Here is a 113839-nt window from a genome sequence, read left to right as displayed (position 1 = left end):
GCCGAACCCGCCACCAGCGGCATCCTCGCCCTCCCCCCGCACATCGCACGGGCGACCGCCACCGCAGGCGGCGCGATCACCGTCATATCCGCCTTCCTCGCCTGGACCTGGACCTCCGCCTTCCCCGGCGACCTCACCGTCTACGGCTACCCCGGCGGCCTCCAGTGGCTCGTCCTCGTCAGCGGCGCCCTCCTCACCCTCTTCGGCCTCTCCTCCTACGGGATCAAGGGCCTCACCTGGCTCACCCCCCAAGGCGCCGACCCCGCCATCCGGCTCGCCGCCTACGCCGCCCTCGCCACCGCCTGGTTCTCCATGGGAGCCATCGCCACCACCCTCGGCGGCGTCGTCAACCTCGAACCCGGCGCCTACGTCGCCCTCGCCGGCACCCTCATCGGCTGGATCGGCGCCCGCTCCCTCCCCTACGAACGGCCCGAAACCACCCCCGCCGACCCCGAGGACACCGGCTTCGGCCAGTTCAAGCACAACCTCGGCAACCGCTGGGAGACCTACAAGGGCGCCTTCACCACCGGCACCGCCGCCCCGGCGAAGACCCTCCCCTCGTACGTCGAAATCCTCATCGTCGCCGTCGTCCTCGCCCTCGGCCTCGTCGTCTTCACCTACGGCATCACCACCGAGTACGACGAACTCTTCATCGGCTTCCTCATCACCGCAGGCTTCGGCTTCGCGGCGATCCAGAAAGCCGGACTCATCCAGCGCGTCTCCGCCCTCACGGCACGCCACCGCAACGTGACCCTCGTCGGCGCCTTCGCCGCCGCCGCGGCCTTCCCGTTCACCCAGTCCGACGACCAGTACGCGACCATCGGCGTCAACATCCTGATCTTCGCCACCGTCGCCCTCGGCCTCAACATCGTCGTCGGCCTCGCCGGACTCCTCGACCTCGGCTACGTCGCCTTCCTCGGCGTCGGCGCCTACGCCGCGGCCCTCGTCTCCGGCTCCCCCACCTCACCCTTCGGGATCCACCTGCCCTTCTGGCAGGCCATCCTCGTCGGCGCCGTCGCCTCCATGATCTTCGGCGTCCTCATCGGCGCCCCCACCCTGCGACTGCGCGGCGACTACCTCGCCATCGTGACCCTCGGCTTCGGAGAAATCTTCCGCATCGCCGTCCTCAACCTCGACGGCACCTCCGGCCCCGACGTCACCAACGGCTCCAACGGCATCTCCTCGATCCCGAACCTCAACCTGTTCGGCTTCGACTTCGGCGCCACCCACACCATCGCCGGATTCACCATCGGCCGCTTCGCCAACTACTTCTTCCTGATGCTGCTGGTCACCCTCATCGTCGTCGTGGTCTTCCGCCGCAGCGCGGAATCCCGCATCGGCCGCGCCTGGGTCGCCATCCGCGAGGACGAGACCGCCGCCGAAGCCATGGGCATCAACGGCTTCCGCACCAAGCTCATCGCCTTCGCCCTCGGCGCCACCCTCGCCGGCCTCGCCGGAGCCGTACAGGCACACGTCACCTACACCGTGACCCCCGAGCAGTACCAGTTCGCCCACGCCGTCCCGCCCAACTCGGCCTTCCTCCTCGCAGCGGTCGTCCTCGGCGGCATGGGCACCATCAGCGGACCCCTCGTCGGCGGCGCACTCCTCTTCCTCATCCCGGCCAAGCTCCAGTTCATGAGCGACTACCAGCTCTTCGCCTTCGGGCTCGCCCTGGTCCTCCTCATGCGCTTCCGCCCCGAGGGCCTCATCGCCAACCGCCGCCAGCAACTCGAATTCCACGAGAAGGACGAAGCGCCCGCCACTCTCACCAAGGCAGGGGCCTGACGATGACCACCGACACCACCACCGCCGAGACGACAGCCGTCACCACCGGCGAAACCGTTCTCGACGCCCGCGGCGTCACCATGCGATTCGGCGGCCTCACCGCCGTCCGCTCCGTCGACCTCACCGTCAACAGCGGAGAGATCGTCGGCCTCATCGGACCCAACGGCGCCGGCAAGACCACCTTCTTCAACTGCCTCACCGGCCTCTACGTCCCCACCGAGGGCGAAGTCCGCTACAAGGGCACCGTCCTGCCGCCCAAGTCCTTCAAGGTCACCGCCGCAGGCATCGCCCGCACCTTCCAGAACATCCGGCTCTTCTCCAACATGACCGTCCTGGAGAACGTCCTCGTCGGACGCCACACCCGCACCCGGGAAGGCCTCTGGTCCGCCCTCCTCCGCGGCCCCGGCTTCCACCGCGCCGAAGCCGAATCCAAGGCCCGCGCCATGGAACTGCTGGAGTTCATCGGCCTCGACCACAAGGCCGAACACCTCTCCCGCAACCTCCCCTACGGCGAACAGCGCAAGCTCGAAATCGCCCGCGCCCTCGCCAGCGAACCCGGCCTCCTCCTGCTCGACGAACCCACCGCCGGCATGAACCCCCAGGAGACCCGCGCGGCCGAAGAACTCATCTTCGCCATCCGCGACAAGGGCATCGCCATCCTCGTCATCGAGCACGACATGCGGTTCATCTTCAACCTCTGCGACCGCGTCGCCTGCCTCGTCCAGGGCGAAAAACTCGTCGAAGGCACCGCCGCCGAAGTCCAGGGAGACGAACGCGTCGTCGCCGCCTACCTCGGCGAACCCTTCGAAGGCGACCCCGGCGCCGCCGAAGTCGCCGAAGTCGAAGCCGCGGAAGCCCACGCCGCCGACGCGGAAGCAACGGCCACGGCCACCGACGCCACCCCCGCCTCCCCGGCCACCCCCGGCGAGAGCACCAGCAAGGAGAACGACCGATGACCGCACTACTCGAAGTCGAGGACCTGCGCGTCGCCTACGGCAAGATCGAGGCCGTCAAGGGAATCTCGTTCAAGGTCGAGGAAGGCGAAGTCGTCACCCTCATCGGCACCAACGGCGCCGGCAAGACGACCACACTGCGCACCCTCTCCGGACTGATCAAGCCCCTCGCCGGCCAGATCAAGTTCAACGGCAAGTCCCTCCGCAAGATCCCGGCCCACCAGGTCGTCTCGCTCGGACTCGCCCACTCCCCCGAAGGCCGCCACATCTTCCCCCGCATGTCCATCGAGGACAACCTGCGACTCGGCGCCTTCCTCCGCAAGGACAGCGACGGCATCGCCAAGGACATCCAGCGCGCCTACGACCTCTTCCCCATCCTCGGGGAACGCCGGAAGCAAGCAGCCGGAACCCTCTCCGGCGGCGAACAGCAGATGCTCGCCATGGGCCGCGCCCTCATGTCCCAGCCCAAACTGCTCATGCTCGACGAGCCCTCCATGGGCCTCTCCCCGATCATGATGCAGAAGATCATGGCGACCATCACCGAACTGCGTGCCCAGGGCACCACCATCCTGCTCGTGGAGCAGAACGCCCAGGCGGCGCTCTCGCTCGCCAACCACGCGCACGTGATGGAGGTCGGCAGCATCGTCCTCTCCGGCACCGGCCAGGACCTGCTGCACGACGACTCGGTCCGCAAGGCGTACCTGGGCGAGGACTGAGGTCCTTCCCGTACGCGAGAGGCCCGCACCCGGTTCTTCTGCCCGGGTGCGGGCCTCTCTCTTTACGCGTACGTCAGCGGTACGGGACTACTCGGCCGCCTTCTTCTTCTCCTCGGCGTCCGCGATCAGCGCCTCCGCCAGCTGCTGCATCGACATCCGGCGGTCCATCGACGTCTTCTGGATCCACCGGAACGCGGCCGGCTCCGACAGCCCGTAATCCGTCTGCAGAATGCTCTTCGCCCGGTCCACCAGCTTCCGCGTCTCCAGCCGCTGCGACAGATCCGCGATCTCGCTCTCCAGCGCCTTCAGCTCCGCGAACCGGGAGACCGCCATCTCGATGGCCGGCACCACGTCGCTCTTGCTGAACGGCTTCACCAGATACGCCATCGCCCCGGCGTCCCGGGCCCGCTCGACCAGGTCGCGCTGCGAGAAGGCGGTGAGCATGAGGACCGGCGCGATGGACTCCTCCGCGATCTTCTCGGCGGCGGAGATCCCGTCGAGGACCGGCATCTTCACGTCCAGGATCACGAGATCCGGCTTGTGCTCCCGGGCCAGCTCGACGGCCTGCTGCCCGTCGCCCGCCTCACCGACGACGGAGTAGCCCTCCTCCTCCAGCATCTCCTTGAGATCGAGGCGGATGAGGGCCTCGTCCTCGGCGATGACGACGCGGGTCGTCAGCGGCGGGACGTGCGACTTGTCGTCGTCGACGGCGTCTACGGGCTGGGGCGACTCGGGGGTGGTCACGGGGGCTCCTTGTTCCAGGGCAGGTGCAGCGCCCTATGAGCCTACCTAGCAGCGGGGACCGATAGTGACCCGGTAGACTCCTCACGGGTTGGCCAGCCGGGTTGGCGGAATGGCAGACGCTGATGTCTCAAACACATCTGTCCGAAAGGACGTGCGGGTTCGAATCCCGCACCCGGTACATCCCGAAGCGGATGTTCACTTTAGGGTGAACATCCGCTTTTTGCTGTTCGCGTTCGATTTGCCTCACAAAGAGTGGACGCATGAACGCACACAGCACAGAGGTACGCCAGAAGGCGCTCACCCTCCTCCGGAGCGGCACCAAAGGGGCCGAGGTGGCTCGTCGGCTGAGCGTGCCTCGCGGCACCGTCTCGTACTGGCTGCACATGGACCGTGCCAAGCGTGGCGAGTGCCCCGGGGCGCACACCCCGGCCTGCCACCGATGTGATGGCTCGCCCCTCGACGAGCCCGCCTACGCATACCTGCTCGGGCTCTACCTGGGCGATGGGCACATCAGCCAGTACGCGGGCCACCGGGCGCCGAACCTCATGATCACGCTGGACGATGCATGGCCCGGTATCCAGGACGAGGCCGAGGAGACCTTACGCAGGGTCTTCCCGGGCAACGCCACGTGCCGCGTCCGCAAGCCCGGCTGCCACAACCTCAAGGTGTACTCGAAACACCTCGTCTGCCTGTTCCCACAGCACGGGCCGGGCCGGAAGCACGAGCGAGCCATAGCCCTGGAGCCCTGGCAGCAGTCGATCGTCGATGCGCACCCCTGGCAGCTCGTACGGGGGCTCGTCCACTCCGACGGCTGCCGCATCACCAACTGGACCACCCGCGTGGTCGGCGGTGAACGGAAACGGTACGAGTACCCCAGGTACTGGTTCACCAACGTCTCCGACGACATCCGGCGGCTCTACACCGACACCCTCGACGCGCTCGGCGTCACCTGGACGCACTGCACGCGGGCGGGCAAGCCCTACAACATCTCCGTAGCCCGACGGGCATCCGTCGCCCTCATGGATGCGCACGTCGGGCCGAAATACTGAGCTGGGCCGCCCTACTTCGGGCTGTCGTCCTCGCCGATGTGGTGGACGCGGACCAGGTTGGTGGAGCCGGCCACGCCGGGCGGGGAGCCGGCGGTGATGACCACGATGTCGCCCTTCGCGCAGCGGCCGATGCGGAGGAGTTCCTCGTCGACCTGGGCCACCATCGCGTCCGTGGAGTCGACCTTGGGGCCGAGGAAGGTCTCGACGCCCCAGGTGAGGTTGAGCTGGGCGCGGGTCGCTTCGTCGGGGGTGAAGGCGAGGAGCGGGATGGGTGAGCGGTAGCGGGAGAGGCGCTTCACCGTGTCGCCGCTCTGGGTGAAGGCGACGAGGAACTTGGCGCCGAGGAAGTCGCCCATCTCGGCGGCGGCCCTCGCCACCGCTCCGCCCTGGGTGCGGGGCTTGTTGCGTTCGGTGAGGGGCGGGAGGCCCTTGGCGAGAATGTCCTGTTCGGCCGCTTCGACGATGCGGGACATGGTGCGGACGGTCTCGATGGGGTATTTGCCGACGCTGGTCTCGCCGGAGAGCATGACGGCGTCGGTGCCGTCGATGACGGCGTTGGCGACGTCGGAGGCTTCGGCGCGGGTGGGGCGGGAGTTGTCGATCATCGAGTCGAGCATCTGGGTGGCGACGATGACCGGTTTGGCGTTGCGCTTGGCGAGTTTGATGGCGCGCTTCTGGACGACGGGGACGTGTTCGAGGGGCATTTCGACGCCGAGGTCGCCGCGGGCGACCATGATGCCGTCGAAGGCGGCGACGATGTCGTCGATGTTCTCGACGGCCTGGGGCTTCTCGACCTTGGCGATGACGGGGAGGCGGCGGTTCTCCTCGTCCATGATGCGGTGGACGTCGTCGATGTCGCGTCCGGTGCGGACGAAGGAGAGGGCGATGAGGTCGGCGCCGGTGCGCAGGGCCCAGCGGAGGTCGTCGATGTCCTTGTCGGAGAGGGCGGGGACGGAGACGGCGACGCCGGGGAGGTTGAGGCCTTTGTTGTCGGAGACCATGCCTCCTTCGATGACGGTGGTGTGGACGCGGGGGCCGTCGACGTCGGTGACTTCGAGGGTGACGCGGCCGTCGTCGACGAGGATGCGTTCGCCGGTGGTGACGTCGGCGGCGAGGCCGTCGTAGGTGGTGCCGCAGATGTCGCCGTCGCCTTCGTTGTCGAGGGGTTCGACGGTGATGGTGAAGGTGTCGCCGCGTTCAAGGAGTACGGGGCCTTCGCGGAAGCGGCCGAGGCGGATCTTCGGGCCTTGAAGGTCGGCGAGGATGCCGACGCTACGGCCGGTTTCTTCGGCGGCTTTGCGGACGTGGTGGTAGCGCTGTTCGTGTTCGGCGTAGGAGCCGTGGCTGAGGTTGAAGCGGGCGATGTCCATTCCCGCTTCGACCAGGGCTTTGATCTGGTCGTATGTGTCGGTTGCGGGTCCCAGGGTGCAGACGATTTTTGCTCGGCGCATGGTTCGAGCCTAAACCTTACCTACGGGTAGGTATTTGGCTCCTCATGACACCTCAACAACCTTTGGGTGAAGGGTTATTGACAAGTGTTGAATTGTGCAGTGACCCGCTCCGATGAGCGTCTATCCGAGGGCGGGCGGGATGAGGGTGAAGGAGGCTTCGACCTGGGCGTCGACGGTCTGGCGTACGGGTTCGAGGTCGATGGGGGCGGCGTCGGCGGCTGCGGCTCCTGCCGGGGCGCCGTAGTGCATGGATTCGGCGAAGGCTGCGCGGCCGAGGGGGCTGTGGTGGGTGCCGGTGTCGCTGAGTTCGAGGAGGGCGCCGAGGCGGGTGTCGAGGGCTTCGGCGTATTCGCGGGCGCGTTGGAGGGCTTCGCGGACGGCTTGGCGACGGGCTGCGGCGTGGTGGGGTGAGGTGGGGCGGAGGGTCCACCAGGGGCCGTCGACGCGGGTGAGGTCGTGGTCGGCGAGGCGGGTGACGATTTCGCCGAGGGTGGTGAAGTCGTTGATGGTGGCGGTGAGTTGGATGCGGCCGTGGTAGGCGCGGATGCGTTCGGCGCGGCCGTGGCGGGTGAGTTCGGGGCTGATGGCGAGGGTGCCGGTTTCGAGTTTTTCGATGGTGTCGCCGTAGCTCTTGATGAGGTCGAGGGTGGTGGTGTTGCGGTGGGTGAGGTCGTCGAGGGTGGTGCGGCGGTCGGTGCCGCGGGCGGTGAGGGTGATGGTGATGTGGGCGATTTCGGGCTCGACTTCGAGGTGGGCTTCGCCGCGGACGGTGACGTGGGGGGTGTCGGGGGTGCCGTAGGGGTGGGGGGTGGCGGTGGGCGTGGGTGTGGGGGTTTCGGTCATGCGTTCACTGTGGCATGCGGGTGGGTGGGGTGGGGGTGGTTGTGGAGGAGGTGTGTCGGGTGGCCATCGGATCCTCATCTGTGGGGGGTGTTGCGTGTAAGGGGGCGGGTCAGAATCTACGCGCGTTGCCCTACTGAACGAGGAGTGAGTGAGCATGGAGTTGGACCGGTGGGACCGTAGGACGTTTCTGGGCCGTTCGGCTGCTGTCGGCGCGGGTGCCGCCGGTGCGGTGATGGTGGGTGGTGAGGCTCTGGCGCACGGCCGAGGGCGCCGTGAGGGGCGGCCGGTGAAGCGGTACTCGTTCTCGGTGATGGGGACGACCGACCTGCACGGGAACGTCTTCAACTGGGACTACTTCACCGACAGGGAGTACGACGACGCGGCTCACAACGACATCGGCCTGGCGAAGATCTCGACGCTGGTGGATCAGGTGCGCCGGGAGAAGGGGCGGCGGAACACGCTGCTGATCGACGCGGGCGACACGATCCAGGGCACGCAGCTGTCGTACTACTACGCGAAGGTGGATCCGATCACGGCGCGGCGTGGTCCGGTGCATCCGATGGCCAAGGCGATGAACGCGATCGGCTATGACGCTGCGGCACTGGGGAATCACGAGTTCAATTACGGGATTCCGGTGCTGCGGAAGTTCGAGGAGCAGTGTGATTTTCCGCTGCTGGGGGCGAACGCGCTGGATGCGAAGTCGTTGCGGCCGGTGTTTCCGCCATATGTGATCAAGCGGTTGCGGACGCCGTGCGGGCGGGATGTGCGGGTGGCGGTGCTGGGGCTGACGAATCCGGGGATCGCGATCTGGGACAAGGCGCATGTGGCCGGGAAGATGGTGTTTCCGGGGTTGGAGGAGCAGGCGGCGAAGTGGGTGCCGAAGCTGCGGTCCATGGGTGCGGATGTGGTGATCGTGTCGGCGCATTCGGGGTCGTCGGGGACGTCGTCGTACGGGGATCAGTTGCCGTATGTCGAGAATGCGGCGGGTCTGGTGGCGGAGCAGGTGCCGGGGATCGACGCGATTCTGGTGGGGCACGCGCATGTGGAGATCGCCGAGCATTGCGTGGTGAACAAGGCGACGGGGAAGCGGGTGGTGCTGTCGGAGCCGGCGAAGTGGGGGCAGCGGCTGACGGTCTTCGATTTCGATCTGGTGTGGGAGAGGGGGCGCTGGGCGGTCGAGCGGGCCGGTTCGCAGGTGCTGAATTCGAATGCGGTGCCGGAGGACCCGAAGGTGGTGGCGCTGTTGCGGCGGGAGCACCGGAAGGTGGTGGCGTATGTGAATCAGGTGATCGGTACGTCGGTGGTGGCGATGTCGACGGCCGAGGCTCCGTGGCGGGATGAGCCGATCATCGATCTGATCAATCAGGTGCAGACGGAGACGGTGGTGGCGGCGCTGGCGGGTGGTGCGTATGCGGGGCTGCCGGTGTTGTCGCAGGCGTCGTGTTTCTCGCGTACGGCGGGGATTCCGGCGGGTGAGGTGACGATCCGGGATGCGGCGGGGCTGTATCCGTTCGAGAACACGTTGGAGGCGCGGCTGCTGACGGGGGCGCAGCTGAAGGAGTACTTGGAGTATTCGGCGCGGTATTACGTGCGGACGGCTGCGGGTGGTCCGGTGGATACGGCGAAGCTGACGAATGCGGACGGGATTCCGGATTACAACTATGACGCGGTGTCGGGGGTGACGTACGACATCGATATTTCGCGGCCGGTGGGGTCGCGGATCGTGGGGTTGTCGTTCGAGGGGAGGCCGGTGGATCCGGCGGCGCGGTTCGTGTTCGCGGTGAACAACTACCGGGCGAGTGGTGGGGGTGCTTTTCCGCATGTGGCGGGGGCGGAGCAGGTGTGGGCGGATTCGGACGAGATCCGGAACACGATCATCGGGTGGGTGCGGGAGAAGGGGTCGGTGGATCCGGCGGAGTTCGCGTCGGTGGGGTGGCGGCTGACGCGTGAGGGGGTGCCGGTGTTCCCGTAACGCCGGTTGTGTGGTGGTTGGTCCGGCCCGGGGTCTCCGTCGGTGGGGGTCCCGGGCCGTTCTGTGGGGTGGGGTCAGACGGATTGGGTGAGGGGGATCAGTTCGGGGGCCTGGGCGGGGATCTTCGAGGACTGGGGGGTGAGGCCGAAGGTGGTGAAGGCGGTGCGTTCGGGGAGGGGGTAGGGGGTGGTACCGGTGAGGTTGTTGAGGATGGTGGCGCTGCGCCAGGCGGCCAGGCCGAGGTCGGGGGCGCCGACTCCGTGGGTGTGGCGTTCGGCGTTCTGGACGTAGACGTGTCCGGTGACGGCGCGGTCGAGGACGAGGCGGTACTGGTCGTCGATGCGGGGGCGGTGGGAGGCGTCGCGGCTGAGGTAGGGGTCGAGGCCGCCGAGGATGGCGTCGAGGGGGCGTTCGCGGTAGCCGGTGGCGAGGATGACGGCGTCGGTGGTGAGGCGGGTGCGGGTGCCTTGCTGGGTGTGTTCGAGGTGGAGTTCGACGCGGGTGTTGGCGAGGCGTCCGGCGGTGCGGACGTGGACGCCGGGGGTGAGGGTGGCGTGGGGCCAGCCGCCGTGGAGGGTGCGGCGGTAGAGCTCGTCGTGGATGGCGGCGATGGTGTCGGCGTCGATGCCTTTGTGGAGCTGCCATTGGCGGGGGACGAGTTCGTCGCGGGCGGTTTCGGGGAGGGCGTGGAAGTAGCGGCTGTAGTCGGGGGTGAAGTGTTCGAGGCCGAGCTTGGAGTACTCCATGGGGGCGAAGGCCTGGGTGCGGGCGAGCCAGTGGATGTTCTCGGCGCCTTCGGGGCGGGCGCGCAGGAGGTCGAGGAAGATCTCGGCGCCGGACTGTCCCGAGCCGATGACGGTGATGTGGTCGGCGGCGAGGAGTTGTTCGCGGTGGCGGAGGTAGTCGGCGGAGTGGAGTACGGGGACGGATTCGGCTTCGGCGAGGGGGCGGAGGGGTTCGGGGACGAAGGGTTCGGTGCCGATGCCGAGGGCGATGTGGCGGGTGTAGGCGCGGCCGAGGGCTTCGGCTTCGCCGTCGGGGTCGAGTTGGGTGAAGTCGACTTCGAAGAGGGCGCGTTCGGTGTTCCAGCGGACGGCGTCGACCTGGTGGCCGAAGTGGAGGCCGGGGAGTTGTTCGCTGACCCAGCGGCAGTAGGCGTCGTATTCGGCTCGTTGGATGTGGAAGCGCTCGGCGAAGTAGAAGGGGAAGAGGCGGTCGCGGGTGCGGAGGTAGTTGAGGAAGCTCCAGGGGCTGGCGGGGTCGGCGAGGGTGACGAGGTCGGCGAGGAAGGGGACTTGGAGGCTGGCGCCGTCGAGGAGGAGGCCGGGGTGCCAGTGGAAGGCGGGGCGTTGTTCGTAGAAGGTCGCGGCGAGGGGGCGGGGGTCGTCGGGGGCGGCGGGGATGTTGTGGGCGAGGGCGGCGAGGGAGAGGTTGAAGGGGCCGATGCCGATGCCGACGAGGTCGTGGGGGCGGTCGGGTTCGGGGGTTGTGCGGCCGGTGGCGGGGCGGTCGGTGGTGGGGGTGGGCCGGTCGTGGGCCGGTGCGGGGTGGCCGGTGACGGGGGCGGGCCGGTCGTCGGGGGCGGGCCGGTCGGTCATCGGGGGGTGTCGCCTTCCGTGAGGGGGGTTGGGGTTTCGCGGGCGTGGGGGGTGTGCGGGCGTGGGGGGGGATGTGCGGGGGTCTGTGCTTACGGGTGGGGTGGTGCGGTGGGGGTTTCGAGGTCGGCCGTGGTGGCGGTGACGAGGTCGATGAGGGCCTGGAGGTCCTGGGGGGTGGTGTGGGGGTTGAGGAGGGTGGCCTTGAGCCAGAGGCGGCCTCGGGCGTGGGCGCGGCCGAGGACGGCGTGGCCTCGGTTGAGGAGGGTGCGGCGGAGGGTGGCGACGGTGTGGTCGTCGGCGTCGGTGGGGCGGAAGAGGACGGTGGTGATGGTGGGGCGGTCGTAGAGGTCGAGGGCGGGGGTCTTGGTGATGAGGTCGGCGAGGTGGTGGGCGGTGGTGACGGTGGTGTCGATGAGGGCGGCGAGTCCGGTGCGGCCGAGGGCCTGGAGGGTGACGGCGATCTTGAGGGCGTCGGGGCGGCGGGTGGTGCGGAGGGAGCGGCCGAGGAGGTCGGGGAGGCCCGCTTCGGTGTCGTCGTCGGCGTTGAGGTAGGGGGCGTGGTGGTGGAGGGGGGTGAGGTGGTGGCGGTCGGGGACGGCGAAGAGGCCGGCGGAGGCGGGTTGCCAGCCGAGCTTGTGCAGGTCGAGGGTGACGCTCTGGGCGCGGTCGAGGCCGTGGAGGAGGGCGCGGTGGGTGGGGCTGAGGAGGAGGGGTCCGCCGTAGGCGGCGTCGATGTGGAGTTCGGCGCCGTGGGTGGTGCAGAGGTCCGCGATGGTGTCGAGGGGGTCGATCTGGCCGGTGTCGGTGGTGCCGGCGGTGGCGACGACGAGGAGCGGCGGGCCGAGCCGGGTGAGGGTGGCGTCGAGGGCGGCGGGGTCCATCGTGCCGTCGGGGGCGGGGACGGTGACGGGTTGCGGGAGGCCGAGGAGCCAGGCGGCGCGGGCGATGCTGTGGTGGGCGGTGGTGGCGCAGACGGCCTGGACGGGGCCGTGGCGTTCGCGGGCGAGGAGGAGGGCGAGTTGGTTGGCCTCGGTGCCGCCGGTGGTGATGACAGCGTCGGGTGAGGGGGTGTGGGGGTAGATCTCGGCGGCGAGTGCGGTGGTGAGGTCGGCTTCGAGGGCGGTGGCGGCGGGGGCCTGGTCCCAGGAGTCCATGGAGGGGTTGAGGGCGCTGGCGGCGAGGTCGGCGGCGGCCGCGAGGGCGAGGGGCGGGGTGTGGAGGTGGGCGGCGCAGTGGGGGTGGGCGGGGTCGGCGGCGCCTTCGGCGAGGGCGGTGACGAGGGCGCGGAGGGCGTGGTGGGGGCCGGTGCCGTGGTCGGGGATGAGGGGGTGGGTGGCGGTGCGGGTGCGGGGGGTGACGGTGTCGGGTCCGCCGGCGGGGAGGGGGCCGTTCCGGAGGGCCGCGCCGTCGTGGAGTGCGGTGAGCACGGTGTCGATGAGGGGGCGCAGTGCGGCGGGTCCTGCGGTGCCTCCGGCGAGGGGCGGGGTGGGCATGGGTGGGGTGGTCCTTCGGGAGGGTGATGGTGGACATGCCAGCTTGTCCCGGGTTCCGGGTGGCGCGGCCGAAGAGGTCAACGATCTGAACTCGAAAGGGGTACTGGTGGCCGGTGTGGGCCGTTTGCCGGGGGTTTTGGTGGTATAGACGTGCGATCCCGGGACGGGCGTACGGGTGCCTGCGCGGAGGCCCTCCCGGGGGAAGCGTGACGCCTCCCCCGCCGCCTCCCGACGCCCCCCGGCGCCTTTCGATCCGGCGGGACTTGATCGATCAACCAATTGCGAAAATCTGCAATTCACTACATGCTGTGTGGGCCGTTCCGCCGCCACCCCGGCGGCCCGGCCCCCGCCCGGCTCCCCCGCCGGCGGTGGTGACGCACTGCCGAGGAGAGGCCCGGAGCGATGGCGGTCCCCCTGTACCAGGCCAAGGCCGAGTTCTTCCGGATGCTCGGGCATCCGGTCCGTATCCGCGTTCTTGAGCTGCTCCAGGACGGTCCGCTGCCGGTACGGGATCTGCTGGCGGCGATCGAGGTGGAGCCGTCGTCGCTGTCGCAGCAGCTGGCGGTGTTGCGCCGGTCGGGGATCGTGACCGCGACCCGGGAGGGTTCGACGGTGGTGTACGAGCTGGCCGGCGGCGATGTCGCGGAGCTGATGCGGGCGGCCCGGCGGATCCTGACGGAGATGCTGGTGGGCCGGGACGGGCTGCTGGCCGAGCTGCGGGAGGCCGAGGTGTCCTCGCGGTGACGGCCTCCGTGAACGCATCGCCGTCGGGCCTGCGCCGGGTGCGGGCGCTGCTGCCCGTACGGGCGGACTTCGCGGCCATGACCCGTAACCCCCGCCGTGATCTGCTGGCCGGGCTCACCGTGGCGATCGTCGCGCTGCCGCTCGCGCTGGGTTTCGGGGTCTCCTGGGGGCTCGGTGCCGAGGCGGGACTCGCGACGGCGGTGGTGGCGGGGGCGCTGGCGGCGGTCTTCGGCGGGTCGAACCTCCAGGTGTCGGGGCCGACCGGGGCGATGACGGTGGTCCTGGTGCCGATCGTCGCCGAGCACGGTCCGGGCGGGGTGCTGACCGTGGGGCTGATGGCGGGGGTGCTGCTGATCGGACTGGCGCTGCTGCGGGCGGGGCGGTCCATGCGGTACGTGCCCGCGCCCGTGGTGGAGGGGTTCACGTTCGGGATCGCGGGGGTCATCGCCCTTCAGCAGATCCCGAACGCCCTGGGTGTGGCCGCGCCCGAGGGCGACAAGGTGCTGGTGGTGGCGTGGCGGGCGGTCCAGGAGTTCGCCGCGCACCCGGACATGACCGCTCTCTCGATCACCGTCGGGGTGGCCGGGCTGATGCTGCTGGGGGCCCGGCGGTTCCCGACCGTGCCGTTCTCGGTGGTCGCGGTGGTGCTGGCGGCGGTGGCGGTGCAGGTGTTCGGCCTGGGCGCCGAGCCGATCGGGGCGCTGCCGGCCGGGCTGCCCGCTCCTTCGCTGGGGTTCGTGGAGGTGTCGGCGCTGGGTTCGCTGGTGGCTCCGGCGGTCGCGGTGGCGGCCCTGGCGGCGCTGGAGTCGCTGCTGTCGGCGACGGTGGCGGACGGGATGACCGTGGACCAGAAGCACGACCCGGACCGGGAGTTGTTCGGGCAGGGCGTGGCGAATCTGGCGGCCCCGCTGTTCGGCGGGGTGCCCGCCACGGCGGCCATCGCCCGTACCGCGGTCAATGTCCGTACCGGTGCCTCCTCCCGGCTGGCGGCGCTGACGCATGCGGCGGTGCTGGCGGTGATCGTGTTCGCGGCGGCCCCGCTGGTCTCCCGGATCCCGCTGGCCGCGCTGGCCGGGGTGCTGCTGGCGACGGCGGTGCGGATGGTCGAGGTGGGGGCGTTGCGGGCGATGGCCCGGGCGACGCGTTCGGACGCGGTGGTGCTGGTGCTGACGGCCGTGGCGACGCTGGTGCTGGATCTGGTGCTGGCGGTGGTGATCGGGCTGGTGGTGGCCGGGGCGCTGGCGTTGCGGGCGGTGGCGGGCGAGGCCCGGATGGACCGGGTGGATCTGCGGGAGGGCGAGGGTACGGGCGGGGAGCCGCCGGGTGCGCACAGCGAGGAGGAGCACGCGCTGCTGGCCGAGCACATCGTGGCGTACCGGATCGACGGCCCGCTGTTCTTCGCCGGGGCGCACCGCTTCCTGCTGACGCTCTGGGAGGTCGCGGATGTGCGGGTGGTGATCCTGCGGATGTCGCGGGTGACGACGGTGGACGCCTCGGGGGCGCTGATGCTGAAGGACGCGGTGCACCAGCTGAACCGGCGGGGCATCGCGGTGCTCGCCTCGGGCATCCGCCCCGAGCAGCGGCGGGCGCTGGAGTCGGTGGGGGCGCTGGAGCTGTTGCGGCGGGAGGGCCGGGAGTACGCGACCACGCCGGAGGCGATCGCGGGGGCGCGCGAGCGGTTGCGGGAGGCGGGCGTGCTGGTGCCGGGGCAGGGACCGGCGGGCGCGGGTGCGTGTGCCGGTGGTGCGGGTGCTGAGGGGTCCGGGGCGGACGCGTCAGCGGTGCGTACGGGTTCGGGTGCGGGTTCCGGTGCCGAGGGGGTGGGCGGTGATCAAGCCCCATGACGCGTTGCCGTACCGCCATGTGCTGACGCTGCCCACGATGGGCTCGGCGGTGCGGGTCGCGCGGGAGACAACGGAGCAGGTGCTCGCGGAGTGGGGCGTGGGCCCGCAGGAGCCGTGCGCGGGGCCCGCGCTGCTGATCCTGAGCGAGCTGGTGGCCAACAGTGTGCGGCACGCGGCCGTGCTCTCGCCGCAGGTGACGGTGTTCTTCGCGGGCGGCCCGGACGCGTTCGCCTTCGGTGTCCACGACCGCCACCCCTACCGTCCCGCGCTCTACACCTCGGCCGTGGCCGGTTCCGGGCGGGGCCTGGCGACGGTGGTGGAGCTGACCCTGGAGCTGGGCGGCAGCGCGGTGGTGCGGGGGGGACGCGGACGAGGGCGGCAAGAGCATCTGGATCACGCTGCCGCTCCAGCGGACGGGCGGGTCCCGGGCCGGTGAGCGGTGAGTGGTGAGCGGCGGCAGGTCGCTGGCCGCCGGTCGCCGTTGAGATCAGGATTCCCGCTGCAAGAGCTGCGCGGGTGTGGGAAAGGCAGGAACGCACCATGAGCGACATCGTCGTGAAGGACAGCAACGGGAACGTGCTGGCGGACGGTGACTCCGTGACCACGGTCAAGGACCTGAAGGTGAAGGGCACGTCGGAGACGCTCAAGCGCGGCACGCTCGTGAAGAACATCCGGCTCACCGGCCGTGCGGGTGAGGTCGAGTGCAACACGAAGAAGGTGAAGGGGCTCGTGCTGAAGACAGAGTTCCTGAAGAAGGCCTGAACCCGTCGGGCCCGGTTCACCCTGTCGGGCCCCGGTTCATCCTCGCGCCGCGAAGACGCGAGGATGAACCCATGGAGAAGAGAGTTCGCACAGCGCGCCACCGTTGCCTCCCGGCGTACGGAACGGGGTTCCGTCGGTGAGTACGCCGCTGTACCGGCTGAAGGCCGAGTTCTTCAAGACGCTCGGGCATCCGGTGCGGATCCGGGTGCTGGAGCTGCTCAGTGAACGTGAGCACGCGGTCTCGGAGATGCTGGCCGAGGTAGGGGTCGAGGCCGCCCATCTCTCGCAGCAGTTGGCGGTGTTGCGCCGCGCCGGTCTGGTGACCGCGCGGCGGGAGGGCTCCGCCGTGTACTACACGCTGTCCAACCCGGAGGTGGCGGAGCTGCTCCGGGTCGCCCGGACGATCCTGACCGAGGTGCTGACGGGCCAGGCCGAGCTGCTGGCGGACCTGCGGGCGACCGATCCGGGGGCCACCGATACCGGAAGCGCCGAACCCGGGACGGCCGAGCCCGGCAGGCGGTGAGGAGTCGGCGGGTACGTGACGGCTGTTGCCGCGCACCCGCCGTCCCTCGTCCCTCCCCCTCGGCACCGGAGCCAGAGCCCGGTGCCGGTGCCGAGGCCGGGGGAAGGGGCCGACAGGCTCAGTGCTCCGTCGTCCGTACAGCCAGGGCGCGGCGGAGGTCGTCCAGCTGGTCGACGAGCTTGCGGCGCAGGGCCGGGATGAGGGCCGGGTCCTTGAGGGCCCGGGTGCCGGTGGCGAGGCTGTCGGTGTCGATGGCGTACGCGGGGAAGGCGTACCGCCCGGCGGCCTCCGCGATGGCCGGGCCCCGGCGGGCGGCGAGCGCGGTGGCGTCGGGGTAGAAGCGGTCCACGTACGGGGCGAGCAGCTCGTCCTGGCCGGGCTGCCAGAACCCCTGGGCGGTGGCGGTGAACAGGTAGTTGGACAGGGTGTCGTCGCTGAACATGGCCTGCCAGGCGGCCGCCTTGGCCTCCGGCGTGGGCAGGGCGGCCCGGCAGCGGGCGGCGCCCTCCCGGCCGGTGGCGCTGGGGTCGGCGGCCAGCTCGGCGGCGATGGCGGTCTCGTCGGTGGCGCCGAGGGCGGCGAGTCGGGTGAGGATGCGCCAGCGCAGCTCGGGGTCGAGTTCGGGTCCGCCGTGGACGGTGCCGTCGGCCAGCCAGCTCTGGAGGGTGTCGGGCTGGGTGGCGGCGTCGATGAAGTGGCGTACGGCGATGAGGCGCAGCCCCGGGTGGGAGCCGTCCTCGGTGCGGCGGATCAGGTCGCGGCAGAGGCTGGTGAGGGTGGCGAGCGCGGCGGGGCGGGCCTCGGGGGTGACGTAGCGGGCGGCGATCTGGCCGTCGGCGAAGGAGAGGACGCCCTGGACGAGGGCGAGGTCGCTCTCGTACGGGAGGTGGGTGCGGGCGGCGGTGAGATAGCGCGCCGGGTCCAGCTCGCCGTCGCGGACCGTGTCGCGGGCGGCGTTCCAGATGACGGCCCTGGTCAGGGGGTCGGGGATGGCGGAGAGGTGGCCGAGGGCGGTCTCCCAGGAGGCGGCGTCCAGGCGGATCTTGGCGTAGGTGAGGTCGCCGTCGTTGAGGACGACGAGGGCGGGGCGGCGGCCGGGCCGGACGGTGGAGGCCGTGCCGTCGTCCTCCGCGCCCGGCACGTCGATCTCGAAGCGGTCGCGGGGGGCGAGGTGGCCGGGGCCCGCCTGGGTGTTGAGGGCGTGGTCGAAGGTGGCGACGGCGATGCGGTGGGGGCGGCTGCCGTCGCGCTCGACGGTGAGGGCCCAGGACTGGCCTCCCCCGGCGGGTGCGGTGGGTTCGGTGACCCGGGCGGTGAGGGTGTCGACGCCCGTGGTGCGCAGCCACTGCCCGGCCCAGGCGTGGACGTCCCGGTCGGTGGCGGAGGCCAGGTTGTCGATGAAGTCGGCGAGGGTGGCGTTGCCGAACTTGTGCCGGGCGAAGTGGGTGTTGATCCCGGCGAGGAAGTCCTTCTCCCCGAGCCAGGCGACGAGCTGGCGGAGTGCCGAGGCGCCCTTCGCGTAGCTGATGCCGTCGAAGTTGAGGAGGGCGGAGGCGGTGTCGGGGACGGCGTCCGGGTCGGGGGCGACCGGGTGGGTGGAGGGGCGCTGGTCGGCGTCGTAGCCCCAGCCCTTGCGGGCGACGCCGAAGTCGACCCAGGTGTCGGGGAAGGGGGTCTCCCCCGCCCGGACGGAGCGGAGGGCGTGGGGAAGGGCGATCTCCGTGAGGGTCTGGTAGCCCATGTACTCCGCGAAGGACTCGTTCAGCCAGATGTCGTCCCACCAGCTGAGCGTCACGAGGTCCCCGAACCACATGTGGGCCATCTCGTGGGCGACGACCATCGCGCGGGTCTGGCGCTCGGTGTCGGTGACGGCGGAGCGGTAGATGAACTCGTCGCGGAAGGTGACCAGTCCGGGGTTCTCCATGGCGCCCGCGTTGAACTCGGGCACGAAGGCCTGGTCGTAGGAGTCGAACGGGTAGGGCTCGTCGAACTTCTCGTGGTACCGGTCGTAACAGGCGCGGGTGATGGCGAGGATCTCGTCCGCGTCGGCGTCCAGATAGGGGGCGAGGGAGCGCCGGCAGTGCAGGCCGAAGGGGAGCCCGGCGTGCCGGGTGGTGACCGAGTGCCAGGGGCCCGCGGCGACGGCGACGAGATAGGTGGAGATGAGGGGGGTGGGCGCGATGGTCCAGCGCCCGCCGTCCTGACGTGTGGCGATGCCGTTGCCGAGGACGGTCCAGCCTTCGGGGGCGGTGACGTCGATGGCGAAGACGGACTTCAGGTCCGGCTGGTCGAAGGCGGCGAAGACGCGCTGGACGTCCTCCATGAACAGCTGGGTGTAGAGGTACGTCTCGCCGTCGGCCGGGTCGGTGAAGCGGTGCATGCCCTCGCCGGTGCGCGAGTAGCCCATCGCGGCGTCGACGTGCAGTTCGTGGGTACCGGGGGTGAGGCCGGTGAGGGGGAAGCGGTTCCCGTCCAGGAGGGCGGGGTCCAGGGGCTGTCCGTCCAGGGTGACCGAGCGCAGGGTGGCGGGCTTGATCTCGACGAAGGTGTCACCGGCCGTGCGGGCGGTGAACCGGATCGCGGCACGGGAGTCGAAGGTCTCCTCGCCGGTGGTGAGGTCGAGGGCGATCGTGTACCGCTCCACGTCGATGATCTGGGCTCGGGTCTGCGCTTCGTCGCGCGTCAGTACGGACATGGGCCCATGCTGCCGTACGGGGTGCGGCGGGGGCAGGGGGGTTCTCCCTGGGCGTACGCGAAGGGGGGCCTGCCCCAGGAAGGGGTGGGGTGAGCCGGTGTACGCAGGGGGCTGTGCACCCCCTGGGGCGGTGCGGAGACGGTGTACGCCTGGGGCCGGTGCGGAGGAGGTGTATCCGTGGGGGCCGGTGCCGCTTACCATCTCCTCGGCGCAGCACCCTTTCTCGTACCGAGGACGTCCTCATGACGCTCACGCCTGCGCCCGATGCCGCCGCCCGTCTCCCCGGCGAGGCATCTTCTGTCCCGCCTTCCTCTGCCGCTTCTCCCTTCCCTTCCGCCTCACCCTCCCTGGTGCTCCGGGTCTGCTGCGAGTTCGGGCTGACCGCCGTGCTGCTCCTGGGTGTCGTGACCGGGGTGCGGTGGCTCTTCGCGCCGGACGGGTACGGGGGCGGCGGGGCGGCGTTCGCCGTGCTCGGGACGGGCGTGGGAGCGCTCCTCGCCGTGCTCATGCTCTCCGCGCCCGGCCGCCGCTCGGGCGCGCACCTGAATCCGGCGGTCACCCTGGCCCTGTGGCGGCTCGGGGTGTTCCCGGGGCGGGACGTGCTGCCGTACTGGCTGGCGCAGTTGGGCGGCTCGGTGGCGGGGACCTGGCTCGCGGCGGTGGTGTGGGGGCCCGTGGTGGCCCGGCCGCCGGTCGGGTACGCGGCGGTGCGGCCGGGGCCCGGGTGGGGCGAGGAGGCGGTGGTGGCGGCCGAGGCCGGGGCGCTCGCCGCGTCGGCGCTGATGGTCGCGGGGCTCCTGGCGCGTCCGGTGGGCCGGAGGCTCCTCCCGTACGCCGTCGGGCTGGTCACCGCGCTCGTGATCGCCCTGCTGGGCCCGCTGACCGGCGGATCGGCCAACCCGGCCCGGCAGTTCGGCCCGGCGCTCCTGGCCTGGGAGGCCGGGGGAACTGGGCCGCTGCTGTGGGCGTACGTGGCCGGGCCGGTGCTGGGGGCGGTGGCCGGGGCGGTGCTGGGGCGGAGGCTGGACAGACAGCTGGGCGGACAGCTGGACGCGAGGCTCGGTGACCGGCCTGTCAGCCCCCGGGAAACCTAGGCCCGGGAAACCTAGGACCCGGAAGCCTGGGCCCCGGAAGCCGTGGTGCCTCCCGCCTCCTCCGCGATGCGCTCGTGGTGGCGGATGACCTCCGCGATGATGAAGTTCAGCAGCTTCTCGGCGAACGCCGGGTCCAGGTTGGCGCTCTGAGCGAGCTGCCGCAGCCGGGTGATCTGGCGGGTCTCGCGGGCCGGGTCGGCGGGCGGCAGCTGGTGGTCGGCCTTCAGGCGGCCGACCTGCTGGGTGGCCTTGAAGCGCTCGGCGAGCATATGGACGACGGCGGCGTCGATGTTGTCGATGGACTCGCGCAGCCGGTTCAGCTCCGCCTGGACGGCCGGGTCGATCAGCTGGGACGCGGGCGCGTCGTTCTCGCTCGTACTCATGGTCAGCGAGCTTAGACGTCCGCGCTCACGGCCCGATCATCGGCGGGTCGTCGGGGTCGGGCACCCGGTCGCTCCAGCCGCCGGGGACGCTCCGCCCCTGCTGCTCGCGGAAGCGGACGGGGGCGGTGCCGACGCGGCGGGCGAAGAGGCGGGAGAAGTAGGCGGGGTCGTCGTAGCCGACGCGGCGGGCGACGGCGGCCACCGGGAGGTCGGTGGCGGCGAGGAGTTCCTTGGCGCGGCCGAGGCGGATGGTGAGCAGGTAGTCCTTGGGGCTGCACCCGGCGCCGCGCCGTACGGCGGTGCGGAGTTCGGCGGGGGTCATGCCGTGCTTGGCGGCATGCTCGGCGACGGTGAGCGGCTGGTAGGCGTCACGGGCGAGGGCCTGGAGGACCGGGTCGCCGTCGGGGCCGAGGTCGGCGCGGGCGCGGCGCAGGGAGACCAGGAGTTCGTGGACGGCGGCCGCGGTCTCGACCTCCAGCAGCGGGTTGCCGCGGCGGGCGGCGCGCACGATGCGGCCGACGGCGGCGCGGGGGGCTGCGGTGTCGGAGAGGGGGACGAGAGGGCGGTCGGGTTCGATGCAGCCCAGCTCGGTGTAGGTGGCGGTGGCGGGGCCGGTGAAGTCGACGAAGCTCTCGTCCCAGCCGGTGTGGGGGTCGGCGCCGTAGTGGTGGGGGGTGCCGGGGGTGAGCCAGATGAGGGTGGGGCCGGTGACGGGGGTGCGGCGTCCGTCGGGGGTGCCGAACCAGCCGGTGCCGGAGTTGACGATCACGGCGACGTGGTGGTCCAGGGTGCGGGGGCCGACCGGGGGCAGCGCGCCGTGCTGGAGGCCGACGCCGAGGCAGACGAGGCCGAGGCGGTGGTGGAGCGGGCTGGGGGTGAAGAACCGCATCCAGGTGTGGTAGCTCGGCATGGTGCGCTGCTCCTTCCCGGGGCCCTGCGTCCGTCGCTTCCGTGGCGTCCACGGCGTCCACGGCGTCCACGCTTCTGACATCCGTCGCGTCCGTTGCGTCCAATCAGCAGCGATCTTTGTCCATGGACCGGGCGTGCGCCAGGGGTGAAAGTGGTCGGACCAATCCGCCCGGGGGCCGCCGGGCGGGGCCGAGCACAGGAGCGTACGTACACGATGTCCGAGTTCACCGTGGGGGACGACCACTTCCGGCTCGACGGGAGGCCCGTACGGCTGCTGTCGGGTGCCCTGCACTACTTCCGGGTGCACGAGGAGCAGTGGGGCCACCGGCTGGCGATGCTGGCGGCGATGGGGCTGAACTGCGTCGAGACGTACGTCCCGTGGAATCTGCACGAGGAGCGCGAGGGCGTCTACCGCGACGTGGGGGCGCTCGGCCGGTTCCTGGACGCGGTCCGGGAGGCCGGGCTGTGGGCGATCGTGCGCCCGGGTCCGTACATCTGTGCCGAGTGGGAGAACGGCGGGCTGCCGGTCTGGGTGACGGGCCGGTTCGGGCGGCGGGTGCGGACCCGGGACGCCGGGTACCGGGCGGCGGTGGAGCGGTGGTTCCGGGAGCTGCTGCCGCAGGTCGTCGAGCGGGAGATCGGCCGGGGCGGTCCGGTGATCCTGGTCCAGGCGGAGAACGAGTACGGGAGTTACGGCTCGGACGCCGTGTATCTGGAGTGGCTGGCGGGGCTGTTGCGGGAGTGCGGGGTGTCGGTTCCGCTGTTCACGTCGGACGGGCCGGAGGACCACATGCTGACGGGCGGCTCGGTGCCCGGTCTGCTGGCCACGGCGAACTTCGGCTCGGGCGCGCGGGAGGGGTTCGACGTCCTGCGCCGCCATCAGCCGGAGGGGCCGCTGATGTGCATGGAGTTCTGGTGCGGCTGGTTCGACCACTGGGGTGCGGAGCCGGTCGTACGGGATCCGGGGGAGGCGGCCGAGGCGCTGCGGGAGGTCCTGGAGTGCGGGGCGTCGGTGAACATCTACATGGCTCACGGCGGGACGAACTTCGCGGGGTGGGCGGGGGCGAACCGGGGCGGCCCGGTGCAGGACGGGGAGTTCCAGCCGACGGTGACGTCGTACGACTACGACGCGCCGGTCGACGAGTACGGGCGGGCCACGGAGAAGTTCCACCTGTTCCGGAAGGTGCTGGAGGCCTACGCGGAGGGCCCGTTGCCCGCGCTGCCGCCGGAGCCGAGGGGGTTGGCCGGGCCGCCGGTGCGGGTGGAGCTGGACGGGTGGGCCGGGCTCGACGACGTACTGGAGGCGCTGGGCAATCCGGAGGGGCCGTCGGGGCCCGAGGGCCTGGAGGGGCCGGAGAGCCTGGAGGGGTCGGACGGAGTTGAGGAGCCGTCGGGTCCGGAAGGTCTGGAGGGACCGGAGCGGCCGGAGTCGGGGGTGGCTCCGACCTTCGAGGAGCTGGGGGTGGGCCGGGGGCTGGTGCGCTACCGGGTATCGGTGCCGGGGCCGCGCATCCCGTACCCGCTGACCGCCGCCGGGTTGCGGGACCGGGCCGTGGTGTACGTGGACGGGATCCGGGCGGGAGTGCTGACCGAGGAGCGCCCCACGCTGGCCGAGCCGGTGGCGGGTCCGGCGGAGGTGAAGCTGTGGGTGGAGTCGCTGGGCCGGGTCAACTACGGGCCGCGCCTGGGTGAGCCGAAGGGGATCACGGGCGGGGTACTGCACGAGCGCCAGTATCTGCACGGCGTACGGGCCCGGGGGCTGCGGCTGGACGCCTTCGAGGAGGCGGGCGCGGTAGCGGGGGTGCCGTTCGGGCCGGTACCGGAAGGGGCAGGAGCGACCGGCCTGTTCCGGGGAACGTTCACCATCGGCGGGCCGGAGGGCGTGGACCACGCGGGGCTGCGGCTGCCCGGCTGGACGCGCGGCTTCGTCTGGGTGAACGGCTTCTGCCTGGGTCGGTACTGGTCGGCGGGCCCGCAGGAGACGCTGTACGTACCGGGGCCGGTGCTGCGTCGGGGCGCCGACGGGGTGAACGAGCTGTGGGTGCTGGAGCTGGAGGGTGCGGGGGAGGCATGGGTGGAGCTGGGGCCGGGAACACCTGTACGAAGCGCCACTCCCTGACCCGGACCGGGAGCGCCCGTGGGGTGCTCGGGCGCTCCCGGGGTGGTTCAGCCGTGACGGTCACTCACCGGTTCCGGCGCGGGGGCCGGTACCGGGGTCAGAGTGTGGCGGCTGCCGAGGCGATGGCGGAGGCGAAGGTCGAGACCTCGGCGTAGACGCCGGGGTAGCCGGGCCGGGCGCAGCCGTAACCCCAGCTGACGATGCCGACCTGGACCCACTCGTTGGCGTTGTCCTTGCGGAACATCGGGCCGCCGGAGTCACCCTGGCAGGTGTCGATGCCGCCCGTGTCGGGGTAGCCGGCGCAGATCTCCTCGTTGGCGATCAGCTCGTTGCCGTAGGCGGCGCGGCAGGCGGCGTCCGAGACGAACGGGACGTTGGCCTTGAGCAGGTAGCGCTGCTGGCTGCCGCCCTCGCGGTTGGCGCCCCAGCCGGCGACGGTGAAGGTGCCCTGGTTGTACGCGGTGGTGGTGGCGATCTTGAGGGTGGGCTGGTTGATGGGCTGGGCGAGCTTGATCAGCGCCCAGTCCTTGCCGCTGCCGTTGTAGCCGGGGGCGCGCAGGACCTTGGTCGAGCGGACCTTGACGGCGTTGGGCGACTGGAGGTCGACGACGCCTCCGGTGGCGGTGATCGAGGTGTTGTTGCCCGATCCGTTCACGCAGTGGGCGGCGGTGAGGACGATGTCCTTGGCGTAGAGGGAGCCGCCGCAGCCCATGGAGAGCCGGACCATGAAGGGGAACTCGCCCTGGGCGGCACGGGTTCCGCCGACGACGGGGTTGGGGGCGGCCGAGGCGGTGACGGGCTGGAGGCCGACGACGGCGATCGCGACGGTGGCGACGACGACGGAACATCTCTTCAGCGCACGCAGAAGCTGCTTCACGGTTTGCCTGCTTTCGTGGGGGGTTGCTGTGGGAACCAGGACGGGACACACCGGCATTCGTCATGCACCCGTCAAGGTGATCCGATTATCGGGAGCCGGTGACCGCCGCCACAAGGCGCACTTTTCGGCCAGGTTCACGGGCGACCACTTCCCTCCCCCGGCGGGCGGTCGCTTCCTCCGGCAGGCGGTCGCCTCCTCCCGGCGGGCGGTCGCGTCTCCCCCGCGCGCGATGTCCCCCCGCCTACAGTGGAGGTCCGTCGCGGGCGGGGGTTCCGCGCAGGGTGCGGATGGGGGTACGGACGTGGGCAACGGCAGTCCGGGCACACCGGTCGTCCACGGCTTCCCGCATCTCGACACGGTCCGGTCCGCGATCACCGCGCTCTACCGGCGGCTCTCCCCCGACGGCGTCCACACCTACGGCACCAGCCTCGTCCCCGCCGACGCCGCCTTCTCCGACACGGACGATCTCCATCTCGGCGCCCAGCGGGTGGCCCGGGCCCTGGTCCAGCACCTGCGCCTCCCCGACGCCCGCATGGTCGTCGGCTTCCGCACGATGGAGCACGCGGCGAGCGTGGAACTGGCGGCGGGCCCCGAGTACTTCATCGAGCTGAACGACCGGTTCCGCACCCACCGCAGGGACATCGGCGCGGCGCTCGCACACGAGATCACCCATGTCCTGCTGCACCGACTCGGCCTGGAGTTCCCCGGCACCCGCGCCAACGAGATCCTGACCGACACGGTGACCGCGTACCTCGGCGCGGGGTGGCTGCTGCTGGACGCCTTCCGGGAGGACGCCGTCTCCCGGCAGAAGCTGGGCTACCTCACCCCGGAGGAGTTCGGGTACGTCCTGGCCAAGCGGGCGCTGGTCTTCGACGAGGACCCCTCGCCCTGGTTCACCAGCCCGCAGGCGTACACCGCCTACACCAAGGGCCGGGCGCAGGCGCTGCACGATCTGCGCAGGCCCCCGCTGACGGCGGCCGGCTGGGCGGGACGGCGGCGGTACGCGAAGGACCGGCGGTACGCCCAGGACCACCCCGGCACGGTCGCGGACCCGACTGTTCCGTACGCCTTCGAGACCGGTGGCACGGAGCTGCGGGTCTCCTTCCCGTGCCCCACCTGCCACCAGCGCATCCGGCTCCCCGTCCGGGGCCGGGTCACGGCCCGGTGCGGGCTGTGCCGGACCCGGCTGGAGTGCGACACGTAGGCATGGTTTCGGCCACCGTAGGGTCGAAGCATGACGAACGAGCCGATCAGGGACGAACCAAGCCTGTTCGACGCGCTGTACGAGGACGACGACGCTGTCGTACGGGCCCTGCGCGCCGGTGCGCGGGCCGAGTCGAGCGACGAGGAGGGCACGACGGCGCTCTATCTGGCGGCGGTCCACGACCGGCCGGGGGCGGTACGGCTGCTGCTGGCGGCCGGGGCCGCCCCCGACCGGGCGAGCGGCCCCGAGGGGAGCGACCTGCCGCTCTGCGGGGCGGCGTGCGGCGGCCACACCGAGGTGGTGCGGGCACTGCTGTCGGCCGGAGCGCGGCCGGATCTGCGCGAGGAGTTCGGGTTCACGGCGCTGCGCTGGGCGGTGGGGCTGGGCCGCGCCGCGACGGTGGAGGCGCTGCTCGCCGGGGGCGCGGACCCGCTGCTGCCCGGTCCGCAGGGGGAGCCGATGCTGGTCCTGGGCGCGCAGCGCGGTTCGCCGCGGACGGTGCGGGCGCTGCTGGCGTACGGGGCGGGGGCCGCGGGCCAGGAGGCAGTGGTGGGCGCGGCCCTTGCCGAGGCGCGGCGGCTGGCCGGGGTGGACGTGGAGCGGGAGCTGCTGCGGCGGCTGGAGGAGGCGTACGGCCCCGGGCTCGACGCGATGGTCCGCCGCGACCAGGTCGACGGCGAGGAGACGGTGACCGTGGAGCTGCTGCGGGACGGGGTACCGGCGGCGGGGGCGGACCTGCACACGGGGCACGCGGAGATCGCGGCGCTGCTGGAGGGCGCTCCGGGCGCCCGGGGTGCCGCAGACGCCTCGGGTGCCCCGGGTGCTTCAGGTGCCCCAGGTGCTACGCCGGGCGGCGGTTCCCCCACTCCTCACGAGTGAGGACGTACTCCACCTCTCCGTGCTCCGAGCCCTCGATGGCGTCGGGCCACTCGTCGGTGTAGGCGCGGAGGAAGGTGAGACCGGCCTTCTCCATCACCCGCCGGGAGGCCGCGTTGACGGCCATGGTGTTGGCGGTCACGCGCTCGGCCCCGAGGTCGGTGAACCCCTTGCGGATCAGGGCCCTGGCGCCCTCGGTGGCGTAACCACGGCCCCAGGAAGCCCGGTTGAGGCGGTAGCCCAGCTCGACGACGGCGGGGTCGTGGTCGGCCAGGGGCCGCAGCTCGAACCAGCCGAGGAAGGTGCCGGTGGCCTTCTCCTCCGCCGCCCAGAACCCCCGGGTCCCGGTGCACGGGTGGTCGTGGAGGAGCCGGGGCAGGGACCTCTCCCGGATGTCGTCGGCGCCGACGGGGCGGCCGCCGTTGATGTACCGCATGACCTCGGGGTCGTTGTCGAGGGCTAGCAGGTGAGGGGCATCGGCGGCCGTGAAGGGGCGCAGGCGGAGGCGGTCGGTCTCCAGGAAGACGGGGGAGGTGCGGGCGGCGGATGAGGTCCGGGTGGCCAGTGCTGCCTGGGTGCCCCGGGCGGCCCCTGCGGCCTGGTCGGACTGGGCGGACCGAGCACCTTGAGCGGCCTGAGCGGCCTCCACGGCCTCGGCGCCATGGGCGGCCTGGACACGGAAGGTCAGTCCCTCCGGGCTCCGCAGCCGCGCCGGGCCCTCGGCGTCGGGGATGAACTCCCCTCCGTGGGCACAGGCCCGGGCGGCGACACCTTCCGGATCGGCCACGGCGACGACCGGTTCCCACCGCGGCGGGGTGGCGATGGATGCCTTGCGGAAAGCGGCCCGGGCGAGCGGGGCCCCGACTGTCACCGCGTAGAAGTGTTCGGCCCGCTCGGGGTCTTCGCAGGCCAGGACCGCGTGATGGGGAAGGGCTCCGGCCTCGTACGGGGACGGCACCGGCCACCCTGGGAACCCCTGCGGCCGCCAGAGGGAGAAGGCGGCGCCCACCGGGTCGATCAGTGTGGCGATGCGCCCCCGATCCCCCGCGTCGAACGGCGGAACGACGATCTGCGCCCCGTTCTCCGCCGCCACAGCCGTGCGGGCGTCCACGTCGTCGACCGCCAGGTAGCAGGCGATGTGGGCGGGGGTCCCCGGGGGTAGACCGGCTGCGCGAGGTCGCTCACGCCGCCGATGCGGTGGCGCCCGGCGGAGATCATGACGGCCTTGCGCCAGTCCTCCTCGTCCACGGCGAAGTCCCAGCCGAGCACCGAGGAGAAGAAGGCGGCGGCGCCGGAGGGGTCGTGGGTCTTGAGGTCCATCCAGCAGAACTCGTTCAGGGGGGCGGGGCCGGCGCCGGGGCCGGGGTCGTGCCACGTCATCGTGCGCTCCTCGGGTGTCCTGTGCTGGATACCGGGCGCCCGCACGCCCGCGCAAGCGAATAACCTGCGGCACCCCACAGGACAGCGGGCGTACGAGGGCTACGACGCCCCGTACACCCGCTCCGGCGCCCGTGCCTCCGCGAGCAGGCGGCGTACGGTCTCCCCCGCCTCGGCCGGGGATCTGCGGGCGCCCCGGTCGTCGGTGGGGCCGGGGCGCCAGCCCTCCATGACGGTGATGCGGCCCGCCTCGGCCTCGAAGACGCGGCCGGTCACGCCGTCGCTGGCGGTGGAGCCGAGCCAGACGACGAGGGGCGAGACGTTCTCGGGGGCCATCGCGTCGAACTCCCCCTCCCCCGGGGCCGCCATGGCCGCGGCGAAGGTCTGCTCGGTCATCCGGGTCCGGGCGGTCGGGGCGAGGGCGTTGACGTGGACTCCGTACCGGCCCAACTCGGCGGCGGCGACCAGGGTGAGGGCGACGATTCCGGCCTTGGCCGCCGCGTAGTTGCCCTGGCCGACGCTGCCGAGGAGTCCGGCGCCGGAGCTGGTGTTGATCACCCGGGCGACGGGCGGGCGGCCCGCCTTGGCCTCGGACCGCCAGTGGGCCGCCGCGTGCTTCAACGGCAGGAAATGGCCCTTGAGATGGACGCGCATCACCGCGTCCCAGTCGTCCTCGTCCAGGTTGACCAGCATCCGGTCGCGCAGGAAGCCCGCGTTGTTGACCAGGGTGTCGAGCCTGCCGAAGGCGTCCAGCGTGGTGGTGACGAGGGAGGCGGCGCCCTCGGTGGTGGCGATGTCCCCGTCGTGGACGACCGCTTCGCCGCCCGCCGCCGCGATCTCCTCGACGACCCGGCGGGCGGGTCCGGCGGAGGTGCCGTCGCCGCCGGGCCCGACGCCGAGGTCGTTGACGACGACCCGGGCGCCCTCGGCGGCGAAGGCGAGTGCGTGGGCCCGGCCGAGGCCGCGTCCGGCGCCGGTGACGGCGACGACGCGGCCCGCGCAGAGCCGTCCGGTGGTGGGTGGGGTCATCTCATCTCCCGTACGAATGGGCCTGGTTGGCGGCCGGATGTGGGATTGGCGACTGGAGGCGCGACTGCTACCGTCCACCTAACAAATGTTTGGTGGAAAGGTAGCTGATCCTCCGATGACTGTCTCCACCGCACATCCGGCCACCGGCGCCGAGGGCGTCCGCATCGTCACCGTCGACCATCCGCCCGTCAACGCCCTCCCCGTACAGGGTTGGTACGACCTGGCCGAAGCCGTACGGGCGGCGGGCCGCGACCCGGAGGTGCGCTGTGTCGTCCTGGCGGCGGCCGGGCGCGGCTTCAACGCCGGTGTCGACATCAAGGAGTTGCAGCGCGACCCGGGGAACACGGCCCTGATCGGCGTCAACCGGGCCTGTGCGGAGGCGTTCGAGGCGGTGTACGCGTGCGAGGTCCCGGTGATCGCCGCCGTGCAGGGGTTCTGCCTCGGCGGCGGGGTCGGCCTCGCCGGGAACGCCGACGCGATCGTGGCGGGCGAGGACGCGGTCTTCGGGCTGCCGGAGCTGGACCGGGGCGCGCTGGGGGCGGCGACCCATCTGGCCCGGCTGGTGCCGCAGCATCTGATGCGGACGCTGTACTACACCGCGCGCACGGTGACCGCCGCGGAACTCCTCGCCCACGGGTCGGTCTGGAGGGTGGTCCCGACATCCGAACTGCTGGACGAGGCAGTGGAGTTGGCGGCGGAGATCGCCCGCAAGGACGGGGGTCTGCTGCGGCTGGCGAAGGCCGCGCTCAACGGCATCGATCCCGTCGACGTACGGCGCAGCTACCGCTTCGAGCAGGGGTTCACCTACGAGGCGAGCCTGAGCGGGACGGCCGACCGGGTCCGGGCCGGCTTCGGCAAGGAGGCCTGAGAGATGACCGATCGGCCCGCCGTCCGCGACAAGACCATGACCCCCGATGAGGTCGCCGCCCGGCTGGAGAGCGGCATGACGGTCGGCATCGGCGGCTGGGGATCGCGCCGCAAACCGATGGCCCTGGTACGGGCGTTGCTCCGCTCCCCCGTCACCGATCTGACGGTGATCTCCTACGGCGGCCCGGATGTCGGGCTGTTGGCTGCCGAGGGCCGGATCGCCCGGCTGGTGACGGCGTTCGTGACGCTCGACTCGATCCCGCTGGAGCCGCACTACCGGGCGGCTCGGCAGCGCGGGGCGTTCGCGCTGACGGAGATCGACGAGGCGATGTTCATGTGGGGGCTGCACGCGGCGGCCAACCGGCTGCCGTTCCTGCCGGTGCGGGCGGGGCTCGGCTCCGACGTCATGCGGGTCAACCCCACGCTGCGCACGGTGACTTCACCGTACGAGGACGGCGAGGAGTTCGTCGCGATGCCGGCCCTGCGGATGGACGCGGCCCTGGTCCATCTGGACCGGGCGGACCGGCGGGGCAACGGGCAGTATCTGGGCCCCGACCCGTACTTCGACGATCTGTTCTGCGAGGCGGCGGACACGGCGTACCTCTCCTGCGAACGCCTGGTGGAGCCGGCGGAGTTGACGAAGGGCGGCGCCGCACCGCAGACGCTCCTGGTCCAGCGGCACTCCGTCACCGGGGTCGTGGAGGCCCCCGGCGGGGCGCACTTCACCTCGGCCGTCCCCGACCGCCCGCGCGACGAGGCGTTCCAGAGGATGTACGCGGCAGCGGCGGCGGATCCGGTGGCCTGGGCCGGGTTCCGGGCGCGCTTCCTGCCCCCGGACGGCGACGAGTCGAGCTACCGGCGCGCGGTCGACGCCTGGCACGAGGAGCAGAAGTGAACGCGGCCGAAGGCCCTGCCGAGGGGATCACCACCGAAGGCTCCACCGCTGCGGACGCCACGCGCGCCGAGTACTGCGTGATCGCGTGCGCGGAGGCCTGGCGCGGAAACGGCGAGGTGCTGGCGAGCCCGATGGGCGCGGTCCCGTCCGTGGGGGCGCGGCTGGCCCGGCTGACGTTCGCCCCCGAACTGCTGCTCACGGACGGCGAGGCGCTGCTCGTCGGCCCGGACGGCGAGGTGGAGGGGTGGCTCCCCTACCGCAGACACCTCGCACTGGTCACCGGCGGGCGGCGGCACGTGATGATGGGCGCGAGCCAGCTCGACCGGTTCGGCAACCAGAACATCTCCTGCATCGGGGGGTGGGAGCAGCCCGCCCGCCAACTGCTGGGCGTCCGGGGCGCACCCGTCAACACACTGAACAACCCGGTGAGTTACTGGGTCCCCCGGCACTCGCCCCGGGTCTTCGTGGAGCGGGTCGACATGGTGTGCGGGGTCGGTCACGACAACGCGCGGGCGGCGGGCCCGTCCGCGACCCGCTTCCACCGTATCCCCCAAGTCGTGAGCGATCTGGGGGTGTTCGACTTCGGTACCCCGGACCGCTCGATGCGGCTGGTCTCGGTCCACCCCGGCGTCACGGTGGACCGGGTCCGCGAGGCGACCGGCTTCGCCCTCACCGTACCCGCCGACGTCCCGTACACGCGGACCCCGACTCCGGCCGAACTGCGCCTGATCCGCGAGGTCATCGACCCGTCGGGCACCCGTGACCGCGAGGTGCGGGTCTGATGCGTACGGCGCTGACCGACCTCGTCGGCGTCCGCCACCCGATCGTGCAGACGGGCATGGGCTGGGTCTCCGGCCCCCGTCTGGTCACCGCGACGGCGCGGGCGGGCGCGCTCGGCATCCTGGCCTCCGCGACGATGACGCCGGACCAACTGCGTTGCGCCGTACGGGAGGTGAGGTCGCGCACCGACGCGCCGTTCGGCGTGAACCTCCGCGCGGACGCCGGGGACGCGCGGGAGCGGGTGCGGATCATCGTGGAGGAGGGTGTCCGGGTGGCGTCGTTCGCGCTCGCCCCGTCGAGGGAGCTGATCGCGGAGCTGAAGGACGCGGGGGTGGTGGTCGTCCCGTCGGTGGGGGCCCGGCGCCACGCGGAGAAGGTGGCGGCGTGGGGCGCGGACGCGGTGATCGTGCAGGGCGGCGAGGGCGGCGGCCACACGGGGGACGTGGCGACGACGGTGCTGCTGCCGCAGGTGGTCGACGCGGTGGACATCCCGGTGGTGGCGGCGGGCGGGTTCCACGACGGGCGGGGGCTGGTGGCGGCGCTGGCGTACGGGGCGGCGGGCGTCGCGATGGGCACCCGGTTCCTGCTGACCTCGGACTCGACGGTGCCGGACGCGGTGAAGGCCCGCTATCTGGCGGCCACCGCCAAGGACATCACCCTGACGACGGCGGTGGACGGGCTCCCGCACCGGATGCTCCGTACGGAGATGGTGGCGGCGCTGGAGGGGGCGGGACGGGTGCGGGCCCTGTACCAGGCGGTGCGCCGGGCGTCCCGCTTCCGCCGGATCTCCGGACTGAGCCGGCCGCGCATGGTGCGGGACGGGCTGGCGCTGCGGCACGGCAAGTCCCTGACCTGGAGCCAGGTGCTGCTGGCGGCGAACACGCCGATGCTGCTGAGGGCGGCGATGGTGGACGGCCGTACGGATGCGGGCGTCATGGCGTCGGGCCAGGTGGCGGCCCTGATCGAGGATCTGCCGAGTGTGGCGGAGCTGGTGGGGCGGATCGTGGCGGAGGCGGAGGGGGTGTGTGCGGTGGTGGGCCGGTACCCCACGCTCGGCCCGCCCGGCGTACCACCCGGCCCGTCCGGGCCACCACCCAGCCCGTCCGGCGTTTGAGGACCGGGGCTCGGGGCAGAGCCCCGAAGGGCCGCCCCGGTTGCCGCCTACCGGCGGTGTCCTCAAACGCCGGACGGGCTGAAAAGCTTCCTACGCCGCCCGGCGGCCCCGGGCCGGAGCACCGGAGCGCGCCGCACCGGTACGACCGGCGCCGCCCCCGGCGGCACCGGCGCCACCAGCCCCGGCCCCCCGCCGACCCCGCCCCCGGCTCCCGGAGCGGGGCGCGGCGCCGGAGCCGGCCGAACCGCCCGAGCGGGTCCGCTGCTTCGGGGCCTTCGGCGGGGTCGGCTGCGGCACCTCGATGACGACCGCGACGCCCGACGGCTCCCGCGCCCCCGTGATCCGGGACAGTTCGGCGTCGCTGGAGGTGACCCGTGTGGTGCGGGGCGCGATGCCCGCGTCCTGCATCAGCCGGGTCATCTCGCGCTTCTCGTCGGGCAGGACCAGCGTGACGACGCTGCCGGACTCCCCGGCACGGGCCGTACGGCCGCCCCGGTGGAGGTAGTCCTTGTGATCGGTGGGCGGGTCCACGTTGACGACCAGGTCCAGGTCGTCGACGTGGATGCCCCGGGCCGCCACGTTCGTCGCGACGAGCGCGGTGACCTGGCCGTTCTTGAACTGGTCCAGGGTCCGGTTGCGCTGCGGCTGGGAGCGCCCGCCGTGCAGGGCGGCCGCCCGTACCCCGCTGGCCAGCAGCCGCTTGGCGAACCGGTCGGCGGCGCGCTTGGTGTCGACGAACATGATCACGCGGCCGTCCCGGGCGGCGATCTTCGTGGCGACGGCCTTCTTGTCCGTCTCGTCCAGGACGTGGAGCACGTGGTGCTCCATCGTGGTGACCGCACCGGCGGAGGGGTCGACGGAGTGGACGACCGGGTCGGTGAGGAACATCTTGACGAGCCGGTCGATGTTCTTGTCGAGGGTCGCGGAGAACAGCATGCGCTGGCCGTCCGGCTCGACCTGCTTGAGCAGGGCGACGACCTGCGGCATGAAGCCCATGTCGGCCATCTGGTCGGCCTCGTCGAGGACGGTGATGGCGACCTCGTCCAGCCGGCAGTCGCCGCGCTCGATGAGGTCCTTGAGCCGGCCCGGGGTGGCGACGAGGACTTCGGCACCGCGCCGCAGGGTGGCGGACTGCTTGGTGATCGACATGCCGCCGACGACGGTGGCGAGCCGCAGGTTCACGGCGGTCGCGTACGGGGTCAGCGCGTCGGTGACCTGCTGGGCCAGCTCGCGGGTGGGGACGAGGACCATGGCGAGCGGGGCGCGCGGCTCGCTGCGGCGACCGGCGGTACGGGCCAGCAGCGCCAGGCCGAAGGCGAGGGTCTTGCCGGAGCCGGTGCGGCCCCGGCCGAGGATGTCCCGGCCGGCCAGCGAGTTGGGCAGGGTCGCGCCCTGGATCGGGAACGGCTCGGTGACGCCCTGCGCGGCGAGGGTCTTCAGCAGCGCGGCCGGCATGTCCAGGTCGGCGAAGGCGTCGACGGAGGGCAGCGCCGGGGTCACCGTCTCCGGCAGGGTGAACTCGGCGGGCGGTGCGGCGGCGGGCTTGCGGCGGGCCGGGGCCTTGGCACGGTTCGCGCCGCCCCGTGCGGAGCCCTGACCGCCCTGACCGCCCTGGCCGCGGGCCGGGCGGGAGCGCGGAGCCCGGTCCTGACGTTCCCCGCGAGGGGTGCGGTCCTGGCCTTCGGTACGGGAGGCCCGGCCCTGGCCTTCGGCGCGCGGAGCTCGGCTCTGGCGTTCGGTGCGAGGGGTGCGGTCCTGGCGTTCTGAGCGGGTCATACGGAATTGCCCTCCTGGGGGATTCCTGGGCAACTGCCGAATGGGTTCACTGCTCTGTGCCGGTCCGGCCGTCCTTGGTGCGCCCCCAGGATGTGCGCATAAGACGGCTTGTCCGCTCGGACAGCACAAACCGGGGCCCGCACCTTCACGGTGCGGGCCCCGGTCGCGAGGTACGCGTCGCGGCGATCAGGCCGGGACGATGTTCTCCGCCTGCGGGCCCTTCTGGCCCTGCGTGACGTCGAAGGAGACCTTCTGGCCCTCCTGCAGCTCACGGAAGCCGGAGGCGTTGATGTTGGAGTAGTGGGCGAAGACGTCGGCGCCGCCGCCGTCCTGCTCGATGAAGCCGAAGCCCTTTTCCGAGTTGAACCACTTCACGGTTCCAGTAGCCATGTCATTTCTCCTAACAGAGAGGTGCAGTGCCGGAAATCCACACTTCGTGGATTCCAAGTCGCCGCATTGAGCCCCATCCGGAGAAAGCCGGAAACAATAAAGCGCCTGACGAAGCATTCCCGTCAGGCGCACATAATGTTCATGGGTACCAAAACTGCAACGGGAAGACTCTAGCACGTCCGCCCGGGAACGCACGTGAGCCAGGACACGTGCCCCCGCAACCGTGTCCGACGGTTCGGCCGGTCCGGACGGTTCACAGGCGTTCGACGATGGTGACGTTGGCCTGGCCGCCGCCCTCGCACATGGTCTGGAGCCCGTAGCGGCCCCCGGTGCGCTCCAGCTCGTGCAGGAGCGTGGTCATCAGCTTGGCGCCGGTCGCACCCAGCGGGTGACCCAGCGCGATGGCCCCGCCGTTGACGTTGACGCGCTCCGGGTCGGCCCCGGTCTCCTTCAGCCAGGCGAGGACGACCGGCGCGAAGGCCTCGTTGATCTCGACGAGGTCGATGGCGTCGAGGGTGAGGCCCGTCTTCTTCAGGGCGTACGCGGTGGCGGGGATCGGGGCGGAGAGCATGCGGATCGGGTCCTCGCCGCGTACGGAGAGGTGGTGGACGCGGGCGCGCGGGGTGAGGCCGTGGTCCGCGACGGCCCGCTCGGAGGCGATGAGCAGGGCGGCCGCCCCGTCGGAGACCTGGGAGGAGCAGGCGGCGGTGATCGTGCCGCCGGGCAGGACGGGGCTGAGCGCGGCCATCTTCTCCAGGGTGGTGTCGCGGCGCGGCCCCTCGTCCACGGTGACGTCCCCGTACGCGACGGTCTCGCGGGCGAAGCGGCCCTCGTCGATGGCGCGGACCGCCCGGCGGTGGGAGGTGAGGGCGAACTCCTCCATGTCCCGGCGGCCGATCCCCCACTTCTCCGCGATGAGCTGGGCCCCGTGGAACTGGTTGACGGGCGCGTCGCCGTACCGGGCGCGCCACCCCTCGCTGCCCGCGTACGGGCCCTCGGTGAGGCCGAGGGGTTCGGCGGCCTGGCGGGAGGCGAAGGCGATGGGGATCTGGGTCATGCTCTGGACCCCGCCCGCCACCACCAGGTCCTGGGTGCCGGAGAGGACGCCCTGGGCCGCGAAGTGCAGGGCCTGCTGGGAGGAGCCGCACTGCCGGTCGACGGTGACGCCGGGCACCTCCTCGGGGAGCCCGGCAGCCAGCCATGCCGTACGGGCGATGTCCCCGGCCTGCGGTCCGACGGTGTCCAGGCAGCCGAGGACGACGTCCTCCACGGCGGCCGGGTCGACGCCCGCGCGGGCGATCAGCTCCTTGAGCACATGGGCGCCGAGGTCGGCGGGGTGGACGGCCCCGAGGCCTCCCTTGCGCCGTCCGACGGGTGTCCGTACCGCTTCGACGATGTAGGCCTCGGCCATGGCTGCTGCTCCTCGGTCATCGAGAGGTGACTGCAAGAGGTGGGGGGCTAGGTGCGCAGGGCGATCCCGTCCAGCACCATCGACAGGTACTGGCGGGCGATCTCCTCGGGGCTGTGGTGTCCGCCGGGCCGGTACCAGGAGGCCGCGACCCAGACGGTGTCACGGACGAAGCGGTACGTGAGGCGGATGTCCAGGTCGTCGCGGAACGTGCCGTCGGCGACGCCGCGTTCCAGGGTGGAGAGCCAGGCCTTCTCGAACCTGACCTGTGAGTCGGCGAGGTAGGCGAAGCGGGGCTGGGTGGCGAGGTGCCGGGACTCCTTCTGGTAGATCGCGACGGCGGGTCGGTGCCGGTCGATCTCCCGGAAGGACTCGGTGACCAGTGCCTCGATGGTCTCGCGGGGGCCGAGCCCGGCGGCCAGGACGGCGTCGTACCCCTGCCAGAGTTCGTCGAGGAAGGTGGAGAGGATCTCGTCGATCATCGATTCCTTGGAATCGAAGTGGTAGTACAGGCTGCCGGCGAGCATCCCCGCCTCGTCCGCGATGCGGCGGACGGTGGTGGCGTTGTATCCCTGGGCGGCGAAGACCTCGGCGGCGGTGGCGAGGAGTTCGCGGCGCCGTTCGGGGGTGGGGGTCACCTGGGGCTTCTTCTTGGTAGGCACCCCGCCATTGTCCGCCCGCGGCCCGTATCCCCACGCAGCCTCACCGCCCGGTGGTCACGCACGCTGGCTGCTGACGGCGACGACCTCGCCGGTCATGTAGGAGGAGTAGCCGCTCGCGAGGAAGACGATCACGTTGGCGATCTCCCAGGGCTCGGCGTACCGCCCGAAGGCCTCCTTCCCGGTGAGTTCGGCGAGCAGTTCGGCCGAGGTGACCTTGGCCAGGTGGGGGTGCATGGCGAGGCTGGGGGCGACGGCGTTGACGCGTACGCCGTGGTCGGCGGCCTCCAGCGCGGCGCAGCGGGTGAGGGCCATGACCCCGGCCTTGGCGGCGGCGTAGTGGGCCTGGCCGCGCTGGGCGCGCCAGCCGACGACGGAGGCGTTGTTGACGATCACGCCCCCGGTGCCGGCGGCCTGGAAGGAGCGCAGGGCGGCGCGGGTGCAGCGGAAGGTGCCGTTCAGGGTGACGTCGAGGACCCTGGTCCACTGCTCGTCGGTCATTTCGGTGAGTTCGGCGGTGCCGCCGAGGCCCGCATTGTTGACGACGATGTCCAGGCCGCCGTGGCTGCGCTCGGCGTGGGCGAAGAGGGCGCCCACCTGCTCCTCGTCGGTGACGTCGCAGGTCAGGGCGGTGACGCGGTGGGTGCCGAACTCTGCGGCGAGGGCACGGGCACTCTCTTCGAGCCGACGGGCGTGGGCGTCGCTGATCACGACACGCGCCCCCTCCTCCAGGAAGCGGCGGGCGGTGGCGCCACCGATGCCGGCCCCGGCGGCGGCGGTGACGACGGCGGTGCGGTCGGCCAGCAGTCCGTGGCCCGGCGGACAGCTCGGTGCGGTCATCGGCCCTCCCCCGGCTTCTCGACGGTCTCCGGGCCGTACGTTAACCTACCAAACACTTGTTAGGGAACAGTCGGTGGCGAGGTACCCGGAAGGCGGGCACGTCATGGAACTGGCGCAGACGGCACGGACCGAGGCGCTGCGGGCCGAGGCGCGGGCGTGGCTGCGCGCCCATGTGCCCGCCCGGCCGCTCCCCTCCCTGGAGACGGCGGAGGGGTTCGCCGCGCACCGGGCGTGGGAGGCGGAGCTGCACGGGGGCGGCTGGTCGGTCCCCTCCTGGCCCGAGGAGTACGGGGGCCGGGGCGCGGATCTCTTCGGGTGGCTGGCGTTCGAGGAGGAGTACTGGGCGGCGGGCGCCCCCGGCCGGGTCTCCCAGAACGGGATCAGCCTCCTCGCCCCGACCCTCTTCGACCACGGCACCGCCGAGCAGCGGGCCCGGGTGCTGCCGCCCATGGCGAGCGGCGAGGTGATCTGGGCGCAGGCCTGGTCGGAGCCGGAGGCCGGTTCGGATCTGGCGGCGCTGCGGTCGCGGGCGGTGCGCACGGAGGGCGGCTGGCTGCTGTCGGGGCAGAAGACGTGGTCCTCGCGGGCGGCGTTCGCGGACCGGGCGTTCGGGATCTTCCGCACGGACCCGGGGGCCGCGAAGCCGCACCAGGGGCTGACGTATCTGATGTTCGGGCTGCGGGACCCCGGGGTCACGGTCCGGCCGGTCGGGCGGCTGGACGGGAAGCCCGCGTTCGCCGAGATCTTCCTGGACGAGGTCTTCGTACCGGACGCGGAGGTCCTCGGGGAGCCGGGGCAGGGCTGGCGGATCGCCATGTCGGCCACCGGCAACGAGCGCGGGCTCACCCTCCGCTCCCCCGGCCGCTTCCTGGCCGCCGCCGACCGGCTGGTGGAGCTGTGGCGGGCGGTGGGCGACCCGGCGGACACGGCGCTGCGGGACCGGGTGGCGGACGCGGTGATCGGGGCGCGGGCGTACCGGCTGTTCACGGCCGCCTCGGCGTCCCGGTTCGCGGCGGGGGCGGCGCTGGGGGCGGAGTCGAGCCTGAACAAGGTGTTCTGGTCGGAGTACGACATCGCGCTGCACGAGACCGCGCTCGATCTGCTCGGCCCGGAGGCCGAGGCGGCGGACGGGCCCTGGGCGGAGGGGTACGTCTTCGCGCTGGCGGGTCCGGTCTACGCGGGGACCAACGAGATCCAGCGCGACATCATCGCCGAGCGGCTGCTCGGTCTGCCGAAGGGACGGCGCTGATGCGGTTTCTCCTCACGGACGAGCAGCGGGAGTTCGCCCGCTCGCTGGACGCGCTGCTGACGGCGGCGGACGTGCCGTCGGCCGTACGGGCGTGGGCCGCCGGGGACCACGCTCCGGGGCTGGCCCTGTGGCGGCGGGCGGCGGAGGCGGGGGTGTTCGCGCTGGCGGTCCCGGAGGCGTACGGGGGTGTGGGCCCGCTCCCGGTGGAGACGGCCGTGGCCTGCGGGGAGCTGGGCCGCCACGGGGTGCCGGGGCCGGTGGTGGAGAGCCTGGCGGCGGGGGTGCTGCTGGGGTCGGTGGGCGGGGCGGCGGCGAAGGAGTGGCTGCCGGGGATCGCGTCCGGTACGGAGGTGGTGTCGCTGGTCGTGGCGGGGTACGGGCCGTACGCGCTGGACGCGGACGCGGCGGGGGCGGTGTTCGTGGTGGCGGGGGACGAGCTGCGGGTGGTGCGGGACCCCGGTGAGCCCACGCCCTCCCTCGACCCCGCCCGGCGGCTCTTCCGCCCTGCGGAGGGCGGCGAGGTGGTGGCCTCAGGGGCCCGGGTGCGTGAGGCGGCGCGGGCGGCGGCCGCCTGGGCCACCTTCGCGACGGCGGCCCAGGCGCTGGGCTGCGGGGAGGCGCTGCTGCGGGCGACGGTGGCGTACGTGAAGCAGCGCACCCAGTTCGGTGGGCCCGTCGGCTCCTTCCAGGCCGTCAAACACCGTCTGGCCGACACCCTGCTCGGCCTGGAGTTCGCCAGGCCGCTGCTGTACGGGGCGGCGGTGGAGCTGGCCGGGGACGCGCCCGGGGCCGGGGCGGCGGTCGCGGCGGCGAAGGTGGCGGCGGGCGAGGCGGCGTACGCGGCGGCCCGCACCGCGCTGCAACTGCACGGCGCGGTGGGGTACACCGAGGAGCTGGACCTCGCGTGGTGGCTGCGCCGGGCCCGGCCGCTGCGGGACGCGTGGGGGACGCCCTCGGCGTGCCGGGCCCGGGTGCTGGCGGGGTGAGGCGGAGCCGACCTGTACGCCGGGTTCAGGCACCGGCGAGCACGCCCGCCGGAATGCCCCGTCCCGGGCGGGCCCCCGGGAACGCCCCCTCACGCACCCGGTCTCCGGAGCCGCGTCACTTCCTCCGTGCCGTCCGCAGCGGCTGTCCCGGCCGCCACGACTCGACGACCAGGAAGTCCCCGTCCAGCCCGACGCGGACCACCTCGGTCAGCTCCGCCCGGAAGAGGTGGAACGGCTGGGGCGGGTCGGCGTCCTCGATGACCCGGGCGAGGAACTCCGGGTCGGTGACCTCCACCGCCCGGCCGCTGACGCGGACATCGCCGTCGTTCATCTCCGCGTCGGGCCCCGGGTTGGCGTGCAGCGCGAAGCGCGGGTCCCTGCGCAGGTCCAGGGCCTTGCGGGAGTCCGGCATCATGCCGAGCAGCAGTTCGTCGAAGCGGAAGTCGGCCTCCAGTCCGGTGACGCGGGGCGAGCCGTCCGCGCGCAGGGTGGCGAGGACGTGGTGCTTGTAGAGCTGGAAGCGTCGGCGCACGGTGTCGGCGAAGACGGGTTCGGCGGCGGCGAAGGCGCCCCAGGAGGCGGTGGAGGGAGAAGACGTCATGGGCGCCATGGAACACCCGATACCCGACACCTTCTGTCCGCTATCCCGGTCCGTCTCCGGCCTCTCACACGTCCGAGAACGTGACCACCACCGCCTGGCCCATCGTCCGCAGCACCCCGGGCGACGCGTCCCGCGCCAGCACCGCGTCGTAGCGGTCGAGCCGGAGGCCCGCGCCCTCGAACCGGAGGTCCGTACCGTCGGGCCGGACGTCCGTGCCTGCGGTCCGGGTGCCCGTACCGTCGAGGACGGCCCCGTCGTCCAGGGAGAGCGCGAGGACCGCGCCGCCCGGGGGCGCCATCAGGCGTACGGTGCCGCAGACGACGGCGGTCTCCGCCCGCGCACGCCCCCTGCGGTACATGACGTTCAGGTTGACGACGGGCCCGCCCAGCAGGAAGCCGTCGGTGGGCCGGTCGCCGGGGAAGTCGTGCGGCCACAGCGGTTCGTCGACGATGTGGTGCTCGCCGCCGACGACGAGGTCCATGCCCGGGCCCTCGACGACGGTGAGGGTGCGGTCGATACCGGGGAAGACGGAGAACGGGCCGTCGGCGGTGACGTCCGCGAGGCTCACCCGCCAGTCGAACCCGTCGGCCCCGTCGGGCGCGGCCGCCACCTCGCGGGTGAGCCCGCCGCCGTTCTTCCAGGGGACGGGCGTACGGTCGGCGGCCCGCAGGACACGGATGCTCATCGGACGATCCCCCGGGCTTCGGCGGCGGCCAGCCAGGACGGGAACTCCCCCAGCAGCCGGTCGTACAGTTCGGTGTCCGGGACCTTCCGGGGGTCGAGCCCGGCGTGGAAGTATCCGGCGTTGTCGACGGGCCGCTTGGCGGGGACGGGCAGTTCGTCCAGCCTGCGCAGGAAGTCGAACTGGCTGCTGCGGGTGTTGCCGAAGCCGATGAACTGCCAGAACAGCGGCAGCTTCGCCGCCTTGCAGAGGTAGCGCTCGGCGGCGAGCTTGCTGGTGGGCCCGCCGTCCGTCTGGAAGACGACCAGGGCCGGGTCGGTGGAGCCGCTGTCGAGGTAGTCGTCGATGACGGCGTCCATGGCCACGTGGTAGTTGGTCCGGCCCATGTGCCCGAGGTTGGCGACGATCTTGTCGATCATCCCGTGGTGCCGGTCCAGCCCGATCTCCGCGTGCCCGTCCACGTCGGTGGAGAAGAAGACCACGGGCACCCGCCCGTCGTCGTCGAGGTGCGCCGACAGGCCCAGCACCCGGTCGGCCAGCGCCTGCACGGTGCCGTCCTTGTAGTAGTCCCGCATCGAGCCGGAGTAGTCGAGGACCAGGTAGACGGCCGCGCGCCGGCCGTTGAGCCCGTGCTTCTCCAGCGAGACCCCGGCGCTCTTGTACAGGCTGACGAGCCCGGGAGCCGTCCGGCGTACCTTCTCCAGGCTGATGGCCGGGCCGGTGCCCACGGCCGTGTGCGAACCGTGCATGACGGCCCCCCGTTTCTCCCCACTGAGGCTGCGGACTGCGGACCTTGAGCGTAGGTCACCGCACGGCCCCCGGCCCCGGGGTCGTCCACACCCGTTCGCTATCTTGATCGCCGCCGCCCACACCGGCCCCCGTTACGCACCCCCCGAGTGAAGGAGCCGGCCATGGAGGCCGCCGCCACCACGTGTTACCGCCATCCGTCGTACGAGACGTATGTGCGCTGCACCCGCTGCGAGCGCACCATCTGCCCGGAGTGCATGCACGGGGCCTCGGTCGGCCACCACTGCCCGGAGTGCGTGAAGGAGGGGCAGCGGTCGGTGCGGCGGGCCCGGACCGTGTTCGGCGGTGCGGTGTCGGGGGCGGTGGCCCCGGTGGTGACGTACGTCCTGATGGCGCTCAACGTACTGGCGTACGCCGTCGAGGTGGTCCGGCCCGAGACCGTGGACCGGTTCGCGGTGCTGGGGGCCGCGCTGACCGGGCCGGACGGGGCGCAGTACTACTACCGGGGCGAGGAGTACGCCGGGTACCGGCTGACGGGGATCGCGGACGGCGAATGGTACCGGCTGGTGACGGGCACCTTTCTCCATCTGCCGCCGGACAGCTCGTTCGGGGTGATGCACCTGCTGTTCAACATGTTCGCGCTGTGGAACATCGGGCGGGCGGTGGAGGGGCAGCTCGGCCGGGCCCGCTATCTGGCGCTGTATCTGCTGTCGGCGGTGGGCGGTTCGGTCGCCGTGTATCTGCTGGCGCCGGACACGTCCACCGTCGGCGCCTCGGGTGCGGTGTTCGGTCTCGCCGCCTCGTACTGGGTGATCAGCAGGCGGCTCGGCCACGACATGGCGGCGGTCAACCGGTTCATGGCCGGGTTCCTGCTCTGGATGGTGCTCTCGGCGCTCTTCACCTCGTGGCAGGGGCACCTGGGCGGGCTGCTGACCGGGGCGCTGGTGACGTACGGACTCGCCTACGCACCGGCGAAGCTGCGGACCGGGCCCCTCCAGCTGGCGGGCGGGGCGGTGCTGCTGGGGCTGTTCGCGGTGGCGGTGGCGGTGAGGACCTCGGCGCTGACGGGCTGAGACCACGGCTGGCGGGCCGGGGGGTGAACCGCCCCCGGACGCGCCACGGCGCCCACTGAGTCCGGTCGGGGACAGGCGGGCGCCGCGTTCAGTTCCGTACGCCGTTGTACGGGACGTATCGAGGGGGCTCCCCCGGGCCACGTGGGCCGGGGGAACCCGGGTGGTGCTCAGACCAGCAGGGCGCGGTCCGTCGGGCGGACCGGGGCCGGCAGTGCGCTGGTCCCGGTCAGATACCGGTCCACTCCGCGGGCGGCGGAGCGGCCCTCGGCGATCGCCCAGACGATCAGCGACTGGCCGCGTCCCGCGTCACCGGCGACGAAGACGCCGTCGACGTTGGTCGCGTAGCTCTCGTCGCGGGCGACGTTGCCACGCTGGTCGAGCTCCAGGCCGAACTGCTGGACCAGGCCGTTGGACTGGTCGGTTCCGGTGAAGCCCATGGCGAGGGTGACGAGCTGCGCGGGCAGGCGCCGCTCGGTGCCGGGCTTCTGCTCCAGCTTACCGTCCTTGAACTCCACCTCCACCAGGTGGAGGGCCTGGACGTTTCCGTCCGCGTCGCCCTCGAAGTGGGTGGTGGAGACGGAGTAGACCCGCTCGCCGCCCTCCTCGTGCGCGGAGGTGACCTTGTAGAGCATCGGGAAGGTCGGCCAAGGCTGGTTGGCGTTCCGCTCCTCGCCCGGCTTCGGCATGATCTCCAGCTGCGTGACGGAGGCCGCGCCCTGGCGGTGGGCGGTGCCCACGCAGTCGGCGCCGGTGTCGCCGCCGCCGATGACGACGACGTGCTTGCCGCCCGCGTGGATCGGGGCGACGGTCAGGTCGCCCTCCTGCACCTTGTTGGCGAGCGGCAGGTACTCCATCGCGAAGTGGACGCCGTTCAGCTCGCGGCCGGGGACCGGCAGGTCGCGGGAGACGGTGGCACCGGCCGCGATGACGACCGCGTCGTAGCGGCGGCGGAGCTTGGCGGCGTCGATGTCCTGGCCGATCTCCACCCCCGTACGGAACTTGGTGCCCTCCAGGCGCATCTGCTCGATGCGGCGGTTGATGTGCGACTTCTCCATCTTGAACTCGGGGATGCCGTAGCGGAGGAGGCCCCCGATGCGGTCCGCGCGCTCGTAGACGACGACGGTGTGGCCGGCCCGGGTCAGCTGCTGGGCGGCGGCGAGTCCGGCCGGGCCCGAGCCGATGACGGCGACGGTCTTGCCGGAGAGGCGCTCGGGCGGCTGCGGGGAGACGTCGCCGCTGTCCCACGCCTTGTCGATGATGGAGACCTCGACGTTCTTGATGGTGACGGCGGGCTGGTTGATGCCGAGGACGCACGCCGACTCGCAGGGGGCCGGGCAGAGCCGCCCGGTGAACTCCGGGAAGTTGTTCGTGGCGTGCAGCCGCTCGGAGGCGGCGGTCCAGTCCTCGCGGTAGGCGTAGTCGTTCCACTCGGGGATGAGGTTTCCGAGCGGGCAGCCGTTGTGGCAGAACGGGATGCCGCAGTCCATGCAGCGGCCGGCCTGCTTGCTGATGATCGGGAGCAGCGAGCCCGGAACGTAGACCTCGTTCCAGTCCTTGACGCGCTCGGCCACGGGGCGGGTCTTGGCGACCTCGCGCCCGGTGGTCAGGAAGCCCTTGGGGTCAGCCATTGGTCGCCGCCTCCATCATCTTCTCGGTGGTCTCCTGCTCGGAGAGACCGGCGAGCTCAGCGGCGTCCTTGGCGGCGAGCACTGCCTTGTACGTGGACGGGATGATCTTGCTGAAGCGGGTCACCGCGGTGTCCCACTCGGCGAGGAGCTTCTCCGCGACGGTGGAGCCGGTCTCCTCGTGGTGGCGGCGCACGACGTCGTGCAGCCACTGCTTGTCGCTCTCCTCCAGCTCCTCGATGGCGCCGAGGTTGCCGACGTTGACGTGGTCGCGGTCGAGGTCGATGACGTACGCGATGCCGCCCGACATACCGGCGGCGAAGTTGCGGCCGGTCTCCCCGAGGACGACCGCGTGGCCGCCGGTCATGTACTCGCAGCCGTGGTCGCCCACGCCCTCGGAGACGACGAGGGCGCCGGAGTTGCGGACGCAGAAGCGCTCGCCGGTGCGGCCGCGCAGGAACAGCTCGCCGCCGGTCGCGCCGTAGCCGATGGTGTTTCCGGCGATGGTGGAGTACTCGGCGAGGTGGTCGGCGCCCCGGTCCGGGCGGACGACGACGCGGCCGCCGGAGAGGCCCTTGCCGACGTAGTCGTTGGCGTCGCCCTCCAGGCGCAGGGTGACCCCGCGCGGGAGGAAGGCTCCGAAGGACTGGCCGGCCGAGCCGGTGAAGGTGATGTCGATGGTGTTCTCGGGCAGGCCCGCACCGCCGAACTTCTTGGTCACCTCGTGGCCGAGCATGGTGCCGACCGTGCGGTTGATGTTGCGGATGGCGACCTGGGCCCGGACCGGCTGGGCGGCCTCGGGGGTGTCGGCGCCGAGCGCGTCGGCGGCCAGCTTGATCAGCTGGTTGTCGAGCGCCTTGGTCAGCCCGTGGTCCTGCTCGACGATCCGGTGGCGCACCGCGCCCTCGGGCAGCTCGGGCACGTGGAAGAGCGGGGTGAGGTCGAGACCCTGCGCCTTCCAGTGGGTGATCGCCCGGTCCTTGTCGAGGAGTTCGGCGTGGCCGACGGCCTCCTCGATGGAGCGGAAGCCCAGCTCGGCGAGGATCTCGCGGACCTCTTCGGCGATGAACTCGAAGAAGTTGACGACGTACTCGGCCTTGCCGGAGAACCGGTCGCGGAGCACCGGGTTCTGGGTGGCGATGCCGACCGGGCAGGTGTCCAGGTGGCAGACGCGCATCATGACGCAGCCGGAGACGACGAGCGGCGCGGTCGCGAAACCGAACTCCTCGGCGCCGAGCAGCGCGGCGATGACGACGTCGCGGCCGGTCTTGAGCTGGCCGTCGGTCTGGACGACGATGCGGTCGCGCAGCCCGTTGAGCAGCAGCGTCTGCTGGGTCTCCGCGAGGCCCAGCTCCCAGGGGCCGCCCGCGTGCTTGAGGGAGGTGAGCGGGGATGCGCCCGTTCCGCCGTCGTGGCCGGAGATGAGGACGACGTCCGCGTGCGCCTTGGAGACACCGGCGGCGACCGTGCCGACGCCGACCTCGGAGACCAGCTTCACGTGGATGCGGGCCTGCGGGTTGGCGTTCTTCAGGTCGTGGATGAGCTGCGCGAGGTCTTCGATGGAGTAGATGTCGTGGTGCGGCGGCGGCGAGATGAGGCCGACGCCGGGCGTGGAGTGCCGGGTCTTGGCGACCCAGGGGTAGACCTTGTGGCCGGGCAGCTGGCCGCCCTCGCCGGGCTTGGCGCCCTGGGCCATCTTGATCTGGATGTCGTCCGCGTTGACCAGGTACTCGCTGGTCACACCGAAGCGGCCGGAGGCGACCTGCTTGATGGAGGAGCGGCGCGCCGGGTCGTAGAGGCGCTCGGGGTCCTCGCCGCCCTCGCCGGTGTTGGACTTGCCGCCGAGCTGGTTCATCGCGATGGCGAGCGTCTCGTGCGCCTCGCGGGAGATGGAGCCGTACGACATGGCGCCGGTGGAGAACCGCTTGACGATCTCGGAGGCGGGCTCGACCTCGTCGATGGAGATCGGGGCCCGGTCGGAGGTGAAGCCGAAGAGGCCGCGGAGCGTCATGAGCCGCTCGGACTGCTCGTTCACCCGGTCCGTGTACTGCTTGAAGATGTCGTAGCGGCGGTTGCGGGTGGAGTGCTGGAGGCGGAAGACCGTCTCCGGGTCGAAGAGGTGCGGCTCGCCCTCACGGCGCCACTGGTACTCGCCGCCGATCTCCAGCGCGCGGTGCGAGGCCGCGATGCCGGAGGCGGGGTACGCCTTGGTGTGCCGGGCGGCGACCTCCTTGGCGATGACGTCCAGGCCGGCGCCGCCGATCTTGGTGGCGGTGCCGTTGAAGTACGTGGCGACGAACTCCTCGTCGAGGCCGACGGCCTCGAAGACCTGGGCGCCGCGGTAGGAGGCGACGGTGGAGATGCCCATCTTGGACATGACCTTGAGGACACCCTTGCCGAGGGCGTAGATCAGGTTCCGGATGGCCTGCTCGGCCTCGATGTTCTCGATGAACGTGCCGGCCCGGACCAGGTCCTCGACGGACTCCATGGCGAGGTACGGGTTGACCGCGGCGGCGCCGTAGCCGATGAGCAGGGCGACGTGGTGGACCTCGCGGACGTCCCCGGCCTCGACCAGCAGCCCCACCTGGGTGCGCTGCTTGGTGCGGATGAGGTGGTGGTGGACGGCGGAGGTGAGCAGCAGCGAGGGGATCGGGGCGTGCTCGGCGTCGGAGTGCCGGTCGGAGAGGACGATGAGGCGGGCGCCGTCCTCGATGGCGGCGTCGACCTCGGCGCAGATGGCCTCGATCCGGGCGGCGAGCGCGTCGCCGCCGCCGCTGACCCGGTAGAGCCCGGCGAGGGTGGCGGCCTTCATGCCCGGCATGTCGCCGTCGGCGTTGATGTGTATCAGCTTGGCCAGCTCGTCGTTGTCGATCACCGGGAACGGCAGCGTGACGCTGCGGCAGGTGGCCGCGGTCGGCTCCAGGATGTTGCCCTGGGGGCCGAGCGAGGAGCGCAGCGAGGTGACCAGTTCCTCGCGGATGGCGTCCAGCGGGGGGTTGGTGACCTGGGCGAAGAGCTGGGTGAAGTAGTCGAAGAGGAGCCGGGGGCGCTCGGAGAGCGCGGCGATGGGCGAGTCGGTGCCCATGGAGCCGAGCGGCTCTCCGGCGGTGCGGGCCATCGGGGCGAGGATGACGCGCAGCTCTTCCTCGGTGTAGCCGAAGGTCTGCTGGCGGCGGGTGACCGAGGCGTGGGTGTGCACGATGTGCTCGCGCTCGGGCAGGTCGCTCAGCTCGATCTCGCCGGTCTCCAGCCACTCCTGGTAGGGCTGCTCGGCGGCGAGGGACGCCTTGATCTCGTCGTCCTCGATGATGCGGTGCTCGGCGGTGTCGACGAGGAACATCTTGCCGGGCTGGAGGCGGCCCTTGCGGACGACCTTGGCCGGGTCGATGTCGAGGACGCCGACCTCGGAGGAGAGCACGACGAGGCCGTCGTCGGTGACCCAGTAGCGGCCGGGGCGCAGACCGTTGCGGTCGAGGACCGCGCCGACCTGGACGCCGTCGGTGAAGGTGACGCAGGCCGGGCCGTCCCAGGGCTCCATCATCGTGGCGTGGTACTGGTAGAAGGCGCGCCGGGCCGGGTCCATGGAGTCGTGGTTCTCCCACGCCTCGGGGACCATCATCAGCACCGAGTGCGGCAGCGAGCGGCCGCCGAGGTGGAGCAGCTCCAGGACCTCGTCGAAGGAGGCGGAGTCGGAGGCGTCCGGGGTGCAGACGGGGAAGATCCGGTCGAGCTGCGCCTGCCCGAAGAGGGAGGAGGCGAGCTGGGACTCGCGGGCCTTCATCCAGTTGCGGTTGCCCTTGACCGTGTTGATCTCGCCGTTGTGCGCGACGAAGCGGTACGGGTGGGCCAGCGGCCAGCTCGGGAAGGTGTTGGTCGAGAAGCGGGAGTGGACCAGCGCGACCGCGGAGCCGAAGCGGCGGTCGGAGAGGTCGGGGAAGAACGGCTCCAGCTGCCCGGTGGTGAGCATGCCCTTGTAGACGATGGTGCGGGCGGAGAGCGAGGGGAAGTACACCCCGGCCTCACGCTCGGCACGCTTACGCAGGACGAACGCCTTGCGGTCCAGGACGATGCCGGTGGACTCGCCGTCGGCGACGAAGATCTGGCGGAACTCGGGCATGGTGGCGCGGGCGCCGTTGCCGAGAAGTGCGGGGGTGACCGGGACGTCACGCCAGCCGAGGACGGTGAGGCCCTCCTGGGTGGCGATCTCCTCGATCGTGCGGACGGCCTCGGTGGACCCGTCGGCGGGGAGGAAGGCGATACCGACGGCGTACGAACCCGCCTCGGGCAGCTCGAAAGGGGTCTCGGCGCGCAGGAAGGCGTCGGGGACCTGGCAGAGGATGCCGGCGCCGTCGCCGGAGTCGGGCTCGGAGCCGGTGGCGCCGCGGTGTTCGAGGTTGCGCAGTACGGTCAGCGCCTGCTCGACCAGCTCATGGCTGGCCACACCTGTCAGAGTGGCCACGAACCCGACGCCACAGGCGTCGTGCTCGTTACGGGGGTCGTACATCCCCTGCTGGGCGGGGCGACCGTCCATGGGCGACCAGGCGTCGATACGCATCGGCTCTCCCGTCGTCGTCGTGGCATTTGCGGTGCCGAGGGACGACGTTGGCCCTCTGCGAAATTTCGTGCAGGTTACATGATGGGGCGCTTCTCAAGAAGCGGAAGGCCTGTTCCAACATGCGGACACCGGGGTGACCGGAGGTGACTGGGTGACCAGAAGTGACCGGTCTGCCCGTGGGTGGGTCGCTGTCGAAGGAGCGGCGCCCGGGGAGTCGCAGAGAGCAGGCGTCGTTGCCTGCGGTGCCTACGGCTCATGCCCGGCGGCAAAGCAAACGAAACCACCGGGTAACGGCTACTTATGTGTAGCGCTGCATAGGGTCTCATTTTACGGCCGCCGGGCCCGCCCCGCCCAGTGGGCGGCGCCAAGACGTACGTCACAGGGGTTACCGCGTGATTGAGCCGTTCGGGCGGTGGTGTTACGCCGGTCCGCCCAGGCCCCGGCGTTCACCCCCGTCCGCCCCCGCGTGTCACCCGACCGCCACACCGAACAGGGTGCCGAGTCCGTACGTCAGTGCCGCCGCCGCGCCACCGAGGGCGAGCTGCCGCAGCCCGCTGAACCACCAGGTGCGGGCCGTCACCCGGGCCACCACCGCACCGCAGCCGAACAGACCGAGCAGGGCGAGGAGCACCGAGGGCCACAGGGCGCTCGCGCCGAGGAGGTAGGGCAGGACGGGCAGCAGGGCGCCGACGGCGAAGGCGCCGAAGGAGGAGACGGCGGCGACCAGCGGGGAGGGCAGGTCGTTCGGGTCGATGCCCAGCTCCTCGCGGGCGTGGATCTCCAGCGCCTGCTCCGGGTCGCGCGAGAGCTGCCGGGCCACCTCGCCGGCCAGCGGGGCGTCCACGCCCCGGGCCTCGTAGAGCGCGGCCAGCTCGGCCATCTCGTCCTTGGGGTGCTTGCGCAGCTCCCGGCGCTCGACGGCCAGCTCGGCCTCGACCAGATCGCGCTGCGAGGCCACGGAGGTGTACTCACCGGCCGCCATGGAGAAGGCCCCTGCCGCCAGACCGGCGAGACCGGTGATGATGATGGTCTGCTGGGAGACCGCACCGCCCGCGACACCGGTCATCAGGGCGAGGTTGGAGACCAGACCGTCCATGGCGCCGAAGACGGCGGGGCGCAGCCAGCCGCCGTTCACATCCCGGTGGGTGTGGTTGTCCCGGTGCGCCTCGTGCAGGACGGCGTCGGTCTCGATGATGGCCACTGCTCGCTTCTCCCTATGCGGCACAACTTTCGACAAAGTCCAAAGTACGCCTGCCGCGCGATCTTCGCCAGGAAGGCAAGGCTGCCCTACCACCCCTCTGACCTGCGAAGAAAGGCCAGCCTCTCCTTTCCACCGGTCAGCTGAACGGTCATCCGAACGGCCCCTTTCGGCGACTGTCCGGCCGCCGACGGTCCTCCGCGTGGGAGGGATGCAGGAAAGCACGCATCAGGGATGCGGAGACGACGGACAGGGCCCGGTCAGGGGGCTCGGACCCCGCCGGAGGGACGGAGGGCGACGCGATGGACATGGCCGCCGGCAAGAACCGGGCCAGAGGTGCGCTGCTGGGCCTGGCGGTCGGGGACGCGCTCGGCGCCCCGGCGGAGAATCTGCGGCCCTCCGAGATCCGCCGCCGCTGGGGGCGGATCGAAGGGTTCGTGAGCGAGGACCCGGCGGGCACCGACGACACGGAGTACGCGATCTTCTCCGGGCTGCTGCTGGCCCGGCACGGCTCCGCGCTCACCGTCTCCCACGTGGAGCGGGCCTGGCACCACTGGATCGCCGATCTGGACGAGGGCCCGTTCCGGGGCGCCGGGTTCAGCGAGCGCGGCACCCTGGAGAACCTGCGCCGGGGCCTCGCCGCACCGATCTCCGCCCAGCACCGGCACGCCTGGAGCGACGGGCTGGCGATGCGGGCGGCCCCCTTCGGGGTGTTCGCGGCCGGGCGGCCCGCCGAGGCGGCCCGGCTGGTGGCGGTGGACGGGCGGGTGAGCCACGAGGGCGAGGGGATCTACGGGGGCCAGGCGGTGGCGGCCGGGGTGGCGGCGGCGATGGTGGGCGCGGGCCTCGCCTCGGTGATCGCGGCCGCGCTCTCGGTGGTCCCGATGGACTCCTGGACCGCCCGCTCGCTGCGCCGGGCGGTGGCGGCGGCCCAGCGCCCGTACCCGGACCGGCTGACGATGGAGCGGGCGGTGCGGTCGGCGGTGGTGATCGGCGGCTATCCGTGGACGGACCTGGCGCCGGAGGCGGTGGGCCTGGCGTTCGGGGCGTTCACGGCGGCCCGGGGCGACTTCCGTACGGCGGTGCTGACGGCCGTGAACATGGGGCGCGACGCGGACACGACGGCGGCGGTGGCGGGGGCCCTGGCCGGGGCGCTGCACGGGGTGGACGCGATCCCGCCGGAGTGGGCGGCGGCGATCGGCCCGGTGCGCGGGAGCTGTCTGCCCTCGATGCGGGGCTACCACGTGCTGGACATCGCGGACCTGCTGACACCGGAGGGGGCGGAGGCCGTGGGGAGCCCGCAGGAGCGGGGCGGCGGGGGTCGCGAGCCTTCGGCGGTACGGGAGATGGCCTCGGTGTCCGCCGCCTTCGAACCCGTACGGGAGGAGCGGCGATGACGACCGCACACGCGACGGCCGGAGGCGGGGCGGGCGCGGGAGGCGCGGCCGCAGGGGGCATGGCCACCACCGCCCACGCGACGGCCGCCGCGGCAACCGCCCCCGGGCACACCGCCCCCTCCCGGCGCGCCCGGATCGAGGGGCTGCTGCTCGGGCTGGCGGCCGGGGATGCCGCCGGGTGGCCCGCCGCGCGGCACCGGGCGGCGCGGATGCCCGAGTGGACCCGGCGGCTCACCCGGGAGCTGGACACCTTCGCCGAGCAGAACGCCACCACCACCCTTCCCGTGCCCATCGCCCTCAACCAGCCGCCCGAGCCCCTGCGGCTCGGCCCCTCCGACGACGCCGAGTGGGCCGCCTTCGCCGGGCGTACGGTGCTGGCGGCGGCGGCCGACGAGGCGTACGGGCTCTCCCCCGGCCACCGGACGAGGGACGCGGTGGACCGGGCCTGGAACGCGCTGGCCGCCACGGTCGCCGCCGCGAGTGCCCGGGCCCCTGAGGTGGAGGCGGCGGTGCTTCCGCTGCGGGCGCGGATCTCGGTACGGGCCGGGCTCGGCAACCTGGCCGCCGGGCTGCGGCCGCCCGCCACCGGCCACGACAACCCGCACTACTTCGACGACGCCGCCTGCGTCCGGGCCGCCGTGCTCGCCGTGGTCCACCCGGGCGACCCGGAGGAGGCGGCGGCGCTCGCGGAGTTCGACGCCCGCTACACCCAGGACGGCGACGGGGTGCACGGGGCGCGGGCCATGGCCGCCGCGATCGCCGTGGCGCTGGCCGGGGCGGACGTCGACACGGTGGTGAACGCGGCCCTGGCGCAGCTCCCCGACGCAACCGAGATCGCCCGCAACGCCACCCACGCGGTCCGTCTCGCCCGGGAGTTCGCGGACGAGCCGGCCGGGGCGTTCGCCCTGGTCCCGGTCCTGGAGCACCAGATCGTGGACCACGTCTACAGCTACGGGATCGCCGCCGCCGAGACCGTACCCGTCGCACTCGCGCTCACCACCGCCGCCCGGGGCGAGATCGCCCAGGCCCTCCCGGCCGCCGCCTGCCTCTCCCGGGTCGCGGACTCCGCGCCCGCCCTGGCCGGGGCGCTGACCGGGACGATCGGCTCGGTCAGCGCCGTACCGGCCGGGTGGCGCGAGGCGTGCCGGACGCTCGCGGGGTGTGCGCTGCCCCGGCTGGCGGGCCTGGATCTGCTGGAACTCGCCGGGCTGCTGGCAGCCACGGAACCGGCCACCCCGGGTGGACAATTCCGGCATGACGCCCACAACGGCCATGGAACCCGCCGCCTCGACCCCGCAGACCTCTCCCGCCACCCCCGGACTCGATGACCGCATCACCCGCGCCCTGGTCGGCGCCGCCGTCGGGGACGCCCTCGGCGGCCCGGTCGAGGGGTGGACCCCCGAGCAGATCGCCGAGCGCCACGGCGGCCGGGTGACCGGGATCGTCGGCCCCTGGCACGGCGAGAACTGGCGCACCGCACGCCCCATCGCCCCGTACCACAAGGGCGACGGGCACGTCACCGACGACACCCTGATGACCCACGCCCTGATCCGGGTCTACGACCGCGTCCGCGACCACCTCGACGCGTACGCCGTCGCGGACCACCTCGTCCCGGACCTCCTCTCGCCCCGCTGGATCCCCGAGCTGGAGGCCGAGGCGCTGCCGCTCCAGCGGATCTTCCTGGCCGAGAAGTGGCTCGTGGCCCGGCTGCACTACGGGCACGTCGACCCGCGCGAGGCCGGTGCGGGCAACATCGTCAACTGCGGGGCGGCGATGTACATGGCCCCGGTCGGCCTGGTCAACGCGGGCCATCCGGAGGCCGCTTACGCCGAGGCGCTGGAGATCGCCGCGCCCCACCAGTCCTCGTACGGGCGGGAGGCCGCCGGGGTCTTCGCGGCCGCCGTCGCCGCCGCCTGCCGGCCGGGCGCCACCCCGGACGCGGTGATCGACGCGGCCCTCGCGCTCGCGAAGGACGGCACCCGGTCCGCGATCGAGGCCGTCTGCGAAGTGGCCGCGCACCATGACGACGTCGAGTCGGCGCTCGCCCCGCTGCGGGCGGCGGTGGAGCCCTTCGACACCGTGGGCCCCGACTACCGCTCCCCCGCCCTCGGCGCCCGCCGCCCCTCCCGGCTGCACTCCATCGAGGAACTGCCCGTCGCGCTGGGGATGTTGCTGGTCGGGGGTGGTGACTACCGGCGTACGGTGCTCGGTTCGGTGAACTACGGACGCGACTGCGACTCCATCGCCACGATGAGCGGCGCCATCGCGGGCGCGCTCGGCGGCGAGGCCCCGGCCGACTGGGCGGAGACGGTGGCGGCGGCCAGCCGACTGGACCTGGAGGCCCCGGCCCGGACCCTGGCGCAGGTGGCCCGGGAGGTCTTCGCCCGAGACCTGGACCGCCGCCGGGCCCACGAGGAGGCGTTCACCGCCCTGGCCGGTGCGTGATGAGCGCCGACGCACCCCCGAACGCCTCCCCGCCCCCGGCCCGGGACGGGGACCCGTACGTCGACCGGCCCCGGGCCCGGTCCGTCCGCCTAACGTGGGTGCAGCCCGAGGACCTGGTCGGCCACGAGCTGCGGCAGGCCGCGCTGGACGGGCGGGACGCCCGGGAGATCGAGGCGCGGTGGTACGCGGCCGGGGGCACCCCCGCCCCGGCCCGCGCGGGCGCCTCCGAACCACCGGCACCACCGCACCTGCGGGCACTCGCGGGCGAGCTGCTGGACGAACTCGCGGCGCTGGAATCGCCGTTGGCGGCGGACGAGCCGACCGACCTGGCGGACATCATGACCGCCTGCCCGCAGTGGCCGGGGCCACCGGGGGCCGCTCCCCCGATCACCCACGCCCGCCTCCACGCCGCCTGGCTCGGCCGGGCGGTGGGGTGTCTGCTCGGCAAGCCGGTCGAGAAGCTGCCCCTCGACGGTGTCCGCGCCCTCGCCCGCGCCGCCGGCAACTGGCCCCTGGCCACCTGGTTCACCGAACACGGCGTGCCCGCCCACCTGTTGGCCGCGTACCCCTGGAACCGCCGCTCGGCCCCCACGTCGCTCGCCGAGAACATCGACGGCATGCCGGAGGACGACGACCTCAACTACCCGCTCCTCAACCTGCTGTTGCTCCAGCGGCACGGGCGCGCCTTCACCACCGCCGACCTGGCCCGGCTCTGGCTCGACGAGCTCCCGGCGGGCCGCACCTTCACCGCCGAGCGGATCGCGTACGGCCATCTCCTCGCGGGCGTCGAACCCCCGGAGACCGCCCGCCGCCGCAACCCGTTCCGGGAGTGGATCGGCGCCCAGATCCGGGCCGACGTGCACGGCTGGACCCACCCCGGCGACCCGGTCGGGGCCGCCGCCCAGGCCCACCGGGACGCGGTCCTCACCCATACCGGCAACGGCGTGTACGGCGCGATGTTCACCGCGGCCGCGATGGCCGTCGCGGCGGGCGGCGAGAGCGATGTGCACGGCTGCCTGGCCGCCGGGCTGCGGGTGGTGCCGACGCGGTCGCGGTACGCCCGCGCGATCCGGTTCGGCATCGAAACCGCCCGTACGGAAAGGGAGTTCGACGCGGTTGTGGACCGGCTGCACACCACGTACGACTCCACCCACCACTGGGTCCATGTGCTGCCCAACGCCGCCCTGCTCGCCGCCGCCCTCACCCACGCCGACGGCGACTTCACCCGGTCCATCGGCAACGCGGTCTCCGGCGGCTGGGACACCGACTCCAACGGGGCCACCGCGGGCTCCCTCGCCGGACTCCTCGCGGGCACCCCGGACGCCCTGCCCCACCACTGGACCGCCCCGCTGAAGAACCGCCTCGTCACCTCGGTACCCGGCTTCGACCGGGCCGGGTTCGACACCCTCGCCGCACTGACCCACCAGGAGGCTCTGCGCCCATGACCCGTATCGCCGTGCTCGGCAGCACCAACATGGACCTCGTCGCCTACACCGCCCGCGCCCCGGGGCTCGGGGAGACCGTCACCGGGCGGGAGTTCCGGACGGTCCCCGGCGGCAAGGGTGCCAACCAGGCCGTCGCCGCCGCCCGCGCGGGCGGGGATGTGGCGATGATCGGTGCGGTGGGCGACGATCCGTACGGGGTGCAGCTCCGCGACGGCCTCGAACACGCGGGGGTCGACACGGACTTGCTGCACACCGCCGAGGGCCCCAGCGGCACCGCACACATCGTCGTGGACGACACAGGGGCCAACGCGATCGTGGTGATCCCGGGCGCCAACGGCGTCGTCACCGCGCTCGGCCCCGGCGAGATCGCGGCCATCGCCTCCGCCGAACTGCTGCTGATGCAGCTCGAACTCCCGCTCTCCGCCGTGGTGGAGGGCGCCCGCGCCGCCCGCTCCCAGGGCGTACGGACCATCCTCACCCCCTCCCCCGTGCAGCCCCTGCCCGATGAACTTCTGGACCACATCGACCTGTTGATCCCCAACGAGCACGAGGCCGCCGAACTCTCCGGACAGGCCGAACCGCACGCGGCGGCGCAGATCCTGCTGCGCCAGGTGCCCGAGGTGATCATCACGCTCGGTGCGAAGGGGTCCCTGTACGCGGCCCGGGGCGGCGAGCCGGTGCTGTTCGAGGCGCCCGAGGTGCGGGCCGTCGACACCACCGGGGCCGGGGACACGTTCGTCGGGGCGCTGGCGGTGGCGCTCGGGGAGGGGCGGCCGGTGGCCAAGGCGCTGGCGTTCGCCTCCTCGGCCGCCGCGCTCTGCGTCCAGAAGCCGGGCGCGTCCACGTCCATGCCGTACCGGACCGAGATCGAGGCCGATGCCGTATGAGTACGACAGCAGCAGGGCCCCTGACCGGGCTCAAGGTCATCGACCTCGCCACCCTCTTCGCCGGACCGCTCGCCGCCACCATGCTCGGGGACTTCGGCGCCGATGTGATCAAGGTCGAGCACCCCCGTAAACCGGACCCCTCGCGCGGCCACGGTCCCGCCAAGGACGGCGTCGGCCTCTGGTGGAAGCTGCTGGGCCGCAACAAGCGCACCCTGACGCTCGACCTCTCCGCGCCCGGTGGCCGGGACGTTCTCCTCCAACTGGCCGCCGAGACGGACGTCATCGTCGAGAACTTCCGGCCAGGGACCCTGGAACGCTGGGGGCTCGGCCCCGAGGAGCTGCACGCGGTCAACCCGCGGCTCGTGCTGGCCCGGGTCACCGGCTTCGGCCAGTTCGGGCCGTACGCGCACCGGCCCGGGTTCGGCACCCTGGCCGAGGCGATGAGCGGGTTCGCGGCGATCACCGGGGAGCCGGACGGGCCGCCGACGCTGCCGCCGTTCGGGCTGGCGGACTCCATCGCGGCGCTGGCGACGGCGTACGCCGTGATGGCCGCGCTCGCCGGGCGGGAGAGGACGGGCGAGGGGCAGGTGGTGGACCTGGCGATCATCGAGCCGATCCTGACCGTGCTGGGCCCGCAGCCGCTCTGGTACGACCAGCTCGGCTATGTCCAGCCGCGCACCGGCAACCGCTCCCGCAACAACGCCCCGCGCAACACCTACCGCACCGCCGACGGCCACTGGGTCGCGGTCTCCACCTCCGCCCAGTCGGTGGCCGAGCGGGTGATGCGGCTGGTCGGCCGCCCGGAGCTGATCGAGGAACCGTGGTTCGCCTCGGGCACCACCCGGGCCGAGCACTCCGAGGAGCTGGACGCGGCCGTCGGCCACTGGATCTCCCGCCACAGCCGGGAGGAGGTGCTCAACGGCTTCGAGAAGGCGGAGGCGGCCGTGGCGCCGATCCATGACGTACGGGAGGTGATGGAGGACCCGCAGTACCGGGCGCTGGGCACCCTCGCGGAGGTCGACGACCCGGAGCTGGGCCCGCTGCGGATGCAGAACGTCCTCTTCCGGCTCTCGCAGACCCCCGGCGGAATCCGGTGGGCGGGCCGCCCGCACGGCGCGGACACCGACGAGATCCTGGCCGGGCTCGGCCTCTCGGAGAACCGGATCGCCGCGCTGCGGGACCAGGGGGCACTGTGACCGCCCCGGAGGCCATGGAGGCGGCTCCGGCCGCTCCGCCGCTGACCTGGCTGTACGTCCCCGGGGACCGGCCGGAGACGGTGGCCAAGGCGCTCGGCTGCGGGGCGGACGTGGTGATCGTCGACCTGGAGGACGCCGTCGCCCCCGACCGCAAGGCGTACGCGCGCGCCGCCACCGCCGAACTCCTCGCGGACCCGGTGACCGCCTCCCCCGACGCCGTACCGGTCCACGTCCGGGTGCACGGCGAGGACGACATCCGGGCGCTGACCGGGCTGCCGGGGCTCTCGGGGCTCCGACTGCCCAAGATCACGCACGCGGTCTCGGTCCACCATGTGGCGGCGGTGGCCCCCGGCGTACCGCTCTATCCGCTGCTGGAGTCGGCCCTCGCCGTGGAGCACGCGTACTCGATCGCCTCGGCCCACCACGACGTACGGGGCATCGCCCTGGGCGAGGCGGACCTGCGCGCCGATCTCGGCGTACGGGAGGACTTCGGGCTCGACTTCGCGCGGAGCCGGCTGGTGGTGGCGGCCCGGGCGGCCGCGCTGCCGCCGCCCGCGCAGTCGGTCTTCCCCGATGTCCGGGACCTGGACGGGCTCTGGGCGTCCTGCGTACGGGGGCGGGGGCTCGGGCTGCTGGGGCGGGCGGCGATCCATCCGCGCCAGCTGGAAGTGATCGAGCGGGCGTTCCGGCCGACGGCCCGGGAGGTCGAGGAGGCGGAGGAGATCATGGCGGCGTCGAGGGTGGACGCGGGGGCGCTGGCGCTGCCGGACGGGCGGTTCGTGGACGCGGCCGTGGTGGCGTCGGCCCGCCGCACACTGGCGATCGCCGGGCGGGCCTGAGGTTTCTCGGGCCCGCCCGGCGATCGGAGGTGGTGCGGGGGCGCCGGGCGGCGGCGCGGAGGTCAGCTCTTGTCGGCGGCCTCGGGGGCGGAGTCCTTCTTCTTCAGCGGGTCGCTGTCGTCGGCGCCGGTCTCCGGCGTGTCCTTCTTCAGCGGGTCGCCGTCCGTGGCGTCGGCCTCGGGAGCGTCCGAGGCGTCGTCCTTCTTCTCGTCGGCCTTCCCGGCCGCCACGGCGTCCTTGTCCGGCTCGACGATCTCCTCGCGGCCCGGGCGGAGCTTCGCGGAGATGACGATGTAGGCGACGGCGAGGGCGAAGACGATGATCGCGGTCCACACGTTCAGGCGCAGGCCCAGGATGTGGTGGGCCTCGTCGACCCGCATGTACTCGATCCAGCCGCGACCGGCGCAGTAGGCCGCGACGTACAGCGCGAACGCCCGTCCGTGGCCGAGCTTGAAGCGGCGGTCGGCCCAGATGACCAGGAGCGCGACGCCGATGCACCACAGCGACTCGTAGAGGAAGGTCGGGTGGTACGTCCCCGCGACCCGGTTCGGGCCCTCGCTGATCTCCAGTGCCCAGGGCAGGTCGGTCGGCCGACCGTACAGCTCCTGGTTGAACCAGTTGCCCCAGCGGCCGATGGCCTGGGCGACGGCGATGCCGGGGGCCAGCGCGTCCGCCCAGGCGGGGAGCGGGACGCCCCGGCGGCGGCAGCCGATCCAGGCGCCGACCGCGCCGAGCGCGATGGCGCCCCAGATGCCGAGGCCGCCTTCCCAGATCTTGAAGGCGTCGACCCAGTTCTGGCCTTCGCTGAAGTAGAGCTGGTAGTCGGTGATCACGTGGTAGAGCCGGCCTCCGACGAGGCCGAAGGGCACGGCCCAGACGGCGATGTCGGCGACGGTGCCGGCTTTGCCGCCACGGGCGACCCAGCGCCTGTTGCCGATCCAGACGGCGACGAAGACACCGATGATGATGCAGAACGCGTAGCCGCGCAGCGGGATCGGGCCTAGCTCGATCACGCCGGTCGACGGACTGGGAATGGAGGCAAGGTTCATGACGAGGTCGACGCTACCTTGCCGGGCGGTGGGTACGGCAAGCCACCCGGCAACGTCTGGGTAACGAGGACACCTGTCCGGGGGCCCTTTGTACCGGGGGGCCGGGCGGGTGTACCGGGAGTCCGGGCGGGGCCCAGGCCGGGCCCCCGTCAGCCCTCCCCTTCCCCCGGCGGGCCCCCGCGGCCCCCGTCAGATCCCGCAGCTACCGCCGGACGCCGGACCACCCCCCGGCAGGTTCTCCGGCGTGCTCAGGAGGCGGGGGCGGCGGACGGGGTGGCGGTGCCGGGCTTCTTGCCCTTGTTGGCCTCCAGGACCCACTTCTTCAGGTTCTCCACGGAGATCTGCTCGTCGCCCTTCTTCGGGAAGATCGACTCGCCGTTGAGGAGCGCGGTCGGGGTGCCCTGGAAGCCGCCCTCGCGGAACGCGGTGTCGGACTTCTGGACCCAGCTGTCATGGGTGCCCTCCTCCACACAGCTGCGGAACTCCGGCGTGTCGAGCCCCTTCACCTCACCGGCCAGCTCGATCAGCCGGCTGTTCTTGGCGAAGGCGTCGTCGGGCTCGGGGGGCTGGTTGCGGAAGAGCACGTCGTGGTACGGGGCGAACTTGCCGACGTCCTGGGCGCAGGCGGCGGCGTTGGCGGCGCGCAGCGAGCCCTTGCCACCCAGATTGCCGTCGATGATCGTGGCCAGGTGGTAGTCCACCTTGAGCTGGCCCGCCTCGACCAGCTCCGTGATGGTGTCCCGGAAGGCGTTCTCGAACTGGGCGCAGACCGGGCAGCGGAAGTCCTCCCAGATCGTGAGCGTGGACGGGGCGTCGGAGGCGCCGACCGGGAGGGTCAGGGAGGCCTCGCCGGTGGCTCCCGACGGGGTGATGGCGGGGCCGGACGCGGTGTCGTCGCCGTCCTTGCCGACGTTGGCCGCGATGAGGCCGACCACGGCGGCCAGCGCCAGGACGCCGACCACGGCGGAGGAGACGATCAGCGTACGGCGGCGCTTCTCGCGGCCCTTGTCCCGCTCGCGCTGCTGGGCCAGGCGCTCACGCGCACTTCGGTTTCCCTCAGGAATCTTGTCGCTCACACCCGCAGCAACGAACCGGGGAGGCACCTACGCGCCTCCCCGGTTCATATTCCACCCGTTCAGGTGACGTCGGCGCTCAGCGCTTTCGAACGCCCTGTGCCAGCTCGCCCGCCAGCGAGCGGACGGCGTCGAGACCGGCGGCCTCGTCGGGGGCGTCCAGGATCGCCTTGACGAAGGCGGAGCCGACGATCACGCCGTCCGCGAAGCCGGCGACCTCGGCGGCCTGCTCGGCGTTGGAGACCCCGAGGCCGACGCAGACCGGCAGGTCGGTGGTGGCGCGGGTGCGGCCGACCAGCTCCTGGGCCTGGGCGCCGACGGAGGCACGGGTTCCGGTGACGCCCATCAGGGAGGCGGCGTAGACGAAGCCGCTCCCGGCCGCCGTGATGGTGGCGAGGCGGGCGTCCTGGCTGCTGGGGGCGACGACGAAGACGGTGGCGAGGCCGTGCTTCTCGGCGTGCTCGCGCCACAGCGCGGACTCCTGGACCGGCAGGTCGGGCAGGATGCACCCGGCACCGCCCGCCTCGGCCAGCTCGGCGGTGAAGCGCTCGACACCGTACCGGTCGATGGGGTTCCAGTACGTCATGACCAGGATCGGGACGCCGGTGGCCTCGTACGCCTCGCGGACCGTCCGCATCACGTCCGCGATCCGGACCCCGCCGCGCAGGGCGATGTCGTCGGCGGTCTGGATGACCGGCCCGTCCAGGACCGGGTCGCTGTGCGGGAGCCCGACCTCCACGACGTCGGCGCCGCCCGCGACGACGGCCTTGACCGCCTCGATGCCGCCGTCGACCGTCGGGAAACCGGCCGGGAGGTAGGCGATCAGCGCGGCCCGGTCCTCCGCCTTCGCGGCGGCCAGGGTGGTGCTCAACAGCTCGATGTTGCCACTCACTTGGCGTCCCCCACGATCTCGGCGCGGTCGCTGTCCGCGTCCGCCTCGACGGCGGCGTCGGTGTCGTACAGCCCGAAGTAGCGGGCGGCGGTGTCCATGTCCTTGTCGCCCCGGCCGGACAGGTTGACCAGGATCAGCCCGTCCTTGCCCAGCTCCTTGCCGAGGTCCAGGGCACCGGCGAGCGCGTGGGCGCTCTCGATGGCCGGGATGATCCCCTCGGTGCGCGAGAGCAGGCGCAGGGCCTGCATGGCGGCGTCGTCGGTGACCGCGCGGTACTCGCCGCGCCCGATGTCCTTGAGGTAGGAGTGCTCCGGGCCGATGCCCGGGTAGTCCAGCCCGGCGGAGATGGAGTACGGCTCGGTGATCTGGCCCTCGTCGTCCTGGAGGACGTAGGAGCGCGAACCGTGCAGGATGCCCGGCTCGCCCGCCGTCAGGGTCGCCGCGTGCTCGCCGGTCTCCACGCCGTGCCCGGCGGGCTCGCAGCCGACCAGGCGGACGTCGGCGTCCGGGATGAAGGCGTGGAAGAGGCCGATGGCGTTCGAGCCGCCGCCGACACAGGCGACCGCCGCGTCGGGGAGGCGCCCGGTGCGCTCCAGGAGCTGGCGGCGGGCCTCGACGCCGATGACCCGGTGGAAGTCGCGGACCATCGCGGGGAAGGGGTGCGGGCCCGCGACCGTACCGAAGAGGTAGTGCGTACGGTCCACGTTGGCGACCCAGTCGCGGAACGCCTCGTTGATGGCGTCCTTCAGGGTCCGCGAGCCGGACTTCACGGCGACGACCTCGGCGCCGAGCATCCGCATCCGGGCCACGTTGAGCGCCTGGCGCTGGGTGTCGATCTCGCCCATGTAGATGGTGCAGTCGAGGCCGAAGAGGGCGCAGGCGGTGGCGGTGGCGACGCCGTGCTGACCGGCCCCGGTCTCCGCGATGACCCGGGTCTTGCCCATGCGCTTGGTGAGCAGCGCCTGGCCCAGCACGTTGTTGATCTTGTGCGAGCCGGTGTGGTTCAGGTCCTCGCGCTTGAGGAAGACCCGGGCGCCGCCCGCGTGCTCCGCGAAGCGCGGGACCTCGGTGAGCGCGCTGGGGCGGCCGGTGTAGTTCACCATCAGCTCGTTGAGCTGGGCGGCGAACTCCGGGTCGGACTTGGCCTTGTCGTACTCGACGGCGACCTCGTCCACGGCGGCGACGAGCGCCTCCGGGATGAACTTGCCGCCGTAGGCACCGAAGTAGCCCTCGGCGCTGGGGGTCAGACCCTCGGGGTCCGGGATGAAGAACTCGGACGTCATGCGACGTGCTCCTTGGCATGGCAACGGATGGGTTCACCGTATGCGCGGAGCGGCGGGCGCCACCCGGACCGGCGTGCGGGCGGGGCGGTGCGGTCATACGTACGGGGGTGAGGTGCTGCGGTACGTCGGCCGGGGCTCGCTACTGCGCGGACCCCGGGCGCCATCGCATCCCGTTGACCTGGCCGGGCTCGTCCCCGATGACGTACCGCACGCGCCGGCCGTGCACCCGGCGGGCGGGCGCGCGGCAACCGCGCGGACGGCAGCCGCGCGCCAGCGGGGCGTGCGGGTCCCGCGCCGGGGCCCCGGCCAAGGCGAGGCCCGGCCGGGTGCGGGGCACGGGACGGTCGGTCATGGTCGTCGGTCTCCCGGTCAGCCGCGGCCGTGGCGGAGGGCCGGGTGGGCGCCCGCGGCGACCAGGTCCGCGACGGCGGCCCGCGGGTCGCGGCCGGTGACCAGGGACTCCCCGACCAGGACGGCGTCGGCGCCCGCGTTGGCGTACGCGATCAGGTCGTGCGGGCCCCGGACGCCGGACTCGGCGACCTTGACGATGTGGTCGGGGATCTCGGGACCGACGCGCTCGAAGGTGGAGCGGTCGACCTTGAGGTCCTTCAGGTTGCGCGCGTTGACCCCGATGATCTTCGCTCCGGCGTCCACGGCGCGCTCCACCTCGTCCTCGTCGTGCACCTCGACGAGCGGGGTGAGCCCGATGGACTCGGCGCGCTCGATGAGGGAGACCAGGGCCTCCTGGTCCAGGGCGGCGACGATCAGCAGGGCGAGGTCGGCGCCGTACGCCCGGGCCTCCCACAGCTGGTACGAGGTGACGATGAAGTCCTTGCGCAGGACCGGGATGTCGACCTTGGCGCGGACGGCCTCCAGGTCCGCGAGCGAACCGCCGAAGCGGCGCTCCTCGGTGAGGACCGAGATGACGGACGCGCCGCCCGCCTCGTAGTCCGCGGCGAGCCCGGCGGGGTCCGCGATGGCGGCCAGGGCCCCCTTGGACGGGGACGAGCGTTTGACCTCGCAGATGACGGTGACGCCCTCGCCGCGCAGGGCGGCGACTCCGTCCTTGGCCTGGGGAGCACGGGCCGCGCGCTCCTTCAGCTCGTCGAGGCTGACGCGCGCCTGCCGCTCCGCGAGGTCGGCGCGAACGCCGTCGATGATCTCGTCGAGCACACTCACGCGAGCGGCCCCCTTCCGGGACGGTTGACGGTGAACAGGATCAGCCATACCGATGGTATCCGCAGGAGGCCCCGGGGCCCGCATCCGGCCACTCCGCGTCCCACTACCTGGGCATTCAGGGGGCCAGGGCCGAGCCGAACGGCAGATTCCGGACGACGGTGAAGACCAGGAGGAGGGTGCCGATGGCCCACCACCAGGCGGGTGCCAGCCGGATCCGCAGCGGCTGCCCGCGCCAGGCCCGGACCAGCCAGAGCACCCAGACCACGGCGAAGAGGAAGTAGCCGGCGGTGGCGACCGCGTTGGCCGAAAAGGCGGCCCCGAGATCGCCGTGGACGAACGCGTGGGCGCTGCGGAGGCCGCCGCAGCCGGGGCAGAAGGTGCCGGTCAGCTTGAGCAGCGGGCAGACGGGGTAGTGGCCGGGCTCGTTGGGATCGACGGTCCCGACGTACGCGAAGGCTCCGGCGACGGCGGCGAGGATGCCGAGGGGGGTGGCCAGGCCCTTCCACCCCTTCCGGCTTCCCTGCGAGGAGCCTTCACCCGAGGGGCCTGTGAGCTGCGGGATCTCCCCCGCGAGGCTTCCGTCCTCAAACGCCGGACGGGCTGGGTGGTCAACGGCCCCGTCCTGGGGCTCCGGGCCGGCTTGGTGGGGCGCCGGGCGGGCTGATCGGGGCCCCGGACCGGCTGAAACGGGGCGGGCCACGTCCGGGGTCGGGCAGACGGTCAGGGGCATGTTCCAGGGCCCGACGCCCTGGGGCACGGCGTCGGGCGTCGGGTCCGGGGTCTGGGGGGCGGAAGGCGGGGGCGAGGCGTTCACCCGGTGATTGTCGCCGCTCATACGGAAAGGCGCAGCCCCACCGGGGCTGCGCCTTGCTGCGTGTCGGCCGCGCGGACGGGCCGGCGGGGTGTCAGTGGGAGACCTGGGCCTCTCCGGCGCGGACGCGGGCCTCCGCCAGCTCGGCGGACTCCTTCGGCATGCCGAGGCCGGCGAGCTTCATGGCGTAACCGACGATGCCACCGCCGAAGATGACGGCGACACCGGCCCAGAAGCCGAGCGGGTTGGCCGCGACCATGAAGACGCCTGCGACGCAGAAGCCGATGAAGGAGATGATGACACCGGTCCAGGCGGCCGGGGTGTGTCCGTGGCTGCTGCCCGCCATGAGTTGCTCCTTGTTGGTGTTGCGCTGTGGGTTCGCGGTGTGGGTCGCTGTAGCCGCCGCTCGGAGGACGGCTCGCCTCCATTGTCCCGCACGGGGGCACAGGAGGTGAGCGGGGGGGGCACCCCCCGGGTGTGTCCGAGCCGTGTCTAGCCGGTCGGGTCCTCGCCCCGGTCCAGCGCCTTCCACAGCTCCTCGGGCCGGTCCGGGTCCGGGGCGGTGCGGGGGCCTTGCGGGGGCGCGGGGTGCCGTCGCGTTCGTAGCGGCCGGACATCGTGGGCCAGCGGCTGCCGTAGCGCAGGGCGAGGAGCCCGGCGAGCAGGATCAGCAGACCGCCGGCGGCGGTGACGTAGGGCCAGGCGGTGTGGGTGAGGGCGTTGATGGTGGCGCCCGTGTCACCCGTGGTGCGGGCGGCCTGCTCGTCGAGGGCGGTGCTGTCGGACGCGCCCACCCAGGCGCTGACCGTGGCGCCGAGGCCGCTGAGGGCGAGGAGGACGGCGACCGTACGGCGGCCGACGCCCCGGACGGCGAAGACGGCGACGAGGGCGGCCAGGCCGACGACGGCCAGGGCGGCCGGGGCGCCGGTGACGTCCTGGCCGTCGGCGGTCAGCGGCAGGGCGCCGCCGCTGGTGGCCGCCAGGCCCTCGGCCCAGGTCTGGCCGGAGGCCAGCAGGACGACGGTCGCGCCCACCGCGCCCAGGAGCAGCCCGGCCGCGAGCGACCGGCGGCTGCTTCCGCCGCCCGGGGAGTCGGGCGCGGCTCCGGGTTCCGCGTCCGGCGCGGCTGCGGAGGGCGCTCCGGACTCGGGGTCGGCGGTGACGGCACGGGGCTGGGGTACGGGGGCGGCACTCACGTCATCCACTATCCCTCACGGCCTCACCGGTCGTGGAGCCGGTTGGCGGTATGGACGGCGCGCAGCACGGCGGCGGCCTTGTTGCGGCACTCGTTGTCCTCCGCGACCGGGTCGGAGTCCGCGACGACACCCGCTCCGGCCTGCACATACGCGGTGCCGTCGCGGAGCAGGGCGGTGCGGATGGCGATGGCGGTGTCGGAGTCCCCGGCGAAGTCGAGGTAGCCGACGCAGCCTCCGTACAGTCCGCGGCGGCTCGGCTCCAGTTCCTCGATGATCTGCATGGCGCGGGGCTTGGGGGCGCCGGAGAGGGTGCCCGCGGGGAAGCAGGCGGTGAGGACGTCGAAGGCGGTGCGGTCCTCGGTGACGCGGCCGGTGACGGTGGAGACGATGTGCATGACGTGGGAGTAGCGCTCGATCGACATGAAGTCGACGACCTCCACGCTGCCCGGCTCGCAGACCCGGCCCAGGTCGTTGCGGCCGAGGTCGACGAGCATCAGGTGCTCGGCGCGCTCCTTGGGGTCCGCGAGCAGCTCCTCCGCGAGCGCCTGGTCCTCCTGCGGGGTGGCGCCGCGGTGCCGGGTCCCGGCGATCGGGTGGACCATCGCCCGGCCGCCCTCGACCTTGACCAGGGCCTCGGGGCTGGAGCCGACGACGTCGAACCCGTCGAAGCGGAAGAGGTACATGTACGGGGAGGGGTTGGTGGCCCGCAGCACCCGGTAGACGTCCAGGGCGCTCGCCGTGCACGGGGTCTCGAAGCGCTGCGAGGGCACGACCTGGAAGGCCTCCCCGGCCCGGATGCGCTCCTTGATGTCCTCCACGGCCTCCTGGTAGGACGCGCCGCCCCAGAGCGCGGTGTACGGGGGCAGCTCGGACGGGGGCAGGACCGCGGGGGCGTTCTCGACCGGGCGGCGCAGGTCCTGCTCCATCGCGTCGAGCCGGGCGACGGCGTCCGCGTACGCCTCGTCGACGCCGGTGGAGAGGTCGTTGTGGTTGATCGCGTTGGCGATCAGCTGGACGGTGCCGTTCTGGTGGTCGAGCACGGCGAGGTCCGAGGTGAGGAGCATGGTCAGCTCCGGCAGCTTCAGATCGTCGCCGCCGTGCTCGCCGATCTTCTCCAGGCGGCGTACGACGTCGTAGCCGAGGTAGCCGACCATGCCGCCGGTGAACGGGGGCAGCCCCGCGTCCTCGACCAGGTCGCGCGGGGTGTGCAGGGTCTCGACGGTGGCGCGCAGGGCGTCCAGCGGGTCGCCGTCGACGGGGACGCCGACGGGCGGGGTGCCGAGCCAGTGGGCCGCGCCGTCGCGGGCGGTGAGGGTGGCGGCGCTGCGTACGCCGATGAAGGAGTAGCGCGACCAGGTGCGGCCGTTCTCCGCGGACTCCAGCAGGAAGGTGCCGGGGCGCTCGGCGGCGAGCTTGCGGTAGAGGCCGACCGGGGTGTCGCCGTCCGCGAGGAGGCGGCGGCTGACGGGGACGACGCGCCGGTCGACGGCCAGCTTGCGGAAGGTGTCGAGATCCATGGCCGGACCTTAGCTGTCGAGGAGGGTGAGGACGTCGGCGTCGAAACAGGTGCGGTCGCCGGTGTGGCAGGCGGCGCCGGTCTGGTCGACCTTGACCAGCACGGTGTCGGCGTCGCAGTCCAGGGCGACGGACTTCACCCGCTGGATGTGGCCGGAGGTGTCGCCCTTGACCCAGTACTCCTGGCGGCTGCGCGACCAGTAGGTGCAGCGGCCCGTGGTGAGGGTGCGGTGCAGCGCCTCGTCGTCCATCCAGCCGAGCATCAGCACCTCGCCGGTGTCGTACTGCTGGGCGATGGCCGGGACCAGACCGTCGGCGCCGCGCTTGAGGCGCGCGGCGATGGCGGGGTCGAGGCGGCTGGTGGGCGGTGTGGGGCCGGGCGTGCTGGTCATGGGCCCATTGTGCCGTGGCGGTGGGGGCTCTCCGGGCGGACGTCCACTGGGCGGACCCCGGGCGACGGTCGTACGCTGGCGGGCATGTCGACCCATGCGAAGCGTGAACGTCTCCTGCTGGCCGATCTGTTGGAGGCGGCCGGTCCCGAGGCCCTGACCCTGTGCGAGGGCTGGAAGACCCGTGATCTCGCCGCCCATGTGGTGGTCCGGGAGCGCCGGGCGGACGCGGCGGGCGGGCTGGTGATCGGCGCGCTGAAGAACCGGCTGGAGCGGGTGCAGGCGGAGTTCGCGGCGAAGCCGTACGAGGAGCTGATCCAGCTGATCCGGACGGGGCCGCCCCGGTTCTCCCCGATGTCCCTCAAGCAGATCGACGAGGCGGCGAACACGGTGGAGTTCTTCATCCACGCGGAGGACGTGCGCCGGGCCCAGCCGGACTGGTCGCGGCGCGAGCTGGACCCGGTCTTCGCGGATGTCCTCTGGTCGCACACCGAGAAGACCGCCCGGCTGCTGGGCCGCCGCTCCCCGGTGGGGCTGGTGCTGCGCCGCCCGGACGGCCGCACGGCGGTGGCCCACAAGGGCGCCCCGGTGGTGACGGTGACCGGGGAGCCCTCGGAGCTGCTGCTGTTCGCCTTCGGTCGGCAGGACGCGGCGGATGTGCAGGTGGAGGGCGAGAAGGAGGCGGTGGACCGGCTGCACCGCTCGGAGCTGGGGATGTAGAGGGATGTAGCGGAGCCGGGGATGTGACCGTCCGGGGGCTTCTACGTGCCCAGGAGCCGCCGGGCCGCCAGCGCGAGGGAGACCTCGACGGCGTCCCGGGGGCGGGTGAGGCAGCGGCCCGTGAGCTGTTCGAAGCGGCGGAGCCGGTTGAGGACGGTGTTGCGGTGGCAGTAGAGCCGCGCGGCCGCCCGCTGGGCGGAGCCGTCCGCGTCGAGCCAGGCCGTCAGGGTCTCCAGGATGACGTTCCGGTCCGCGGGGTCGAGCCGGTCCAGCGGACCGAGCACCCGGGCGGCGAGGGCGGAGCCGAGGGCCGGGGAGGAGACGACGAGGGCGTCCGGGAGGTGCTCGTCGAGCACGACCGTGCCCCCGGAGGCGGGACAGGCCCGCAGCGCGGTCTCCGCCAGCCGCCGGGCGTCCCCGAGCGCGGCCAGCCCGTCGACGGCGGAGCCGATCCCGGCCCGGGTCCCGTCGGGGGCGTCCAGCGCGGCGGCGATGGCGTGCAGCTCGCCGGGGTCACCCGGTTCGCCGGTGAGCCGGAGGATGGCGAACTCGGCGTCGGGGCCGGTGTGCCAGAGGGGGGCGGCGGCGCCCGGTGGCCCGGCAGGTCCGGCGTACGGGGCCGGGGCCTCGGCCACCCGGACGTCCGGTCCGGGCGGCCCCTCCGGAGCGGCGCCCGGGAGCGGGGCCTCGGTCGCCACCCCCGCCTCCGCCCGGCCGTACCGGGGCTCGTGCGGCTGCGGCAGGGCGGACGGCAGGTTCAGCAGCGGCCGGACGGGTTCCGGCTGGGACTGCCGTACGGGGCCGGGGTCGCCGCGCCGTACGGAGGCGACCGCGAGCACCGCGTACCGCCCCTGTTCCGGCAGGCCGAGCATGGCCGCCGCGTCGCTGAGGTCCGCGATCCGGGCGGTCCCGTCGAGCAGCGCCGCGATCACCAGCCGCTGCCGGTTCTCGCGCTGCCAGGTCAGCCGGCGCTCGGCCTGCCGGTAGGCGTCCGCGACGATGCCGCAGTGCTCGTCGACGAAGTTCCACACATCGGCGGCGACGTGGACGAGCAGCCGTACGTCGTCGGGGTCGCGGCGGGCCGTCTCGTCGACCAGGTCCTGCCAGACCATCGCCCCGCCCATCCGGAAGGCGTGCAGGACGGCGTCGAGCGGGACGCCCTGTCCGGCGCGGATCTCACCGATCCAGCGGGAGGTGCGGTGGGCGGCGTCGCGGAACTCCTTGGGCTGGAGCAGCGAGCCGACGTTGTGGCGCAGGGAGTGGTGGACCTCCTGCCAGACCTCGGACCGGTCCGCGTCGATGGCCGCCCGGTAGCCGGGCTCCTGCTCGTACAGGGCCTCCACGAGCCGGTCGGTGAGGGCCGGGAGCGAGGCCACGAGGACCCGGGCGGCCCGGTGCAGCACCTCGACGGCCTCGCGGTCGGCCAGGGAACGGAAGCGCTGGGGCAACGGCGCCGCGGGGTGGGTGCCGTGCAGCACCGCGAACCGCGGACGGACGAGCTGGGGCATGGCGGCCTCCACCGGAGATCGGCCGGGCGATCCTGACGCCCGCAGAATGGCATACCGCCCGGTCGGTACCTAGGGGTCTGCGCGGAACTTGTCATCACGGTCTCGCAACCACCCGTCCATCCGCCCGTCATGGCCGCTGCGGGTTCTGGGGACTCTGGGACGTCCGGGGCGTCCGAGGCATCTGGGACGTCTGGGGGCCGAGCAGCCGGGCCAGTTCGGTGCGGGAGCGGATGGAGAGGGCGGCGAAGACGTTGCGGAGGTGGTGGTCGACCGTGCGCGGGCTGAGCGAGAGCCGGAGCGCGACCTCGCGGTTGGTGGCCCCTTCGGCGACGCAGCGGGCGATGCGCTGCTGTTGCGGGGTGAGCACGGAGAGCACCCCGCCGCCCGTGTCCCGTACCGCCCCGGCGACCGGCTCCCCCGCCGCCCGTAACTCCCCGCCCGCCCGCTCGGCCCAGGCGCGGGCCGAACAGCGCTGGAAGGCGACGAGGGCGTCGCGCAGCGGGGTCCGGGCCTCGCGGGTGCGCCGACGGCGGCGCAGCCACTGCCCGTACAGGAGCAGGGTGCGGGCCCGTTCGAAGTCGCCGCCCGCCCGGTCGTGATGGGCGAGGGCTTCCGCGTACCGCGCGTCGGCCTCGTCGGCGGGGGCCAGCAGGGCGCGGCAGCGGGCGAGCTGGGCGGGGGCCTGGGGATCGGCGGTCCGGTCGGCCCAGGCAGCGAACTCATCGATGATGGAAGGCAGTTGACCACCCCGCCCACCGAGGACGACGGCCTCGACATAACAGGGCACGGCGAGCATCCGGACGGCGAAGTGCCCCTGCCGGGGCCCGGGGCGTACGAGCGGCCCGAGCCGGGCGGCGGCCTCCTCGGGCCGCCCGGCGGCCAGGTCGGCGCGGGCACGTGCCCAGGTGGCGAGGGTCGCGGGCTGGGCGAGCCCGTGCGGTACGGCACCGGCCAGCGCGGCGTCGCAGTGGGCGGCGCAGGCCTCGGCGGGCCCTTCGACGGAGGCGGCGAGGGCCAGGACGGCATGGAGCCGGACGGAGCTGTTGGGCTGCCCGGTCCGCCGTGCGGCGTGCAGCCCCTCCAGGGCATGGGCCCGGGCCGCCGCGTGCAGCCCGGCCCGCAGCTCCGCGTAGGCGAGGTACTCCAGAGCCTGCGGCAGCAACGCCTCAGGCCCCTTGGCCCGTACGGCCCCGAGCGCCCGCGCCCCGATGCGGCAGGCGGCGGCCACCTCCCCGAGAACGAGCGCGGCGGCTCCGGCCCGGAGGAGACCGGCGGGGCCGGATGTCCCGTCCGGGTCGATGGACCGGCGGAGGAGGGAATGGCCCTCGGCGGTCCCGTCCGGGTCGAGGCAGCGCCGGAGCAGCGCGTGGCCCTCGGCGGTCCGCCCGGCGAGCACGGCGCACATGCCCGCCCGGTAGGAGGCGAAGGCGTCGCCGTACGGGGCGGGGTCGACGCGCCCCATGGCCTCCAGGTACCCGACCGCGTCCCCCCGCACCCAGGCGGCATCGGCGGCCCCGAGCAGCGCGTGGAGGGCCCGGCCGGGATCGTGCGGCCCGAGCAGCGCGGCGGCGGCCAGGAGAGCTTCGTACCCGTCGACGGCGGGGCCCGAGCGCAGGGCGAGCAGCCCGTGGACGTAGGGGGCGAGCCCCGGCCCACCCGCCAGAGGCGCAGGGCCATGGCCGGACCCCGTTCCCGCCGGGGCGGCCGTGCGGGCCAGCAGGGCGCGGGCCCGGTCCGGGTCGCCTGCGTGGGCCGCCTGTTCGGCGGCTGCGGCGAACCGGGCCGAGCGCAGCGGTGGATCAGGGGTGAGCGCGGCGGCACGGGCCAGGGCGGAGGAGCGTTCGGCGTGGGAGTACGGGGTGGTGGCCGCCGCCTCCAGCCGGGCGGCGAGCGCGTGGTCCGGGCCCGGCGCGGCACAGGCCCGCTGGGCGAGGGCGGCGAGCGTTCCGGCCCGGCCGCCCGCCTCCCCCAGCAGCACGGCGAGCAGCTCGTGGGCGGCGCGGCGGCGGGCCGGGGGCGTGTGGTGCAGGACCGCGCGGGCGGCCAGGGGCGGGCTGAAGTGGACCCGGCTCCCCGCCCGTCGCAGCAGCCCCTCGGTCGCGGCGGGACCGAACAGCGCGTCGTCCAGGAAGTCCCGGGGCAGCCCGGCCCGGGTGCCTGCGCGCAGCAGGAGCAGCGCGTCCGCCCCCGCGCCGACGGGCTCGTGCTCCTGGGCCGCGGCGGCCAGCAGGAGCAGGGCCCGGGCAGGCGCGGGGAGCGTGTCCAGGCGGTACGCGTACGCCTCCAGCACCCCTTCGGCGCCGGGCAGCGGACAGGGCAGCGGGGCGCGGCCGGTGAGCTGGCCGGGTGTGAGGTGGCCGAGGAGCCCGGCGAGGAGGCGGGGGTTCCCCGCCGCCTCCCGCAGCAGCTCGGCGCGGACGACCGGGTCGAGCGGGCCCGTGGTGGCTCCCGCCCCGGCTCCGGCTCCCGCCAGCCGGTCCAGGAGCGCGGCCGACGCGTCCTCGTCCAGCGGGCCGAGACGGCGGGTGGGCAGCCCGGCGAAGGCGGGGCCGTCGTCGGCCGCGATGAGGATCCCCACCCCGCTGCCCGGGCCGAGGCGGCGGGCTGCGGCGGCGAGGGCGGTGCGGGAGGCCGGGTCCCAGACGTGCACGTCGTCGGCGCAGACCAGCACCGGCCGGCCGGTGCTCTCGCCCCTGAGCCGGACGAGCAGTTCCTCGGGGGTGAGGGGTTCGGAGGTGTGGGGCTCGGGCGCAGGGACCGGCCGGGGACGGTCGGCCGACGCGGCGTGGGTGGCGCGCGCGGCGTGGTCGGTCAGCCCGGCGTGGGCGACGCGGCCAGCACGGTCGGCCGGGGCAGCTGGGTTGACCGGGATAGCCCGGTTGACCGGCCCGGCGCAGTCGGCCGGCCCGGTGTCGTCGCCCAACCCGGCGCAGTCGGCCGGCCCGGCGCGGTCAGCCGAGGCAGTGGCAGTGGCAGCAGCAGCGCCGGTCCCGGCAGCGGACGCCGTCCCGTACAGCACCGGCCCCCGCGACCGATGCGCGGCCGCCGCCTCGCGCAGCAGCGCCGTACGGCCGAGGCCGGGCGGGGCCGCCAGGACGAGCGCACCACCGTCGCCCTGCCGCAGCCGGGTCAACAGACCCTGAATGATGGCCAGTTCGCCGCCGCGGCCGTACAGCCGGTGCGGACTGCGCACGGTCGTCGATGAGGTCACGTCGGCACCGTACGGTCGCCCGGGCGACCGTGGAAGGCGCGCGTCCGGTCACCCGCCCGAGCGGTGCGGACTCCCAGCCGGACGGCTCCGGCGCTGTGCGCGGGCACAGCGCCGGAGCCGGAGCCGGGGCCTCAGCCGGAGCCGCCGGAAGGGCCGTTCTACGACGTGTGCGGGCAGGTGCCCCGGTACTCCGCGATGGTGAGGCTCGGCCGCGGGACCGGGCAGAGGAACTGCTCGTAGCGGGTGTCACTGTCGATGAAGCGCTTCAGCCACGAGATGCTGTACTTCGCGATCGTCGTGTTGGACGTGTTGGGCGTGAAGTGCGATGCGCCCCGCAGTTCCAGATACGCCTTGTCCAGCGAGCCGGGCAGCGACTCGTAGAACGGTTTCGAGTGCGTGGCGACCGGGGCGACCGTGTCGCCGTCCGCTCCCACCACCAGCGTGGGCGTGCGCAGTTCGGGCCAGGTCTTGTCGGTGTTCCAGCCGGTCAGCGGGATCGCCGCCTTCAGCGACGTACGGCTCTTGGCGGCTTCGAGGGAGCCACCGCCACCCATCGAGTGGCCCATCACCCCGAGCCGGGTCGCGTCGACCCGGTTCCGTACGGAACTGCGCTGGGTCAAGTAGTCGAGCGCGGAAAGGAGTTGGCGGCCCCGGCTGTTCGGCTGGTCGAGCGTGGTGTTGGTGTCGATGGTGAAGACCACGAAGCCCTGGGACGCCAGACGCGGGCCGAGCCAGGCGATGGAGGACTGGTAGGCGGTGAAGCCGGGCGAGATGACGACCGCGCCGAAGGTGCCGTCGGCGGTGGAGGTCGGGTAGTAGATGGTGCCGCCGCCGAAGCCGCTCGCGACGAGCGAGGGGACGGAGGTCTGGGAGGTGGCGTACGGGCCGCGGCTCGCCTCGATGGAGGCGTTGGTGGGGGCCGGACCGCGCTCGTAGGGGTTGGCGGCGGCCACGGCGGCCTGGGCGCCGGGGGCCAGGCCGCTGAGCAGGAGGCCGGCCGTGGCCGCCGCGGCGGCCAGCAGACCCGTCAGCGTACGGGGGCGGCTCGGGGATGTACGGGAGGTACGGGGGCGGCTCGGGCGCGGGGCCTGTCGGCGTGCGGGGAGGAGGTGCTGGGGCACGGGGGATCCTCTCGGTGGGGGCGGGAACCACACCACGCGAGGCCCAGGGCCCGTCGTCCGGGGGCTGTCGGGGCGCGCCGCGTGGCTGCCGTCGTCGTTCGTCGGCGGTCGCCACTCTCACGGTGCGGCCCGTGGACGCGCATCGGCGGTATCACCGGTCTTCACGGACCGGTGATACCGCCGAAAGGGATCGAGGTCCTCAGCGGACCGGGTGCCCCGCCTCCCGCAGCGCGTCCTTGACCTCGGAGATCCGCAGGTCACCGAAGTGGAACACCGACGCGGCCAGCACCGCGTCCGCGCCCGCGTCGATCGCCGGGGCGAAGTCCGCGAGGCGGCCCGCACCGCCGGAGGCGATGACGGGGACGGTGACGTGCTTGCGTACCGCCTCGATCATCTCGGTGTCGTAGCCGTCCTTCGTGCCGTCCGCGTCCATCGAGTTGAGCAGGATCTCGCCCGCGCCCAGCTCGGCGGCCCGGTGGGCCCATTCGACGGCGTCGATGCCGGTGCCCTTGCGGCCGCCGTGGGTGGTGACCTCGAAGGTGCCCTCCGGGGTGCGGCGGGCGTCGACCGAGAGGACCAGGACCTGGCGGCCGAAGCGTTCGGCGATCTCGCGGATGAGGTCGGGGCGGGCGATGGCGGCGGTGTTGACGCCGACCTTGTCCGCCCCGGCGCGCAGCAGCTTGTCCACGTCGTCGGGGGTGCGGACGCCGCCGCCGACCGTGAGCGGGATGAAGACCTGCTCGGCGGTGCGGCGGACCACGTCGTACGTCGTCTCGCGGTCGCCGCTGGAGGCGGTGATGTCGAGGAAGGTCAGCTCGTCGGCGCCCTCGGCGTCGTACAGCTTGGCCATCTCGACGGGGTCGCCCGCGTCGCGCAGGTTCTGGAAGTTGACGCCCTTGACGACCCGGCCGTTGTCGACGTCCAGGCAGGGGATGACCCGTACGGCCAGGCTCACTTCGCGCCTCCTCGGTAGGCCTCGACCTCGACCTCGACGACCAGGCTCGGGTCGACGAATCCGGACACGATGATCATCGTGGCGGCGGGGCGTACGGCGTCGAACAGCTCCTTGTGGGCGCGGCCGACCTCGTCCACGTCCCGGGCGTGGGTGATGTACATCCGCGTACGGACGACGTCCTCGCGGCCCAGGCCCACCTGCTCCAGCGCCGCGAAGGCGACGTCGAAGGAGGTGATGGCCTGCTCGTACGGGGAGCCGGCGGCGATCTGGCCGTTCACCACGGAGGTGCAGCCGGACACCAGGACGAGGCCGCCCGGGAGTTCGACCGCGCGGGAGTAGCCGAACTTCTCCTCCCAGGGGGCACCGGTGGAGATCCGGCGCACAGCGGACGAGGCGTCCGTCATACGGCGACCGCCTTGAGCGCCTCTTCCAGCGTGAACGCCTTCGCGTACAGCGCCTTGCCGACGATCGCGCCCTCGACGCCTTCGGGGACGAGGAGGGAGATCGCGCGGAGGTCGTCCAGCGAGGAGACCCCGCCGGAGGCGACGACCGGGCGGTCGGTGACGGCGCAGACGTCCCGCAGGAGGCCGAGGTTCGGGCCCTGGAGGGTGCCGTCCTTGGCGATGTCCGTGACGACGTACCGCGCGCAGCCCTCGGCGTCCAGGCGGGCCAGCGTCTCGTAGAGGTCGCCGCCGTCGCGGGTCCAGCCGCGGCCGCGCAGGGTGGTGCCCCGGACGTCGAGGCCGACGGCGATCTTGTCGCCGTGCTCCGCGATGACCTTGGCGACCCACTCCGGGGACTCCAGGGCGGCGGTGCCGAGGTTGACGCGGCGGCAGCCGGTGGCGAGGGCGGCCTCCAGCGAGGCGTCGTCGCGGATGCCGCCGGACAGCTCGACCTTGATGTCCATGGCGCCGGTGACCTCGGCGATCACGTCCCGGTTGTCCCCGGTGCCGAAGGCGGCGTCCAGGTCGACGAGGTGCAGCCACTCGGCCCCGGCGGACTGCCAGGCGAGGGCGGCCTCCAGCGGGGAGCCGTAGGAGGTCTCGGAGCCGGACTCGCCGTGGACGAGGCGGACGGCCTGGCCGTCACGGACGTCGACGGCGGGGAGCAGTTCAAGCTTCGGCATTACAGCGTCTCGATCCAGTTGGTCAGCAGCTGGGCGCCGGCATCGCCGGACTTCTCGGGGTGGAACTGGGTGGCCCAGAGCGCGCCGTTCTCCACGGCGGCCACGAACCGTTCGCCGTGCGTGGCCCAAGTGACCTTGGGGGCACGGATCTTGGCGTTGGTGATCTCGAGGGACCAGTCGTGCGCCGCGTAGGAGTGCACGAAGTAGAAGCGGGCCTCGGGGTCCAGGCCCGCGAAGAGCCGGGAGTCCTCGGGGGCCTCCACCGTGTTCCACCCCATGTGCGGGACGACGTCTGCCTTCAGGGGGCCGACCGTACCCGGCCATTCGTCCAGGCCCTCGGTCTCCACGCCGTGCTCGATGCCCTTCTCGAAGAGGATCTGCATCCCGACGCAGATCCCCATCACGGGGCGTCCGCCGGAGAGCCTGCGGCCGATGATCCAGTCGCCGCGGGCCCGCTTGAGCCCCTCCATGCAGGCGGAGAACGCGCCGACGCCGGGGACGAGCAGCCCGTCGGCGTTCATCGCGCGCTCGTAGTCGCGGGTGATCTCGACGTCCGCGCCGACATGGGCGAGGGCCCGTTCGGCGGAGCGGACGTTGCCGAAGCCGTAGTCGAAGACGACGACCTTCTTGGTGTCAGTCATGGTCCGTCCCTCAGTCCCACAGGCCCTGGATCCGCAGGATGCCCGCCACCAGGCACATCACGGAGCCGATCGACAGCAGCACGATGACGCCCTTGGGCATCCCCTGCTTCGAGAAGGAGTAGACGCCACCGGCCAGGAAGAGGCCGACGACGATCAGGAGGGTGCTGAGGCCGGTCACAGGGCGCCCTTCGTGGAGGGCAGGATGCCGGCGGCGCGCGGGTCACGCTCGGAGGCGTACCGCAGGGCGCGGGCGAGCGCCTTGAACTGGCACTCCACGATGTGGTGGGCGTTGCGCCCGTACGGGACGTGGATGTGCAGGGCCACCTGGGCCTGGGCGACGAAGGACTCGAAGATGTGCCGGGTCATCGTCGTGTCGTAGGTCCCGATCATCGGGGCCATGTTCTCCGGCTCGGTGTGGATCAGGTACGGGCGGCCGGAGAGGTCGACGGTGACCTGGGCGAGCGACTCGTCCAGCGGGACGGTGCAGTTGCCGAAGCGGTAGATGCCGACCTTGTCGCCGAGGGCCTGCTTGAAGGCGGCGCCGAGCGCGAGGGCGGTGTCCTCGATGGTGTGGTGGGTGTCGATGTGCAGGTCGCCCTCGGTCTTGACCGTGAGGTCGAAGAGGCCGTGGCGGCCGAGCTGGTCGAGCATGTGGTCGTAGAAGCCGACCCCGGTGGCGACATCGACCTTTCCGCTGCCGTCGAGGTTGATCTCGACCAGTACGGACGTTTCCTTGGTGGTGCGTTCCACGCGGCCTACGCGGGGGCTCATGCGTCGTGCTCCTTCTTGAGTTCGCGTACCGCATCGAGGAACGCGTCGTTCTCGGCCGGGGTTCCTGCGGTGACCCGCAGCCATCCCGGTACGCCGTTGTCCCGGACCAGGACGCCCCGGTCGAGGATCCGCTGCCAGACGGCGTGGCTGTCGTCGAAGCGGCCGAACTGGACGAAGTTGGCGTCCGACTCGGTGACCTCGTAGCCGATGGCCCGCAGCTCGGCCACCAGCCGGTCGCGCTCGCCCTTGAGCTGCGCGACGTACCCCAGCAGCGTATCGGTGTGCTCCAGGGCGGCGAGCGCGGTGGCCTGGGTGATGGAGGAGAGGTGGTACGGCAGCCGCACCAGCTGGACCGCGTCGACCACGGCGGGGTCGGCGGCGAGGTAGCCCAGGCGCAGCCCGGCCGCGCCGAACGCCTTGGACATGGTCCGGGAGACGATCAGGTCGCGGCGGCCCTCGATCAGCGGGAGCAGCGAGGGGCGGTGGCTGAACTCTCCGTACGCCTCGTCGACGACGACGATCGAAGGACCGGCGGCCTGCGCGGCGTCGTAGAGGGCGAGGACGGTCTCGGCGTCGACGGCGGTGCCGGTGGGGTTGTTGGGCGAGGTGATGAAGACGACCTCGGGGCGGTGCTCGGCGATGGCGGCGCGGGCGGCCGCCACGTCGATGGTGAAGTCCTCGCCGCGCGGGCCGGAGATCCAGCCGGTGCCGGTGCCGCGCGAGATGAGGGCGTGCATCGAGTACGAGGGTTCGAAGCCGATCGCGGTGCGGCCGGGCCCGCCGAAGGTCTGGAGCAGCTGCTGGAGGACCTCGTTGGAGCCGTTGGCCGCCCAGACGTTGGCCGCCGTCACCTCGTGCCCGGCGGTGCGGGTGAGGTAGCGGGCCAGCTCGGTGCGGAGCTCGACCGCGTCCCGGTCGGGGTAGCGGTTGAGGTCGCGGGCGGCCTCGCGGACCCGCTCCGCGATGCGGTCGACCAGGGCCTCGGGGAGCGGGTACGGGTTCTCGTTGGTGTTGAGGCGTACGGGGACGTCGAGCTGGGGGGCTCCGTACGGGGACTGGCCCCGAAGCTCGTCCCGGATGGGGAGTTCGTCCCAGGGGTTGCGGGGGGCGGTGCTGTCGTACGTCACTGCTGCGGAACCTTCCAGCCGAACCGTGCCTTCATCGCGGCGCCGTGGGCGGGGAGGTCCTCCGCCTCGGCGAGGGTCACCACATGGTGGGTGACCTCGGCGAGCGCGTCGCGGCTGTAGTCGACGATGTGGATGCCGCGCAGGAAGGACTGCACGGAGAGGCCCGAGGAGTGGCAGGCGCAGCCGCCGGTGGGCAGGACGTGGTTGGAGCCCGCGCAGTAGTCGCCCAGCGAGACGGGGGCCCAGGGGCCGACGAAGATCGCTCCGGCGTTGCGGACCCGGTCGGCCACGGCGGCGGCGTCGGCGGTCTGGATCTCCAGGTGCTCGGCACCGTACGCGTCGACGACCTTGAGGCCGTCCTCCACCGAGGAGACCAGGACGATCGCGGACTGGCGGCCGGCCAGCGCGGGCTCGATGCGGTCCTTGACGTGCTTGGTGGCGGCGACCTGGGGGACCAGCTCGGCCTCGGTGGCGGCGGCCAGCTCCTCGGAGTCGGTGACCAGGACGGCGGCGGCCATCGGGTCGTGCTCGGCCTGGCTGATCAGGTCGGCGGCGACGTGCACCGGGTCGGCGGTGGCGTCGGCGAGGATCGCGATCTCGGTGGGCCCGGCCTCGGCGTCGATGCCGATGCGGCCCTTGAGGAGGCGCTTGGCGGCGGCGACGTAGATGTTGCCGGGGCCGGTGACCAGGTTGACCGGGGAGCAGTCCTCGGTGCCGTACGCGAACATCGCGACGGCCTGGGCGCCGCCCGCCGCGTACACCTCGTCCACGCCGAGCAGGGCGCAGGCGGCGAGGATCGTGGGGTGCGGGAGGCCGTCGAAGTCCTTCTGCGGCGGGGAGGCCACGGCGACGCCCTCGACACCCGCCTCCTGGGCCGGGACGACGTTCATCACGACGGAGGAGGGGTAGACCGAGCGGCCGCCGGGAACGTAGAGCCCGACGCGCTCGACGGGGACCCACTTCTCGGTGACGGTGCCGCCGGGGACGACCTGGGTGGTGTGCGTGGTGCGGCGCTGCTCGCGGTGGACGAGGCGGGCGCGGCGGATCGACTCCTCCAGGGCCGCGCGGACGGCCGGGTCCAGCTCCTCCAGGGCCTTCGTCAGCGCCTCGGCGGGCACCCGGACCGACGAGATCCGGACACCGTCGAACTTCTCCCCCCACTCGATCACTGCCGCGGAGCCACGATGGCGTACGTCCTCGCAGATGGGCCGCACCGTCTCCAGGGCGGCTTCCACGTCGAACTCGGCACGGGGCAGCAGGTCGCGCAGGGCAGCACCCTCGGGGAGGGCGTCGCCGCGCAGATCGATTCGAGAGATCACACCGCAATTCTCGCAGACCGCTCCGGGCGCCCGGTCGCCCGTATCACTGGCTGATACATGGGTCGCCCGTATCGCCGGCTGATACGTGTCTCGGCCAACTCCGGCCGCACCTGTTGTCACTGCTGACCGATAGCTTTCACGCCGTCACGCAGAGGGAAAGACACGACTACAGCATGTGTGCACGGAGGGAGCGGCCGTGACCGAGCCGCACGAAGGCGACATCCCGGACGGCCTCAGCGCAGCGGAGCTGGGCATGTGGCAGTCCTTCCGCAACGGGACCACCTATGACTTACGCACCTACGACCCCACCCGCAACGATCCGTTCGCCCGGCACACCTGGGGGCCCGAGCGGAGTGTCGGCGCGCGCACGGTGGCGCGGCTGCTGCTGAGCGGGCCACCGGCGCGGCCTGGCCGGGTGGCGGCGCTCAAGCTCCGGGGGGTGCGGATCACCGGGAAGCTGGACCTGGCGGGCGGGCGGGTCTCGCCGTACGTGGAGCTGACGGGGTGCCGGTTCGAGCAGGAGGTGGTGCTGCCGGAGTGCCACTTCACGACGTTGCGCTTGGTGGGGTGTCTGCTGCCCCGGCTGGAGGCGGCCCGGCTGCACACGGAGGGCGATCTGCATCTGCCGCGCTGCCGGATCGACCGGGGCATCCGGCTCACCGACGCCCAGATCGGCACGGATCTGCTGATCAACCAGTTGAGCGTGGGGCCCGACCGGCACGGCAGGGCGTTCGTCGGGGACGGCATGTCGGTGGCCCAGGACCTCCAGGCCGAGATGATCGAGACACACGGGGAGCTGAGCCTGCGCGGGGCGAAGGTGGGCGGTTCGCTGAGCCTGCGCGGCAGCCATCTGCGGGCGGCGGAGGAGCGGCGGGCGCTGAACGCGCCGCAGCTGACGGTGGAGCGCACGCTCTACATGACCGAGGCGTGGGTGAGCGTCGAGACGGGGAACCAGGGCACGACCCCCCCGTACGGCGTGGTCTACGCCCCGACCCCGGCGCGCGGGACCCGGTCGCAGATCTTCGAGTGCAAGGGCGGGGTGCGGCTGGACGACGGGCGGTTCGGGGACGCGGTGGACCTGCACAAGGCCCGGTTCGCGATGACCCGGCAGGAGGAGTTGTCGCTGCGCCGGATCGTCACACCGGAGCTGCGGTTCAACGCGGAACGCCCGGAGGAGGGGCGGGTCGTGCTGAACGGGGCGAAGGTGGTGACCCTGATCGACCTGTCCACCAGCTGGCCGGGGCCCGGCGGTCTGGCGATGGGCGGTTTCGTCTACGAGAACCTCGTCCCGTACGGCCACTTCCCGCTCTCGCGGCGGCTGGAGTGGGTGTCGGCGGCGACCCCGGAGTACGTCCCCGAGCCGTACGAGCGCCTCGCGACGGTGCTGCGCAGCAGCGGCGAGGACGCGGACGCGCGGGAGGTGCTGCTGGCCAAGCAGCGTCGGCGCCGGGAGACGCTGCCGCCGGCCGCGAAGGCGTGGGGGTTCCTCCAGGACTGGACGGTGGCGTACGGGTACCGGCCTGGGCGGGCGCTGGTGTGGATGGCGGTGCTGTGGGCGGCGGGGACGGCGGCGTTCTCGCGGTACGACCCGGCGCCGATCAAGGACGACGAGTCACCGCTGTGGAACCCGGCGCTCTATGCGCTGGACCTCCTGATCCCGGTGATCAACCTCGGCCAGGACGGCTACTGGCGGATGGAGGGCGGCTGGCAGTGGGCGGCGGCCGGTCTGGTGCTGGTGGGGTGGATATTGGCCACGACGGTGGCCGCGGGGGCCTCGCGGCTGCTGCGCAGGGGGTGACGGGAGAGGCCGGTCGGACGGCTCGGGACAGCCGGGACCGGGGCGTCGGAGGGATTCGGGAGCGGCCTCGCCCACGGGTCGGCGGTGACCTCCGGGTCACATTCAAGCCACCCCCACCCCTTTCCTTTACTCTTTCTTGACCCGCCCCGGTACAACCCATCCACTCGGCACAGAAGCTTCACAGCGCACCCCTGGCGCGGCCCTCACCAGCGCTTTTCAATGGTCTGCACCATGGCCTTCCTTCGCGCTCTCATCAGCACCGCGCGCATGCTCCGGCACAGCCCTCCGCTGTCGGCCGGACTGCCCGCGGACGACGCCGTGCTGCTCGACGCCCCCGACGAGCGGCTCTCCCCGGCGCTGGTGGCGGCCGCCCTCGGCGACCACGAACCGGCCGCCGGACTCCTCGCCACCACGCGGGACGCCGCCGACTGGGAGAACCGCGACCGCTATCTCGGCCGGCTCACCACCTTCGCCCGCCACCGGGACGGCTGGCTCACCGACTGGCTGGCCGCCGCCCCGCGCGACCCCGACGCCCTGCTGGTCAAGGCGGAGCTGGCGGTCCGCCGCGCCTGGGAGTCGCCCGCCCGCGCCGAGCGGCTCCACGAGGTGGGCCCGCTGATCACCGCCGCCGCCGAGGCGGACCCGCGCGACCCGGTGCCCTGGCGGCTCGCCCTGGACCACGCCCGGGGCAGCCACGCCACGCACACCGCCTTCGAGTCGCTGTGGGAGCAGGCGGTACGGCGCTCCGCGCACCACTACGGCTGCCATGTGGCGGCGCTCCGCTATCTCTCCGCCGCCTGGTACGGCTCGCACCGCGAGTGCTTCGACTTCGCCGAGCGGGCCGCGGAGGATGCCCTGCCGGACTCCCTGGTGCAGGCCCTTCCGGTGCGGGCGGCCTTCGCCCTGCTCCTGGACACCCAGGCGCTCGGCCGCACCACCTCCGTACTGGAGGAGCGGATCGACGCGGCGGCGGACACGGCCATCCGGCTGTCGGCCGCCTACCGGCCCGGCGACCCCTGGCCCGCCGAGGTCCGCAACCTCCTCGCCTACGTGCTCCTCGCCCGGGGCCGCTGGGCCGAGGCGCTGGACCAGTTCACGCTGATCGGGCAGCACGCGACGTCGTTCCCGTGGTCCTCGGTCTCCGACGACGCCCTGGGCCGGTTCCTCGACGCGCGGGACGGCGCACGGCTCCAGGTGGCCTCCGCGACCCCCTTGCGCGACCGGGCCGACCGCGGACGGCCGCGCGGCCATTACGCTTGAGCGTTGTGACCACCGCCCGTCTTCCCCTTTTCCCGCTCAACGTGGTGCTGTTCCCCGGCCTCGTCCTGCCGCTCAACGTCTTCGAGGAGCGGTATCGCGCCATGATGCGGGAGCTGCTGAAGAGCGACGAGGACGAACCTCGCCGCTTCGTCGTGGTCGCGATCCGCGACGGCCGCGAGACCGCCGTGACGGGCACCGGCATGCCGGACCCCGTCGCCTCCCCGCCCCCCGCCGAGCGCGCCCCCGCCGACGGCTTCGGCCCCGATCCGATCCAGACCTTCCACCGGGTGGGCTGCGTGGCCGACGCGGCGACCATCCGGGAGCGCGCGGACGGCAGCTTCGAGATCCTGGCCACCGGCACGACCCGGGTGCGGCTGCTCTCGGTCGACACGAGCGGCCCGTATCTGACCGCCGAGGTCGAGGAGGTCACCGAGGAGCCGCCCGCCGAGGACGAGGCGGACGAGGCCGGTGCGCTCGCGGAGGGCGTCCTGCGGGCGTTCCGCGCGTACCAGAAGCGGCTGGCCGGGGCGAGCGAACGCTCGCTCTCCACCGGCTCCGATCTGCCCGACGACCCCTCCGTGGTCTCCTACCTGGTCGCGGCGGCCACCGTCCTGGACACCCCCACGAAGCAGCGCCTCCTCCAGGCCCCGGACACCGCGACCCGGCTCCGCGAGGAGCTGACGCTGCTGCGCCGGGAGACCGCGGTCATCCGCCACCTCCCGTCGCTGCCCGCACCGGACCTGACCCGCGCCCCGACCCACCCCAACTGAACAAGGACTCCTCCCGGTGGCGAAGAAGCCGAAGAAACAGTCGGGCGGCACCCCCGCCACGGTCGCCCTGACCGCGGCGGGCACCGCCTTCACGGTCCACACCTACGACCACGACCCGTCCTCCCCCTCCTACGGCGAGGAGGCCGCCGAGGCCCTGGGCGTCTCCCCCGACCGGGTCTTCAAGACCCTGGTCGCCGACGTCGACGGCGAACTGACGGTCGCGGTCGTCCCCGTGGCCGGCTCCCTGGACCTCAAGGCCCTGGCCACCACGGTGGGCGGCAAACGCGCCACGATGGCGGACCCGGCGGCGGCGGAACGCACCACGGGCTACGTCCGCGGCGGCATCTCCCCCCTGGGCCAGCGCAAACGCCTCCGCACGGTCCTGGACGCCTCCGCCCGCGCCCACGCCACGATCTGCGTCTCGGCGGGGCGCCGGGGGCTGGAGGTGGAGCTGTCGGCGGAGGACCTGGCGGGGCTGACGGGGGCGGTGTTCGCGGAGATCGGGCGGGCCTGAAAGACCTCCTCAAGGGCGTCTTTCAGCCCGCCCGGCGCTTGAGGAGCGGGGCCCGGGGCAGCGCCCCGAAAATCCAGCCCGCCCGGCGTTTGAGGGCACAGCGGGTCCGGGGCGGCGCCCCGGTTTCGGGAAGGGGCGGGTAGGGGAGCAGCCCGCCGCAGGCGCCCCACCCGCACCGCTACGACGCCCCCGCACCCCCCGGCGGCGCCCCCGGCACAGGCCCAGCCCCGGGCCCGGCAGCCGGCTTCGGACCCCCGGGGTCCTCCCCCGGCCCCCCGTAGTACGACGACCACCCCACCCCCGCCCACTCCGGCTCCGGCTCCCGCGGCCCGAACGCCGCCGTCAGCAGCAGATGCAGGCCCAGCGCCACGAACGGCCACACCAGCACCGCCACCACCACCGCGTGCAGCTCCAGCGGCGCGTCGAACACGACCCCCTCGCCGACCTCCCGGGCCCGGGCCACCACGTCGGAGGACGGGCCCAGCCAGACCCCCACCCGCCAGGCCAGCAGCGACCCGAGCACCCCGCCCAGCGCGAGACCCGCCACCACGAGGACACCCCCGCGCCGCAGCCGCCAGAAGACGGCCGCCGCCGAGAGCGCACCGAACCCGGCCGCCAGCAGCACAAACGTTCCGTCGGCCCCGATGGCCTCCTCGCCCTCACTGTTCTCCAGGAAGACGGCGCTGCCGTCGGAGACCAGCGGGACCCGGGGCGCGAGCCAGAGCCACAGCAGGCCGAGCGCGATCCCGGCGAGCGCCACCAGAGCGACGACGACGGCGGCCTGACGCAGCTCCGTCGCCGTGTCCGGGTCGTCGGGCGAACCGGAGGCGGGCGCGGTCGCGAGATGGGAGCCCGAGGGCGGGGCCTGCCACGGATCGTGGGGGTTCGGCTGGTGAGGCGGCGTCAGAGGTGCGGTCACCGTGCCATCGTGCCAGGCCACCCTGTGCGGCGCCTCACCGGATGCCGCAGGCGCGTGCACGGCGGGCCACCGACGTACACCGCTCCCTCGGAGCACACACCCACGCGCGCCCCTCACGTAGCGCCCTACCGAACCGCCGCCCGCCGGTACGCCCACGTGGCCACCGCCAGCGACAGCACCCCCACCGCAGCGCAGATCGCGAGGAAGAAGCCGATCAGCCCCCAGTCCGGAGCCGTGTCGAAGGAGCGGGCCAGCGCCTCGACACCGTACGTGGAGGGCAGCAGGTCACGCGCCCAGCCCACCGGCCCCGGCAGCCGGTCGGCCGGCAGCACCCCGAGGAGCAGGGCGGCGGACATCCCCAGCTGCCCCAGCAGGGTCGCCAGCTCGGGGCGCGGGGCCAGCAGCCCGAGGGCCGCGCCCAGACCGGCCAGCGCGGCGCCGGAGAGCGGGATGACGGCGACCAGGACCCACAGATGGGTCATCGGCAGCTGGAACAGCACACTGCCGGTGATCGCCGTGAAGACCGTGCCGGGCACGGTGAACGAGGCGTACGCGGCGGCCGCCCCCAGCACCACCGCGGCCGGCGGCACCGGCAGGGTGGCGTAGTGGTCGAGCCCGCCGCCCGCCCGGAGCTGGCCGAAGTACTGCGCGAGCAGGTTGAGCGCGACGAACGCCACCACCAGCACGCTGGAGCCGGCGACCACCGCCCGTGCCTCGGCCCCGCCGTCCACGACCCCCCGCATCAGGACCATGATCCCGACGGACTGGAAGGTCGCCACGAAGAGCAGCGGGATCCGGGCGACCCGCGCCCGGGAGAGCTGGGCCCGGTAGACGGCGGCCAGCGAGGGCAGCAGCCGGGCCCGGGGGGCGAGGGGCGCGGGCACGGTCCGCGCGGCGGAGCCGGGGCCGGAGGGGCGGGGCTGCGGGCGGACGCGCGACGGTGCGGTCCGGGCCGGAACGATGCTGGTCACCTGTGGCCGCTCCCCTTACACCCGTCCAGTACATGCACCGCGCCCACCACGTCCCGTGCGTACGACACCTCCTGGACGTCCCGCACGTACGGGACGTCCGGTACGTCGTCCCGCACATCGAGTACGTACGGCGCCCGCGCGGCGTTCAGCACCCGCGCCCCGCGTCCATGGATCCTCACGCCTTCACCAGCCCCTTGGTCGCATTGGCCGCGTCTCCCCCGAGCGCCAGGTACACATCTTCCAGGCTGGGTGTGGCCAGGGTGAAATCGTCGAGCGCGGCGAAGGCCGCGCCGCCCGTCACCGCGGCGACCGCGGCCCGGGCCTCGTCGGGGCCGAGCCGGAGCACCCAGCGCCGCCCGGACTCCTGGGCCAGCGGGCGCAGCGCGGCGACCTCCGGAACCTCCAGCGGGGCTCGCTCGCGCCACATCAGCTCGACGCGGACCTCGCCCGCCACCTTCTCCTTGAGCCCGGAGGGGGTGTCGCAGGCGATGACCCGGCCGCGCTCCAGGACGGCGACCCGGTCGAGGACGGTCTCGGCCTCGATGACGTTGTGGGTGACCAGCAGGACGGTGGCGCCGCGCTCGGCCCGGCGGCGGTCGACGGCGGCCCAGACGGCCCGCCGGGCCACCGGGTCCATCCCGGTCGTGGGCTCGTCCAGGACCAGCACGGGCCGGTCCCCGACGAGCGTGGCGGCGAAGCAGGCGAGCCGGCGCTGACCGCCGGAGAGCTTCTTGAGCGGCCGCCCGGCCAGCTCGGTGAGGCCGAGTTCCTCCAGTACGGCGTCGCGTTCGGCACGCGCCTCGCGGACCTGGAGTCCGCGCAGCCGTCCGGTGGTCTCGGCGGCCAGGGAAACCGTCAGCTCGTCCAGGGCGGTGGACTCCTGCCCCAGGTAGCCGATCAGCCGGGAGGCCCGCTCGGGGTGGCGTACGAGGTCGTGGCCGAGGACCTCGACGGAGCCGGAGTCGGGGCGCATCAGCCCGGTGAGCTGGCGGACCAGGGTGGACTTGCCGGCGCCGTTGGGGCCGAGCAGTCCGAAGATCTCGCCGCGCTCGACGTCGAGGCTGATCCCGTCGGTGGCCCGCACCTCGGGGGTGGCGGGGGTGCCGCGGCGGCCCCGGGCGGCGGGATAGGTCTTGACGAGGTCACGCACCGCGCACACGGTGCCGGTGTCGCTCTGCGCCTGCGCTGTGCCCGTACTCACGAGGTACGAGGGTACGGGGTCACATGCCCCGGTTCGCGTCCGGGGCCCCACGCGTCGCGCGGCCCGCGCACCCGCCTGCCCGCGACCTCCGTACGAGCCTGCTCACGGCCCCACACACGGGCGTCCGTACGGAGAGACGGCCCGGCTACTCCCCCGCCGGTACGTGCTCCGCCGCCGCGCGCACGTCGATCTCGCGCCAGAACCCCGCCCGGATCGCATAGCGGTCGTGCTCGTCGATCTGGTCGTCCTTGTGGGCGAGGAGCCCGAAGCGGGCCGCGTACCGCAGGAGTTCGCCGTCGATGCGGTGCGGGATGCGCGGGTACATGGTGGACAGCTTCTGGAGGTGGACGGTCTCCGGGAGGCGCTCCATCCAGCGCCGGGCGAAGACCTGGCCCACCTCGAAGGGGTCGCCGCCGACCGTGGTGATGTCCTCCTCCCGGTCCGCCCACCGCTGCTCGGCGCTGGTGAGCTGGGCGAGGGTGGGCAGGGACGCGGTCTCGGCGGGCTCACCGAGGGGGCCGCCGCGCTCGACCCACCCCTTGTCGGAGGACCAGCGCAGGGTGGCGTTGGCGGGCTGGGCCGGCCGGTCGGGGTGGGCGTTGTGGGCGCGGAGCGCGGCCAGGTCCTTGGGGGTGGGGACGGCCTTGTGGCCGGGGGCGGGCGGGGCCGGGGCGGGGCCGGACTCGGCGGGCTCGGCCGATCCGGTGCGGGCGGCGGCCTGGGCGGCCTCGGAGGCCCGCTCGGCGGAGGCGGCGAGGGCGGCCTCGGGCAGCGGCGCGGAGAGGATGGCGGCGATCTCGGGGCGCGGGGCGGGCGGCGGGGCGCAGCTGGGGCCGGTGTCCTTGGCGCGGACGGCCTTGGTGATCCAGGCCCGGTCGAGGACCCGCCGCTCGTCGGCCTCGGCCACCAGGTCCTCGGACTGGTTGTAGTCGCCGTCGGCGGCCTGGACGGCCCAGAGGTGGACGGCGACGCCGTGCTCCTTGGCGGACATGAGGCCGGGCAGCAGATCGCCGTCCCCGGTCACCAGGACCACGTCGGAGCAGGCCCGGTTCCTGGCCAGCTCGGTCAGCTCGGCGTGCATGGCGGCGTCCACGCCCTTCTGCGCCCAGCGTCCGTCGCTGCGGGTCAGGGCTCCCAGCCGTACGGTCACCCGGGGCATCACCCGGAGTCTGCGGTGCTCCGGCTGGGGCACCCGGTCGGGGGCGCCGTCGAACCAGTAGATCCGCAGCAGCGGCTGCTGGGTGTCGGCCTCGGCGCGCTCGCGCAGCCCGAGGATGAGGGCCGCGTGGTCGACGGTGATGCGGGACCGCGCGGGCTCCCCGGCCAGCAGACTCGCGGCTGCGCCCAGCAAGTAGCCGGCGTCCACCAGGACGACGCAACGGTCCACGCGTTCCACCCTCTTCCAGGAGTTCGGGAACGGTTCAGCGGCACCCGCCCCTCGATGACCGGGTCCGCTTACCCAGGGTTTCCTTCGAGTCTGCCCGACCGCGCAAGGGTTAACGGCCGGAACTGGATCATCGGCGTGGCGAATCGGGAAAGAGCTGGAAAAGGGCTCGGGGCGGGCGGCGGGAAGGGGCTCACCGCGGATACCGCTACGCACGGTAATGATCCAACATGCACGGTTTGTGTGGCCATGTGAGTCTGACAACGGTCCTGGCCCCCCAGGATTCCCCACAGGAGGCATTCACCATGGCCAAGAACAAGAACCGCAAGCAGGGCAGCCAGCACGATCGCGCGTCCGCCTCGGAGCGCAGTGCAGAGCAGGCGAAGTCGACGGCGTACGAGTCGCAGACCCAGCCGCAGACGCAGGCCCAGGGCAGCCCGTCCGACGTGGCGCGCAAGCACCAGCGGCGCTTCGGTCACAACTGAAGTGCGCATATGACGCGCATGTAGACGCGCGCCACTGACGCGTCGGCCGCTCGCGGTCGTGAAACGAGAGGGGCGTCCCGCCGGTGCGGGACGCCCCTCTCGTCGTTACGCGACGGACGCGGCTCAGCCGGCCAGGCAGGACGGGCCGAGCAGTACCTTCAGGTCACCGAAGAGGGCCGGGTCGGGCTTGACCCGGTGGCGGTCGAGCCGGAGCACGGTGGTCTTGCGGGGGCCCTGGAGCTTGATGCGCACCTCGGTGTCGCCCCGGTGGTGGCTGAGCACCTCCCCGAGCCGGGTGACCATGGGCGGGGTGATCTTCACCGTGGGGATGGTGAGGACGACCGGTGCGTTGGTCCCGGCGTTGGAGACGTCGGGAACCTGCATCTCCATGGCGACCAGCCGGGGCACGTCCTCGCGCTTGTCGAGCCGTCCCTTGACGAAGACGACGGTGTCCTCGACGAGCTGGGTGGAGACCAGCTGGTAGGTGGCGGGGAAGAACATGCACTCGATGGAGCCCGCCAGGTCCTCCACGGTGGCGATGGCCCAGGCGTTGCCCTGCTTGGTCATCTTGCGCTGGAGGCCGGAGATGATGCCGCCGACGGTGACGACCGAGCCGTCGGAGTAGTCCCCGCCGGTGAGCTGGGAGATCGAGGCGTCGGCCTTGTCGGAGAGGACGTGCTCCAGACCGAAGAGCGGGTGGTCGGAGACGTACAGGCCGAGCATCTCCCGCTCCTGGGCGAGCAGGTAGGACTTCTCCCACTCGATGTCGGAGAACTCCACGTCGAGCCCGAAGCCCGGCTCGTCGCTCGTCTCCTCGCCCATCCCGCCGAAGAGGTCGAACTGTCCCTCGGCCTCCTTGCGCTTGACCTGCACCACGTTGTCGATCATCTGCTCGTGGTGGGCGACGAGCCCCTTGCGGGTGTGGCCCATCTCGTCGAAGGCGCCGGCCTTGATCAGCGATTCGACGGTCCGCTTGTTGCAGACGATCGCCTCGACCTTGTCCAGGAAGTCGGGGAAGGAGCTGTACTTCCCCTTGGCCTTGCGGCAGCGGATGATCGAGTCCACGACGTTCTGGCCGACGTTGCGGACGGCGGTCAGGCCGAAGAGGATCACGTCGTCGCCCTGGGCCGCGAAGTTGGAGAGCGACTCGTTGACGTTGGGCGGGAGCACCTTGATGCCCATGCGGCGGCACTCGTTGAGGTAGACCGCGGACTTGTCCTTGTCGTCCTTGACCGAGGTCAGCAGGGCTGCCATGTACTCGGCGGGGTAGTTCGCCTTGAGGTAGGCGGTCCAGTAGGTGACCAGGCCGTACGCCGAGGAGTGCGCCTTGTTGAACGCGTACCCGGCGAACGGCACCAGGACGTCCCAGAGCGCCTTGATAGCCTCGTCGGAGAAGCCCTTCTCGCGGGCGCCCTTCTCGAAGAGGACGAAGTTCTTCGCCAGCTCCTCGGGCTTCTTCTTGCCCATCACGCGGCGGAGGATGTCGGCCTCGCCGAGCGAGTACCCGGCGACGATCTGGGCGGCCTTCTGGACCTGCTCCTGGTAGACGATCAGGCCGTAGGTGAGGCCGAGGACCTCCTTGAGGGGCTCCTCCAGCTCCGGGTGGATCGGGGTGATCTCCTGGCGGCCGTTCTTGCGCTCCGCGTAGTTCGTGTGCGAGTTCATGCCCATCGGGCCCGGCCGGTAGAGGGCCGAGACGGCGGAGATGTCCTCGAAGTTGTCGGGCTGCATCTGGCGGAGCAGGGAGCGCATCGGCCCGCCGTCGAACTGGAAGACGCCGAGCGTGTCACCGCGGCAGAGCAGTTCGTACGTCTTGGGGTCGTCCAGCGGGAGGGAGAGCATCTCCAGGTCGATGCCCTTGTTGGACTTCACCATCTTGATGGCGTCGTCCATGATCGTCAGGTTGCGCAGGCCGAGGAAGTCCATCTTCAGCAGGCCGAGCGACTCGCACTGCGGGTAGTCCCACTGCGTGATGGTGACGCCGTCGGTGTGCCGGACCCAGACCGGGGCGTGGTCGACGATCGGTTCGCTGGACATGATGACGCCGGCGGCGTGCACGCCCATCTGCCGGACCAGGCCCTCGACGCCCCTCGCGGTGTCGATGACCTTCTTGACGTCCGGCTCGTTCTCGTACATCCCCCGGATCTCGCCCGCCTCGCTGTAGCGCGGGTGCTTGGGGTTGGTGATGCCGTCGAGGTCGATGCCCTTGCCGAGGACGTCGGCGGGCATCGCCTTGGTGAGGCGGTCGCCCATGGCGTACGGGTAGCCCAGCACACGGGCCGAGTCCTTGATGGCGTTCTTCGCCTTGATCTTGCCGTACGTGCCGATCATGGCGACCTTGTCGGCGCCGTACTTCTCGGTCACGTACCGGATCACCTCGACGCGCCGGCGCTCGTCGAAGTCGATGTCGACATCGGGCATGGAGACGCGCTCGGGGTTGAGGAACCGCTCGAAGATCAGCCCGTGCTCGATCGGGTCGAGGTCGGTGATGCCCATCGCGTACGCCACGATCGAGCCGGCCGCCGAACCACGGCCGGGTCCCACCGCGATGCCGTTGTTCTTGGCCCACATGATGAAGTCGGCGACGACCAGGAAGTACCCCGGGAACCCCATCTGGATGATGATGTCCATCTCGTACTCGACCTGCTTCTGCCGGTCCTCGGGGACGCCGTTCGGGAAACGGCGCTTCATCCCGTTGCGGACCTCCTCCTGGAACCAGGTGACCTCCGTGAAGCCGTCCGGGATGTCGAACTTCGGCATGAGGTTCTTCGCCTCGAACATGCCGGTGGTGTCGATCTGCTGGGCGACCAGGAGGGTGTTGGCACACCCCTCCTGCCAGGCGTCGGAGGAGTCGACGGCGTACATCTCGTCCGTCGTCTTCAGGTAGTAGCCGGTGCCGTCGAAGCGGAAGCGGTCCGGGTCGGAGAGGTTCTTGCCGGTCTGGATGCAGAGCAGGGCGTCGTGGGCGGTGGCCTCGTGCGCGTATGTGTAGTGGGAGTCGTTGGTGACCAGCGGCGGGATGTTGAGCTTCTTGCCGATCTCCAGCAGCCCGTCACGGACCCGGCGCTCGATCTCGATGCCGTGGTCCATCAGCTCCAGGAAGTACTTGCCCTCGCCGAAGATGTCCTTGTAGTCGGAGGCCGCCTGGACCGCCTCGTCGAACTGGCCGAGCCGCAGCCGGGTCTGGACCTCGCCGGAGGGGCAGCCGGTGGAGGCGATGAGCCCCTCGGACCACTGGGCGATGGTCTCCTTGTCCATACGGGGCCACTTCTGGAGCCAGCCCTCGGCGTACGCGTCCGAGGAGAGCCGGAAGAGGTTGTGCAGCCCGGTCTTGTTCGCCGCCCAGATCGTCTTGTGGGTGTAACCACCGGAACCGGACACGTCGTCGCGCTTCTGGTGCGGCTGTCCCCACTGCACCTTGCGCTTGTGCTTGCGCGACTCGGGGGCGACGTACGCCTCGATGCCGATGATCGGCGTGACGTCGGCCTTCTTGGCCGAGTGGAAGAAGTCGTAGGCCCCGTGCAGGTTGCCGTGGTCGGTCATCGCGATGTGCGTCATGCCCATCTCGTTGCACGCCTCGAACATGTCCTTGAGCCGCGCCGCACCGTCCAGCAGCGAGTACTGGGTGTGCACGTGCAGGTGCGTGAAGGGCGGCTTGGTCACGGCGTCGGGCCTCCGGGAAGTCGGGCGATGACGGACGGGGGGACAGCGTGGAAGTCTACGACGTGACGGAGTCGAGCGGCGGGCACTCCCGGCTCTCCCCGAGCGTTGGAGAGGGCAGGACAGGTGTCCGTTTTGTCATGCACTCAGTCACGCGGACCGGGTTCCCGGGCAGGCACGCCAACAACAGCAGGAGGCAGCAAGCGATGTCGGAAACGCAGACCGGCGCAGCGCAGCGCGGGGAGCAGATTCTCGCCGTTCTCGACACCGCCTTCGGGGAGCTGCTGGCCGCCGATCCGGCCGCCTTCCGGGTCAAGTTCCGCAAGATGGCGGGCTCGGCCTTCGCCTTCTACCGGGGCTCGGCCTGCCTCTTCTACACCGACCTGGAGCGCGAGCAGCGCGGCGGCCCGTATCTGGACGAGCGCACGGGCCGGGTCTGGATCCACGGCGATCTCCACGCGGAGAATTTCGGCACCTACATGGACGCCAACGGCCGCCTCGTCTTCAACGTCAACGATTTCGACGAGGCGTACGTGGGCCCCTTCACCTGGGACCTGAAGCGGTTCGCCGCCTCCGTGGCGCTGATCGGGTACGCCAAGGCGCTGAGCGACGAGCAGATCACCGACCTGGTCCGGATCTTCGCCGCGGCCTACCGGGAGCGGATCCACGCGCTGGCGACGGGCGCGAAGAACGACGAGGTGCCGCCCTTCACGCTGGACACGGCCCAGGGCCCGCTGCTGGACGCGCTGCGGGCCGCCCGCTCGCTGACCCGGTTCTCGCTGCTGGACTCGATGACGGTGATCCGGGACTTCGAGCGCCGGTTCGCGGACGGCGGCGGCGCGATCGACCTGGACGCCGCCACGCGCTACAAGGTGCTGGCCGCCTTCGACGGCTATCTGGAGACACTGCCGGAGTCGAGCCTGGCCCGCCCCGACTCCTACCGGGTCAAGGACGTGGTGGGCCGCCGGGGCATCGGCATCGGATCGGCCGGGCTGCCCTCGTACAACATCCTCCTGGAGGGCAACAGCGACGCCCTGGAGAACGATGTGGTGATCTACCTCAAGCAGGCGCAGACCCCGGCGGTCTCCCGGCACATCACGGACGCCGCCGTGCGGGACTACTTCCAGCACGAGGGGCACCGCACGGTGATCTCGCAGCGCGCGCTCCAGGCCCACGCGGACCCGTGGCTGGGCTGGACCGAGCTGGACGGCGCGGGCCAGCTGGTCGCGGAGGTCTCGCCGTACGCGGTCGATCTGGACTGGTCGGAGATCGACGAGGTGGAGGAGATCGCGGCGGTCGTGGCGGACCTGGGCCGGGCCACGGCCTCGATGCACGCGGCGGCGGACGACGAGAGCGGCCACTCGCTGGTGCCGTTCTCCACGGAGCGGGCGATCGACGCGGCCATCGCGGCCGACGAGGAGGGGTTCGGGGAGCTGCTGGTCGACTTCGCCCACGGCTACGGGGCGCGGGCCCGCGCGGACCACCAGATCTTCGTGGACCTCTTCCGCAACGGCCGGATCCCGGGGCTGTGACGTCCGGTGGCTGTGACGCCCGGGGGCTGTCACATCCCGGGGTGTGATCATCCCCGGGATGTGACTCTCAGCGCCTTTTAAGACCCGCTTACCTCACCACATGACACACTTTCCGGCGATGGACATTTCAGGGACGCAGTTCAGGGTGGCGCGCGCGGCGCTTTTCGCCGCGCTCGTCGTCACCCTGTCCACGGCATCCCATGTGCTGCTCTCGGGGTCCCGCTGCCGCTGGTCGCGGTCGGGCTGCTCGGGGTCGCCGTCTTCGCCCTGGCGTACGCGCTGGCCGGCCGGGAGCGCGGCTTCGGCGCGATCGCGGGGCTGCTCGTCCCGCTGGAGCTGGCGGCCGACACGTTCTTCACCGCCGGCCAGCACCTCTGTTACGGGGCGGCCGGCGGGCCCATCGCGGGCCCGCTGCGCTCGGTGGGCTTCGACGTGCTCTGCGGGGGCGGCGAGGTCGGGGCGACCGGGGCCAGGCTCGCGGGCGTCGGCGCGGTGGGCACCCCGCTCGCCGGGGTGACCGGTGCGGGCGACCGGGCCGCCGCCCTGCTGGCGCAGCCCGGACCCGCCGTGCCGTGGCTGCTGCTCGCCGCCCATGTGGCCGTCGGGCTGCTCGCCGCCGTCTGGCTGCGGCGCGGCGAGGCGGCGCTGGCGGGGCTGCTGCGCGCGGCGGCCCTGGTGGCGTTCCGCCCGCTGCTCACCGCGGTCGCCGTGGTGCGCGGGGCGGTCAGGACCGCCTCCCTGCTCCCCCGGGCGACCGGGCGCGTGCACGCGCTCTCCCCGGCCCGCTTCCTCGTGCACTCCGTGGGCCGGAGGGGCCCGCCGCTCACCGCGTACGCCGCCGCCTGAGGGCAGGACGGCCGACGCCGGGCAGCACCCTTCCACTCCCCACGTACGCATGGAGACATCATCATGAGCAAGCGCAACACCCAGGCGAACAAGGCAGCGGCCCGTGAGCGGCTGCGCGCCGAGCGCGAGGCCCAGGCCAAGAAGGACAAGACGCGCAAGCAGCTCGTCGTGGCCGTCTCGGTGGTCGCGGCCATCGCCGTCGTCGGCGGCATCAGCTACGGCGTGATGCAGCTGAACAAGCCGTCCGCCTGGGAGGCCGCCGCCGACGCGAAGAACGTCAGCGCGCCGAAGAACACCTCCGGCGAGAACGGCACCGAGGTCGTGATCGGCAAGGCCGACGCCAAGAAGACCCTGGAGCTGTACGAGGACTCCCGCTGCCCGGTCTGCGCCACGTTCGAGCAGGGCGTCGGCGAGACGATCTCGAAGGACGTCGAGGCGGGCAAGTACAAGGTCAAGTACGTCGGCGCGACCTTCATCGACAACACCGACAACGGTGAGGGCTCCAAGAACGCCCTGAGCGCGCTCGGCGCCGCGCTGAACGTGAGCCCCGAGGCGTTCATGGAGTACAAGGCCGCGCTGTACTCGGCGGAGTTCCACCCCGAGGAGCGCGACGACAAGTTCGCCAAGGACAGCTACCTGATCGAGGTCGCGGACTCGGTGGACGCGCTGAAGGGCAACAAGGCCTTCCAGAAGGACGTCGAGGACGGCACGTACGACGCCTGGGCGATGAAGATGTCCGGGGCGTTCGACAAGAGCGGGGTGCAGGGCACGCCGACGCTGAAGATGGACGGCAAGAAGGTCACCAGCGAGGGCAGCGACAACGCCCCGATGACGGCGACCGACTTCACGGCGGCGGTGGACAAGGCCCTGAAGGGCTGACACCTCTCCCGGGCGACCGGGCGCTCCGGCAACCGGGCGCTCCGGCAACCGGGCGCTCCGGCAGCCGGACGGGTTCCCCGCAGCCCGGCGGTCCCTAGCGGCCGAGCGGACCCCGACCGGACCCGACCGGCGGGCCACCTCCCGGCGACGGCTTCCCGACGGGCGGGCGAACTTCCTCTGTTCGCCCGCCCGTTCGCCGTACGCGCCCGTAAGGTGATGCGCCGTGACCAGTCGACACATACCCTCGCCGAGCCGCCGTACCGTCGTCCGGGCCGCCGCGGCGACCGCGGCGGCCGTCCCCGTGCTCGCCACCGCGACCACCGCCCCCGCCGCCTCCGCGACCGCAGCCTGGCAGAACTCCGCCGCCCGGACCCCCGCCCCGGCCTTCCTCCACGGCGTCGCCTCCGGTGACCCGCTGCCCGACGGGGTGCTGCTGTGGACCCGGGTCACCCCCGAGCCCGGCGCGGAGCCCGGTTCGGGGCGCGGGGCCGAGACCCCGGTGCGCTGGGAGGTGGCGGAGGACCGGGAGTTCACCGCGATAGCCGCAAGCGGTACGACGCTCGCCGCCGCCTCCTCCGACCACACCGTGAAGGCCGACGTCCGCGGACTGCGCCCGGCGACGACGTACTACTACCGCTTCACGGCGAGCGGCCCGGACACCGAGGGCGGCGAGGTCCGCTCCCCCACCGGCCGCACCCGCACCGCGCCCGCCGTCGGGGCGAACGTGGCGGGGGTGCGCTTCGGGGTGGTGTCCTGCGCCAACTGGGAGGCGGGCTGGTTCTCTGCGTACCGCCATCTCGCTGCCCGCGGCGACCTGGACGCGGTGGTGCACCTGGGCGACTACCTGTACGAGTACGGGATCGGCGAGTACCCCACCCAGGGCGCGGCCCTGCGGGAGCACCGCCCCGCCCACGAGATCCTGGACCTGGCCGACTACCGCACCCGGCACGGCAACTACAAGACCGACGCCGATCTCCAGGCGCTGCACGCCGCCCACCCGATGATCGCGATCTGGGACGACCACGAGGTGGCCAACGACGCCTGGTCGGGCGGGGCGCAGAACCACACCCCGGGCACGGAGGGCGACTGGGCGGAGCGGGTGGCGGCGGCCAAGCGGGCGTACTTCGAGTGGATGCCGGTCCGCGCCTCCACCGAGGGGACGGTCTACCGGAGGCTCCGGTTCGGGCGGCTGGCCGATCTGCACCTGCTGGACCTGCGGAGCTTCCGTTCCCGGCAGGCGTCCATCGGCAGCGGTGCGGTGGACGACCCGGAGCGGACGATCACCGGCCGGGCGCAGCTGGACTGGCTGAAGGCGGGGCTCGCCGGGTCGGACGCGGTGTGGAAGCTGGTCGGTACGTCGGTGATGATCTCCCCGGTCGCCTTCGGGGCGCTCCCCGCCCATCTGCTCCAGCCGCTGGCCGGGCTGCTGGGGCTGCCGAAGGAGGGGCTCGCGGTCAACGTCGACCAGTGGGACGGGTACACCGACGACCGCCGGGAGCTGATCGCGCATCTGCGGGAGCACGGGATCACCGACACGGTCTTCCTGACCGGTGACATCCACATGGCCTGGGCCAACGAGGTGCCGGTGCGGGCGGCGACGTACCCGCTGTCGCCCTCGGCGGCGACGGAGTTCGTGGTCACGTCGGTGACCTCGGACAACCTGGACGACATCCTGCGGGTCGCGCCGCAGACCGTCTCGCTGGTCGCCGCGACGGCCGTCCGGACCGCCAACCGCCATGTGAAGTGGGTTGACATGGACTCGCACGGCTACGGCGTCCTGGACGTCACCGCCGAGCGCGCGCAGATGGACTACTACGTGCTCTCCGACAAGAAGGCCAAGGACGCGGCCGCCTCCTGGGCGCGCTCCTACCGGACCCGGCGCGGGACCCAGAAGGTGGAGCGGGCGGACCGCCCGGTCCGCTGAAGAAGCCCTAGAGGGTGGCCAGGAAGCCGAGCGCGACCTTCCAGGTCTGCTCGGCGGCCGCCTGGTCGTAGTCGTGGAGATCGGGGTCGGTGAAGAGGTGGCCGGCCCCGGGGTAGCGGTAGATCTCCACGTCCGCGCCGGTGCGCTGCATCTGGAGGTACCAGCTGTTGAGCCAGTCGTGGGACTCGAAGGGGTCCGGGTCCGCCACGTGCAGCTGGACCGGCAGCTCCTCCACCGTCGCGTTCTCCGCGATGTCCGAGGTGCCGTGGAAGAGCAGCAGCCCGCGCGCCTTCGCGTCCCCGAGCGCCAGGGTCTGCGCGGTGGCCGCGCCGAGGGAGAACCCGGCGTAGACGAGCCCCTGGTCGGAGTAGGGCGCGGCGGCCAGCACGGCCCGCCTGAGCAGCTCCTCCTTGCCGACCTCCTCCTTGAAGGCCATGCCCTCCTCCACCGTGTCGAAGGTGTGCCCCTCGAACAGATCGGGCACGCGCACCTCGTGGCCGGCGTCCCTCAGACGGGCGGCCGCGGCGTGCACGGCGGGCGTGAGCCCGTAGGTCGAGTGGAAAAGCATGATGTTCATGAGGCCCATGGTGCCAGTTGTGCCCCAAGGCTTGGAGGATCGAAGCGATGGAGAACGTGCTGCGCCCGCTGATCGTCGTCGGCGGTGCCGTGGTGATCACGCTGCTGGTCGGCTGGGCGGTCGACCGGCTGCTGCGCCGGGCCGACAGCCGCCACCACGAGACCCCGCTCTGGGGGCTGCTGCGGCGCTGCCGGCCACCGTTGCAGGTGGTGCTCATCACGGCGCTGCTGCGCGGCAGCTACCGCCAGTCGGGGATCGCCTGGGTGTGGGAGCACCGGGTCGGGATCGGCCAGGCGCTCTCGCTGGTGCTGATCGGTGCCACGGCGTGGCTGGTGGTCCGGGTGGCCGCGACGGTCGTCGAGTCCAGCTACGCGCGGTACGCCACGTCGACCCGCGATCCGGCCCGGGTGCGCCGGGTCCGTACGCAGGTGACGCTGATCCAGCGGGTGGTGATAGCGGTGGTGACGGTCGTCGCCATCGCCGCGATGCTGCTGACGCTCCCGCCGATGCGCGCGGTCGGCACGTCGATGCTGGCCTCGGCCGGTGTGGTCGGCATCGTCGCCGGTGTGGCCGCGCAGTCGACGCTCGGCAACCTCTTCGCGGGGCTCCAGATCGCCTTCGGGGACATGGTCCGCATCGGTGACACCGTGGTGGTGGACGGCGAGTGGGGCACAGTCGACGAGATCACGCTGACGTTCCTGGCGGTACGGACGTGGGACGAGCGGCGGATCACGATGCCGGTCTCGTACTTCACGAGCAAGCCGTTCGAGAACTGGTCGCGCGGCGGGGTCCAGATGACCGGCACGGTCTTCTTCCATCTGGACCACGCGGCTCCGGTGGCCGCGATGCGCAAGAAGCTGCGGGACATCCTCGGTGACATCGCCGCTTGGGACGGCCGCGACTGGTCCCTCGCGGTCACCGACACGACCCCGACCACGATCCAGGTGCGGGCGGTGGTGACGGCGAAGGACGCGGACGACATCTGGACCGTACGGTGTGCGGTGCGCGAGCAGCTGGTGGGCTGGCTGCGGGACCACCACCCGTACGCGCTGCCGCGGGTGGCCACCTCCCCGGGCGCGCTCCCGCCGGGCGAGCAGTGGGCGGAGCTGACGGGCGCGGGCCCCCGGCCCTCCCGCAACGGCACCGGCCCCGACCGCGGTGTGGAGGACTCCAAGGCACCGCGGACGGGGCGCGGCTGAGAGGGCGTACGCCCGCGGGCGCGGAAGCGGGGCGCGGCTCCGAGCCCGTACGCCCCAGGCCCCGCGCCCCCTCCCCGTACGCCCCCGGGCTCAGCGCAGCGAGCGGAAGTCCAGCTGGCGCAGCACCCGGTCGACGATCTCCGGGTCGGAGCCGGGTTCGTTGCGGGCGGAGAGCACCTCGTGGCGGGCGGCCGACATCATCTCGCGCTGGATGCGGCTGACCGCCTTGAACCGCTCGGCGCGCTGGGCGTACGCCTCGCGCCGCTCCTCGTCGACGATCTGCGGGTTGATCCGGGCCCCGATGTCGTACGCGGCCTTCTGCAGCCGCTCCACGACCTCGTCCGGGAACTCCTCGATCTCCTGGATCTCCTTGAGCCGGTGCTTGGCGGCCTTGGCGGCGCGCAGGGCGAGGTCCTGTTCCAGGGCCTCCTCGGCGGCGGCGTCGGCGCGCACCCGGAGCTTGCGGACCAGCCAGGGCAGGGTGAGCCCCTGGAAGACGAGGGTGACCATGATCACGCAGAAGGCGATGAAGACGATCTCGTCGCGGCCGGGGAAGGGCTGTCCGTCGTCGGTCTCCAGCGGGATGGCGAGCGCCAGCGCGACGGAGGCCACCCCGCGCATCCCGGCCCACCACATGACGACGGTCTCCCGCCAGCCGGTCGGGATCTCCTCGCTGACGTCCCGCCGGGTGTGCAGCTGCTTGGCGAGCCAGGTGGCGGGGAGCAGCCAGGCCAGCCGGACGCCGACGACGACCGCGACGATCACGAGCCCCCAGCCGAGCATCTGCGACTCCCGCCCGCCGGAGGTGCCGAAGACGTTGTGCAGCTCCAGGCCGATCAGTCCGAAGGCCACGCCGGTGACCAGGGTGTCGACGATCTCCCAGAAGGTCCGTCCGGTGAGCCGACCCAGCACGTCGTCGGCGTCGGCGGTGTGCTCGGCGAGGTAGAGCGCGACGGTCAGGACGGCGAGCACGCCGGAGCCCATCAGCTCCTCCGCCAGGACGTAGGCGACGAAGGGCACGAGGAGGCTCAGCCCGACCTGGAGGGTGGCGTCACCGAGCATCCCCATGAGCTTGATGGTGAGCCAGCCGAGCGCGAGGCCGACGGCGATGGCGACCACGGCGGAGAGGATCAGCAGCCCGAACGCCTCGGGCACCGAGAAGGTGCCGCTCACCGCCGCCGCGATGGCCACGTGGTAGAGCACGATGGCCGTGACGTCGTTGAAGAGCCCCTCGCCCTCCAGGATCGACACGAGCCGCCGGGGCAGTCCGACCGAGCCCGCGACGGCGGTCGCGGCGACCGGGTCGGGCGGGGCGACCAGCGCGCCCAGGGCGACGGCGGCGGCGATGGGCAGCCCGGGGACGATCGAGTTGGCGACGGCGGCGACGGCGGCCGTGGTGACGAAGACCAGGGCGACGGCCAGCAGGAAGATCGGCCGTTTGTTGGCGGCGAACTGGCGCCAGGAGGTGCGCTGCACCGAGGCGTAGAGCAGTGGCGGCAGCAGGGCCGGGAGGATGATCTCGGGCGGGATGTCGACGTTCGGCACGAAGGGCGCGAACGCCATCGCGACCCCGACGAGCGTCATCAGGACCGGCGCGGGCAACCCCAGCCGGGCGCCGAGCGGCACCGTGACCACGGCTCCAAGCAGCAGCAGGAGCAGCAGGGTCATCTGTTCCACGGGAGGTGCCTTCCGGAGCGTACGGTTCCGGGCCGCTCACCGTGTCCTCCGGGACACCCCCCGGGGTGAACGGCCGTCAGGAAGCCCGGCCGGATCACCGGCCGGGCGGGCCTCCACCCTGCCACGCGGGACGCACGAGGGGACCGAGACCCCCCGTGGGCGGGGTCAGGCGGCGCCGATCTCCCGGCGCATCGCCCGGTGCGGGATGCCCGCGTCCGGGAACTCGGGGCCGTACGCGACATAGCCGAGGCGTTCGTAGAAGCCCAGGGCGTGCGTCTGGGCGTGCAGGTCGACGGCGGTCAGGCCGAGCCGGGCCGCCTCCTCCTCGATGGCCCGCACGAGGGCGGCACCGACACCGAGGCCGCGCGCCTGCCGGGTGACCGCGAGCCGGCCGAGGGAGCCGACGGTGAGGTCGCCGCCGGTCTTGGCCGCCGCGACCTCGCCGTGCAGCAGCCGCCCCGTGCCGAGCGCCGTACCGTCCGCGGCGACGGCGAGCACATGCACGGCGGTGGCGTCGTAGGCGTCGTACTCGATCTCCTCGGGCACGTCCTGCTCACCGACGAAGACGTCCTTGCGGACCTGGAAGCAGGCGGCGAGGTCGCTCTCCTCGACGGCCCTGCGGGTGGTGTACGAGGTCACTGGCTCTCCGCCGCGATGGTGTCGAGGGCGTGCTGGAGGTCGGCCGGGTAGTCGCTGGAGAACTCCACCCAGGAGCCGTCGGCCGGGTGCTCGAAGCCCAGGCGGACCGCGTGCAGCCACTGCCGGGTGAGCCCGAGCCGCTTGGCCAGGGTCGGGTCGGCGCCGTACGTCAGGTCGCCGACGCAGGGGTGGCGGTGGGCGGACATGTGGACCCGGATCTGGTGGGTGCGGCCGGTCTCCAGCTTGATGTCCAGGAGGCTGGCGGCGCGGTAGGCCTCGATCAGGTCGTAGTGGGTCACCGACGGCTTGCCCTCGGCGGTGACGGCCCACTTGTAGTCGTGGTTGGGGTGGCGCCCGATGGGGGCGTCGATGGTGCCGCTCATCGGGTCCGGGTGGCCCTGGACAAGCGCGTGGTACTTCTTCTCGACGACCCGGTCGCGGAACTGGGCCTTCAGCAGGGTGTAGGCGCGCTCGGACTTGGCGACGACCATCAGGCCGGAGGTGCCGACGTCGAGGCGGTGCACGATGCCCTGGCGCTCGGCGGCGCCGGAGGTGGAGATCCGGTACCCGGCGGCGGCGAGACCGCCGATGACGGTGGTGCCGGTCCAGCCGGGGCTGGGGTGGGCCGCGACGCCGACCGGCTTCACGATGACCACGATGTCGTCGTCGTCGTGGACGATCTCCATGCCCTCGACGGGCTCGGCGACGATCTGGACGGGGGCGGGTGCCCCCGGCATCTCGACCTCCAGCCAGGCGCCGCCGTGCACACGCTCGGACTTGCCGGCCACCGAACCGTCCACCTGGACCTTCCCGGCGGCGGCCAGCTCGGCGGCCTTGGTGCGGGAGAAACCGAACATACGGGCGATGGCGGCGTCGACACGCTCGCCTTCCAGGCCGTCCGGTACGGGCAGGGTGCGGATCTCGGGGTGCGTACTCACCAGTCGAGTATGCCTTGCGCCGGACGCGCCCCGTACAGCCCGGTCAGTCCTTGTGGACGGTCCCGTCGGGGTCCAGCCCCTTGAAGGAGAGGATCACGATGAGGATGCCGCCGCAGACGATGGCGGAGTCCGCGAGGTTGAAGACGGCGAAGTGCTTGGGGGCGATGAAGTCGACCACCGCCCCTTCGAACACGCCGGGCGCCCGGAAGATCCGGTCGGTGAGGTTGCCGAGCGCCCCGCCCAGGAGCAGCCCCAGGGCGATGGCCCACGGCAGGCTGTAGAGCTTGCGGGCCAGCCGGATGACCACCACGATCACCCCGGCCGCGATGATCGTGAAGATCACCGTGAACGCCTCGCCGAACCCGAACGCGGCCCCCGGGTTGCGCAGCGCCCGGAACTGCAGCCAGTCACCGATGATGTCGATCGGCGGCTGGTGCTCCAGCTTGGCGACCACGATCAGCTTGGAGACCAGGTCCAGCAGATAGGCGACGACCGCGACGGCGACGAGCGCCAGGATCTTGCGCTTGCCCACACCCGCGTTCACGGCGGCGTCGGCGGCCGTGGAGCCGCCTCCGTCCGTGTGCTCGGCCTCGGGATCTTCCGGCGTACCGATGATGCGCTCCGCCTCTGCCACGTGAGTCCCTCAACCTAGGTGCCTGACTGAGGAGAGGGTACGACACACCTGTACGGGTCAGCCTCGCCGCTCCTGCTTCTGCTTGTCCTCGACGCAGAGGGTGGCGCGGGGGAATGCCTGCATCCGCGCCTTGCCGATCGGTTTGCCGCAGACCTCGCAGAGCCCGTACGTCCCCGCCTCCAGCCGTGCGAGGGCACGCTCGGTCTGCTCCAGCATTTCCTGGGCGTTGGCGGCGAGCGCCAGCTCGTGCTCGCGGGTGATGTTCTTGGTGCCGGTGTCGGCCTCGTCGTCCCCGGCCCCGTCGCCGGAGTCCCGCATCAGCCCGGCGAGCGCGGCGCCCGAGGTCTCCAGCTCGTCGCGGAGCCGGGTGATCTCGCCGGTCAGCAGCGTCCGGGCCTCGGTGACCTCCTCGGTCGTCCAGGGGTCCTCCCCGGGCCGTACCGCCAGCTCGCCGGGGGCGGCGGCCTCGACGACCCCCCGGGCCGGCGGCACGGCGGCCGCCTCGTCCGGACCGGCCGCGGGACTCGCGCTCTTCTTGGCTACCACCGTGTGGGCTCCCGTCTCCTCGGCGGCCGCAGCCGCCCCCGTGGCCGTCGGTCCGGCCGTCTTCGAAGCCTTCTTGGCCGCGCTCTTCTTCGCGGGGCTCTTCTTGGCAGCGGCTTTCTTCGCCGCCTTCTTCGCAGGCGCTTTCTTGGCGGCGGTCTTCTTGGCCGCCGCTCTCTTCACCGTCTTCCCGGCAGCCTTCCTGGCAGCCGCCTCCTTCGTGGGCGCGTCCGTCCCGGTCACATCCGTCCCGGACCCGTCCCCGGCGACCGCGTCCGGCGCGGACGGGGTCTCGGCCGGTGGCTTCCCGTCGGCCTTCTGCCCGGCCGCGGTCTCTTCCGCCGTCTTCTTCGCCACCATGGCCGCGGCCCCTTCACATATTGTGATCTTGCTCGCGAATCGTGCTGGGACGATAAATCGACCCCAGCCCCGCGGCAACGGGGCACGCCGCCCATTCCGCCCCTCCCCCTGCCCGGTCGTGGCGCGCCTGCATCCGTTGTTCCCAGCTCCCCGCCCGGTAATCCGCCTCAGGGGCACCCCGGGACGCCCCCGTACCGCCGCGGAGAACTCCGTACGCCCCCGACTGGCCATTCGGGTCACGCCCGGGGCCCGGGTTAAACCGGTCGGCCGTCGGCCGTACGGGCCCGTACACTGGGCGCAGCGAGAGGCGTGGATGGGACGAGTAGCGTCGTACGCAGCCAGCAGCGACCCGGGGACGGTGGGAGCCCGGGGGCGAGCGCGTCGTGAAGATCACCCCGGAGCCGCCGGAAGAAAGCCTCGGACCCTGGGCGCACCCCTGGGCCCCGGCCACTAGACCCGGCATCGCGACCCCAATGAGGGGGCCACGGGCGCACGCCCGGGGCCAAGGAGGGTGGTACCGCGGGAGCAGATCCGGCTCTCGTCCCTCCGACGGAAGTGGAAGACGTCCGCCGGAGGAAGCCCGCACATGACATCGCCGCAGTACCGCCAGGTACCCGCCCAGGTCGACCTGCCCGCGCTGGAGCACGCCGTGCTCGACTTCTGGCGCGAGAACAAGGTCTTCGCCAAGAGCCTCGACCAGTCCGAGGGCCGCCCCGAGTGGGTCTTCTACGAGGGCCCGCCCACCGCCAACGGCATGCCCGGCGCCCACCACATCGAGGCCCGCGTCTTCAAGGACGTCTTCCCCCGCTTCCGCACCATGCAGGGCTACCACGTGGGCCGGAAGGCCGGCTGGGACTGTCATGGCCTCCCGGTCGAGCTGGCCGTCGAGAAGGAGCTGGGCTTCAACGGCAAGAAGGACATCGAGGCGTTCGGCATCGCCGAGTTCAACGCCAAGTGCCGTGAGTCGGTGACCCGGCACACCGACGCCTTCGCCGAGCTCACGACCCGTATGGGCTACTGGGTCGACCTGGACGACGCGTACCGCACGATGGACCCGGAGTACGTGGACTCCGTGTGGTGGTCGCTGAAGGAGATCTTCAACAAGGACCTGCTGGTCCAGGACCACCGGGTCGCCCCCTGGTGCCCGCGCTGCGGCACGGGCCTCTCCGACCACGAGCTGGCCCAGGGGTACGAGACGGTCGTCGACCCCTCGGTCTTCGTCCGCTTCCCTCTCACCTCCGGCCCGCTGGCCGGCGAGGCGGCCCTCCTGGTCTGGACGACCACCCCCTGGACCCTGGTCTCCAACACGGCGGTCGCCGCGCACCCCGAGGTCCGGTACGTCGTCGCGACGAACCGCGAGGAGAAGCTCGTCGTCGCGGAACCGCTGGTGGAGAAGGCGCTCGGCGAGGGCTGGGAGACGACCGGCCAGTCGTTCACCGGCGCCGAGATGGAGCGCTGGACCTACGAGCGCCCCTTCACCCTCGTCGACTTCCCGGCCGAGGCCCACTACGTGGTCAACGCCGAGTACGTCACGACCGAGGACGGTACGGGTCTGGTCCACCAGTCCCCCGCGTTCGGCGCCGACGACCTCGTGGTCTGCCGCTCCTACGGCCTCCCGGTGGTCAACCCGGTCCGCCCCGACGGCACGTTCGAGGAGGACCTCCCCCTGGTCGGCGGCGTCTTCTTCAAGAAGGCCGACGAGGCGCTCACCGCGGACCTGGACGCGCGGGGCAAGCTCTTCCGCCATGTCCCGTACGAGCACAGCTACCCGCACTGCTGGCGCTGCCACACGGCGCTGCTCTACTACGCGCAGCCGTCGTGGTACATCCGTACGACGGCCATCAAGGACCGCCTGCTCCAGGAGAACGAGAAGACCAACTGGTTCCCGGACTCGGTCAAGAACGGCCGCTTCGGCGACTGGCTGACCAACAACGTCGACTGGGCGCTCTCCCGCAACCGCTACTGGGGCACGCCGCTGCCGATCTGGCGCTGCGAGAACAACCACCTGACGTGCGTGGGCTCGCGCGCCGAACTGACGGAACTCACGGGCCGGGACCAGTCGTCGCTCGACCCGCACCGCCCGTTCATCGACGAGATCACCTTCACCTGCACGCACGAGAACTGCCAGCTGGAGGCGTACCGCGTCCCGGAGGTCATCGACGCCTGGTACGACTCGGGTTCGATGCCGTTCGCGCAGTGGGGCTACCCGTACAAGAACAAGGAAGTCTTCGAGAGCCGCTACCCGGCGCAGTTCATCTCGGAGGCCATCGACCAGACCCGCGGCTGGTTCTACACGCTGATGGCGGTCGGCACGCTGGTCTTCGACAAGTCGTCCTACGAGAACGTGGTCTGCCTGGGCCACATCCTCGCCGAGGACGGCCGCAAGATGTCCAAGCACCTGGGCAACATCCTCCAGCCGATCCCGCTGATGGACCAGCACGGGGCGGACGCCGTCCGCTGGTTCATGGCGGCGGGCGGCTCCCCCTGGGCGGCACGCCGGGTGGGACACGGCACGATCCAGGAGGTGGTCCGCAAGACGCTCCTGACGTACTGGAACACGGTCGCCTTCCAGGCCCTGTACGCCCGCACGTCCGGCTGGGCCCCCTCCGAGGCCGACCCGGCCCCGGCGGACCGCACGGTGCTGGACCGCTGGCTGCTGAGCGAACTCAACACGCTGGTCGAGCAGATGACGGTCGCGATGGAGGGGTACGACACCCAGCGCGCCGGCAAGCTGCTCTCGGCGTTCGTGGACGACCTCTCCAACTGGTACGTACGCCGCTCGCGCCGCCGCTTCTGGCAGGGCGACAAGGCGGCCCTGCGCACGCTGCACGAGGTGGTCGAGACGGTGACGCGCCTGATGGCGCCGCTGGTCCCGTTCATCACGGAGCGGGTCTGGCAGGACCTGATCACGCCGGTGACACCGGACGCCCCGGAGTCGGTGCACCTGTCGTCGTGGCCCGAGGCAGAGGTTTCGGCGATCGACCCCACCCTCTCCTCCCAGATGGCGCTGGTGCGCCGCCTGGTGGAGCTGGGCCGGGCGACGCGGGCGGAGTCGGGCGTGAAGACGCGCCAGCCCCTGTCGCGGGCACTGGTGGCGGCGAACGGCTTCGAGTCCCTCACTCCGGACCTCCGGGCGCAGATCACGGAGGAGCTGAACGTCACCTCGCTGGCCACGCTCTCGGAGGTCGGCGGCTCGCTGGTCGACACGACGGCGAAGGCCAACTTCCGGGCGCTGGGCAAGCGGTTCGGCAAGGGCGTCCAGGCGGTGGCCAAGGCGGTGGCCGAGGCGGACGCGGCAGCGCTCTCCCTCGCCCTGCGCGAGGGCACGGCGTCGGTGGAGGTCGAGGGCGAGCAGATCACGCTCTCCCCCGACGAGGTGATCATCACGGAGACCCCGCGCGAGGGCTGGTCGGTCGCCTCCGACGCGGGCGCGACGGTCGCCCTGGACCTGGAGATCACTCCCGAGCTGCGCCGGGCGGGCCTGGCCCGTGACGCGATCCGCCTGATCCAGGAAGCCCGCAAGAACAGCGGCCTGGACGTGGCGGACCGCATCGCCGTCCGCTGGACGACGACGTCCAAGGCCACGCAGGAGGCCCTGACGGAGCACGCCCCCCTGATCTCGGACGAGGTCCTGGCGGTGGAGTACGCGGAGGGTGTGGCGGACGACACGTACGGCGCCCCCTTCGAGGACGAGGGCCTGTCCCTGACGTTCCGCCTCCGCAAGCGGTAGGGGAGCCCGCACCAAGACAAGGGGCCCGCCGGAACTCGCTCCGGCGGGCCCTTCCGCGTCCCCCCTCAGGGGCTCCGCCCCCCGAGCCCCCGCTCCTCAAACGCCGGCGAGGCTTACCAATAGCCCCGCCGGCGCTTGAGGAGCGGGGCGCGGGGCAGAGCCCCGAAACCAGCCCGCCCTGCGCTTGAGGGCAAAGGGGCCCGGGGCAGCGCCCCGGCTCTCCAGCCGCGCCGACGTTTGAGGCGCGGGGTCCGGGGCAGGGCCCCGATTTCGGGAAGGGGCGGGTAGGGGAACAGCCCGCCGCAGGCGCACCCCACCCGCACCCACCCCACCGGCCGCCGCCCACGGCAAAGGGCCGGGCCCCGGGGAGAAACCCCGGGGCCCGGCCCTGACTGCCGACGGCTACGCGCACGCGCTCAGCGAGCGCGCCCCGCTCAGTTGTCGTCCTCGTCGATCAGGAACCCACGCATCGGCGACGGCGCCTGCTGCATCGGCTGCGGCGCCTGCGGCCGCACCGGCGCCATCGGCTGCGTCATCGCGGGCGACATCTGCTGCTGCCCACCGTAGGACGGCGCACCGCCCATGGACTGACCGCCACCCATCTGCTGGCCGCCGTGGCCACCGTGGTTGGAGCTGCCCATGGAGTGACCCATCGCACCCGCACCGGCCGGAGCCAGCGAGGGCGACGGCGGCAGCGAAGCGGCGGCCGGCGTCCGCGGCGGGGCGAGCGAGTCGTCCGCCTGGGTCTCCAGCTGACGCAGCTGGCTCTCCAGGTACGACTTCAGCCGCGTACGGTACTCGCGCTCGAAGCCGCGCAGGTCCTCGACCTTGCGCTCCAGCGTCGCGCGGGCCGACTCCAGCGAGCCCATCGCCACGCGGTGCTTCTCCTGCGCGTCCCGCTCCAGGGCGTCGGCCTTGGCGCGCGCGTCGCGCTCCAGACCCTCGGCCCGGCTCCGCGCCTCGCCGACGATCTTGTTGGCCTCGGAACGGGCCTCCGCGATCGCCTGGTCGGCGGTCTGCTGGGCGAGCGAGAGGACACGGGCGGCGCTGTCGCCACCGGGACCCTGACCCTGCTGCTGCATCTGCGGCTGCTGCATCTGCTGCATCTGCTGCTGGGGGTGCTGACCCATGGGGCCGCCCATCGGGCCGCCCATGGGACCGCCCTGCATCGGGCCGGGGCCGTGCGGACCCTGCGGACCGCCGTGGCCCTGGGGGCCGTGACCGCTGGGACCGGCAGGCAGCTGCGGCGCGCCACCGGGCAGCTGGGGCGGACCCATCTGCGGGGGCTGCTGCTGCGGCGGTCCGGATATGGCGGCGGGCACAGGGGCACCGGGCCGGTCCTGCTGCTCCGGGGGCTTGCGCATGCCCTGCTGCTGTTGCTGCTGCTGGTTCTGCGCGGCGGCGCGCGTAGCAGCGGCCAGTTTGGCGCGCAGGTCCTCGTTCTCACGGAGCAGACGGGTCAGCTCGGCTTCGACCTCGTCGAGAAAGGCATCGACCTCGTCCTCGTCATAGCCTTCTCGGAGGCGGACGGTCGTGAACTGCTTGTTCCGCACGTCCTCGGGGGTCAACGGCATCTCTTCTTCACCTCTACGTAGTCGTCGGCAGTCGGCAAGACCGTATCGCTCACAACCGGATCACAACGCTGATCAGGATGTAGACGATGATCATCAGAACGAAGAAGGACAGGTCGAGTGCCACGCCCCCGAGACGCAGCGGCGGGATGAACCGCCGCAGAAGCTTGAGCGGTGGATCGGTGACAGTGTAGGTGGCCTCCAGAACGACCACCATCGCCTTGCCGGGTTGCCATGAACGTGCGAACTGGAAGACGTAGTCCATGACGAGCCGGAAGATCAGCACGATGAGGAAACACATCAGCGCGATATAGACCACATCCAGTGCGACGCCCATGTCCCGCGCTTCCCTCTCCCCTGGCTCTCGTAGCTCCGGCCTCGTGGCCGGTTCCGGCCTTGCGGCCGGGTTGTTCCCGGTGTCGTGTTCTCAGCTCTGGTTGAAGAATCCGCCCTCTGCGATGCGGGCCTTGTCCTCCGCCGTGACATCGACGTTAGCAGGCGACAACAGGAACACCTTCTGCGTCACGCGTTCAATGCTGCCATGGAGCCCGAAGACGAGTCCTGCGGCAAAGTCGACAAGTCGCTTCGCGTCCGTGTCGTCCATCTCCGTGAGGTTCATGATCACCGGGGTGCCCTCACGGAAGTGTTCCCCGATGGTACGGGCCTCGTTGTAGGTCCTGGGGTGCAGCGTGGTGATGCGGTACGGCTCCCGCTCGGACACGACCTTGGGCATGATCACCGGTGCGTTCTTCTCCATGTTCGGACGTTCAGGTGTGATGGACGCCACGGGGGCGATTCGGGCGGGTCGCCCGCTTTCCGCGGGGAGCTGAACCGGCTCGCGCGGGGCGGGAGGCTGCACCACTCGTACCGGTTCGCCCCTTTCGCGCTCCCGCTCGCGCTCGCGCTCGCGTTCCACCTGGTGCGGGGGCTGGTGCCGACGCCGCTCGGGCTCCGGCTCGGGCTCGAAGTCGTCATCGGGGTCGAAGCCCCGGCCGTCGTACCCATCGTCCTCCACGAGGCCGAGGTAGACCGCCATCTTGCGCATCGCGCCGGCCATTCTCTGAGTCCTCCGCTCTGTGGTGGATCGGCATTCGTCACCAAGTGCCAGCGATCCACGGTGGTCTGCCCGTCGTGCTGGGGAATGACCATATTTTCTGCTGTGGTCCGACCTGCTTCGCGACGTTACCCGAGCGCGGGTCGGACTCCGAGTACCGCCGTACCGACGCGTACATGTGTCGCTCCGGCCGCCACCGCGTCCTCCAGATCCCCGCTCATCCCCGCGGAGACCATGTTCGCAGCCGGATGAGCGGCGCGCAGGCGGGTGGAGAATTCCATCAGCCGGTCGAACGCGGCCCGTTGCCTGCCGGCAAACGGTCCGGCCAGCGGCGCCACGGTCATCAGTCCGTCCAGCCGCAGACCGTCGGCCGCGTCGACCGCGGCCGCCAACTCCTCGATCCCGTCCGGCGCGACCCCGCCGCGTTCACCGCGCTCCCCGCTCTCCGCGTCCAGGGCGACCTGGATCAGACAGCCGAGTTCGCGCTCGGCCCGGACCGCGGCGGCCGAGAGGGCGGTGACGAGCTTGATCCGGTCCACCGACTGCACGACATCGGCATAACCCGTCACAGAACGAACCTTGTTCGTCTGGAGTTGTCCGACAAAGTGCCATGTCAGGGAAAGATCCGCACAAGCGGTGGCTTTCGGTGCCGCGTCCTGGTCACGATTCTCGGCGACATGACGCACACCCAGTTCGTGCAGGATCCGCACATCGCTCGCGGGGTAGGTCTTGGTGACCACGATCAGGGTCACCTCCTCGCGCTTGCGGCCGGCTGCGGCACAGGCGGAGGTGATCCTTTCCTCCACCTGTGCGAGATTCGCCGCGAGTTGAGCCTTACGGTCCGTCATGCCCTATCAGTCCAACCAGACATATCCGGCGAGCCGCCCGGTGGTGCGGTCGCGGCGGTACGAGAAGTGATCGCCCGATTCACGGGTGCAGACCGGCGAACGGTGCAGGTCGCTCACCCCGAGGGCGGCGAGCTGGGCGTGGACTCCGCCGGTGACGTCCACCGCGGGGGTCCCCCAGCTGGTCTCGGCCCAGGTGCCGGGGACCGCTTCCGCGACCTCGGCCCGCATCTCCTCCGGCACTTCGTAGCACCGTCCGCAGACGGCCGGTCCGGTGCGGGCGGTGATCCGGGAGGGGTGTGCGCCCAGCGCGGTCATGGCCTCGACCACCGCCGGGACGACTCCGGCGACCAGTCCCGGCCGCCCGGCGTGCGCCGCCCCGACGACCCCGGCGACCGGATCGACCAGGAGTACGGGGGTGCAGTCGGCGGCGAGGACCGCGAGCGCCACTCCGCGCCGCGTGGTCACCAGCGCGTCCACGGCCGGGATCTCCGCGTCCGGACCCCAGGGTCCGTCGACCACCGCCACGTCCCGGCCGTGCACCTGGTTCATCCAGACGACCGAGGCCGGGTCGAGGCCGAGGCGGCGGGCCGCGCGCTCGCGGTTCGCGCCGACGGCGGCGGGGTCGTCACCGACCGCGCCGCCGAGGTTGAGTTCACCGTACGGAGCGGCGCTCACCCCGCCCCACCGGTCGGTGAAGGCGAAATGAGCGCTGCCCGTGACGGAGTCCGCCGGATGCCGGGCTATCACTTCAAGAAGTCCGGTACGTCCAGCTCTTCGGCCTGGGTGTCCTGGTAGGGACGGGCCGGCGGGACGTGCGGCGGGGAGACCGGCGAGAGCGGGCTCTCGTTCGCGGCCGACGCGGGAGCGGGCTCGGCCGGGGCCGGGGTCTCCTCGCGCGGCGGCACCGAACCGAGTCCGCCCGTCGGGCGCGCGGGCTCGGGGGCGGGCCTGGCCGGGGCGGCCGGCTCCTCCCTCTTGTTCGTGTTGGCGCCGAGGGCGCCGTCGCGCCGGGCCGGCGGCTGTCCGCCGTCGAACCCTGCCGCGATCACGGTGACCCGGACCTCGTCACCGAGGGCGTCGTCGATGACGGCACCGAAGATGATGTTGGCCTCGGGGTGGGCCGCCTCGCTCACCAGCTGGGCGGCCTCGTTGATCTCGAAGAGACCGAGGTCGCTGCCGCCGGAGATGGAGAGCAGGACGCCCCGGGCGCCGTCGATGGACGCCTCCAGCAGCGGCGAGGAGATCGCCATCTCCGCCGCCGCGACCGCGCGGTCGTCGCCGCGCGCCGAACCGATGCCCATGAGCGCCGATCCGGCCTCGGACATGACCGACTTGACGTCGGCGAA

The 113839-nt window shown here is 72.5% G+C and carries 99 protein-coding genes, 1 tRNA gene and 3 pseudogenes (2 of these 103 only partly in view); 41 read left to right on the top strand and 62 right to left on the bottom strand.

What is annotated here, in order from left to right:
• The 3 genes in view from DJ476_RS27160 to DJ476_RS27150 are tightly spaced (at most 2 nt apart) and all read left to right on the top strand, a layout consistent with a single transcriptional unit that may run on beyond the window.
• Positions 1-1785: the 3' portion of a branched-chain amino acid ABC transporter permease gene (locus tag DJ476_RS27160; RefSeq protein ID WP_181006681.1), read on the top strand. It extends 54 nt beyond the left edge of the window; 1785 of the gene's 1839 nt are visible here — the last part of the coding sequence; its start codon lies beyond the left edge, outside the window; it ends in the stop codon at positions 1783-1785.
• Positions 1786-1787: 2 nt separating this feature from the next.
• The gene (locus DJ476_RS27155; RefSeq protein ID WP_112491764.1) at positions 1788-2741 is read left to right on the top strand and encodes an ABC transporter ATP-binding protein; all 954 of its coding nucleotides are present in this window, start codon (positions 1788-1790) and stop codon (positions 2739-2741) included.
• Positions 2738-3454 (top strand): ABC transporter ATP-binding protein, encoded by a 717-nt coding sequence (locus tag DJ476_RS27150; RefSeq protein WP_112491763.1) that lies wholly within the window; start codon positions 2738-2740, stop codon positions 3452-3454. Before DJ476_RS27155 ends, DJ476_RS27150 begins: the two co-directional genes overlap by 4 nt.
• 87 nt (positions 3455-3541) lie before the next feature.
• Here DJ476_RS27150 and DJ476_RS27145 read toward each other — a convergent pair whose 3' ends face one another.
• The gene (locus tag DJ476_RS27145) at positions 3542-4198 is read right to left on the bottom strand and encodes an ANTAR domain-containing response regulator (protein WP_018512090.1); all 657 of its coding nucleotides are present in this window, start codon (positions 4196-4198) and stop codon (positions 3542-3544) included.
• Between the two features lie 95 nt (positions 4199-4293).
• Here DJ476_RS27145 and DJ476_RS27140 point away from each other — a divergent pair.
• A tRNA-Leu gene (locus tag DJ476_RS27140) sits at positions 4294-4376 on the top strand.
• An 82-nt stretch (positions 4377-4458) separates the two neighbouring features.
• Complete coding sequence (locus DJ476_RS27135) at positions 4459-5247, top strand: helix-turn-helix domain-containing protein (RefSeq protein WP_112491762.1); 789 nt, start codon at positions 4459-4461, stop codon at positions 5245-5247.
• A gap of 11 nt (positions 5248-5258) precedes the next feature.
• Here DJ476_RS27135 and pyk read toward each other — a convergent pair whose 3' ends face one another.
• Both pyk and DJ476_RS27125 read right to left on the bottom strand, forming a co-directional pair.
• Positions 5259-6698: a pyruvate kinase gene (gene pyk / locus DJ476_RS27130; protein ID WP_103421366.1), complete on the bottom strand. Its 1440-nt coding sequence runs from the start codon at positions 6696-6698 to the stop codon at positions 5259-5261.
• A gap of 120 nt (positions 6699-6818) precedes the next feature.
• Positions 6819-7541 (bottom strand): SIMPL domain-containing protein, encoded by a 723-nt coding sequence (locus DJ476_RS27125; RefSeq protein WP_112491761.1) that lies wholly within the window; start codon positions 7539-7541, stop codon positions 6819-6821.
• A gap of 154 nt (positions 7542-7695) precedes the next feature.
• Here DJ476_RS27125 and DJ476_RS27120 point away from each other — a divergent pair, with 154 nt between their 5' ends.
• Positions 7696-9513 (top strand): bifunctional metallophosphatase/5'-nucleotidase, encoded by a 1818-nt coding sequence (locus DJ476_RS27120; protein WP_112491760.1) that lies wholly within the window; start codon positions 7696-7698, stop codon positions 9511-9513.
• A gap of 74 nt (positions 9514-9587) precedes the next feature.
• Here DJ476_RS27120 and DJ476_RS27115 read toward each other — a convergent pair whose 3' ends face one another.
• Together DJ476_RS27115 and DJ476_RS27110 are read right to left on the bottom strand one after the other, a co-directional pair.
• On the bottom strand, positions 9588-11111 hold the full coding sequence (locus DJ476_RS27115) for a lysine N(6)-hydroxylase/L-ornithine N(5)-oxygenase family protein (protein WP_112491759.1): 1524 nt from the start codon (positions 11109-11111) through the stop codon (positions 9588-9590).
• Between the two features lie 89 nt (positions 11112-11200).
• Positions 11201-12604 (bottom strand): pyridoxal phosphate-dependent decarboxylase family protein, encoded by a 1404-nt coding sequence (locus tag DJ476_RS27110; protein ID WP_112491758.1) that lies wholly within the window; start codon positions 12602-12604, stop codon positions 11201-11203.
• A 402-nt stretch (positions 12605-13006) separates the two neighbouring features.
• Between DJ476_RS27110 and DJ476_RS27105 the strand changes: the two genes are divergently transcribed.
• The 5 genes and pseudogenes from DJ476_RS27105 (at position 13007) to DJ476_RS27085 (ending at position 16477) form a co-directional block, all read left to right on the top strand.
• On the top strand, positions 13007-13348 hold the full coding sequence (locus DJ476_RS27105; protein ID WP_028415692.1) for an ArsR/SmtB family transcription factor: 342 nt from the start codon (positions 13007-13009) through the stop codon (positions 13346-13348).
• Positions 13349-13425: 77 nt separating this feature from the next.
• Positions 13426-15192 (top strand): SulP family inorganic anion transporter, encoded by a 1767-nt coding sequence (locus DJ476_RS27100; RefSeq protein ID WP_318294906.1) that lies wholly within the window; start codon positions 13426-13428, stop codon positions 15190-15192.
• Positions 15176-15635 (top strand): annotated as a pseudogene (locus DJ476_RS27095) (ATP-binding protein). The gene DJ476_RS27100 and the pseudogene DJ476_RS27095 overlap by 17 nt, the downstream one beginning before the upstream one ends.
• A gap of 73 nt (positions 15636-15708) precedes the next feature.
• Positions 15709-15954 carry an alkylphosphonate utilization protein gene (locus DJ476_RS27090; protein ID WP_107499813.1) on the top strand — a complete coding sequence of 82 codons (246 nt, stop codon included), beginning with the start codon at positions 15709-15711 and terminating at the stop codon, positions 15952-15954.
• Positions 15955-16090: 136 nt separating this feature from the next.
• The gene (locus tag DJ476_RS27085) at positions 16091-16477 is read left to right on the top strand and encodes an ArsR/SmtB family transcription factor (protein WP_103421404.1); all 387 of its coding nucleotides are present in this window, start codon (positions 16091-16093) and stop codon (positions 16475-16477) included.
• A gap of 118 nt (positions 16478-16595) precedes the next feature.
• Here the strand turns inward: DJ476_RS27085 and pepN are convergent, their stop codons facing one another.
• Entirely contained in the window at positions 16596-19172 is a 2577-nt protein-coding gene (gene pepN / locus DJ476_RS27080; RefSeq protein WP_103421405.1) for an aminopeptidase N, read from the bottom strand.
• A gap of 242 nt (positions 19173-19414) precedes the next feature.
• Between pepN and DJ476_RS27075 the strand changes: the two genes are divergently transcribed.
• Positions 19415-20266: an MIP/aquaporin family protein gene (locus DJ476_RS27075; RefSeq protein ID WP_318294805.1), complete on the top strand. Its 852-nt coding sequence runs from the start codon at positions 19415-19417 to the stop codon at positions 20264-20266.
• Positions 20267-20277: 11 nt separating this feature from the next.
• Here the strand turns inward: DJ476_RS27075 and DJ476_RS27070 are convergent, their stop codons facing one another.
• Both DJ476_RS27070 and DJ476_RS27065 read right to left on the bottom strand, forming a co-directional pair.
• Positions 20278-20649 (bottom strand): chorismate mutase, encoded by a 372-nt coding sequence (locus DJ476_RS27070; protein WP_103421406.1) that lies wholly within the window; start codon positions 20647-20649, stop codon positions 20278-20280.
• 25 nt (positions 20650-20674) lie between these two features.
• Positions 20675-21559, bottom strand: a complete 885-nt coding sequence (locus DJ476_RS27065; RefSeq protein ID WP_103421407.1) for a helix-turn-helix domain-containing protein — start codon at positions 21557-21559, stop codon at positions 20675-20677.
• A 213-nt stretch (positions 21560-21772) separates the two neighbouring features.
• Here DJ476_RS27065 and DJ476_RS27060 point away from each other — a divergent pair, with 213 nt between their 5' ends.
• Positions 21773-23677, top strand: a complete 1905-nt coding sequence (locus DJ476_RS27060; RefSeq protein WP_112491757.1) for a glycoside hydrolase family 35 protein — start codon at positions 21773-21775, stop codon at positions 23675-23677.
• Between the two features lie 97 nt (positions 23678-23774).
• Here DJ476_RS27060 and DJ476_RS27055 read toward each other — a convergent pair whose 3' ends face one another.
• Positions 23775-24554: a S1 family peptidase gene (locus DJ476_RS27055; RefSeq protein ID WP_070203143.1), complete on the bottom strand. Its 780-nt coding sequence runs from the start codon at positions 24552-24554 to the stop codon at positions 23775-23777.
• A gap of 301 nt (positions 24555-24855) precedes the next feature.
• Between DJ476_RS27055 and DJ476_RS27050 the strand changes: the two genes are divergently transcribed.
• Together DJ476_RS27050 and DJ476_RS27045 are read left to right on the top strand one after the other, a co-directional pair.
• Complete coding sequence (locus DJ476_RS27050; RefSeq protein WP_112491756.1) at positions 24856-25758, top strand: hypothetical protein; 903 nt, start codon at positions 24856-24858, stop codon at positions 25756-25758.
• 30 nt (positions 25759-25788) lie between these two features.
• A complete protein-coding gene (locus DJ476_RS27045) occupies positions 25789-26637 on the top strand; it encodes an ankyrin repeat domain-containing protein (RefSeq protein ID WP_112491755.1) in 849 nt (282 codons plus the stop codon).
• Here the strand turns inward: DJ476_RS27045 and DJ476_RS27040 are convergent.
• The 3 genes from DJ476_RS27040 to DJ476_RS27030 all read right to left on the bottom strand — a co-directional run bounded on the left by DJ476_RS27040 (position 26600) and on the right by DJ476_RS27030 (position 29040).
• A complete protein-coding gene (locus DJ476_RS27040) occupies positions 26600-27199 on the bottom strand; it encodes a GNAT family N-acetyltransferase (RefSeq protein WP_103421432.1) in 600 nt (199 codons plus the stop codon). The genes DJ476_RS27045 and DJ476_RS27040 overlap by 38 nt on opposite strands.
• Positions 27200-27651: 452 nt before the next feature.
• Positions 27652-28014, bottom strand: a complete 363-nt coding sequence (locus DJ476_RS35820) for a VOC family protein (protein WP_318294804.1) — start codon at positions 28012-28014, stop codon at positions 27652-27654.
• A gap of 99 nt (positions 28015-28113) precedes the next feature.
• On the bottom strand, positions 28114-29040 hold the full coding sequence (locus tag DJ476_RS27030) for an SDR family oxidoreductase (protein WP_112491754.1): 927 nt from the start codon (positions 29038-29040) through the stop codon (positions 28114-28116).
• A 115-nt stretch (positions 29041-29155) separates the two neighbouring features.
• On the opposite strand from DJ476_RS27030, the gene DJ476_RS27025 reads away from it, so the two are divergent.
• The 4 genes from DJ476_RS27025 to DJ476_RS27010 are packed head-to-tail and all read left to right on the top strand — an operon-like array spanning position 29156 to position 32696.
• Positions 29156-29908 carry an enoyl-CoA hydratase family protein gene (locus DJ476_RS27025; RefSeq protein WP_112491753.1) on the top strand — a complete coding sequence of 251 codons (753 nt, stop codon included), beginning with the start codon at positions 29156-29158 and terminating at the stop codon, positions 29906-29908.
• 3 nt (positions 29909-29911) lie between these two features.
• A complete protein-coding gene (locus DJ476_RS27020; RefSeq protein WP_112491752.1) occupies positions 29912-30802 on the top strand; it encodes a CoA transferase subunit A in 891 nt (296 codons plus the stop codon).
• Positions 30799-31584, top strand: coding sequence for a CoA-transferase subunit beta (locus DJ476_RS27015; protein WP_381246186.1), 786 nt, complete (start codon positions 30799-30801; stop codon positions 31582-31584). Before DJ476_RS27020 ends, DJ476_RS27015 begins: the two co-directional genes overlap by 4 nt.
• On the top strand, positions 31584-32696 hold the full coding sequence (locus tag DJ476_RS27010) for an NAD(P)H-dependent flavin oxidoreductase (RefSeq protein ID WP_103421414.1): 1113 nt from the start codon (positions 31584-31586) through the stop codon (positions 32694-32696). The genes DJ476_RS27015 and DJ476_RS27010 overlap by 1 nt, the downstream gene beginning before the upstream one ends.
• A gap of 90 nt (positions 32697-32786) precedes the next feature.
• Here the strand turns inward: DJ476_RS27010 and DJ476_RS27005 are convergent, their stop codons facing one another.
• From DJ476_RS27005 to DJ476_RS26985, 5 genes are all read right to left on the bottom strand, one after another.
• Positions 32787-34472 (bottom strand): DEAD/DEAH box helicase, encoded by a 1686-nt coding sequence (locus DJ476_RS27005; RefSeq protein WP_112491751.1) that lies wholly within the window; start codon positions 34470-34472, stop codon positions 32787-32789.
• A 186-nt stretch (positions 34473-34658) separates the two neighbouring features.
• Positions 34659-34862, bottom strand: a complete 204-nt coding sequence (locus tag DJ476_RS27000) for a cold-shock protein (protein ID WP_006123767.1) — start codon at positions 34860-34862, stop codon at positions 34659-34661.
• A gap of 253 nt (positions 34863-35115) precedes the next feature.
• Positions 35116-36273 carry an acetyl-CoA C-acetyltransferase gene (locus tag DJ476_RS26995; protein ID WP_112491750.1) on the bottom strand — a complete coding sequence of 386 codons (1158 nt, stop codon included), beginning with the start codon at positions 36271-36273 and terminating at the stop codon, positions 35116-35118.
• Between the two features lie 47 nt (positions 36274-36320).
• On the bottom strand, positions 36321-36932 hold the full coding sequence (locus DJ476_RS26990) for a TetR/AcrR family transcriptional regulator (RefSeq protein WP_053561636.1): 612 nt from the start codon (positions 36930-36932) through the stop codon (positions 36321-36323).
• A gap of 54 nt (positions 36933-36986) precedes the next feature.
• Complete coding sequence (locus DJ476_RS26985) at positions 36987-37769, bottom strand: SDR family oxidoreductase (RefSeq protein ID WP_103421416.1); 783 nt, start codon at positions 37767-37769, stop codon at positions 36987-36989.
• Positions 37770-37872: 103 nt separating this feature from the next.
• Between DJ476_RS26985 and DJ476_RS26980 the strand changes: the two genes are divergently transcribed.
• Both DJ476_RS26980 and DJ476_RS26975 read left to right on the top strand, forming a co-directional pair.
• Positions 37873-39018 (top strand): acyl-CoA dehydrogenase family protein, encoded by a 1146-nt coding sequence (locus DJ476_RS26980; RefSeq protein ID WP_112491749.1) that lies wholly within the window; start codon positions 37873-37875, stop codon positions 39016-39018.
• Positions 39018-40004 carry an acyl-CoA dehydrogenase family protein gene (locus tag DJ476_RS26975; RefSeq protein ID WP_103421418.1) on the top strand — a complete coding sequence of 329 codons (987 nt, stop codon included), beginning with the start codon at positions 39018-39020 and terminating at the stop codon, positions 40002-40004. Before DJ476_RS26980 ends, DJ476_RS26975 begins: the two co-directional genes overlap by 1 nt.
• A gap of 115 nt (positions 40005-40119) precedes the next feature.
• Here the strand turns inward: DJ476_RS26975 and DJ476_RS26970 are convergent, their stop codons facing one another.
• From DJ476_RS26970 to DJ476_RS26960, 3 genes are read right to left on the bottom strand one after another with little or no spacing between them, the layout of a single operon-like run.
• Positions 40120-40614, bottom strand: a complete 495-nt coding sequence (locus tag DJ476_RS26970; protein WP_181006685.1) for a pyridoxamine 5'-phosphate oxidase family protein — start codon at positions 40612-40614, stop codon at positions 40120-40122.
• 55 nt (positions 40615-40669) lie between these two features.
• Positions 40670-41290 (bottom strand): HutD/Ves family protein, encoded by a 621-nt coding sequence (locus DJ476_RS26965; protein WP_103421420.1) that lies wholly within the window; start codon positions 41288-41290, stop codon positions 40670-40672.
• Positions 41287-42036, bottom strand: coding sequence for a vWA domain-containing protein (locus tag DJ476_RS26960; protein WP_103421421.1), 750 nt, complete (start codon positions 42034-42036; stop codon positions 41287-41289). The genes DJ476_RS26965 and DJ476_RS26960 overlap by 4 nt, the downstream gene beginning before the upstream one ends.
• A gap of 162 nt (positions 42037-42198) precedes the next feature.
• Between DJ476_RS26960 and DJ476_RS26955 the strand changes: the two genes are divergently transcribed.
• Positions 42199-43107 (top strand): rhomboid family intramembrane serine protease, encoded by a 909-nt coding sequence (locus DJ476_RS26955; protein WP_070203158.1) that lies wholly within the window; start codon positions 42199-42201, stop codon positions 43105-43107.
• 167 nt (positions 43108-43274) lie between these two features.
• Here DJ476_RS26955 and DJ476_RS26950 read toward each other — a convergent pair whose 3' ends face one another.
• The 3 genes from DJ476_RS26950 to DJ476_RS26940 form a co-directional block, all read right to left on the bottom strand.
• Positions 43275-44735, bottom strand: a complete 1461-nt coding sequence (locus DJ476_RS26950; RefSeq protein ID WP_103421422.1) for a glutamate synthase subunit beta — start codon at positions 44733-44735, stop codon at positions 43275-43277.
• The gene (gene gltB / locus DJ476_RS26945) at positions 44728-49287 is read right to left on the bottom strand and encodes a glutamate synthase large subunit (RefSeq protein WP_103421423.1); all 4560 of its coding nucleotides are present in this window, start codon (positions 49285-49287) and stop codon (positions 44728-44730) included. Before gltB ends, DJ476_RS26950 begins: the two co-directional genes overlap by 8 nt.
• Before the next feature lie 469 nt (positions 49288-49756).
• Positions 49757-50488 (bottom strand): VIT1/CCC1 transporter family protein, encoded by a 732-nt coding sequence (locus tag DJ476_RS26940; protein ID WP_103421424.1) that lies wholly within the window; start codon positions 50486-50488, stop codon positions 49757-49759.
• 299 nt (positions 50489-50787) lie between these two features.
• On the opposite strand from DJ476_RS26940, the gene DJ476_RS26935 reads away from it, so the two are divergent.
• Genes DJ476_RS26935 through DJ476_RS26905 form a run of 7 tightly spaced genes read left to right on the top strand, consistent with a single transcriptional unit; the run spans position 50788 to position 58694 of the window.
• Positions 50788-51882 (top strand): ADP-ribosylglycohydrolase family protein, encoded by a 1095-nt coding sequence (locus DJ476_RS26935; RefSeq protein ID WP_103421425.1) that lies wholly within the window; start codon positions 50788-50790, stop codon positions 51880-51882.
• A gap of 59 nt (positions 51883-51941) precedes the next feature.
• Positions 51942-53210 (top strand): ADP-ribosylglycohydrolase family protein, encoded by a 1269-nt coding sequence (locus DJ476_RS26930; RefSeq protein ID WP_112492636.1) that lies wholly within the window; start codon positions 51942-51944, stop codon positions 53208-53210.
• Entirely contained in the window at positions 53137-54327 is a 1191-nt protein-coding gene (locus DJ476_RS26925) for an ADP-ribosylglycohydrolase family protein (RefSeq protein WP_112491748.1), read from the top strand. Before DJ476_RS26930 ends, DJ476_RS26925 begins: the two co-directional genes overlap by 74 nt.
• On the top strand, positions 54327-55772 hold the full coding sequence (locus DJ476_RS26920; protein ID WP_404827547.1) for an ADP-ribosylglycohydrolase family protein: 1446 nt from the start codon (positions 54327-54329) through the stop codon (positions 55770-55772). The genes DJ476_RS26925 and DJ476_RS26920 overlap by 1 nt, the downstream gene beginning before the upstream one ends.
• The gene (gene rbsK, locus DJ476_RS26915; RefSeq protein WP_112491747.1) at positions 55769-56659 is read left to right on the top strand and encodes a ribokinase; all 891 of its coding nucleotides are present in this window, start codon (positions 55769-55771) and stop codon (positions 56657-56659) included. The genes DJ476_RS26920 and rbsK overlap by 4 nt, the downstream gene beginning before the upstream one ends.
• Positions 56656-57855 carry a CaiB/BaiF CoA transferase family protein gene (locus tag DJ476_RS26910; protein WP_103421429.1) on the top strand — a complete coding sequence of 400 codons (1200 nt, stop codon included), beginning with the start codon at positions 56656-56658 and terminating at the stop codon, positions 57853-57855. Before rbsK ends, DJ476_RS26910 begins: the two co-directional genes overlap by 4 nt.
• A gap of 14 nt (positions 57856-57869) precedes the next feature.
• Complete coding sequence (locus DJ476_RS26905) at positions 57870-58694, top strand: HpcH/HpaI aldolase/citrate lyase family protein (RefSeq protein WP_103421435.1); 825 nt, start codon at positions 57870-57872, stop codon at positions 58692-58694.
• A gap of 62 nt (positions 58695-58756) precedes the next feature.
• On the opposite strand, the gene lgt is transcribed toward DJ476_RS26905, so the two are convergent.
• The 11 genes and pseudogenes from lgt to hisI all read right to left on the bottom strand — a co-directional run bounded on the left by lgt (position 58757) and on the right by hisI (position 68084).
• A complete protein-coding gene (gene lgt, locus DJ476_RS26900) occupies positions 58757-59743 on the bottom strand; it encodes a prolipoprotein diacylglyceryl transferase (protein ID WP_103421430.1) in 987 nt (328 codons plus the stop codon).
• Positions 59744-59991: 248 nt separating this feature from the next.
• Positions 59992-60819 carry a DsbA family protein gene (locus tag DJ476_RS26895; protein WP_018486581.1) on the bottom strand — a complete coding sequence of 276 codons (828 nt, stop codon included), beginning with the start codon at positions 60817-60819 and terminating at the stop codon, positions 59992-59994.
• A gap of 76 nt (positions 60820-60895) precedes the next feature.
• Positions 60896-61708, bottom strand: a complete 813-nt coding sequence (gene trpA, locus DJ476_RS26890; protein ID WP_019766293.1) for a tryptophan synthase subunit alpha — start codon at positions 61706-61708, stop codon at positions 60896-60898.
• Positions 61705-62991, bottom strand: a complete 1287-nt coding sequence (gene trpB / locus DJ476_RS26885; RefSeq protein WP_070203168.1) for a tryptophan synthase subunit beta — start codon at positions 62989-62991, stop codon at positions 61705-61707. Before trpB ends, trpA begins: the two co-directional genes overlap by 4 nt.
• Before the next feature lie 139 nt (positions 62992-63130).
• On the bottom strand, positions 63131-63343 hold the full coding sequence (trpM, locus tag DJ476_RS26880; RefSeq protein WP_112491746.1) for a tryptophan biosynthesis modulator TrpM: 213 nt from the start codon (positions 63341-63343) through the stop codon (positions 63131-63133).
• A 17-nt stretch (positions 63344-63360) separates the two neighbouring features.
• Positions 63361-64170 (bottom strand): indole-3-glycerol phosphate synthase TrpC, encoded by an 810-nt coding sequence (gene trpC / locus DJ476_RS26875; RefSeq protein ID WP_026237257.1) that lies wholly within the window; start codon positions 64168-64170, stop codon positions 63361-63363.
• A 115-nt stretch (positions 64171-64285) separates the two neighbouring features.
• On the bottom strand, positions 64286-64732 hold the full coding sequence (locus tag DJ476_RS35815; RefSeq protein WP_381148841.1) for a DUF2752 domain-containing protein: 447 nt from the start codon (positions 64730-64732) through the stop codon (positions 64286-64288).
• 343 nt (positions 64733-65075) lie between these two features.
• On the bottom strand, positions 65076-65327 hold the full coding sequence (locus DJ476_RS26865; protein WP_103421283.1) for an HGxxPAAW family protein: 252 nt from the start codon (positions 65325-65327) through the stop codon (positions 65076-65078).
• Between the two features lie 146 nt (positions 65328-65473).
• Positions 65474-66186: pseudogene (locus tag DJ476_RS26860) on the bottom strand (TIGR02234 family membrane protein).
• A 14-nt stretch (positions 66187-66200) separates the two neighbouring features.
• Positions 66201-67694, bottom strand: coding sequence for an anthranilate synthase component I (locus DJ476_RS26855; protein WP_070203171.1), 1494 nt, complete (start codon positions 67692-67694; stop codon positions 66201-66203).
• A gap of 9 nt (positions 67695-67703) precedes the next feature.
• Positions 67704-68084, bottom strand: a complete 381-nt coding sequence (gene hisI / locus DJ476_RS26850; RefSeq protein WP_019766130.1) for a phosphoribosyl-AMP cyclohydrolase — start codon at positions 68082-68084, stop codon at positions 67704-67706.
• 84 nt (positions 68085-68168) lie between these two features.
• Here hisI and DJ476_RS26845 point away from each other — a divergent pair, with 84 nt between their 5' ends.
• Positions 68169-68801 (top strand): TIGR03085 family metal-binding protein, encoded by a 633-nt coding sequence (locus DJ476_RS26845; protein ID WP_070203172.1) that lies wholly within the window; start codon positions 68169-68171, stop codon positions 68799-68801.
• Positions 68802-68842: 41 nt separating this feature from the next.
• Here DJ476_RS26845 and DJ476_RS26840 read toward each other — a convergent pair whose 3' ends face one another.
• The 11 genes from DJ476_RS26840 to hisD all read right to left on the bottom strand — a co-directional run bounded on the left by DJ476_RS26840 (position 68843) and on the right by hisD (position 80580).
• A complete protein-coding gene (locus DJ476_RS26840) occupies positions 68843-70309 on the bottom strand; it encodes a PucR family transcriptional regulator (protein WP_112492634.1) in 1467 nt (488 codons plus the stop codon).
• A 127-nt stretch (positions 70310-70436) separates the two neighbouring features.
• Complete coding sequence (locus DJ476_RS26835; protein WP_112491745.1) at positions 70437-73520, bottom strand: helix-turn-helix transcriptional regulator; 3084 nt, start codon at positions 73518-73520, stop codon at positions 70437-70439.
• A 158-nt stretch (positions 73521-73678) separates the two neighbouring features.
• On the bottom strand, positions 73679-74641 hold the full coding sequence (gene bdeA, locus DJ476_RS26830; RefSeq protein WP_112491744.1) for a bis(hydroxyethyl) terephthalate hydrolase: 963 nt from the start codon (positions 74639-74641) through the stop codon (positions 73679-73681).
• A gap of 199 nt (positions 74642-74840) precedes the next feature.
• Positions 74841-75596 carry an imidazole glycerol phosphate synthase subunit HisF gene (hisF, locus tag DJ476_RS26825; protein WP_103421277.1) on the bottom strand — a complete coding sequence of 252 codons (756 nt, stop codon included), beginning with the start codon at positions 75594-75596 and terminating at the stop codon, positions 74841-74843.
• A complete protein-coding gene (locus tag DJ476_RS26820; RefSeq protein ID WP_103421276.1) occupies positions 75593-76000 on the bottom strand; it encodes a RidA family protein in 408 nt (135 codons plus the stop codon). The genes hisF and DJ476_RS26820 overlap by 4 nt, the downstream gene beginning before the upstream one ends.
• Positions 75997-76722: a bifunctional 1-(5-phosphoribosyl)-5-((5-phosphoribosylamino)methylideneamino)imidazole-4-carboxamide isomerase/phosphoribosylanthranilate isomerase PriA gene (priA, locus tag DJ476_RS26815; protein ID WP_019761380.1), complete on the bottom strand. Its 726-nt coding sequence runs from the start codon at positions 76720-76722 to the stop codon at positions 75997-75999. Before priA ends, DJ476_RS26820 begins: the two co-directional genes overlap by 4 nt.
• Positions 76722-77363, bottom strand: a complete 642-nt coding sequence (gene hisH / locus DJ476_RS26810) for an imidazole glycerol phosphate synthase subunit HisH (RefSeq protein WP_103421275.1) — start codon at positions 77361-77363, stop codon at positions 76722-76724. Before hisH ends, priA begins: the two co-directional genes overlap by 1 nt.
• A gap of 10 nt (positions 77364-77373) precedes the next feature.
• Entirely contained in the window at positions 77374-77541 is a 168-nt protein-coding gene (locus tag DJ476_RS35010) for a hypothetical protein (protein WP_018486598.1), read from the bottom strand.
• Positions 77538-78134 (bottom strand): imidazoleglycerol-phosphate dehydratase HisB, encoded by a 597-nt coding sequence (gene hisB, locus DJ476_RS26805; protein ID WP_053561611.1) that lies wholly within the window; start codon positions 78132-78134, stop codon positions 77538-77540. Before hisB ends, DJ476_RS35010 begins: the two co-directional genes overlap by 4 nt.
• Positions 78131-79261 (bottom strand): histidinol-phosphate transaminase, encoded by a 1131-nt coding sequence (locus tag DJ476_RS26800; RefSeq protein ID WP_112491743.1) that lies wholly within the window; start codon positions 79259-79261, stop codon positions 78131-78133. The genes hisB and DJ476_RS26800 overlap by 4 nt, the downstream gene beginning before the upstream one ends.
• On the bottom strand, positions 79258-80580 hold the full coding sequence (gene hisD / locus DJ476_RS26795) for a histidinol dehydrogenase (protein ID WP_103421273.1): 1323 nt from the start codon (positions 80578-80580) through the stop codon (positions 79258-79260). Before hisD ends, DJ476_RS26800 begins: the two co-directional genes overlap by 4 nt.
• Before the next feature lie 196 nt (positions 80581-80776).
• Here hisD and DJ476_RS26790 point away from each other — a divergent pair, with 196 nt between their 5' ends.
• From DJ476_RS26790 to ybaK, 4 genes are all read left to right on the top strand, one after another.
• Positions 80777-82378 (top strand): oxidoreductase, encoded by a 1602-nt coding sequence (locus tag DJ476_RS26790; protein ID WP_103421272.1) that lies wholly within the window; start codon positions 80777-80779, stop codon positions 82376-82378.
• Positions 82379-82597: 219 nt separating this feature from the next.
• Positions 82598-83638, top strand: coding sequence for a hypothetical protein (locus DJ476_RS26785; protein WP_103421271.1), 1041 nt, complete (start codon positions 82598-82600; stop codon positions 83636-83638).
• A 5-nt stretch (positions 83639-83643) separates the two neighbouring features.
• On the top strand, positions 83644-84408 hold the full coding sequence (locus DJ476_RS26780) for an LON peptidase substrate-binding domain-containing protein (RefSeq protein WP_070203179.1): 765 nt from the start codon (positions 83644-83646) through the stop codon (positions 84406-84408).
• 16 nt (positions 84409-84424) lie between these two features.
• On the top strand, positions 84425-84922 hold the full coding sequence (ybaK, locus tag DJ476_RS26775; protein WP_112491742.1) for a Cys-tRNA(Pro) deacylase: 498 nt from the start codon (positions 84425-84427) through the stop codon (positions 84920-84922).
• 178 nt (positions 84923-85100) lie between these two features.
• On the opposite strand, the gene DJ476_RS26770 is transcribed toward ybaK, so the two are convergent.
• From DJ476_RS26770 to DJ476_RS26755, 4 genes are all read right to left on the bottom strand, one after another.
• On the bottom strand, positions 85101-85862 hold the full coding sequence (locus tag DJ476_RS26770; protein ID WP_103421269.1) for an ABC transporter permease: 762 nt from the start codon (positions 85860-85862) through the stop codon (positions 85101-85103).
• Between the two features lie 104 nt (positions 85863-85966).
• Positions 85967-86812, bottom strand: a complete 846-nt coding sequence (locus DJ476_RS26765; RefSeq protein WP_103421268.1) for an ABC transporter permease — start codon at positions 86810-86812, stop codon at positions 85967-85969.
• A gap of 175 nt (positions 86813-86987) precedes the next feature.
• Positions 86988-87971 (bottom strand): ABC transporter ATP-binding protein, encoded by a 984-nt coding sequence (locus DJ476_RS26760; protein ID WP_018486609.1) that lies wholly within the window; start codon positions 87969-87971, stop codon positions 86988-86990.
• Positions 87972-88158: 187 nt separating this feature from the next.
• Positions 88159-89409, bottom strand: coding sequence for an NYN domain-containing protein (locus DJ476_RS26755; RefSeq protein WP_181006675.1), 1251 nt, complete (start codon positions 89407-89409; stop codon positions 88159-88161).
• A 293-nt stretch (positions 89410-89702) separates the two neighbouring features.
• Here DJ476_RS26755 and DJ476_RS26750 point away from each other — a divergent pair, with 293 nt between their 5' ends.
• A complete protein-coding gene (locus tag DJ476_RS26750; RefSeq protein ID WP_019764018.1) occupies positions 89703-89882 on the top strand; it encodes a hypothetical protein in 180 nt (59 codons plus the stop codon).
• A gap of 123 nt (positions 89883-90005) precedes the next feature.
• Here the strand turns inward: DJ476_RS26750 and dnaE are convergent, their stop codons facing one another.
• Positions 90006-93545, bottom strand: coding sequence for a DNA polymerase III subunit alpha (gene dnaE / locus DJ476_RS26745; protein WP_103421267.1), 3540 nt, complete (start codon positions 93543-93545; stop codon positions 90006-90008).
• Between the two features lie 203 nt (positions 93546-93748).
• On the opposite strand from dnaE, the gene DJ476_RS26740 reads away from it, so the two are divergent.
• The 4 genes and pseudogenes from DJ476_RS26740 to DJ476_RS26725 all read left to right on the top strand — a co-directional run bounded on the left by DJ476_RS26740 (position 93749) and on the right by DJ476_RS26725 (position 98723).
• Positions 93749-95074: a DUF2252 domain-containing protein gene (locus DJ476_RS26740; RefSeq protein WP_112491741.1), complete on the top strand. Its 1326-nt coding sequence runs from the start codon at positions 93749-93751 to the stop codon at positions 95072-95074.
• Between the two features lie 118 nt (positions 95075-95192).
• Positions 95193-95920 (top strand): annotated as a pseudogene (locus DJ476_RS26735) (hypothetical protein).
• Between the two features lie 63 nt (positions 95921-95983).
• On the top strand, positions 95984-96799 hold the full coding sequence (locus tag DJ476_RS26730; protein WP_070203185.1) for a DsbA family protein: 816 nt from the start codon (positions 95984-95986) through the stop codon (positions 96797-96799).
• A gap of 223 nt (positions 96800-97022) precedes the next feature.
• Entirely contained in the window at positions 97023-98723 is a 1701-nt protein-coding gene (locus DJ476_RS26725) for an alkaline phosphatase D family protein (RefSeq protein WP_112491740.1), read from the top strand.
• Positions 98724-98730: 7 nt separating this feature from the next.
• Here the strand turns inward: DJ476_RS26725 and DJ476_RS26720 are convergent, their stop codons facing one another.
• The gene (locus DJ476_RS26720) at positions 98731-99309 is read right to left on the bottom strand and encodes a dienelactone hydrolase family protein (RefSeq protein ID WP_028415632.1); all 579 of its coding nucleotides are present in this window, start codon (positions 99307-99309) and stop codon (positions 98731-98733) included.
• 38 nt (positions 99310-99347) lie between these two features.
• On the opposite strand from DJ476_RS26720, the gene DJ476_RS26715 reads away from it, so the two are divergent.
• A complete protein-coding gene (locus DJ476_RS26715; RefSeq protein ID WP_103421263.1) occupies positions 99348-100499 on the top strand; it encodes a mechanosensitive ion channel family protein in 1152 nt (383 codons plus the stop codon).
• 90 nt (positions 100500-100589) lie between these two features.
• Here the strand turns inward: DJ476_RS26715 and DJ476_RS26710 are convergent, their stop codons facing one another.
• The 5 genes from DJ476_RS26710 to DJ476_RS26690 form a co-directional block, all read right to left on the bottom strand.
• Complete coding sequence (locus DJ476_RS26710; RefSeq protein WP_103421262.1) at positions 100590-102176, bottom strand: Na+/H+ antiporter; 1587 nt, start codon at positions 102174-102176, stop codon at positions 100590-100592.
• Positions 102177-102341: 165 nt separating this feature from the next.
• Positions 102342-102815 carry a GNAT family N-acetyltransferase gene (locus DJ476_RS26705; protein WP_112491739.1) on the bottom strand — a complete coding sequence of 158 codons (474 nt, stop codon included), beginning with the start codon at positions 102813-102815 and terminating at the stop codon, positions 102342-102344.
• Positions 102812-103753 (bottom strand): RluA family pseudouridine synthase, encoded by a 942-nt coding sequence (locus DJ476_RS26700; RefSeq protein ID WP_070203190.1) that lies wholly within the window; start codon positions 103751-103753, stop codon positions 102812-102814. The genes DJ476_RS26705 and DJ476_RS26700 overlap by 4 nt, the downstream gene beginning before the upstream one ends.
• Positions 103754-103796: 43 nt before the next feature.
• Positions 103797-104387 (bottom strand): signal peptidase II, encoded by a 591-nt coding sequence (gene lspA / locus DJ476_RS26695; protein WP_053561599.1) that lies wholly within the window; start codon positions 104385-104387, stop codon positions 103797-103799.
• Between the two features lie 57 nt (positions 104388-104444).
• Positions 104445-105290 (bottom strand): TraR/DksA family transcriptional regulator, encoded by an 846-nt coding sequence (locus tag DJ476_RS26690; protein ID WP_208853534.1) that lies wholly within the window; start codon positions 105288-105290, stop codon positions 104445-104447.
• 586 nt (positions 105291-105876) lie between these two features.
• Between DJ476_RS26690 and ileS the strand changes: the two genes are divergently transcribed.
• Positions 105877-109020 (top strand): isoleucine--tRNA ligase, encoded by a 3144-nt coding sequence (gene ileS / locus DJ476_RS26685; RefSeq protein ID WP_112491738.1) that lies wholly within the window; start codon positions 105877-105879, stop codon positions 109018-109020.
• A gap of 434 nt (positions 109021-109454) precedes the next feature.
• Here ileS and DJ476_RS26675 read toward each other — a convergent pair whose 3' ends face one another.
• From DJ476_RS26675 to ftsZ, 6 genes are all read right to left on the bottom strand, one after another.
• Complete coding sequence (locus tag DJ476_RS26675; protein WP_103421258.1) at positions 109455-110594, bottom strand: DivIVA domain-containing protein; 1140 nt, start codon at positions 110592-110594, stop codon at positions 109455-109457.
• 49 nt (positions 110595-110643) lie between these two features.
• Entirely contained in the window at positions 110644-110928 is a 285-nt protein-coding gene (locus DJ476_RS26670) for a YggT family protein (protein WP_018486626.1), read from the bottom strand.
• A 90-nt stretch (positions 110929-111018) separates the two neighbouring features.
• The gene (locus DJ476_RS26665; protein ID WP_103421257.1) at positions 111019-111648 is read right to left on the bottom strand and encodes a cell division protein SepF; all 630 of its coding nucleotides are present in this window, start codon (positions 111646-111648) and stop codon (positions 111019-111021) included.
• A gap of 125 nt (positions 111649-111773) precedes the next feature.
• Positions 111774-112493: a YggS family pyridoxal phosphate-dependent enzyme gene (locus DJ476_RS26660; protein ID WP_070203194.1), complete on the bottom strand. Its 720-nt coding sequence runs from the start codon at positions 112491-112493 to the stop codon at positions 111774-111776.
• Positions 112494-112499: 6 nt separating this feature from the next.
• Positions 112500-113240, bottom strand: coding sequence for a peptidoglycan editing factor PgeF (pgeF, locus tag DJ476_RS26655; protein ID WP_112491736.1), 741 nt, complete (start codon positions 113238-113240; stop codon positions 112500-112502).
• Positions 113237-113839, bottom strand: partial view of a cell division protein FtsZ gene (gene ftsZ / locus DJ476_RS26650; protein WP_053561595.1) — the end only. Its footprint extends 621 nt past the window's final position; only the last 603 of its 1224 coding nucleotides appear in the window; the start codon falls outside the window, past its right edge; its stop codon occupies positions 113237-113239. Before ftsZ ends, pgeF begins: the two co-directional genes overlap by 4 nt.

It is taken from the genome of Streptomyces bacillaris, assembly GCF_003268675.1.
Taxonomy (GTDB): Bacteria; Actinomycetota; Actinomycetes; order Streptomycetales; family Streptomycetaceae; genus Streptomyces; species Streptomyces bacillaris.
Note: the sequence above shows the minus strand (reverse complement) of the source record. Positions and strands in the feature narration are given on the sequence as shown.

Bases quoted from the DNA above. Each gene is read 5' to 3' on its own strand.
- DJ476_RS27155 (WP_112491764.1), top strand. From the start codon at position 1,788: ATGACCACCGACACCACCACCGCCGAGACGACAGCCGTCACCACCGGC.
- DJ476_RS27150 (WP_112491763.1), top strand. From the start codon at position 2,738: ATGACCGCACTACTCGAAGTCGAGGACCTGCGCGTCGCCTACGGCAAG.
- DJ476_RS27135 (WP_112491762.1), top strand. From the start codon at position 4,459: ATGAACGCACACAGCACAGAGGTACGCCAGAAGGCGCTCACCCTCCTC.
- pyk (WP_103421366.1), bottom strand. From the start codon at position 6,698: ATGCGCCGAGCAAAAATCGTCTGCACCCTGGGACCCGCAACCGACACA.
- DJ476_RS27125 (WP_112491761.1), bottom strand. From the start codon at position 7,541: ATGACCGAAACCCCCACACCCACGCCCACCGCCACCCCCCACCCCTAC.
- DJ476_RS27120 (WP_112491760.1), top strand. From the start codon at position 7,696: ATGGAGTTGGACCGGTGGGACCGTAGGACGTTTCTGGGCCGTTCGGCT.
- DJ476_RS27115 (WP_112491759.1), bottom strand. From the start codon at position 11,111: ATGACCGACCGGCCCGCCCCCGACGACCGGCCCGCCCCCGTCACCGGC.
- DJ476_RS27110 (WP_112491758.1), bottom strand. From the start codon at position 12,604: ATGCCCACCCCGCCCCTCGCCGGAGGCACCGCAGGACCCGCCGCACTG.
- DJ476_RS27105 (WP_028415692.1), top strand. From the start codon at position 13,007: ATGGCGGTCCCCCTGTACCAGGCCAAGGCCGAGTTCTTCCGGATGCTC.
- DJ476_RS27100 (WP_318294906.1), top strand. From the start codon at position 13,426: ATGACCCGTAACCCCCGCCGTGATCTGCTGGCCGGGCTCACCGTGGCG.
- pepN (WP_103421405.1), bottom strand. From the start codon at position 19,172: ATGTCCGTACTGACGCGCGACGAAGCGCAGACCCGAGCCCAGATCATC.
- DJ476_RS27075 (WP_318294805.1), top strand. From the start codon at position 19,415: ATGACGCTCACGCCTGCGCCCGATGCCGCCGCCCGTCTCCCCGGCGAG.
- DJ476_RS27070 (WP_103421406.1), bottom strand. From the start codon at position 20,649: ATGAGTACGAGCGAGAACGACGCGCCCGCGTCCCAGCTGATCGACCCG.
- DJ476_RS27065 (WP_103421407.1), bottom strand. From the start codon at position 21,559: ATGCCGAGCTACCACACCTGGATGCGGTTCTTCACCCCCAGCCCGCTC.
- DJ476_RS27060 (WP_112491757.1), top strand. From the start codon at position 21,773: ATGTCCGAGTTCACCGTGGGGGACGACCACTTCCGGCTCGACGGGAGG.
- DJ476_RS27045 (WP_112491755.1), top strand. From the start codon at position 25,789: ATGACGAACGAGCCGATCAGGGACGAACCAAGCCTGTTCGACGCGCTG.
- DJ476_RS35820 (WP_318294804.1), bottom strand. From the start codon at position 28,014: ATGACGTGGCACGACCCCGGCCCCGGCGCCGGCCCCGCCCCCCTGAAC.
- DJ476_RS27030 (WP_112491754.1), bottom strand. From the start codon at position 29,040: ATGACCCCACCCACCACCGGACGGCTCTGCGCGGGCCGCGTCGTCGCC.
- DJ476_RS27025 (WP_112491753.1), top strand. From the start codon at position 29,156: ATGACTGTCTCCACCGCACATCCGGCCACCGGCGCCGAGGGCGTCCGC.
- DJ476_RS27020 (WP_112491752.1), top strand. From the start codon at position 29,912: ATGACCGATCGGCCCGCCGTCCGCGACAAGACCATGACCCCCGATGAG.
- DJ476_RS27010 (WP_103421414.1), top strand. From the start codon at position 31,584: ATGCGTACGGCGCTGACCGACCTCGTCGGCGTCCGCCACCCGATCGTG.
- DJ476_RS27005 (WP_112491751.1), bottom strand. From the start codon at position 34,472: ATGACCCGCTCAGAACGCCAGGACCGCACCCCTCGCACCGAACGCCAG.
- DJ476_RS27000 (WP_006123767.1), bottom strand. From the start codon at position 34,862: ATGGCTACTGGAACCGTGAAGTGGTTCAACTCGGAAAAGGGCTTCGGC.
- DJ476_RS26995 (WP_112491750.1), bottom strand. From the start codon at position 36,273: ATGGCCGAGGCCTACATCGTCGAAGCGGTACGGACACCCGTCGGACGG.
- DJ476_RS26985 (WP_103421416.1), bottom strand. From the start codon at position 37,769: ATGACCGCACCGAGCTGTCCGCCGGGCCACGGACTGCTGGCCGACCGC.
- DJ476_RS26980 (WP_112491749.1), top strand. From the start codon at position 37,873: ATGGAACTGGCGCAGACGGCACGGACCGAGGCGCTGCGGGCCGAGGCG.
- DJ476_RS26975 (WP_103421418.1), top strand. From the start codon at position 39,018: ATGCGGTTTCTCCTCACGGACGAGCAGCGGGAGTTCGCCCGCTCGCTG.
- DJ476_RS26970 (WP_181006685.1), bottom strand. From the start codon at position 40,614: ATGGCGCCCATGACGTCTTCTCCCTCCACCGCCTCCTGGGGCGCCTTC.
- DJ476_RS26965 (WP_103421420.1), bottom strand. From the start codon at position 41,290: ATGAGCATCCGTGTCCTGCGGGCCGCCGACCGTACGCCCGTCCCCTGG.
- DJ476_RS26960 (WP_103421421.1), bottom strand. From the start codon at position 42,036: ATGCACGGTTCGCACACGGCCGTGGGCACCGGCCCGGCCATCAGCCTG.
- DJ476_RS26955 (WP_070203158.1), top strand. From the start codon at position 42,199: ATGGAGGCCGCCGCCACCACGTGTTACCGCCATCCGTCGTACGAGACG.
- DJ476_RS26950 (WP_103421422.1), bottom strand. From the start codon at position 44,735: ATGGCTGACCCCAAGGGCTTCCTGACCACCGGGCGCGAGGTCGCCAAG.
- gltB (WP_103421423.1), bottom strand. From the start codon at position 49,287: ATGCGTATCGACGCCTGGTCGCCCATGGACGGTCGCCCCGCCCAGCAG.
- DJ476_RS26935 (WP_103421425.1), top strand. From the start codon at position 50,788: ATGGACATGGCCGCCGGCAAGAACCGGGCCAGAGGTGCGCTGCTGGGC.
- DJ476_RS26930 (WP_112492636.1), top strand. From the start codon at position 51,942: ATGGCCACCACCGCCCACGCGACGGCCGCCGCGGCAACCGCCCCCGGG.
- DJ476_RS26925 (WP_112491748.1), top strand. From the start codon at position 53,137: ATGACGCCCACAACGGCCATGGAACCCGCCGCCTCGACCCCGCAGACC.
- DJ476_RS26920 (WP_404827547.1), top strand. From the start codon at position 54,327: ATGAGCGCCGACGCACCCCCGAACGCCTCCCCGCCCCCGGCCCGGGAC.
- rbsK (WP_112491747.1), top strand. From the start codon at position 55,769: ATGACCCGTATCGCCGTGCTCGGCAGCACCAACATGGACCTCGTCGCC.
- DJ476_RS26910 (WP_103421429.1), top strand. From the start codon at position 56,656: ATGAGTACGACAGCAGCAGGGCCCCTGACCGGGCTCAAGGTCATCGAC.
- DJ476_RS26905 (WP_103421435.1), top strand. From the start codon at position 57,870: ATGGAGGCGGCTCCGGCCGCTCCGCCGCTGACCTGGCTGTACGTCCCC.
- lgt (WP_103421430.1), bottom strand. From the start codon at position 59,743: ATGAACCTTGCCTCCATTCCCAGTCCGTCGACCGGCGTGATCGAGCTA.
- trpB (WP_070203168.1), bottom strand. From the start codon at position 62,991: ATGACGTCCGAGTTCTTCATCCCGGACCCCGAGGGTCTGACCCCCAGC.
- trpM (WP_112491746.1), bottom strand. From the start codon at position 63,343: ATGACCGACCGTCCCGTGCCCCGCACCCGGCCGGGCCTCGCCTTGGCC.
- DJ476_RS26865 (WP_103421283.1), bottom strand. From the start codon at position 65,327: ATGGCGGGCAGCAGCCACGGACACACCCCGGCCGCCTGGACCGGTGTC.
- DJ476_RS26855 (WP_070203171.1), bottom strand. From the start codon at position 67,694: ATGGATCTCGACACCTTCCGCAAGCTGGCCGTCGACCGGCGCGTCGTC.
- hisI (WP_019766130.1), bottom strand. From the start codon at position 68,084: ATGACCAGCACGCCCGGCCCCACACCGCCCACCAGCCGCCTCGACCCC.
- DJ476_RS26845 (WP_070203172.1), top strand. From the start codon at position 68,169: ATGTCGACCCATGCGAAGCGTGAACGTCTCCTGCTGGCCGATCTGTTG.
- DJ476_RS26840 (WP_112492634.1), bottom strand. From the start codon at position 70,309: ATGCCCCAGCTCGTCCGTCCGCGGTTCGCGGTGCTGCACGGCACCCAC.
- DJ476_RS26820 (WP_103421276.1), bottom strand. From the start codon at position 76,000: ATGACGGACGCCTCGTCCGCTGTGCGCCGGATCTCCACCGGTGCCCCC.
- priA (WP_019761380.1), bottom strand. From the start codon at position 76,722: ATGCCGAAGCTTGAACTGCTCCCCGCCGTCGACGTCCGTGACGGCCAG.
- hisH (WP_103421275.1), bottom strand. From the start codon at position 77,363: ATGACTGACACCAAGAAGGTCGTCGTCTTCGACTACGGCTTCGGCAAC.
- hisB (WP_053561611.1), bottom strand. From the start codon at position 78,134: ATGAGCCCCCGCGTAGGCCGCGTGGAACGCACCACCAAGGAAACGTCC.
- DJ476_RS26785 (WP_103421271.1), top strand. From the start codon at position 82,598: ATGGTCTGCACCATGGCCTTCCTTCGCGCTCTCATCAGCACCGCGCGC.
- DJ476_RS26750 (WP_019764018.1), top strand. From the start codon at position 89,703: ATGGCCAAGAACAAGAACCGCAAGCAGGGCAGCCAGCACGATCGCGCG.
- DJ476_RS26740 (WP_112491741.1), top strand. From the start codon at position 93,749: ATGTCGGAAACGCAGACCGGCGCAGCGCAGCGCGGGGAGCAGATTCTC.
- DJ476_RS26730 (WP_070203185.1), top strand. From the start codon at position 95,984: ATGAGCAAGCGCAACACCCAGGCGAACAAGGCAGCGGCCCGTGAGCGG.
- DJ476_RS26720 (WP_028415632.1), bottom strand. From the start codon at position 99,309: ATGGGCCTCATGAACATCATGCTTTTCCACTCGACCTACGGGCTCACG.
- DJ476_RS26715 (WP_103421263.1), top strand. From the start codon at position 99,348: ATGGAGAACGTGCTGCGCCCGCTGATCGTCGTCGGCGGTGCCGTGGTG.
- DJ476_RS26690 (WP_208853534.1), bottom strand. From the start codon at position 105,290: ATGGTGGCGAAGAAGACGGCGGAAGAGACCGCGGCCGGGCAGAAGGCC.
- ileS (WP_112491738.1), top strand. From the start codon at position 105,877: ATGACATCGCCGCAGTACCGCCAGGTACCCGCCCAGGTCGACCTGCCC.
- DJ476_RS26675 (WP_103421258.1), bottom strand. From the start codon at position 110,594: ATGCCGTTGACCCCCGAGGACGTGCGGAACAAGCAGTTCACGACCGTC.
- DJ476_RS26670 (WP_018486626.1), bottom strand. From the start codon at position 110,928: ATGGGCGTCGCACTGGATGTGGTCTATATCGCGCTGATGTGTTTCCTC.
- DJ476_RS26665 (WP_103421257.1), bottom strand. From the start codon at position 111,648: ATGGCCGGCGCGATGCGCAAGATGGCGGTCTACCTCGGCCTCGTGGAG.
- DJ476_RS26660 (WP_070203194.1), bottom strand. From the start codon at position 112,493: ATGACGGACCGTAAGGCTCAACTCGCGGCGAATCTCGCACAGGTGGAG.